This window comes from Stenotrophomonas bentonitica, from assembly GCF_013185915.1.
Classification (GTDB): Bacteria; Pseudomonadota; Gammaproteobacteria; order Xanthomonadales; family Xanthomonadaceae; genus Stenotrophomonas; species Stenotrophomonas bentonitica.
On record NZ_JAAZUH010000002.1, the window covers coordinates 54590 to 163240 of the forward strand.

At 67.0% G+C, this 108651-nt stretch carries 116 protein-coding genes, 13 tRNA genes and 1 other RNA gene (2 of these 130 only partly in view); 79 read left to right on the top strand and 51 right to left on the bottom strand.

Features of this window, described 5'->3' with window-relative positions; all coding sequences use genetic code 11:
• The 6 genes from HGB51_RS11205 to HGB51_RS11230 all read right to left on the bottom strand — a co-directional run.
• Positions 1–2247: the 5' portion of a TonB-dependent receptor domain-containing protein gene (locus HGB51_RS11205; RefSeq protein WP_070207555.1), read on the bottom strand. The gene continues 675 nt to the left of window position 1, outside the view; only the first 2247 of its 2922 coding nucleotides appear in the window; its start codon is at positions 2245–2247; the stop codon falls past the left edge of the window.
• Positions 2248–2541: 294 nt separating this feature from the next.
• The gene (gene ppx / locus HGB51_RS11210) at positions 2542–4068 is read right to left on the bottom strand and encodes an exopolyphosphatase (RefSeq protein WP_070207554.1); all 1527 of its coding nucleotides are present in this window, start codon (positions 4066–4068) and stop codon (positions 2542–2544) included.
• Positions 4069–4089: 21 nt separating this feature from the next.
• Positions 4090–6171, bottom strand: a complete 2082-nt coding sequence (gene ppk1, locus HGB51_RS11215) for a polyphosphate kinase 1 (RefSeq protein ID WP_171966834.1) — start codon at positions 6169–6171, stop codon at positions 4090–4092.
• Complete coding sequence (gene phoR, locus HGB51_RS11220; RefSeq protein ID WP_070209462.1) at positions 6168–7508, bottom strand: phosphate regulon sensor histidine kinase PhoR; 1341 nt, start codon at positions 7506–7508, stop codon at positions 6168–6170. The genes ppk1 and phoR overlap by 4 nt, the downstream gene beginning before the upstream one ends.
• A 14-nt stretch (positions 7509–7522) precedes the next feature.
• Positions 7523–8212 (bottom strand): phosphate regulon transcriptional regulator PhoB, encoded by a 690-nt coding sequence (gene phoB, locus HGB51_RS11225; protein ID WP_068849561.1) that lies wholly within the window; start codon positions 8210–8212, stop codon positions 7523–7525.
• Between the two features lie 135 nt (positions 8213–8347).
• Positions 8348–9988: a M48 family metalloprotease gene (locus HGB51_RS11230; RefSeq protein ID WP_070209463.1), complete on the bottom strand. Its 1641-nt coding sequence runs from the start codon at positions 9986–9988 to the stop codon at positions 8348–8350.
• Positions 9989–10096: 108 nt separating this feature from the next.
• Between HGB51_RS11230 and grxC the strand changes: the two genes are divergently transcribed.
• The 3 genes from grxC to HGB51_RS11245 all read left to right on the top strand — a co-directional run bounded on the left by grxC (position 10097) and on the right by HGB51_RS11245 (position 11951).
• Positions 10097–10393, top strand: coding sequence for a glutaredoxin 3 (gene grxC / locus HGB51_RS11235; protein WP_070209464.1), 297 nt, complete (start codon positions 10097–10099; stop codon positions 10391–10393).
• On the top strand, positions 10390–10782 hold the full coding sequence (locus HGB51_RS11240) for a carboxymuconolactone decarboxylase family protein (protein ID WP_070209465.1): 393 nt from the start codon (positions 10390–10392) through the stop codon (positions 10780–10782). The genes grxC and HGB51_RS11240 overlap by 4 nt, the downstream gene beginning before the upstream one ends.
• Positions 10783–10943: 161 nt before the next feature.
• A complete protein-coding gene (locus HGB51_RS11245) occupies positions 10944–11951 on the top strand; it encodes an isocitrate dehydrogenase (protein WP_070209466.1) in 1008 nt (335 codons plus the stop codon).
• Between the two features lie 88 nt (positions 11952–12039).
• Here HGB51_RS11245 and HGB51_RS11250 read toward each other — a convergent pair whose 3' ends face one another.
• A complete protein-coding gene (locus HGB51_RS11250; protein WP_070209467.1) occupies positions 12040–12798 on the bottom strand; it encodes a Bax inhibitor-1/YccA family protein in 759 nt (252 codons plus the stop codon).
• A gap of 153 nt (positions 12799–12951) precedes the next feature.
• On the opposite strand from HGB51_RS11250, the gene HGB51_RS11255 reads away from it, so the two are divergent.
• The 16 genes from HGB51_RS11255 (at position 12952) to HGB51_RS11330 (ending at position 23204) form a co-directional block, all read left to right on the top strand.
• Positions 12952–13028, top strand: a tRNA-Pro gene (locus tag HGB51_RS11255).
• A gap of 46 nt (positions 13029–13074) precedes the next feature.
• Positions 13075–13151: transfer RNA gene (locus tag HGB51_RS11260), tRNA-Arg, on the top strand.
• Between the two features lie 47 nt (positions 13152–13198).
• A tRNA-His gene (locus HGB51_RS11265) sits at positions 13199–13275 on the top strand.
• A gap of 85 nt (positions 13276–13360) precedes the next feature.
• Positions 13361–13436 (top strand) — tRNA-Lys (locus HGB51_RS11270).
• A 207-nt stretch (positions 13437–13643) separates the two neighbouring features.
• A tRNA-Lys gene (locus HGB51_RS11275) sits at positions 13644–13719 on the top strand.
• Between the two features lie 119 nt (positions 13720–13838).
• Positions 13839–13923, top strand: a tRNA-Leu gene (locus tag HGB51_RS11280).
• A gap of 199 nt (positions 13924–14122) precedes the next feature.
• The gene (gene tig / locus HGB51_RS11285; protein ID WP_070209519.1) at positions 14123–15418 is read left to right on the top strand and encodes a trigger factor; all 1296 of its coding nucleotides are present in this window, start codon (positions 14123–14125) and stop codon (positions 15416–15418) included.
• A 66-nt stretch (positions 15419–15484) separates the two neighbouring features.
• Entirely contained in the window at positions 15485–16111 is a 627-nt protein-coding gene (clpP, locus tag HGB51_RS11290) for an ATP-dependent Clp endopeptidase proteolytic subunit ClpP (protein WP_070209520.1), read from the top strand.
• Between the two features lie 104 nt (positions 16112–16215).
• Positions 16216–17505: an ATP-dependent Clp protease ATP-binding subunit ClpX gene (clpX, locus tag HGB51_RS11295; protein WP_070209521.1), complete on the top strand. Its 1290-nt coding sequence runs from the start codon at positions 16216–16218 to the stop codon at positions 17503–17505.
• Between the two features lie 142 nt (positions 17506–17647).
• Positions 17648–20113, top strand: coding sequence for an endopeptidase La (gene lon / locus HGB51_RS11300; protein ID WP_070209522.1), 2466 nt, complete (start codon positions 17648–17650; stop codon positions 20111–20113).
• Positions 20114–20318: 205 nt separating this feature from the next.
• Positions 20319–20591, top strand: coding sequence for an HU family DNA-binding protein (locus HGB51_RS11305; RefSeq protein WP_070209523.1), 273 nt, complete (start codon positions 20319–20321; stop codon positions 20589–20591).
• A gap of 11 nt (positions 20592–20602) precedes the next feature.
• Positions 20603–20677: transfer RNA gene (locus HGB51_RS11310), tRNA-Val, on the top strand.
• A gap of 27 nt (positions 20678–20704) precedes the next feature.
• Positions 20705–20781: transfer RNA gene (locus HGB51_RS11315), tRNA-Asp, on the top strand.
• An 86-nt stretch (positions 20782–20867) separates the two neighbouring features.
• Positions 20868–20944, top strand: a tRNA-Asp gene (locus HGB51_RS11320).
• An 88-nt stretch (positions 20945–21032) separates the two neighbouring features.
• Positions 21033–21109 (top strand) — tRNA-Asp (locus tag HGB51_RS11325).
• A 121-nt stretch (positions 21110–21230) separates the two neighbouring features.
• A complete protein-coding gene (locus tag HGB51_RS11330; RefSeq protein WP_070207968.1) occupies positions 21231–23204 on the top strand; it encodes a peptidyl-prolyl cis-trans isomerase in 1974 nt (657 codons plus the stop codon).
• Positions 23205–23360: 156 nt separating this feature from the next.
• On the opposite strand, the gene HGB51_RS11335 is transcribed toward HGB51_RS11330, so the two are convergent.
• Both HGB51_RS11335 and gloB read right to left on the bottom strand, forming a co-directional pair.
• Complete coding sequence (locus tag HGB51_RS11335; RefSeq protein ID WP_070207967.1) at positions 23361–24563, bottom strand: lytic transglycosylase domain-containing protein; 1203 nt, start codon at positions 24561–24563, stop codon at positions 23361–23363.
• Positions 24560–25327 (bottom strand): hydroxyacylglutathione hydrolase, encoded by a 768-nt coding sequence (gloB, locus tag HGB51_RS11340; protein ID WP_070207966.1) that lies wholly within the window; start codon positions 25325–25327, stop codon positions 24560–24562. Before gloB ends, HGB51_RS11335 begins: the two co-directional genes overlap by 4 nt.
• Positions 25328–25338: 11 nt before the next feature.
• Here gloB and HGB51_RS11345 point away from each other — a divergent pair, with 11 nt between their 5' ends.
• Genes HGB51_RS11345 through dnaQ form a run of 3 tightly spaced genes read left to right on the top strand, consistent with a single transcriptional unit; the run spans position 25339 to position 27178 of the window.
• Complete coding sequence (locus tag HGB51_RS11345; protein ID WP_070207965.1) at positions 25339–25983, top strand: methyltransferase domain-containing protein; 645 nt, start codon at positions 25339–25341, stop codon at positions 25981–25983.
• 12 nt (positions 25984–25995) lie between these two features.
• Positions 25996–26448, top strand: a complete 453-nt coding sequence (gene rnhA / locus HGB51_RS11350; protein ID WP_070207964.1) for a ribonuclease HI — start codon at positions 25996–25998, stop codon at positions 26446–26448.
• A 4-nt stretch (positions 26449–26452) separates the two neighbouring features.
• Entirely contained in the window at positions 26453–27178 is a 726-nt protein-coding gene (dnaQ, locus tag HGB51_RS11355) for a DNA polymerase III subunit epsilon (protein WP_070207963.1), read from the top strand.
• A gap of 37 nt (positions 27179–27215) precedes the next feature.
• On the opposite strand, the gene HGB51_RS11360 is transcribed toward dnaQ, so the two are convergent.
• Complete coding sequence (locus HGB51_RS11360; RefSeq protein ID WP_070207962.1) at positions 27216–27920, bottom strand: PP2C family protein-serine/threonine phosphatase; 705 nt, start codon at positions 27918–27920, stop codon at positions 27216–27218.
• A 171-nt stretch (positions 27921–28091) separates the two neighbouring features.
• Between HGB51_RS11360 and HGB51_RS11365 the strand changes: the two genes are divergently transcribed.
• Both HGB51_RS11365 and HGB51_RS11370 read left to right on the top strand, forming a co-directional pair.
• Positions 28092–28182, top strand: a tRNA-Ser gene (locus HGB51_RS11365).
• Between the two features lie 269 nt (positions 28183–28451).
• Positions 28452–28847, top strand: coding sequence for a DUF6165 family protein (locus HGB51_RS11370; protein ID WP_070207961.1), 396 nt, complete (start codon positions 28452–28454; stop codon positions 28845–28847).
• A 21-nt stretch (positions 28848–28868) separates the two neighbouring features.
• Here the strand turns inward: HGB51_RS11370 and HGB51_RS11375 are convergent, their stop codons facing one another.
• Positions 28869–29918: a glycosyltransferase family 9 protein gene (locus HGB51_RS11375; protein ID WP_070207960.1), complete on the bottom strand. Its 1050-nt coding sequence runs from the start codon at positions 29916–29918 to the stop codon at positions 28869–28871.
• Between the two features lie 21 nt (positions 29919–29939).
• Here HGB51_RS11375 and HGB51_RS11380 point away from each other — a divergent pair, with 21 nt between their 5' ends.
• Together HGB51_RS11380 and HGB51_RS11385 are read left to right on the top strand one after the other, a co-directional pair.
• Positions 29940–30689 (top strand): 3-deoxy-D-manno-octulosonic acid kinase, encoded by a 750-nt coding sequence (locus tag HGB51_RS11380; RefSeq protein ID WP_070207959.1) that lies wholly within the window; start codon positions 29940–29942, stop codon positions 30687–30689.
• Complete coding sequence (locus HGB51_RS11385; protein WP_070207958.1) at positions 30689–31462, top strand: MBL fold metallo-hydrolase; 774 nt, start codon at positions 30689–30691, stop codon at positions 31460–31462. The genes HGB51_RS11380 and HGB51_RS11385 overlap by 1 nt, the downstream gene beginning before the upstream one ends.
• Here HGB51_RS11385 and ffs read toward each other — a convergent pair.
• Positions 31449–31545, bottom strand: an RNA gene (gene ffs / locus HGB51_RS11390) — signal recognition particle sRNA small type. The genes HGB51_RS11385 and ffs overlap by 14 nt on opposite strands.
• Positions 31546–31792: 247 nt before the next feature.
• Here ffs and HGB51_RS11395 point away from each other — a divergent pair.
• The 3 genes from HGB51_RS11395 to HGB51_RS11405 all read left to right on the top strand — a co-directional run bounded on the left by HGB51_RS11395 (position 31793) and on the right by HGB51_RS11405 (position 33885).
• The gene (locus HGB51_RS11395) at positions 31793–32110 is read left to right on the top strand and encodes a DMT family transporter (protein WP_070207957.1); all 318 of its coding nucleotides are present in this window, start codon (positions 31793–31795) and stop codon (positions 32108–32110) included.
• Between the two features lie 140 nt (positions 32111–32250).
• A complete protein-coding gene (locus HGB51_RS11400) occupies positions 32251–33459 on the top strand; it encodes an OmpA family protein (RefSeq protein WP_070207956.1) in 1209 nt (402 codons plus the stop codon).
• A 33-nt stretch (positions 33460–33492) separates the two neighbouring features.
• Positions 33493–33885 (top strand): DUF6180 family protein, encoded by a 393-nt coding sequence (locus HGB51_RS11405; RefSeq protein ID WP_141739134.1) that lies wholly within the window; start codon positions 33493–33495, stop codon positions 33883–33885.
• 58 nt (positions 33886–33943) lie between these two features.
• Here the strand turns inward: HGB51_RS11405 and HGB51_RS11410 are convergent, their stop codons facing one another.
• The 3 genes from HGB51_RS11410 to HGB51_RS11420 form a co-directional block, all read right to left on the bottom strand.
• On the bottom strand, positions 33944–34171 hold the full coding sequence (locus HGB51_RS11410; protein ID WP_070207954.1) for a hypothetical protein: 228 nt from the start codon (positions 34169–34171) through the stop codon (positions 33944–33946).
• Complete coding sequence (locus tag HGB51_RS11415; RefSeq protein WP_084738955.1) at positions 34168–34419, bottom strand: SymE family type I addiction module toxin; 252 nt, start codon at positions 34417–34419, stop codon at positions 34168–34170. The genes HGB51_RS11410 and HGB51_RS11415 overlap by 4 nt, the downstream gene beginning before the upstream one ends.
• A gap of 231 nt (positions 34420–34650) precedes the next feature.
• Complete coding sequence (locus HGB51_RS11420; RefSeq protein WP_070207952.1) at positions 34651–35112, bottom strand: GNAT family N-acetyltransferase; 462 nt, start codon at positions 35110–35112, stop codon at positions 34651–34653.
• Between the two features lie 445 nt (positions 35113–35557).
• Here HGB51_RS11420 and HGB51_RS11425 point away from each other — a divergent pair, with 445 nt between their 5' ends.
• Positions 35558–36346, top strand: a complete 789-nt coding sequence (locus tag HGB51_RS11425) for an isocitrate lyase/PEP mutase family protein (RefSeq protein WP_070207951.1) — start codon at positions 35558–35560, stop codon at positions 36344–36346.
• 382 nt (positions 36347–36728) lie between these two features.
• On the opposite strand, the gene HGB51_RS11430 is transcribed toward HGB51_RS11425, so the two are convergent.
• Positions 36729–36821: transfer RNA gene (locus tag HGB51_RS11430), tRNA-Ser, on the bottom strand.
• Between the two features lie 133 nt (positions 36822–36954).
• On the opposite strand from HGB51_RS11430, the gene dnaX reads away from it, so the two are divergent.
• From dnaX to HGB51_RS11450, 4 genes are read left to right on the top strand one after another with little or no spacing between them, the layout of a single operon-like run.
• The gene (dnaX, locus tag HGB51_RS11435) at positions 36955–38886 is read left to right on the top strand and encodes a DNA polymerase III subunit gamma/tau (protein ID WP_070207950.1); all 1932 of its coding nucleotides are present in this window, start codon (positions 36955–36957) and stop codon (positions 38884–38886) included.
• A gap of 6 nt (positions 38887–38892) precedes the next feature.
• Positions 38893–39213, top strand: a complete 321-nt coding sequence (locus tag HGB51_RS11440) for a YbaB/EbfC family nucleoid-associated protein (RefSeq protein ID WP_068849611.1) — start codon at positions 38893–38895, stop codon at positions 39211–39213.
• Positions 39214–39215: 2 nt separating this feature from the next.
• Complete coding sequence (gene recR / locus HGB51_RS11445) at positions 39216–39812, top strand: recombination mediator RecR (protein WP_070207949.1); 597 nt, start codon at positions 39216–39218, stop codon at positions 39810–39812.
• An 11-nt stretch (positions 39813–39823) separates the two neighbouring features.
• On the top strand, positions 39824–40174 hold the full coding sequence (locus tag HGB51_RS11450) for a histidine triad nucleotide-binding protein (protein WP_070207948.1): 351 nt from the start codon (positions 39824–39826) through the stop codon (positions 40172–40174).
• Positions 40175–40214: 40 nt separating this feature from the next.
• On the opposite strand, the gene HGB51_RS11455 is transcribed toward HGB51_RS11450, so the two are convergent.
• From HGB51_RS11455 to HGB51_RS11470, 4 genes are read right to left on the bottom strand one after another with little or no spacing between them, the layout of a single operon-like run.
• Entirely contained in the window at positions 40215–40739 is a 525-nt protein-coding gene (locus HGB51_RS11455) for a Slp family lipoprotein (protein ID WP_070207947.1), read from the bottom strand.
• The gene (locus HGB51_RS11460) at positions 40736–42682 is read right to left on the bottom strand and encodes a transglutaminase TgpA family protein (RefSeq protein ID WP_070207946.1); all 1947 of its coding nucleotides are present in this window, start codon (positions 42680–42682) and stop codon (positions 40736–40738) included. The genes HGB51_RS11455 and HGB51_RS11460 overlap by 4 nt, the downstream gene beginning before the upstream one ends.
• The gene (locus tag HGB51_RS11465) at positions 42675–43622 is read right to left on the bottom strand and encodes a DUF58 domain-containing protein (protein WP_171966880.1); all 948 of its coding nucleotides are present in this window, start codon (positions 43620–43622) and stop codon (positions 42675–42677) included. The genes HGB51_RS11460 and HGB51_RS11465 overlap by 8 nt, the downstream gene beginning before the upstream one ends.
• A 24-nt stretch (positions 43623–43646) precedes the next feature.
• Complete coding sequence (locus HGB51_RS11470; RefSeq protein ID WP_070207945.1) at positions 43647–44600, bottom strand: AAA family ATPase; 954 nt, start codon at positions 44598–44600, stop codon at positions 43647–43649.
• A 40-nt stretch (positions 44601–44640) separates the two neighbouring features.
• On the opposite strand from HGB51_RS11470, the gene HGB51_RS11475 reads away from it, so the two are divergent.
• Positions 44641–46482, top strand: a complete 1842-nt coding sequence (locus HGB51_RS11475) for a glycosyltransferase family 39 protein (RefSeq protein WP_070207944.1) — start codon at positions 44641–44643, stop codon at positions 46480–46482.
• A 7-nt stretch (positions 46483–46489) separates the two neighbouring features.
• Here HGB51_RS11475 and HGB51_RS11480 read toward each other — a convergent pair whose 3' ends face one another.
• Positions 46490–47062, bottom strand: a complete 573-nt coding sequence (locus tag HGB51_RS11480; protein WP_070207943.1) for a Maf family protein — start codon at positions 47060–47062, stop codon at positions 46490–46492.
• Positions 47063–47144: 82 nt separating this feature from the next.
• On the opposite strand from HGB51_RS11480, the gene HGB51_RS11485 reads away from it, so the two are divergent.
• The 19 genes from HGB51_RS11485 (at position 47145) to HGB51_RS11575 (ending at position 62040) form a co-directional block, all read left to right on the top strand.
• On the top strand, positions 47145–47654 hold the full coding sequence (locus tag HGB51_RS11485) for a YceD family protein (RefSeq protein WP_070207942.1): 510 nt from the start codon (positions 47145–47147) through the stop codon (positions 47652–47654).
• 115 nt (positions 47655–47769) lie between these two features.
• Positions 47770–47967, top strand: coding sequence for a 50S ribosomal protein L32 (gene rpmF, locus HGB51_RS11490; RefSeq protein WP_070207941.1), 198 nt, complete (start codon positions 47770–47772; stop codon positions 47965–47967).
• 55 nt (positions 47968–48022) lie between these two features.
• Positions 48023–49000, top strand: a complete 978-nt coding sequence (locus HGB51_RS11495) for a beta-ketoacyl-ACP synthase III (RefSeq protein ID WP_070207940.1) — start codon at positions 48023–48025, stop codon at positions 48998–49000.
• Between the two features lie 68 nt (positions 49001–49068).
• The gene (locus HGB51_RS11500) at positions 49069–49851 is read left to right on the top strand and encodes a BUD32 family EKC/KEOPS complex subunit (RefSeq protein WP_070207939.1); all 783 of its coding nucleotides are present in this window, start codon (positions 49069–49071) and stop codon (positions 49849–49851) included.
• Positions 49852–49933: 82 nt separating this feature from the next.
• Positions 49934–50878 carry an ACP S-malonyltransferase gene (fabD, locus tag HGB51_RS11505; RefSeq protein ID WP_070207969.1) on the top strand — a complete coding sequence of 315 codons (945 nt, stop codon included), beginning with the start codon at positions 49934–49936 and terminating at the stop codon, positions 50876–50878.
• A 25-nt stretch (positions 50879–50903) separates the two neighbouring features.
• Positions 50904–51647, top strand: coding sequence for a 3-oxoacyl-ACP reductase FabG (gene fabG, locus HGB51_RS11510; RefSeq protein ID WP_070207938.1), 744 nt, complete (start codon positions 50904–50906; stop codon positions 51645–51647).
• Between the two features lie 153 nt (positions 51648–51800).
• Entirely contained in the window at positions 51801–52040 is a 240-nt protein-coding gene (gene acpP, locus HGB51_RS11515; RefSeq protein ID WP_005408313.1) for an acyl carrier protein, read from the top strand.
• 103 nt (positions 52041–52143) lie between these two features.
• Positions 52144–53406, top strand: coding sequence for a beta-ketoacyl-ACP synthase II (fabF, locus tag HGB51_RS11520; protein WP_070207937.1), 1263 nt, complete (start codon positions 52144–52146; stop codon positions 53404–53406).
• A 101-nt stretch (positions 53407–53507) separates the two neighbouring features.
• Complete coding sequence (locus HGB51_RS11525) at positions 53508–54863, top strand: aminodeoxychorismate synthase component I (protein WP_070207936.1); 1356 nt, start codon at positions 53508–53510, stop codon at positions 54861–54863.
• An 82-nt stretch (positions 54864–54945) separates the two neighbouring features.
• Positions 54946–56010 (top strand): endolytic transglycosylase MltG, encoded by a 1065-nt coding sequence (gene mltG / locus HGB51_RS11530; RefSeq protein ID WP_171966835.1) that lies wholly within the window; start codon positions 54946–54948, stop codon positions 56008–56010.
• A complete protein-coding gene (gene tmk / locus HGB51_RS11535) occupies positions 56007–56675 on the top strand; it encodes a dTMP kinase (RefSeq protein WP_070208347.1) in 669 nt (222 codons plus the stop codon). Before mltG ends, tmk begins: the two co-directional genes overlap by 4 nt.
• The gene (locus HGB51_RS11540) at positions 56668–57624 is read left to right on the top strand and encodes a DNA polymerase III subunit delta' (protein WP_070208346.1); all 957 of its coding nucleotides are present in this window, start codon (positions 56668–56670) and stop codon (positions 57622–57624) included. Before tmk ends, HGB51_RS11540 begins: the two co-directional genes overlap by 8 nt.
• On the top strand, positions 57621–57974 hold the full coding sequence (locus tag HGB51_RS11545; protein ID WP_070208345.1) for a PilZ domain-containing protein: 354 nt from the start codon (positions 57621–57623) through the stop codon (positions 57972–57974). Before HGB51_RS11540 ends, HGB51_RS11545 begins: the two co-directional genes overlap by 4 nt.
• Before the next feature lie 65 nt (positions 57975–58039).
• A tRNA-Val gene (locus tag HGB51_RS11550) sits at positions 58040–58114 on the top strand.
• A gap of 166 nt (positions 58115–58280) precedes the next feature.
• Entirely contained in the window at positions 58281–59369 is a 1089-nt protein-coding gene (locus tag HGB51_RS11555) for a DUF5694 domain-containing protein (protein WP_070208344.1), read from the top strand.
• Between the two features lie 138 nt (positions 59370–59507).
• Positions 59508–59999, top strand: a complete 492-nt coding sequence (locus HGB51_RS11560; RefSeq protein WP_070208343.1) for a hypothetical protein — start codon at positions 59508–59510, stop codon at positions 59997–59999.
• Positions 59986–60225 carry a hypothetical protein gene (locus HGB51_RS11565; RefSeq protein ID WP_141739159.1) on the top strand — a complete coding sequence of 80 codons (240 nt, stop codon included), beginning with the start codon at positions 59986–59988 and terminating at the stop codon, positions 60223–60225. The genes HGB51_RS11560 and HGB51_RS11565 overlap by 14 nt, the downstream gene beginning before the upstream one ends.
• Before the next feature lie 167 nt (positions 60226–60392).
• A complete protein-coding gene (locus HGB51_RS20320) occupies positions 60393–61340 on the top strand; it encodes an alpha/beta hydrolase family protein (protein WP_070208342.1) in 948 nt (315 codons plus the stop codon).
• Positions 61341–61371: 31 nt separating this feature from the next.
• The gene (locus HGB51_RS11575; protein ID WP_070208341.1) at positions 61372–62040 is read left to right on the top strand and encodes a hypothetical protein; all 669 of its coding nucleotides are present in this window, start codon (positions 61372–61374) and stop codon (positions 62038–62040) included.
• 15 nt (positions 62041–62055) lie between these two features.
• On the opposite strand, the gene HGB51_RS11580 is transcribed toward HGB51_RS11575, so the two are convergent.
• The 3 genes from HGB51_RS11580 to HGB51_RS11590 are packed head-to-tail and all read right to left on the bottom strand — an operon-like array spanning position 62056 to position 64589.
• Positions 62056–63282, bottom strand: a complete 1227-nt coding sequence (locus tag HGB51_RS11580) for an FG-GAP repeat domain-containing protein (protein WP_070208340.1) — start codon at positions 63280–63282, stop codon at positions 62056–62058.
• A gap of 17 nt (positions 63283–63299) precedes the next feature.
• On the bottom strand, positions 63300–64217 hold the full coding sequence (locus HGB51_RS11585) for a hypothetical protein (protein ID WP_070208339.1): 918 nt from the start codon (positions 64215–64217) through the stop codon (positions 63300–63302).
• A 9-nt stretch (positions 64218–64226) separates the two neighbouring features.
• Positions 64227–64589 (bottom strand): H-NS family nucleoid-associated regulatory protein, encoded by a 363-nt coding sequence (locus tag HGB51_RS11590; RefSeq protein WP_070208338.1) that lies wholly within the window; start codon positions 64587–64589, stop codon positions 64227–64229.
• A gap of 143 nt (positions 64590–64732) precedes the next feature.
• Between HGB51_RS11590 and HGB51_RS11595 the strand changes: the two genes are divergently transcribed.
• The 10 genes from HGB51_RS11595 (at position 64733) to HGB51_RS11640 (ending at position 73831) form a co-directional block, all read left to right on the top strand.
• The gene (locus HGB51_RS11595; RefSeq protein WP_070208337.1) at positions 64733–65125 is read left to right on the top strand and encodes a hypothetical protein; all 393 of its coding nucleotides are present in this window, start codon (positions 64733–64735) and stop codon (positions 65123–65125) included.
• A gap of 81 nt (positions 65126–65206) precedes the next feature.
• Positions 65207–65560, top strand: a complete 354-nt coding sequence (locus tag HGB51_RS11600; protein WP_070208336.1) for a helix-turn-helix transcriptional regulator — start codon at positions 65207–65209, stop codon at positions 65558–65560.
• Positions 65561–65623: 63 nt separating this feature from the next.
• The gene (locus tag HGB51_RS11605) at positions 65624–68647 is read left to right on the top strand and encodes a sensor histidine kinase (RefSeq protein ID WP_070208351.1); all 3024 of its coding nucleotides are present in this window, start codon (positions 65624–65626) and stop codon (positions 68645–68647) included.
• A 213-nt stretch (positions 68648–68860) separates the two neighbouring features.
• On the top strand, positions 68861–69703 hold the full coding sequence (locus HGB51_RS11610; protein ID WP_246233613.1) for an alpha/beta fold hydrolase: 843 nt from the start codon (positions 68861–68863) through the stop codon (positions 69701–69703).
• Positions 69704–69822: 119 nt separating this feature from the next.
• Positions 69823–70269: a nuclear transport factor 2 family protein gene (locus HGB51_RS11615; RefSeq protein WP_070208334.1), complete on the top strand. Its 447-nt coding sequence runs from the start codon at positions 69823–69825 to the stop codon at positions 70267–70269.
• A 75-nt stretch (positions 70270–70344) separates the two neighbouring features.
• A complete protein-coding gene (locus HGB51_RS11620) occupies positions 70345–70944 on the top strand; it encodes a DUF2306 domain-containing protein (protein WP_171966836.1) in 600 nt (199 codons plus the stop codon).
• 153 nt (positions 70945–71097) lie between these two features.
• The gene (locus tag HGB51_RS11625) at positions 71098–71538 is read left to right on the top strand and encodes a hypothetical protein (RefSeq protein WP_141739156.1); all 441 of its coding nucleotides are present in this window, start codon (positions 71098–71100) and stop codon (positions 71536–71538) included.
• Positions 71539–71584: 46 nt separating this feature from the next.
• Positions 71585–71965 (top strand): YbjQ family protein, encoded by a 381-nt coding sequence (locus HGB51_RS11630; protein ID WP_070208331.1) that lies wholly within the window; start codon positions 71585–71587, stop codon positions 71963–71965.
• Between the two features lie 87 nt (positions 71966–72052).
• The gene (locus HGB51_RS11635; protein ID WP_070208330.1) at positions 72053–72934 is read left to right on the top strand and encodes an SDR family NAD(P)-dependent oxidoreductase; all 882 of its coding nucleotides are present in this window, start codon (positions 72053–72055) and stop codon (positions 72932–72934) included.
• A 24-nt stretch (positions 72935–72958) separates the two neighbouring features.
• Positions 72959–73831, top strand: a complete 873-nt coding sequence (locus tag HGB51_RS11640; protein ID WP_070208329.1) for a LysR family transcriptional regulator — start codon at positions 72959–72961, stop codon at positions 73829–73831.
• A gap of 10 nt (positions 73832–73841) precedes the next feature.
• Here the strand turns inward: HGB51_RS11640 and HGB51_RS11645 are convergent, their stop codons facing one another.
• The 4 genes from HGB51_RS11645 to HGB51_RS20330 all read right to left on the bottom strand — a co-directional run bounded on the left by HGB51_RS11645 (position 73842) and on the right by HGB51_RS20330 (position 77351).
• Positions 73842–74024, bottom strand: a complete 183-nt coding sequence (locus tag HGB51_RS11645) for a hypothetical protein (protein WP_070208328.1) — start codon at positions 74022–74024, stop codon at positions 73842–73844.
• The gene (locus HGB51_RS11650; RefSeq protein WP_070208327.1) at positions 74021–75157 is read right to left on the bottom strand and encodes a PepSY-associated TM helix domain-containing protein; all 1137 of its coding nucleotides are present in this window, start codon (positions 75155–75157) and stop codon (positions 74021–74023) included. The genes HGB51_RS11645 and HGB51_RS11650 overlap by 4 nt, the downstream gene beginning before the upstream one ends.
• Positions 75158–75261: 104 nt before the next feature.
• Positions 75262–76341: a TonB-dependent siderophore receptor gene (locus HGB51_RS20325; RefSeq protein WP_256123612.1), complete on the bottom strand. Its 1080-nt coding sequence runs from the start codon at positions 76339–76341 to the stop codon at positions 75262–75264.
• On the bottom strand, positions 76293–77351 hold the full coding sequence (locus HGB51_RS20330) for a TonB-dependent siderophore receptor (protein WP_246233569.1): 1059 nt from the start codon (positions 77349–77351) through the stop codon (positions 76293–76295). Before HGB51_RS20330 ends, HGB51_RS20325 begins: the two co-directional genes overlap by 49 nt.
• A gap of 179 nt (positions 77352–77530) precedes the next feature.
• On the opposite strand from HGB51_RS20330, the gene HGB51_RS11660 reads away from it, so the two are divergent.
• From HGB51_RS11660 to HGB51_RS11670, 3 genes are all read left to right on the top strand, one after another.
• Positions 77531–77752, top strand: a complete 222-nt coding sequence (locus tag HGB51_RS11660; RefSeq protein WP_246233571.1) for a hypothetical protein — start codon at positions 77531–77533, stop codon at positions 77750–77752.
• Positions 77753–77856: 104 nt separating this feature from the next.
• A complete protein-coding gene (locus HGB51_RS11665; protein WP_070208349.1) occupies positions 77857–78834 on the top strand; it encodes an Lnb N-terminal periplasmic domain-containing protein in 978 nt (325 codons plus the stop codon).
• On the top strand, positions 78831–80771 hold the full coding sequence (locus HGB51_RS11670) for an esterase/lipase family protein (RefSeq protein ID WP_070208326.1): 1941 nt from the start codon (positions 78831–78833) through the stop codon (positions 80769–80771). The genes HGB51_RS11665 and HGB51_RS11670 overlap by 4 nt, the downstream gene beginning before the upstream one ends.
• A gap of 9 nt (positions 80772–80780) precedes the next feature.
• Here the strand turns inward: HGB51_RS11670 and HGB51_RS11675 are convergent, their stop codons facing one another.
• Complete coding sequence (locus HGB51_RS11675) at positions 80781–82142, bottom strand: MFS transporter (protein WP_070208325.1); 1362 nt, start codon at positions 82140–82142, stop codon at positions 80781–80783.
• Positions 82143–82231: 89 nt separating this feature from the next.
• On the opposite strand from HGB51_RS11675, the gene soxR reads away from it, so the two are divergent.
• Positions 82232–82666, top strand: coding sequence for a redox-sensitive transcriptional activator SoxR (gene soxR / locus HGB51_RS11680; RefSeq protein WP_171966837.1), 435 nt, complete (start codon positions 82232–82234; stop codon positions 82664–82666).
• Positions 82667–82773: 107 nt separating this feature from the next.
• Here soxR and proC read toward each other — a convergent pair whose 3' ends face one another.
• Together proC and HGB51_RS11690 are read right to left on the bottom strand one after the other, a co-directional pair.
• Positions 82774–83595 (bottom strand): pyrroline-5-carboxylate reductase, encoded by an 822-nt coding sequence (gene proC, locus HGB51_RS11685; RefSeq protein WP_070208324.1) that lies wholly within the window; start codon positions 83593–83595, stop codon positions 82774–82776.
• A complete protein-coding gene (locus HGB51_RS11690; protein ID WP_070208323.1) occupies positions 83592–84284 on the bottom strand; it encodes a YggS family pyridoxal phosphate-dependent enzyme in 693 nt (230 codons plus the stop codon). The genes proC and HGB51_RS11690 overlap by 4 nt, the downstream gene beginning before the upstream one ends.
• Positions 84285–84387: 103 nt before the next feature.
• On the opposite strand from HGB51_RS11690, the gene HGB51_RS11695 reads away from it, so the two are divergent.
• The 5 genes from HGB51_RS11695 (at position 84388) to HGB51_RS11715 (ending at position 88534) form a co-directional block, all read left to right on the top strand.
• Positions 84388–85425: a type IV pilus twitching motility protein PilT gene (locus HGB51_RS11695; protein WP_070208322.1), complete on the top strand. Its 1038-nt coding sequence runs from the start codon at positions 84388–84390 to the stop codon at positions 85423–85425.
• A gap of 99 nt (positions 85426–85524) precedes the next feature.
• Positions 85525–86667, top strand: a complete 1143-nt coding sequence (locus HGB51_RS11700; RefSeq protein WP_070206700.1) for a PilT/PilU family type 4a pilus ATPase — start codon at positions 85525–85527, stop codon at positions 86665–86667.
• Positions 86668–86786: 119 nt separating this feature from the next.
• Positions 86787–87383 (top strand): hypothetical protein, encoded by a 597-nt coding sequence (locus tag HGB51_RS11705; protein WP_141739005.1) that lies wholly within the window; start codon positions 86787–86789, stop codon positions 87381–87383.
• 112 nt (positions 87384–87495) lie between these two features.
• Complete coding sequence (locus tag HGB51_RS11710; protein WP_070206698.1) at positions 87496–87711, top strand: DUF4287 domain-containing protein; 216 nt, start codon at positions 87496–87498, stop codon at positions 87709–87711.
• Positions 87712–87826: 115 nt separating this feature from the next.
• On the top strand, positions 87827–88534 hold the full coding sequence (locus HGB51_RS11715; RefSeq protein ID WP_070206697.1) for a YitT family protein: 708 nt from the start codon (positions 87827–87829) through the stop codon (positions 88532–88534).
• Here HGB51_RS11715 and HGB51_RS11720 read toward each other — a convergent pair.
• Together HGB51_RS11720 and HGB51_RS11725 are read right to left on the bottom strand one after the other, a co-directional pair.
• Positions 88519–89052, bottom strand: coding sequence for a DNA-3-methyladenine glycosylase I (locus tag HGB51_RS11720; RefSeq protein WP_070206696.1), 534 nt, complete (start codon positions 89050–89052; stop codon positions 88519–88521). The two genes, HGB51_RS11715 and HGB51_RS11720, sit on opposite strands and share 16 nt — an antisense overlap.
• Positions 89049–90839 (bottom strand): DUF4153 domain-containing protein, encoded by a 1791-nt coding sequence (locus HGB51_RS11725; RefSeq protein ID WP_070206708.1) that lies wholly within the window; start codon positions 90837–90839, stop codon positions 89049–89051. The genes HGB51_RS11720 and HGB51_RS11725 overlap by 4 nt, the downstream gene beginning before the upstream one ends.
• A gap of 79 nt (positions 90840–90918) precedes the next feature.
• Here HGB51_RS11725 and HGB51_RS11730 point away from each other — a divergent pair, with 79 nt between their 5' ends.
• Genes HGB51_RS11730 through HGB51_RS11740 form a run of 3 tightly spaced genes read left to right on the top strand, consistent with a single transcriptional unit; the run spans position 90919 to position 92911 of the window.
• The gene (locus HGB51_RS11730) at positions 90919–91485 is read left to right on the top strand and encodes a YqgE/AlgH family protein (protein WP_070206695.1); all 567 of its coding nucleotides are present in this window, start codon (positions 90919–90921) and stop codon (positions 91483–91485) included.
• Positions 91478–91945: a Holliday junction resolvase RuvX gene (gene ruvX, locus HGB51_RS11735; protein ID WP_070206694.1), complete on the top strand. Its 468-nt coding sequence runs from the start codon at positions 91478–91480 to the stop codon at positions 91943–91945. The genes HGB51_RS11730 and ruvX overlap by 8 nt, the downstream gene beginning before the upstream one ends.
• A 15-nt stretch (positions 91946–91960) precedes the next feature.
• Complete coding sequence (locus HGB51_RS11740) at positions 91961–92911, top strand: aspartate carbamoyltransferase catalytic subunit (RefSeq protein ID WP_070206693.1); 951 nt, start codon at positions 91961–91963, stop codon at positions 92909–92911.
• A gap of 10 nt (positions 92912–92921) precedes the next feature.
• Here HGB51_RS11740 and HGB51_RS11745 read toward each other — a convergent pair whose 3' ends face one another.
• The 16 genes from HGB51_RS11745 to HGB51_RS11820 all read right to left on the bottom strand — a co-directional run bounded on the left by HGB51_RS11745 (position 92922) and on the right by HGB51_RS11820 (position 105716).
• Positions 92922–93722, bottom strand: a complete 801-nt coding sequence (locus tag HGB51_RS11745; protein ID WP_070206692.1) for a carboxylesterase family protein — start codon at positions 93720–93722, stop codon at positions 92922–92924.
• A gap of 67 nt (positions 93723–93789) precedes the next feature.
• Positions 93790–94056: a hypothetical protein gene (locus HGB51_RS11750; protein WP_070206691.1), complete on the bottom strand. Its 267-nt coding sequence runs from the start codon at positions 94054–94056 to the stop codon at positions 93790–93792.
• Between the two features lie 11 nt (positions 94057–94067).
• Entirely contained in the window at positions 94068–95429 is a 1362-nt protein-coding gene (mgtE, locus tag HGB51_RS11755) for a magnesium transporter (protein WP_070206690.1), read from the bottom strand.
• Between the two features lie 135 nt (positions 95430–95564).
• Positions 95565–97331: a phosphoenolpyruvate--protein phosphotransferase gene (ptsP, locus tag HGB51_RS11760; protein ID WP_070206689.1), complete on the bottom strand. Its 1767-nt coding sequence runs from the start codon at positions 97329–97331 to the stop codon at positions 95565–95567.
• Between the two features lie 2 nt (positions 97332–97333).
• A complete protein-coding gene (locus tag HGB51_RS11765; RefSeq protein ID WP_070206688.1) occupies positions 97334–97603 on the bottom strand; it encodes an HPr family phosphocarrier protein in 270 nt (89 codons plus the stop codon).
• The gene (locus tag HGB51_RS11770) at positions 97596–97988 is read right to left on the bottom strand and encodes a PTS sugar transporter subunit IIA (protein ID WP_070206687.1); all 393 of its coding nucleotides are present in this window, start codon (positions 97986–97988) and stop codon (positions 97596–97598) included. The genes HGB51_RS11765 and HGB51_RS11770 overlap by 8 nt, the downstream gene beginning before the upstream one ends.
• A gap of 70 nt (positions 97989–98058) precedes the next feature.
• Positions 98059–98943, bottom strand: a complete 885-nt coding sequence (rapZ, locus tag HGB51_RS11775; RefSeq protein ID WP_070206686.1) for an RNase adapter RapZ — start codon at positions 98941–98943, stop codon at positions 98059–98061.
• Complete coding sequence (hprK, locus tag HGB51_RS11780; protein ID WP_070206685.1) at positions 98940–99890, bottom strand: HPr(Ser) kinase/phosphatase; 951 nt, start codon at positions 99888–99890, stop codon at positions 98940–98942. The genes rapZ and hprK overlap by 4 nt, the downstream gene beginning before the upstream one ends.
• Positions 99887–100339 carry a PTS sugar transporter subunit IIA gene (locus HGB51_RS11785; protein ID WP_070206684.1) on the bottom strand — a complete coding sequence of 151 codons (453 nt, stop codon included), beginning with the start codon at positions 100337–100339 and terminating at the stop codon, positions 99887–99889. Before HGB51_RS11785 ends, hprK begins: the two co-directional genes overlap by 4 nt.
• A 21-nt stretch (positions 100340–100360) precedes the next feature.
• Positions 100361–100684 (bottom strand): ribosome hibernation-promoting factor, HPF/YfiA family, encoded by a 324-nt coding sequence (gene hpf, locus HGB51_RS11790; protein ID WP_070206683.1) that lies wholly within the window; start codon positions 100682–100684, stop codon positions 100361–100363.
• Positions 100685–100740: 56 nt separating this feature from the next.
• Positions 100741–102180: an RNA polymerase factor sigma-54 gene (locus HGB51_RS11795; protein WP_070206682.1), complete on the bottom strand. Its 1440-nt coding sequence runs from the start codon at positions 102178–102180 to the stop codon at positions 100741–100743.
• A gap of 42 nt (positions 102181–102222) precedes the next feature.
• Positions 102223–102942, bottom strand: coding sequence for an LPS export ABC transporter ATP-binding protein (lptB, locus tag HGB51_RS11800; protein ID WP_070206681.1), 720 nt, complete (start codon positions 102940–102942; stop codon positions 102223–102225).
• Complete coding sequence (gene lptA, locus HGB51_RS11805) at positions 102942–103502, bottom strand: lipopolysaccharide transport periplasmic protein LptA (protein WP_070206680.1); 561 nt, start codon at positions 103500–103502, stop codon at positions 102942–102944. The genes lptB and lptA overlap by 1 nt, the downstream gene beginning before the upstream one ends.
• Positions 103503–103567: 65 nt before the next feature.
• Positions 103568–104128 carry an LPS export ABC transporter periplasmic protein LptC gene (gene lptC / locus HGB51_RS11810; RefSeq protein WP_070206679.1) on the bottom strand — a complete coding sequence of 187 codons (561 nt, stop codon included), beginning with the start codon at positions 104126–104128 and terminating at the stop codon, positions 103568–103570.
• Positions 104125–104673, bottom strand: coding sequence for a KdsC family phosphatase (locus HGB51_RS11815; RefSeq protein WP_070206678.1), 549 nt, complete (start codon positions 104671–104673; stop codon positions 104125–104127). Before HGB51_RS11815 ends, lptC begins: the two co-directional genes overlap by 4 nt.
• Positions 104674–104714: 41 nt before the next feature.
• Positions 104715–105716, bottom strand: coding sequence for a KpsF/GutQ family sugar-phosphate isomerase (locus tag HGB51_RS11820; protein WP_070206677.1), 1002 nt, complete (start codon positions 105714–105716; stop codon positions 104715–104717).
• Between the two features lie 53 nt (positions 105717–105769).
• Between HGB51_RS11820 and HGB51_RS11825 the strand changes: the two genes are divergently transcribed.
• The 3 genes from HGB51_RS11825 to HGB51_RS11835 are packed head-to-tail and all read left to right on the top strand — an operon-like array spanning position 105770 to position 107640.
• Positions 105770–106003: a BolA family protein gene (locus tag HGB51_RS11825; protein ID WP_070206676.1), complete on the top strand. Its 234-nt coding sequence runs from the start codon at positions 105770–105772 to the stop codon at positions 106001–106003.
• A gap of 57 nt (positions 106004–106060) precedes the next feature.
• Positions 106061–107332, top strand: coding sequence for a UDP-N-acetylglucosamine 1-carboxyvinyltransferase (murA, locus tag HGB51_RS11830; RefSeq protein ID WP_070206675.1), 1272 nt, complete (start codon positions 106061–106063; stop codon positions 107330–107332).
• Positions 107329–107640, top strand: a complete 312-nt coding sequence (locus HGB51_RS11835; protein ID WP_070206674.1) for a hypothetical protein — start codon at positions 107329–107331, stop codon at positions 107638–107640. Before murA ends, HGB51_RS11835 begins: the two co-directional genes overlap by 4 nt.
• A gap of 39 nt (positions 107641–107679) precedes the next feature.
• On the opposite strand, the gene HGB51_RS11840 is transcribed toward HGB51_RS11835, so the two are convergent.
• A complete protein-coding gene (locus tag HGB51_RS11840; protein ID WP_070206673.1) occupies positions 107680–108363 on the bottom strand; it encodes a DUF3108 domain-containing protein in 684 nt (227 codons plus the stop codon).
• Positions 108364–108365: 2 nt separating this feature from the next.
• On the bottom strand, positions 108366–108651 hold the final stretch of the coding sequence (locus HGB51_RS11845; protein WP_070206672.1) for a DUF3108 domain-containing protein. Its footprint extends 512 nt past the window's final position; the window shows 286 of its 798 coding nt (coding positions 513–798); its start codon lies off the right edge, out of view; the stop codon is at positions 108366–108368.

Consider the following 108651-nt stretch of genomic DNA (forward strand, 5'->3'; position numbering starts at 1 on the left):
GGTGTTGTCGATGCGGATCTTCCACCAGTCCAGCGAGGCGTTGAAGTTCTGGATGAAGCCGGGGCTCCAGACCAGGCCCAGCGTCTTGCTCTTGGAGGTTTCCGGGGTCAGGTCCGGGTTCGAGCCGCTGGTGAACGGCACCGGGGTGGCGTCGGTGGCCACGGTCACCGGCGTGCCGCCCTGGCGCAGCTGGCGGAACGTGGCGGCGTTGGCGATGTCACGCGAGCAGCGGGCGCGCACTTCGGCGCTGGTGCGCGAGGAACCGAACACGGTGTCGCACGGATCGCTGAACTGGGCGAAGGTTTCCGAACCGCCACCGAACAGGTCGTTGATGGTCGGGGCGCGGAAGCCTTCGGCCCAGGTGCCGCGCACCATCAGCGAATCGATCGGCTTCCACTTGAAGCCGAACTTGCTGTTGAGCGTGTTGCCGAAGGTGTCGTAGTCGGAGAAGCGGGTCGCGCCGTTGAAGGTCAGTTCCTTCGCGCCCGGCAGGTCGGCCAGCACCGGCACGTTCAGTTCCAGGTACGCCTCGTTGACGGTGTAGTCGCCACCGGTCGGGCCTGCGGCCAGGTTGGTGGTGGCACCGGTCTGGGCCAGCGGATCGGGCGTGTAACGGCCGTCTTCCTTGCGGCTTTCAACGCCGAACGCGAAGCCCAGGTCGCCGCCCGGCAGGGTGACGATGGAACCGGCGATGTTGGCGAAGAAGTTCTTCGAGGTGGTGCGGCCCTTGGTGATTTCCTCCGGGAACAGCCACGCCTGCAGTTCCGCATTGCCGTACAGGCCGTCCGGAGCGGTGGTGCCGTACGGAACCAGCGGGTTCCACGGCTTGCACACGTCGTAGCCGATCGGCGCCGCAGCGGTACCGCACTGGACCTTGCCGGTGGCGGCGTTCAGGAACGACGGACCGACGCCGCCGGCGACGCGCGCCTTGTGCAGGTTGCCGGTGGCGGTCGATTCCAGTTCGTTGCGGTTGTACTGGTAGCCCGCTTCCCAGTCGAAGTAGCGCTCGCCGATGTCGAACGAACCGTCGAACGAGGCCACCGCACGGTAGGTCTTCAGATCGCTGGTGGTCACGCGCGGCACTTCCCAGGTACGGCGGTTCCAGGCCACCGCGGTCGGGGTGGCGTAGCCGTGCTGGTTGCCGAACGGGTTGAAGTAGCTGTTGATCGACATCGAACCGACGCCGGCGGTGCTGGACTGCAGCGGGTAGCCGGCGATCTGGCGGGTCGACTCGCGCTCGTTGTAACCCAGCTCGGTGCGGAAGTTGATGCTGTCGGTGATCGCGAAGCGACCATCGAAGTACACCGAGTCGCGCTTGAGCGGATACATCACGTGCATCTGGTCGTTGGCGTTGCTCACGTCACCGGTGAACGGGGTGGTGTCGGTGCGGTGGTAGTTGCCCGGACGGGTCGGGTCGGTGCCACGGTTGAGCGAGTAGCCGCAGCCGGCGGTGGCCGTGCAGCCCGGGCCGCGCAGGCCGGTGATCTGGCCGTACTGGCTGATCGTGGTCCAGTTGCTCGAGTCCAGCGGGTGGCGGTCGGTCATGCCGTACTGGCTGAAGCCGCGGTTGCGTGCCCACACGCCGTCTTCTTCGGAGTGCTCCAGCGCCAGGGTCAGCGACAGGCGGTCGTTGCTCCAGCCGGTGACCGCGTCGATGCGGTCGCGCGCGCCGTCGCCTTCGCTGTACTGGCCGTGGTAGACGTTCACGGTGGTGCCGGTGACGTTGCTGCGGGTGATGATGTTGACCACGCCGGCCATCGCGTCCGAACCGTAGATCGCCGAGGCGCCGTCCTTCAGCACTTCAATGCGCTCCACCGCCGAAACCGGCAGGGTGGACACGTCCTGGTAACCGGAGGTGCTGATGCCCAGGCGCTTGCCGTTGACCAGCACCAGCGTGCGCTGGGTGCCCAGGTTGCGCATGTCGATGTAGGTACCGCCGGCATTCTCACCGGCGGTCAGCGCGTTGGCGCGGCTGATCGTCGGGCTGCCCATGGCGGTGACGTTCTGCAGGATGTCGGCCACCGAGCTGAAGCCCTGGCGTTCGATGTCGGTGCGGCTGATCGCAAACACCGGCTGGGCGGTCTCCACGTCAACGGTACGGATGCGCGAACCGGTGATCTCGATGCGATCCAGGTTGGTGGGGCTCGGCGCGTCCTGTGCCATGGCCGGGGCGGCCACCAGGCCGACGGTACCGGCGACCAGGGCATAGCGGATTGCCTGCCCCAGTACGTTGATGCGTGAAGTCATTTGGCTCTCTCTCTGGTTCGGAACTGAATCAAAAGAGGTCGGCGGGGTCCCAAGTGCCCCGCGTTCCCCGAAAAACCGCCCCAAGTGGGCCGGTGATTCGATCTTAGTCCCAGTCGTTAAGCCGATGTAAAGCTTTTCGCCAAAAAAATTTCATCATCTCGTAACCAATGAGATGTATTGCCTTGTAAATCAACGGATTGTGACAAAATACGCCCGTCAGGCACTGTGTCCTGATGTATCGAAATGTATCGGGATGGTGCGGCGCGTCACGCAGATCTGCGCAACGCGGGGCGATTACGCCACGAACGGGCGGAACAGGATGCCGAGTCCGGCCATGCCGTCGGTCTCGCCGATCAGGTCGGCGCGCAGCAGCGGGCGGGCATCGATGTAGGCCTGCGGCAGGATCAGCGACAGCCGGTTGTCGTCCGCGCTCAGCTCCAGATCCGGCATCGGACTGTCTTCGTGGGCGCGGTTGAGCAGCACCGCCAGCCGGAGCAGGGCGGTCATGCGCCGGGCCGGCAGCAGCAGGCGCTCGGGCAGCGCGTCGAACGCGGACTTGGACACGTTGCGGCGGTGGCTGCGGACCAGCGCGGCCAGCAGCTGCTGTTCCTGCCGCGAGAAGCCGGCGATGTCCGAGTTCTCCAGCACGTAGCTGCCGTGCACGTGGTAGCCGCTGTGCGCGATCATCAGGCCCAGCTCGTGCAGGCGCGCGGCCCAGCCAAGCATGCGCGCGTCGTCCGGGTCCAGGTTCCATGCCTTTTCCACCTGGCCAAACAGCTCCATCGCGGTGCGCTGCACCTGGTCGGCCTGCACGGTGTCGATGCCATAGCGCTGGGTCAGGGCGTCGACCGACTCGTCGCGCAGGTCGTTCTCGCTGGCACGGCCGAGGATGTCGTACAGGATGCCTTCGCGCATCGCCGCCTTGCTGACCAGCAGCTTCTGCAGCCCCAGCGCGTGGAAGGCCGCTTCCAGCACCAGGATGCCGCCGGCGATGATCGGGCGGCGGTCCGGCGACAGGCCGGGCAGGTCGATGTCTTCGATCCGCTTGGCCTTGAGCAGCTCGTCGCGCAGCTGCGGCAGCGCTTCGGCGGTGATCGCGCCCTTGCTCAGCTTCATGCTGGCGCAGATCTCGCTGATCGCCTTGTGCGTGCCCGACGACCCCAGGGCCTCGTTCCAGCCCAGCGAGCGGTACTTGGTGGCGAACTGCTGGAACTCGGCGCCGATCTCGGTGAGTGCGTCCTTCCAGCGCTTCTTGCTCAGCTTGCCGCCGGGGAAGAAGCGCCGCGTGCTGGCGATGCAGCCGGCCTGCAGGCTTTCGCGCTCCAGGGTCTGCATGCCCTGGCCGATGATGAATTCGGTGGAACCGCCGCCGATGTCGATCACCAGCCGGCGCTGGTCCGGCTTGGGCGGCTGCGCGTGGGCAACGCCCAGGTAGATCAGGCGGGCCTCTTCACGCCCGCTGACCACTTCGATGGCATGTCCCAGCGCGGTTTCGGCCGGCATCAGGAAGGCCTGCGGCGAACGCAGCTGGCGGACCGTGTTGGTGGCCAGTGCACGCACCCGCACCGAGGGAATGCCGCGGATGCGCTGGCCGAACCGGGCCAGGCACTCGAGCGCGCGCTGGCGCGCTTCGGCCGACAGGCCGCCCTTGCCATCCAGGCCGTCGGCCATGCGCACGGTCTCGCGCAGGCGGTCGACCACCCGCAGCTGGCCGAGCGTGTAGCGCGCGATGACCATGTGGAAACTGTTGGAGCCCAGGTCGATGGCGGCGAGCAGGTCGCCATCCTGCAGGGCGGGCGGTGTCGTGGAGGTATGCGGCATGGACGAATGGTAGCCGATGGCCTACAGCCCGGCCATCAATGCCATCTGCGCCGAATGCGGGGGCTCGTCGTGGCCCGGCGCGCACTTGCGGTAGGTGCCGTCGGCCTGCAGTTCCCAGGCGTTGAGGTTGTCGTCCAGGTAGTTCTGCAGCACGTCGCGGTAGACCTTGCGGGCCAGCTCCGGGTCCAGGATCGGGAAGCAGGTCTCGACCCGGCGCAGCAGGTTGCGCTCGAGCCAGTCGGCGCTGGCGCAGTACAGCTCCGCGGCGCCGTCGTTGCCGAACCAGTAGACCCGGCTGTGCTCCAGGAAGCGGCCGACGATCGAACGCACCCGGATGTTGTCCGAGACCCCCGGGACGCCCGGGCGCAGCGTGCACGCGCCGCGCACGATCAGGTCGATCTGCACGCCGGCCTGCGAGGCCGCGTACAGCGCCCGCACCACCTGCGGCTCGTTGAGGGCGTTCATCTTGGCGATGATGCGCCCGGGGCGGCCCTTGCGGGCCAGGTGCATTTCGCGTTCGATCCGCTGCAGCAGGCCGTCGTGCAGGGTGAAGGGCGACTGCAGCAGGCGCTTCAGGCGGGTGCGCGGGGCCAGCCCGGAGAGCTGCTGGAACAGCAGGTGCACGTCATTGCCGATGTCCGCATCGGCGGTGATCAGGCTCAGATCGGTGTACGCGCGCGCGGTGCCGCTGTGGTAATTGCCGGTGCCCAGATGCACATAGCGGCGCAGCTTGCGGCCTTCGCGGCGCACGATCAGCAGCATCTTGGCGTGGGTCTTGTAGCCGACCACGCCGTACACCACCTGCACGCCTGCTTCCTGCAGGCGGTCGGCCAGGCCCAGGTTCGCTTCTTCGTCGAAGCGCGCGCGCAGCTCGACCACCACGGTGACGTCCTTGCCGTTGCGCGCAGCCAGGATCAGCGCGTCGACGATCTGCGAATCCTTGCCGGTGCGGTACAGCGTCTGCTTGATCGCCAGCACGTTCGGATCCACCGCCGCCTGCTTGATCAGGTCCAGCACCGCGGTGAACGCATCGAACGGGTGGTGCAGCAGCACGTCCTTGCGCGCCACCACCTCGAAGATGCCGTCGCTGTCGCGCAGCGTGCGCGGGCTCATCGGCGGGTACTTCAGTTCGGGGCGGGCGAGCAGGTCGTACAGCTGGATCACGCGGTTGAGGTTGACCGGACCGTCGATCTGGTACACCGCGTTTTCGGTCAGGCCGAAGTTCTGCAGCAGGGTGCGCACGATGTCGCGCGGGCAGTCCTGCGCGATCTCCAGCCGCACCGCCGGCCGGTAGCCGCGGTCGACCAGCTCGTCGCGCAGGGCCAGGGCGAGGTTTTCCACTTCTTCCTCGTCCACCACCAGTTCCGAGTTGCGGGTCACCCGGAACTGGTACGCGCCCTGGACTTCCATGCCCGGGAACAGCTCGCCCACGAAGGTCGACAGCACCGAGGACAGGAACACGAAGGTCTGCGGGCCGCCCAGGGTCTGCGGCAGCTGGATGATGCGCGGCAGCGAGCGCGGTGCGCGCACGATCGCCAGGTGGCCGGCACGGCCGAACGCGTCGGTGCCCTTGAGCACCACCACGATGTTCAGCGACTTGTTGAGGATCTTCGGGAACGGGTGCGACGGGTCAAGGCCCAGCGGCGACAGCACCGGCATGATCTCGTTGCGGAAGTACGCGCGCAGCCAGCGCTTCTGGCGGTGGTTCCACGAATGCCGCCCCAACACGTCGATGCCGGCTTCGTGCAGGGCCGGGCGCAGGGTGTCGTTCCAGCAGCGGTACTGCTGGTCCACCAGTTCGGCGGCGCGGTCGTGGATGGCGCTCAGGATCGCCTGCGGGGTCATGCCGTCCGGCGCCGGCGGCAGGCCGAATTCCTGTGCGTGGCGCACCGCGGCGGCGCGGATCTCGAAGAACTCGTCCAGGTTGGTGCAGGAGATGCACATGAAGCGCAGCCGCTCCAGCACCGGCACCTGCGGGTCCATGGCCTGGGCCAGCACCCGGAAGTTGAAGTCCAGCTGCGACAGCTCGCGGTTGATGTACAGCGCGGGGTCGCGCAGGTCATCGGTTTCCGCCGGCACGGCGATGGGAACGAGGCTGCTCATGCGGAAAAGTCTTCTGCGGAAGGAAGGAGGGCCGCGTCGGTGCGCTCGCGCACGTGGTCGGCATCGAAATGGCAGGAGAACGTGCTGCCCTTGCCGACTTCGCTCTGGATCTCCAGGCGGGCGTGGTGCAGGCCAAGGATGTGTTTGACGATCGACAGGCCCAGCCCGGTGCCGCCGCTTTCGCGCGAACGGCTGCTGGAGACCCGGTAGAAGCGTTCGGTCAGGCGCGGCAGGTGGGTGGCGGGAATGCCGTAGCCGGTGTCGCGCACCGCCAGCACCACGCCCTGGCCTTCGCGCGCCAGTTCCACCTCGACCCGGCCACCGGCCGGGGTGTAGCGCACCGCGTTGGTGACCAGGTTGGAAAACGCGCTGTGCAGTTCCTTGTTGGAACCCTGCAGGTCGACCCCGGCGTTGTCGATCACGCTGATCGTGTGGCGGCCCTGGCTGTGCGCTTCGGCCTCGCGGCGCAGCGTGGCCAGCATCGGCGCCATCGCCACGGTTTCTTCTTCGGTGTGTTCCTGCGACTCCAGCCGCGACAGGGTCAGCAGGTCTTCGACCAGCTGCGCCATGCGCTGCGACTGCTTGCGCATTTCTTCCAGCATCGGGCCGGTGCCGGGGAAATCTTCCGGCTCCATCATGTCCAGGTAGCCGTGCACCACGGTGAGCGGCGTGCGCAGTTCATGCGAGACGTTGGCCACGAAGTCACGGCGGACCTGCTCCAGACGCAGCAGTTTGCTCACGTCGCGCGCGATCAGCAGCCAGTAGTCGGGCGAATACGGAATCAGGCGCAGGTTGAGGCGGATCGCCGGATCGACCGGCGAGGGCACGTCCAGGATCGGCTCGGCATTGCGGCCGCCGGCCAGCCAATGGGCCAGCGGCATCGGCTGCAGCCGTTCGACCAGCGCCTCGCCGAGGTCGCCGGGATGGTGCAGGCCGAGCAGGGTGGTCGCCGATTCGTTGAACCACTGCACGCGCTGGCTGTTGCGGTCCACCACCACCACCGCGTCGGGCAGGGCCGCCGCGGCGGCGCGGTAGCTGCGCAGCATGTCCAGCAGGCGCCGCTTGCGCGTGCGCATTTCCAGCTGGTTGCGGTAGAGCAGGCGGTCCAGTTCGTTCCAGACCCCGTTGCCGCCGCTCATGTCCCAGCGCTGGCGCGCGGTGAGGCGGCGCAGCACCTTGCGCAGGCGCCAGTAATGCCAAGCCAGCGCGCCGATCGAAGCCAGCGCGATGCACATCCAGACCTGCCCGGTGGCCAGGCCCACGAGCACCGCAGCCAGCAGCAGCACGGCCAGGGTCGCGAGCGTTTTCAGCCAGGCAGAACGGATGTGGCGCGGCATTGCAGTCTCGTGGTTCACGTGGACGTCGAGAAACGATACCCCGCGCCGCGTACGGTCTGCACCATGTTCTCCGCACCGAACGGTTCCAGCGTCTTGCGCAGGCGCCGGATGTGCACGTCGATGGTGCGTTCCTCCACGTACACGCTGCCGCCCCACACGTGGTCGAGCAGCTGGGCGCGGGTATACACGCGCTCGGGATGGGTCATGAAGAAATGCAGCAGGCGGTACTCGGTCGGCCCGATCGGCACCGGCTGGTCGCCGGCGAACACGCGGTGCGCGGCGCCGTCGATGCGGATGCTGCCCACTGCCACGCTGCCGTCTTCATCGTCGTCGCGTGCGCGGCGCATCACCGCGCGGATCCGCGCCAGCAGCTCGCGCGCGGAGAACGGCTTGACCACGTAATCGTCCACGCCGGCCTCGAGCCCGCCGACGCGGTCGTTCTCTTCGCCACGCGCGGTGAGCATGATGATCGGCACCTCGCGGGTGAGGGCCTCCTTGCGCCAGCGCCGGGCCAGGTCCAGGCCGCTGGTGCCCGGAAGCATCCAGTCCAGCAGGATCAGGTCCGGCACGCGGTCGGCGATGGCGGTCTGCGCCTCGCGGGCGTCACCGGCGTGAATGGGGTCGTAGTCGCCCTTGCGCAGGGCGAAGGCGACCATTTCGCGGATCGCGGGTTCGTCATCGACGATCAGGATGCGTTTCTGCACGTGCCCACCGTATTGCTCATCAGACCGGGATTGGGCCCAGTAGACTACGGTTTCATGACATGTTTGTGACCATGATGACGGGGCTGCAATCTTCACGTCATCTTTACGGCACCCAGATCCGGCCAACGGCCGGGGCTACCGGCGCTCGAGTTCGGGGTCGTCGATGCCCTGGCGGCGCATCTCCAGCACGGTCGGGGTGATGCTCTCGATCCGGGCGTCGACCCGGGCGCGGCCGACGTAGTCCAGGTCCGGGCGCTTCTTCAGTGCCTGCAGCTGGATCAGCGCCTGTTCCGGGCGGCCGTTCAGGAACGCGGCCTCGGCGTAGGCCTCGCTGGCGCGCAGGGTGTCGCCGGCCAGTTCGCTGGCGCGGGCATAGCGCTGCTGGAACACCGGGTCGTTGCCGCTCTGGGCCAGCAGCGGGCGCAGCATCGCCTGGGCGCGCTGACCGGCCTCGCGGCCGCCCTGTTCGTTGAGGATTTCCGCGTAGGTGAGCGCCACGGGCCGGCTGCCCGGGTGCTGGCGCAGCAGGGTGTCGAAGCGGGCGTTGGCCTCGGCCTTCTGGCCGCTGCGCGATTCGGCCTCGCCCAGGGCCAGCGCCACCCACAGATTATCGGGGTGGTCCTGCAGCAACGCGGCCAGGTCGCGTCGCGCCTCGGTCGGGTTGCTGTTGCGCAGCCGCGCCAGGGCCAGGCCGTAGCGTTGCGGTTCGGTGAGGCCGTTCTTCTGCGCGCGCTGCAGGTTCTGGTACTCGGTGGCGAGGTCGCCTGGGGTGTCGGCACTGAGCACGCGCAGGCGCTCCCGGGCCCAGTCGAACTGGCCGCTGGCGCCCCGGCTGAGCGCGTTCACCGAAAACTGCATGGACGCCGGCAGCAGCGGGTTGTTGCGCTGGACGACTGGCTCGGACAGCGCCGGGTCGGTCGGGTTCACCCGCTCCTGGCGGACCCCGCCGGGGACCTCGGTGGTCAGCAGCACCGTGTCCTTCTTCATCTGCTCGGCGCGGGCCTTGGCTTCGCTGATGCGGGTGGTGTTGACCGGGTGGGTCTGCAGGAAGTCCGGCACCGAGTAGCCGCCGGCATTGCCGCGCATGGAGGCGGACATACGCTCGAAGAAACCGGCCATCGCGTCCACGTCGTAGCCGCTGCGGGCCAGGGTGCGGATGCCCAGGCGGTCGGCCTCGGACTCGTTGCTGCGGGTGTAGTTGATCTGGCGCTGCTGCATCAACCCCATGCCCGAGGTGATCGCGGCCATGGTCGCGTCACCGGAGGAATTGCCACCGGCCTGCTGCGCGGCCACCACCGCGGCCAGCATGCCGAGCAGGATCGGGATCTGGTCGCGCTGGGCCCGTTCCACCCCGCGCAGGACGTGCTGCTGGGTGACGTGGGCGATTTCGTGGGACAGCACGGCGGCCACCTCGTCTTCGCGCTCGGCGGTCAGCACCAGCCCGGCATTGACCCCGACATAGCCGCCGAGGGTGGCGAATGCGTTGATCTGGCGGTCGCGCAGCATGAAGAAGGTGTAGGACTGGCGCGGCTGGGCACTGTTGGAGCCGAGCCGGGCGCCCATGGTCTGCAGCCAGTCATCCACCAGCGGGTCGTCCAGCAGGTAGCCGTAGTTGCGCAGCTCGCGCAGCATCATGCCGCCGTACTCGGCCTGGCGCGCCGGGGTCAGCAGCTCGCCAGCCGAGGAGCCGATGTCCGGCAGCTTGCTGTCCTGGGCCGACGCCCACGGCGCGGCCAGGGCCAGGGTCAGGGCGGCGGAGAGCAGCAGAGGGCGCAAGCGGGTACTCCTGGAAGCGGTGGTTGAGTCACTGTGTTGCGGTGATGACATGGAATATCCGACGCAGGGCTACCATATACAGACAATCGTTCCGTTGTGGAGTTTCCCGTGAGCCAAGATGTCGCTTCCAACCCGGGTGGGACCCCCGCCATCACCATCTATTCGACCGCGGTCTGCCCCTACTGCGTGGCGGCCAAGAACTTCCTGAAGAGCAAGGGCCGCGAGTGGACCGAGGTCCGCATCGACCTGGACCCGGAAGAGCGCCAGAAGATGATGGCCAAGACCAAGCGCACCAGCGTGCCGCAGATCTTCGTCGGCGAGACCCATGTGGGCGGCTTCGACGACATGATGGCGCTGCACCAGGCCGGAAAGCTTGAGCCGTTGCTGAACGGGACCGCCGCATGAGCGCCGCCGACGACGCCAGCAAGGACCGGATCGCCGAGTTCACCGAGTTCCGCCAGCGCATGAACCAGCGCATCCTGGGCGAGCCCAACCAGGTGGTGCGGCGCTTCTTCGCGCTCGACACCCAGACCTACCAGGCCGGCGCGCTGGATGTGAAGACCAAGGAGCTGCTAGGCCTGGTCGCCTCGATGGTGCTGCGCTGCGACGACTGCATCAGCTACCACGTGGCCCAGTGCAAGGACGCCGGGGTGACCCGTGAAGAGTTCTTCGAGACCTTTTCGGTCGGCCTGGTGGTCGGCGGCTCCATCGTGATCCCGCACCTGCGCCGGGCGGTGGACTTCCTGGACCAGCTGGAAGGCGGCGCCGCCGCCCCGGACGCCCACGAACATTGATGAATCGGGCTGCACCGGCCGGCAGCCGGTGCAGCGCCTGCCACCTTGGTCTATTTGGGGTCCCCGGGCCGGGTAAGGCATAATTGCGGGTGAAACTTCCCTTGCGCCGGTGCTCCTGCACCTGCTTGACGGCGCTCCCCCTCGGTTCGGAAACAGATCAAATGACGCAGAAAATCACGGTCATCCGCGGTGACGGCATCGGCCCGGAGATCATGGACGCCACCCTGTTCGTGCTCGGCAAGCTCAACACCGGCTTCGAGTACGAAGACGCCGACGCGGGCCTGGTCGCCCTGGAAAAGCATGGCGACCTGATGCCGGCTTCGACCCTGGAGTCGATCGCACGCAACAAGATCGCCCTGAAGAGCCCGCTGACCACGCCGGTCGGTGGTGGCTTCACCTCGATCAACGTCAGCCTGCGTCGCCACTTCGACCTGTACGCCAACGTGCGTCCGGCGGTGTCGTTCCCGAACACCAAGTCGCGTTTCGGCGACGGCGTGGACCTGATCACCGTGCGTGAGAACACCGAAGGCGCCTACCTGGCCGAAGGCCAGGAAGTGTCGGCCGACGGCGAGACCGCGTTCTCCGGCACCCGCATCACCCGCAAGGGTTCCGAGCGCATCGTGCGCTACGCCTTCGAGCTGGCCCGCAGCACCGGCCGCAAGAAGGTCACCGCGGTGCACAAGGCCAACATCATCAAGTCGACCTCGGGCCTGTTCCTGGCCGTGGCCCGCGAAGTGGCGGCCAAGTACCCGGACATCGAGTTCCAGGAAATGATCGTCGACAACTGCTGCATGCAGCTGGTGATGCGTCCGGAACAGTTCGACGTGATCGTCACCACCAACCTGTTCGGCGACATCATCTCCGACCTGTGCGCCGGCCTCGTCGGCGGCCTGGGCCTGGCCCCGGGCGCCAACATCGGTGAGAACGCGGCGATCTTCGAAGCCGTGCACGGTACCGCGCCGGACATCGCCGGTCAGGGCAAGGCCAACCCGTGCGCGCTGCTGCTGGCGGCCGCGCAGATGCTGGACCATGTCGGCCAGACCGAGAACGCCGAGCGTCTGCGCAAGGCGATCGTCGCTACCCTGGAAGCCAAGGACTCGCTGACCGGCGACCTCGGCGGCACCGGCAACACCATGGGCTTCGCCCAGGCCATCGCCAGCCGCCTGTAAGGGGTTCGCGACGGAACGAAAAAGGGCCGCTTTCGCGGCCCTTTTTTTTGGGGTTCCGTGGAGCCGGCCAGCGGCCGGCACTACAGCATCACCGTTGGTTGAGCTTGGACAGCAACCGCAGGAACTCGACATACAGCCACACCAGCGTGACCATCAGGCCGAACGCGCCGTACCACTCCATGTACTTGGGCGCGCGCGCTGCCGCACCGTTTTCGATGAAGTCGAAGTCCAGCACCAGGTTCAGCGCGGCGACCACGACCACGAACAGGCTGAAGGCGATGCCCAGCCAGCTGGCTTCATGGATCACCGGCACGTTGATGTTGAAGAAGCCGAGCACGAACGAGGCCAGGTACAGCAGCGCGATGCCGCCGGTGGCCGCGACCACGCCCAGCTTGAAGTTCTCGGTGACCTTGATCAGCCCGCTGCGGTACGCAACCAGCAGCGCGAACAGGGTGCCGAAGGTGAGCAGCACGGCCTGGAACACGATGCCCGGGAAGCGTGCTTCGAACACGGCCGAGATCGCACCGAGGAAGAAGCCTTCCACCAGTGCATACATCGGCGCGGTCACCGGCGACCATTCCTTCTTGAACACCGTGACAAGGGCGAGGATCAGCCCGCCGATCGCGCCACCGATGGCGTAGATCATCGCGCCCGGTGCGATCTGGCCGTCGGCGCCGATGGTCTGGCTCCAGGCGAAGGCGGCGGTGATGACCGTCAGCAGCAGCAGGATGCCGGTCTTGTTGACCGTGCCGTTGATGGTCATCGCCTGGTCGGGCGAGGTCACGACCGAGCCACTGGCCAGGTCGAGGAAGGTCGACTCGGAAAGTGCGGGGTTGCCGCTGCGCATTGCCAATCTCCTTGAAGGGGTAGGGTTCCGGTCCATCCGGTACTGGGCCGAGCATAGCGGATGTGAAAAACTCTGTGAAAACCGTTGACAGATGGGCCGACGATTCCCACAATAGCCGACTCTTTCGGGGGGAACCTCGAGGGATGAAACCACCGGGGTATAGCGCAGTCTGGTAGCGCGCCTGCTTTGGGAGCAGGATGTCGGGGGTTCGAATCCCTCTACCCCGACCACGTCCCGCTGCTCAAACCGGGATGGGAATGCGACAATCCGGTCAGGGCGCCCGTAGCTCAACTGGATAGAGCACCGGCCTTCTAAGCCGGCGGTTACAGGTTCGATTCCTGTCGGGCGCGCCACTTGGCGCATGCGGCAGGTGATTCAAAAGAATTCAAAGGTTTCAGTGGTGGCTGTAGCTCAGTTGGTTAGAGTACCGGATTGTGATTCCGGTGGTCGGGGGTTCGAATCCCCTCAGCCACCCCACTGATTTGATGTATCCGATTCGCCGAAAGTGAATCGGGGTTGCAAAAAAAGGCGAAAACGTTACACTTGTCGCCTGAGAGTTTCAGGGCTGTTAGCTCAGTTGGTAGAGCAGTTGACTCTTAATCAATAGGTCCAAGGTTCGAATCCTTGACAGCCCACCAAGACAGAAGCCATCCGGTCAGCCGGGTGGCTTTTTTCTTGCGCGCGCTCCGGGATTGCGTGGGACACGCGTGGCATGTCTCTACGCCACGGCCGCGGACACGCGTAGCGACACGCCATGCGTGTCCTTCCCGATCCGTGATCGTTCATTCATACAAACCCCTTGCGCACTCCTGCGGCAGTGCGTCATAATTCGCCTCCCGATTTTCGGGCTGTTAGCTCAGTTGGTAGAGCAGTTGACTCTTAATCAATAGGTCCAAGGTTCGAATCCTTGACAGCCCACCAAGACGAAAGCCACCTGGTCAGCCAGGTGGCTTTTTTCTTGGGCGTGATCCGGCGGTGCAGCCACGCAGGGCGTGGCTCTACCCAATCGGGCATGCATCCCCGGGTATACTGCGCGTCCTGCGAAAGTGGCGGAATTGGTAGACGCCCTGGATTTAGGTTCCAGTGCCGCAAGGCGTGGGGGTTCGAGTCCCCCCTTTCGCACCAGGTACCGGGCATCGGCCCCGGACGGGATTGCCTGAACAGGCCTCTGATTGACGCTTCCGGCCGCATGCTGGCGGCGCTGGCCGTTATCGGCGAAACTACAGGGCTGCGGCGGGCAGGCGCGTCCACGACCCGCGTTCCCAACCCGTTTCATCCAATCACATCGTGCCGGGGGCGTGCCCACCGGTTGGCAGGAGTCAACATGCAAGCTTCGATCGAATCCACCGGCAATCTGGAACGCCGCCTGACCTTCTCGCTGCCGGAAGACCGCCTGCAGACCCACATCAGCGGCCGTCTGGGCGAAATCGCCCGCACCGCGCGCATCAAGGGCTTCCGCCCGGGCAAGGTGCCGGCCAAGGTGATCGAGCAGCGCTTCGGCCAGCAGGTCCGCAGCGAAGCCGTCGACGGCCTGCTGCGCGAAACCTTCGATGCCGCCATCCGCGAGCACGAGCTGCGCATCGCCGGTGCGCCGCGCATCGACAAGGGCGATGACGGCGAGTTCTCGTTCGTCGCCACCGTCGAACTGGTGCCGGACTTCGGCGACGTCGACGTCAGCAAGCTGACCGTGGTGCGCCACACTGCCGAGATCAACGACGGCGACATCGACCAGATGATCACCAACCTGCGCGAACAGCGCCGCAGCTGGAGCCCGGTGACCCGTGGCGCCCAGGACGGCGACCTGGTCGCACTGGAAACCTGGTCGCAGGCCGGCGATGAGCGCCTGCCGGCCGAAGGCACCGAGAAGGGCAGTGTGGTGGTGGGCCAGGGCATGATGTTCGAGCAGATCGAACAGGGCCTGGTCGGCCTGGCCAAGGGCGAAGAGAAGACCCTGGACGTCGAATTCCCGGCCGACTGGCGCGTGCCGGCCCTGGCCGGCAAGCAGGTCAAGGTCACCGTCAAGGCGGTGGACGTGTCCGAGCCGGTGCTGCCGGAAGTCGATGCCGACTTCATCAAGAGCTTCGGCGTGAAGGGCGGCGACGTGGAACAGTTCCGCAAGGACATCCGCGCCAACCTGGAGCGCGAGCTCAAGGGCGCGCTGATGAACCGCCTGCGCAAGGAAGTCGGTGAGCAGCTGATCGCCGCCTACGCCTCGGTGGAAATGCCCCCGCGCCTGGTCGACAACGAAGCCCGCGCCATGCTGGCCCAGCAGGTCGAACAGATCCGCCGCAGCGGCCGCAACCCGGGCGAGATCCCGGCCGACGCCCACGAAGGCTTCAAGGACGCCGCCGCCAAGCGCGTGCTGGTCGGCCTGCTGGTCGGTGAAGTGGCCCGCCGCAACGATCTGCGCCTGGACCCGAAGCGCCTGAACGAAACCATGCGCCTGATTGCTTCGACCTATGAAGAGCCGGAACAGGTCATTGAGATGTACCGCAACGACCCCCAGCTGATGAGTGGGCTGCAGAACCGCGTGATGGAAGAGCAGGTGATCGACTGGATCGCCGAGCGCGCCCAGCACACCGAGCAGTCGCTGTCGTTCCAGGACGCCATCCGCCAGTAAGCGGGCGGCGTTACATGCCCCGCGCCCCAGGCGCGGGGTGGTTTCCCCCAAATAGGTGCCTCAGAAATGGACAACCGAACCCAAGCCCTGAACATGGTTCCGATGGTGGTCGAACAGACCAGCCGCGGCGAGCGCGCCTATGACATCTATTCGCGCCTGTTGAAGGAGCGCCTGATCTTCCTCGTGGGCCCGATCGACGATCACATGGCCAACGTGGTGGTGGCGCAGCTGCTGTTCCTGGAAGCGGACAACCCGGAAAAGGACATCAGCATCTACATCAACTCGCCGGGTGGCGTGGTCACCGCCGGCATGGCGATCTACGACACCATGCAGTACATCAAGCCCGACGTGAGCACCATCTGCGTCGGCCAGGCCGCCTCCATGGGCGCGCTGCTGCTGGCCTCCGGCGCGGCCGGCAAGCGTTATGCGCTGCCGAACTCGCGCGTGATGATCCACCAGCCGCTGGGCGGCTTCCAGGGCCAGGCCACGGACATCGACATCCACGCGCGTGAGATCCTCACCCTGCGTGCGCGCCTGAACGAGGTGCTGGCCAAGCACACCGGGCAGTCGCTGGAGACCATCGCGCGCGACACCGAGCGCGACAACTTCAAGAGCGCGGCCGACGCGGTAGCTTACGGCCTGGTCGACCAGGTGCTGGAGCGCCGTCCGGAAGAGTCGATCACCCCGGCCTGATGGCCTGTTTCCGCAGGGTCCGGGTGGACTGGCGTCCTCCCGGCCCTGTGTTATTCTCGAATCGAACCCCCGTTCAGCGGGTGGGGTAACTGGGTAAGCGAAGCATGAGCGAAGACCGCCAAGGTCGTTCCACGGACACCGGCAAGATCCTCTACTGCTCTTTCTGCGGAAAGAGCCAGCACGAGGTGCGCAAGCTGATTGCTGGGCCCAGCGTGTTCATCTGCGATGAATGCGTGGAGCTGTGCAACGACATCATCCGTGAAGAGCTCGAGGAAAAGGCGCAGTCGGCGCGCAGTTCGCTGCCCAAGCCGAAGGAAATCCTCGAAGTCCTCGACCAGTACGTGATTGGCCAGAACCGGGCCAAGCGCACGTTGGCCGTGGCTGTGTACAACCACTACAAGCGCATCGAGAGCCGCCAGAAGAACGACGAAGTCGAACTGGCGAAGTCGAACATCCTGCTGGTCGGTCCGACCGGTTCGGGCAAGACCCTGCTGGCCGAAACCCTGGCCCGCCTGCTCAACGTGCCGTTCACCATGGCCGACGCCACCACGCTGACCGAAGCCGGTTACGTGGGCGAGGACGTGGAAAACATCATCCAGAAGCTGCTGCAGAAGTGCGACTACGACGTCGAGAAGGCGCAGCAGGGCATCGTCTACATCGATGAAATCGACAAGATCTCGCGCAAGAGCGAGAACCCGTCGATCACCCGTGACGTGTCCGGCGAAGGCGTGCAGCAGGCCCTGCTGAAGCTGATCGAAGGCACCGTGGCCAGCGTGCCGCCGCAGGGCGGTCGCAAGCACCCGCAGCAGGAATTCCTGCAGGTCGACACCAAGAACATCCTGTTCATCTGCGGCGGCGCGTTCGCCGGGCTGGACAAGGTGATCCAGGCCCGTTCCAACGACGCCGGCGGCATCGGCTTCGGGGCCAAGGTGAAGAGCTCCGAGCGCAAGCAGGAAGTGGGCAAGGTGCTGGCCGAAGTCGAGCCGGAAGACCTGATCAAGTTCGGCCTGATCCCGGAATTCGTTGGCCGCCTGCCGGTGGTGGCGACCCTGGAGGAGCTGGACGAGGCCGCCCTGGTCAGGATCCTGACCGAGCCCAAGAACGCCATCACCAAGCAGTTCAAGAAGCTGTTCGAGATGGAGCACGTGGAGCTGGAGTTCCGCCCGGACGCCCTGTCGGCCATCGCCCGCAAGGCGCTCAAGCGCAAGACCGGCGCCCGTGGCCTGCGCACAATCGTCGAATCGGTCCTGCTGGACACCATGTACGACCTGCCTTCGGCGGAAAACGTCAGCAAGGTGGTGGTGGACGAATCGGTGATCGAGCACAAGTCCGAACCGTACCTGATCTACCAGACCCCGCCGGCCCCTGAACAGAAGGCCGCAGGTGCTGAATAATCGATTCAAATAATTGAATTGATGGAGTTTTTTCAGAGCATCTTGCATCTGGACGCCGATGGCCCCATAACGGGGCCATCGGCTTTTTTGTATCCGGGTGAAGCTGCCCGGAGGCCATCCCCACCGTTCCTTTGGAGCCCTCATGGCCCGTTCCCCTACTGAGACTCTCGACCTGCCGGTACTGCCGCTGCGTGACGTGGTGGTGTTCCCGCACATGGTCATTCCGCTGTTCGTCGGCCGCGACAAGTCCATGCACGCGCTGGAGCAGGCGATGGAAGCGGACAAGCGCATCCTGCTGCTCGCGCAGAAGTCGGCCGAGACCGACGACCCGACCGCGGCCGACCTCTACCAGGTCGGTACCCTGGCCCAGGTCCTGCAGCTGCTGAAGCTGCCCGACGGCACCATCAAGGTGCTGGTCGAAGGCCTGTCGCGGGTCAACGTCACCCAGGTGACCGAGCGCAACGGCGCGCTGCAGGGCGTGGCCTCGGAAATCGAGTCGGACGAGTCGCGCGAACCGCGCGAGATCGAGGCGATCGCCCGCTCGCTGATGTCGCTGTTCGAGCAGTACGTCAAGACCAACCGCAAGCTGCCGCCGGAGCTGCTGCAGACCCTGGCCGGCATCGATGAACCGGCGCGCCTGGCAGACACCATCGCCGCGCACATCAGCGTGCGCCTGGCCGACAAGCAGCGCCTGCTGGAAACCCTGCAGATCGGCGAACGCCTGGAGATGCTGGTCGGCCTGGTCGACGGCGAGATCGACGTGCAGCAGATGGAAAAGCGCATCCGCGGCCGGGTCAAGTCGCAGATGGAGAAGAGCCAGCGCGAGTACTACCTCAACGAGCAGATGAAGGCGATCCAGAAGGAACTGGGCGACCTCGACGACGCGCCCGGCGAGCTGGAAGAGCTGGCGCGCAAGATCGCCGACGCCGGCATGCCCAAGCCGGTGGAAACCAAGGCCAAGGCCGAACTCAACAAGCTCAAGCAGATGTCGCCGATGTCGGCCGAAGCCGCGGTGGTGCGTAACTACCTGGACTGGCTGCTGGGCGTGCCGTGGAAGAAGCGCACCAAGGTCCGCAAGGATCTGAAGGTCGCGCAGGACACCCTGGACGCCGACCACTTCGGCCTGGACAAGGTCAAGGACCGCATCCTCGAATACCTGGCGGTGCAGTCGCGGGTGAAGCAGATGAAGGGCCCGATCCTGTGCCTGGTCGGGCCGCCGGGCGTGGGCAAGACCTCGCTGGGCCAGTCCATCGCCAAGGCGACGAATCGCAAGTTCGTGCGCATGAGCCTGGGCGGCGTGCGCGACGAAGCCGAGATCCGTGGCCACCGTCGTACCTACGTCGGCTCCATGCCGGGCCGCATCGTGCAGAACCTCAACAAGGTCGGCAGCAAGAATGCGCTGTTCGTGCTCGACGAGATCGACAAGATGTCGATGGACTTCCGTGGCGACCCGTCCTCGGCGCTGCTGGAAGTGCTCGACCCCGAGCAGAACAACGCGTTCAACGACCACTACCTGGAAGTGGACCTGGACCTGTCCGAAGTGATGTTCGTGGCGACCTCCAATTCGCTCAACATTCCCGGCCCGCTGCTGGACCGCATGGAAGTGATCCGCATCCCCGGTTACACCGAGGATGAAAAGCTCAACATCGCGATGCGTTACCTGGTGCCCAAGCAGCTCAAGGCCAACGGCCTGAAGCCGGAGGAACTGGAGATCGAAGCCGACGCCATCCAGGACGTGGTGCGTTACTACACGCGCGAATCCGGCGTGCGCAACCTCGAACGCGAAGTGGCCAAGATCTGCCGAAAGGTGGTCAAGGAAATCGCGCTGGGCGGACCGGTCGCACCAGTCAAGCAGGCCAAGGCCGGCAAGAAGGTCGCGGCGAAGAAGAAGGCGCTGGTGGTGGTCAATGCCAAGAACCTGGAGAAGTACCTGGGCGTGCGCCGCTTCGACTTCGGCCGTGCCGAGGAACAGAACGAGATCGGCCTGGTGACCGGCCTGGCCTGGACCGAGGTCGGTGGCGACCTGCTGCAGATTGAATCCACGTTGGTGCCGGGCAAGGGCGCCATGATCCTCACCGGCCAGCTCGGCAATGTGATGAAGGAATCGGCCTCGGCCGCATTGTCGGTGGTGCGTTCGCGTGCCGAACGGTTGGGTATCGACGCCGACTTCCTGCAGAAGCACGACGTGCACGTGCACGTGCCCGATGGTGCTACGCCGAAGGATGGCCCCAGTGCCGGCGCCGCAATGGTGACCTCGCTGGTGTCGATGCTGACCAAGGTGCCGATCCGTGCCGAAGTGGCGATGACCGGCGAAATCACCCTGCGTGGTCGCGTCACCGCGATCGGCGGGCTGAAGGAAAAGCTGCTGGCCGCGCTGCGCGGTGGCATCACCACCGTGATCATTCCCGAGGAGAACCGCAAGGACCTGGCCGACATTCCGGCCAACGTCACCCGCGACCTCAAGATCATTCCGGTGAAGTGGATCGAAGAGGTGCTCGACCTGGCACTGGAAACGCCGCTGACGCAGCCCAAGCCGAAGAAGGATGGGCAACGCGTCACAGTGCGGAGCAAGGGCAAGACAGCTTCCACAACGCGCGTCAAGCACTGACGCGCGCTGCGGAATTGCCCGAAACCCGCGTCGTTATTGGCTTTTCAGCTTGCGCGGGTAGGGGTGCGCTGGTATAAAAGCACCACTCGCAGGTCAGCAGAACGTTGATCGGTGCGAATCGAGAACTCACTGGTGTCCGGCCACGTTGCGGGTCGGATGCTCTACTGTCGAACATGCGGAGTCCCCGCCAAAGGAGCTGTACAGAATGAACAAGACCGAATTGATCGACGCCGTTGCCGAAACCGCCGACCTGACCAAGGCCGATTCGGCTCGCGCCGTCGATGCTGTCATCGCTGCCGTCACCAAGGCCCTGAAGGGCGGCGACGCAGTGACCCTGGTGGGCTTCGGTACGTTCCAGGTGCGTGACCGCGCCGCTCGTACCGGCCGCAACCCGAAGACCGGCGACACCATCAAGATCGCTGCGTCGAAGAATCCGTCGTTCAAGGCTGGCAAAGCCCTGAAGGATGCCGTAAACTAAGCGGCTTGCTGGGGTGCTTAGCTCAGCGGTAGAGCGTCTCCTTTACACGGAGAGGGTCGGGGGTTCGAAACCCTCAGCACCCACCAGGCACCGCCAGTAGAAGTTTGAAATGTGGAGCGGTAGTTCAGCTGGTTAGAATGCTGGCCTGTCACGCCGGAGGTCGCGGGTTCGAGTCCCGTCCGCTCCGCCAGTTTCAACGAGGCCCCTGAGCGATCGGGGGCCTTGTTTTCTGCGACGATCCAGATCGTGGTGGAAGGCAGCAGAAGGTTTTAGTGCGGAGCGGTAGTTCAGCTGGTTAGAATGCTGGCCTGTCACGCCGGAGGTCGCGGGTTCGAGTCCCGTCCGCTCCGCCAGTTACAAAAAATCCTCGAAAAGCTGCATATCGGGGTGGGTTTTCTGAATATCTTCGGATATAATGAGCGCCTGCAAAGTTTCAAGCGCGGAGCGGTAGTTCAGCTGGTTAGAATGCTGGCCTGTCACGCCGGAGGTCGCGGGTTCGAGTCCCGTCCGCTCCGCCAATTCTTGAAGGCCCCTGGTGAAAACCAGGGGCTTTTCTTTTGCCTGTCGCCCGTCCCTGTTGGGGAGCGGCGCGAAGCGGGGTACACTGCCGGATTCGCCAATCGGGCCTTGATTTCTCCCATGCTGCAGAAACTTCGCGACAAGACCTCGGGCTGGATCGTTACCGTGATCCTGGGCCTGCTGATGATCCCGTTCCTGTTCGTGATCGACTCCAGCTATCTGGGCGGTGTCGGTGCGCAGAACGTGGCCAAGGTGGCAGCACCGCCGACCTGGTGGCGTTCGGCGCCGTCGTGGTGGCCGGTCTCGTTCCTGTGGCAGCACCATGAGATCAGCGCACAGGACTTCCGTACCCGCTTCGAACAGGCGCGCCAGCAGGCCCGCCAGCAGCAGGGCGAGAACTTCGACCCGCGCGAGTTCGAAAGCACCGAAAGCAAGCTGGCCGTGCTCGACCAGATGATCGACGAACAGGTCGTGCGCCTGGCCGGCGAACAGTCCGGCATCGTCATCGGCGACGCCCTGGTGCGCGAGACCATCGCCTCCATCCCGGCCTTCGTCGGCGCCGACGGCAAGTTCAACCAGGACCAGTACCGCCTGGCGCTGAGCACCGGCAATCCGCCGCGTACGCCGGCCCAGTTCGAAGCGCTGGTGCGCGAGAACATCCAGCAGTCGGTCATTCCGACCGCGCTGCAGAACTCCGGCTTCGTCACCAGTGCCGAAGCGACGCGCATGATGAACCTGCTGGGCGAAACCCGCGACGTGGAAATCGCCGCGCTGCCGGAACTGCCTGCAGACACCGCAGAAGTCACCGACGCGCAGATCAAGCAGTGGTACGACAGCCACGGCAAGGATTTCCGCCAGCCGGAAACCGTGTCGCTGGAGTACGTGGACATCAACGCTGCGAGCCTGCCGGCTGCCGCGCCGGCCGATGAGGCGGCGCTGCGCAAGCGCTATGCCGACGAGAAGGCACGCTTTGCCACGCCCGAAGCGCGCCAGGCGTCGCACATCCTGATCGCCGCCGACGGCAGCGATCCGGCCAAGCTCAAGGCCGCCGAAGAGAAGGCCACCGCGCTGGCCGCACAGGCCAAGGCACCGGGTGCCGATTTCGCTGCGTTGGCCAAGGCCAATTCGGACGACACCGGTTCCAAGGGCACCGGTGGCGACCTCGGCTGGGTCGAGCGTGGCGCGATGGTCAAGCCGTTCGAAGACGCGCTGTTTGCGATGAAGGCGGGCGAGGTGAGTGCACCGGTCAAGACCGAGTTCGGTTACCACGTGCTGCAGCTGCGCGAGATCAAGGGTGGCCAGGAGCGTCCGTTCGAAGAAGTGCGCGACCAGCTGGCCGCCGAGCAGCTCAAGGCCGACACCGAAGGCGCGTTCTCCGAACTCAGCGGCCGCCTGGTCGACGAGGTCTACAAGAACCCGACCTCGCTCAAGAGCGCGGCCGACACGGTGAAGCTGCCGGTGCAGACCATTGGTCCGTTCAGCCGTGCCACCGCCAGCGGCATTGCCGCCAACCCGGCGGTGCTGCGTGCCGCGTTCTCCGACGTGCTGGTGCAGGACGGGACCGTCAGCGATCCGATCCCGCTCGCGCCGGACCACAGCGTGCTGATCCGCGTCACCGACCACAGCCCGGAACAGGCACTGCCGCTGGACAAGGCGCGCGACCAGGTGATCGCCGCGATCCGCGCCGACCGTACCCGCCAGGCCTCGGAGAAGGCCGCTGACGCGCTGCTGGCCAAGCTCAAGGCCGGTCAGACCCTGCAGGCGCTGGCTGCTGAAGAGAAGCTGCAGCTCAGCCCGCTGCCGGGCCTGCCGCGCACCCAGCCGGTGCCGACCCCGGAGATCAACAAGGCCGTGTTCGCCGCCCCGGTGCCGGCTGAAGGCAAGCCGAGCTACGGCAAGGTCGCCGTGCAGGACCGTTACGTCGTGTTCGCGGTCAACAAGGTGAGTCCGCCGAACCTGGCCGAAGTGCCGGCCGAGCAGCAGAAGCAGTTCCGCGACCAGCTCGACCAGGTCGACGGCATGGCCGCCGCCAAGGACTTCGTGCAGGCCCTGCGCAAGTCCTACAAAGTGCAGGTAGAAGAAGCGAACCTCTAACGGTGCGCTGATTCTGGAAACAAAGAAGGCCCGGCAATGCCGGGCCTTCTGCGTTCTGCGTTCCGCGATCTACCTTCCGAGGTAGGGTCGCATCCCAATCGACCGCACGTGCATCGCCAACATCCGATAGGGCATGACCCCAACCGAAGCTGAGCTCTAGTCTTCCACCCGCAGTACAGCGCCTGGCTTCAACACACTGCTGCCGCTGAGGTTGTTCAACGACAGCAGCGCCTTCAACGGCATTCCGTAACGCTTGGCAATCGTCCACGCAGACTCGCCATTGCGGACCGTGTGGCGGCGCGCACGCGGACGGTCGGCACTGGCCACGGTGCGGCTGGCAGCCACGGCGTCCGTACCCGGGCTGACCGTGTCGGCCACCGGCGCTTCCACCTGCGCCACCATCACCGAGGTATCGGCCGGCGCATGCGTCGCCGGGGCCAGAACCGTCACCTGGCCACTGGGACGCCCCTTGCCGCTGGCCAGGGCCGGGTTGAGCCGGGCAATGCGGGCCGGATCCAGGGCGCGCTGTGCCGCCCATTGCTGCACGCTGGTGCCGGCCGGCAAGGTATGGCCCTTCAGCACCGGCACGGTGCGGTCCAGCGAGGCCATCACGCCGGGCGAGGTTTCAGCGTCTTCCAGCACGCAGGCCAGCGCGTGCAGCTTCTCGACATAGGCGTAGGTGATCGGCGACAGCCCCGGCAGCGCCTGCGGGCGCGCGTTCTGCGCGTTCATGCCGGCCTTGCGCAGCGACTGCAGCACGCGGTACTCGCCGGCGTTGTAGGCCATGGTGGCCAGGCGCCAGTCGCCGCCGAACATGCCGTGCAGGGTCTTGAGGTAGCGCACCGCGGCCTGGGTGGAATCGGCGGCCGAGAGGCGACCGTCATAGCCGCTGGTCATCTGCACGCGGTGGTTCTTCGCGGTGCTGGCGATGAACTGCCACAGCCCCGCCGGGCCGCTGCCATTGCGGGCATTGGGCCGGTAGCCGCTTTCCACGAACGGGATCAGTGCGAATTCGGTGGGCAGGTCGGCCTTGCGCAGTTCTTCGACCACGTAGCCGAACAACACCAGTGCATCGTCATCCTGGTTGGCCAGGCGCGACGGCGCGTGTGCGAACTGCTTCTGCCAGCGCGGGCTGGTGGCCTCGGCGTCGCAGGTCGGTTCGGCCAGGCCCTCGCGGAAACTGGCGAAGATATCCTGGCCGTTGCGGACGGAGGCCGGGGGCAGGGCAGCCGGATCCAGCGGCAGCTGCGAAAGCCCGGCCACGTTCTGCGACATTCCTGCACTCAACGACTGGGCGCCCGCGGTGCCGGCCAGGGCGATTGCCAGGCCGGCCGCGAGCGGCAACCATCGCCGACTCATGTTCGGAATCCGTCTTTCCAGCCCCGCAGACCCGCCAGGACATCGACTTCATCGGTAACGGGGCGGCCGAGGTGCTGGCTTACCGCAGCACGGACAGCATCGGTGTTGGTACGCAGGAACGGATTGCATTCCAGCTCGCTGGCCAGTGCAACGGGCAGCGTAGGGCGTTCATCGCGGCGCATGGCCAGGGCCTCCTCTTGGCGTCGCGCGAGCGCGGCGTTGGCGGGGTCGACATGCCGCGCGAAGACGGCATTTGTCACGGTGTACTCGTGTCCGCAGCACATCAACAGGTGCGGCGGCAGGGACGCCAGCTTCTTCAGCGATGCCAGAAGCTGGGGCGGCGTACCTTCGAACATGCGTCCACACCCCAGGCTGAACAGCGAATCGCCACTGAAAAGATGTTCAGCAGTGTGAAACGCGACATGCGAACGGGTGTGTCCGGGCACGGATACTACGTCGATCTCCAGCCCCAGTGCCTGAACGCGTTCACCCCCGGCGACCCGCCGGGTGGCCATCGGAATGCGCGGATCGTCCGGGGCCAGCACCGCAAGCCCGGGATACCGGGCCTGCAGCTCGGCCACCCCGGCGATGTGGTCGTCGTGGTGGTGGGTCAACAGAACGGTGTGCGGACGCCAGTTCTGCTGCGCTGCCGCAGCCAGTATCGGAGAGGCTTGGCCGGGGTCGACCACGATCGCGCGGCCGTCGTCGGCGACCAGCGCCCAGATGTAGTTGTCCGCGAATGCGGGTAGGGCAGTCAGTCGCATAGAATTGGACCATGCCCGCCGTGCCGAGCCTCCGTCAAGCTTCCGTCGCATCCTGGTTTGATACTGAACCGGCGCAGGTGCTGCGCGATCTGGAGCGGCAGGCGCTGGAGCCGGTGCTGGCCTCGCACCCGGTGACCCCGTGGCTGTGGATCGCGCCGACCCCGTCGTGGCAGGAGTCCGTAACCCTGCCGGGCCAGGGAATACGCCTGTACCGCACCGCGCGGGGCTACACCGGCGATGTCACCTGTGCGCTGCCCTTGCCGTTTCCCAGCGAAAGCGTCAACGCGATCGTGCTGCAGCACGTGACCGCGCGCGACGCAGAGCAGCTGATCGCCGAATGCGAGCGGGTGCTGATGCCGGGTGGCCGCCTGTGGCTGTCCACGCTCAACCCGTTCAGTCCGTTCCGCCGCCAGTGGCGCCACCACGGACTGGTGGTGCGCACCCCGCAACGGCTGCGGCACACCTTGGAGCAGGCCGGGCTGGCCTGCGACGCGCTGGACTGGCTGGGCCCGATGTGGCGCGACCAGGCACCGGGGCGGCGCAGCGTTGCCGCGCTGCGCGCGGCCTGCCTGTTCTCCGCCGAAAAACGCACCCTGGCCCTGCCGGGACCCAAGCCACTGCCGGTACGCCGCTGGCACGGTACCGTGGCGACCTGATCTGGAGTTGTATTGAAAACCATTGAAATCCACACCGACGGTTCCTGCCTGGGCAACCCCGGCCCGGGCGGCTGGGCCGCGTTGATGCGCTACAAGGGCCACGAGCGCGAGCTCAGCGGCGGCGAAGCGCATACCACCAACAACCGGATGGAACTGATGGCGGCCATTTCCGGCCTGGAAGCGCTGACCGAGCCGTGCGAGATCGTGCTGTTCACCGATTCCCAGTATGTGCGCCAGGGCCTGACCCAGTGGCTGCCGGGCTGGATCCGCAAGAACTGGAAGACCGCCGGCGGCGACCCGGTCAAGAACCGCGACCTGTGGGAGCGGCTGCACGCGGCCACGCAGAAGCACAGCATCGACTGGCGCTGGGTGAAGGGGCATTCCGGCGACCCGGACAACGAGCGGGTGGACACGCTGGCGCGTGACGCCGCGATCCGTATCCGCGCCGGCGGCCCGGTACACTGAGCGCATGCGTCAGATCATCCTCGACACCGAAACCACCGGCCTGGAATGGCGCAAGGGCAACCGCATCGTCGAAATCGGCTGTGTGGAACTGCTTGAGCGCCGCCCGAGCGGCAACAACTACCACCAATACCTCAAGCCCGACTGCGAGTTCGAACAGGGCGCGCAGGAAGTCACCGGCCTGACCCTGGAATTCCTGGCCGACAAGCCGGCGTTCGCGCAGGTCGCCGAGGAGTTCCTCGCCTACATCGACGGCGCCGAGCTGATCATCCACAACGCGGCGTTCGACCTGGGCTTCCTGGATTACGAGCTGTCGCTGCTGGGCGACCAGTACGGGAAGATCACCGACCGCTGCACGGTCATCGATACCCTCAAGATGGCGCGCGAGCGCTATCCCGGCCAGCGCAATTCGCTGGACGCCCTGTGCAAGCGGCTGGGCGTGGACAACGCGCACCGCCAGCTGCATGGCGGCCTGCTCGATGCCCAGATCCTGGGCGATGTGTACATCGCGCTGACTTCGGGCCAGGAGGAAATCGGCTTCGGTGCGGCCGACGACATCCGTCCCGGCAGCGCACAGGCGCAGACCTTCGATACCAGCCGCCTGCTGCCACGCCCGCGCGTGGTCGCCACCGCCTCGGAGCTGGAAGCGCACGACGCGCGCCTGGCCAAGCTGCGCAAGAAGGCCGGCCACGCGATCTGGGACGGCCCGAAGGTCGAAGAAGCCGTAGCGTGATTCCGTAGTGCCGGCCGCCGGCCGGCAACCACGTAATTCAATGGCAACGAACCAGAATCGCCGTGATGTTGTCCGACCCACCGCCATCCAGCGCGGCCGCCACCAGCGTGTCCACGCATTCCTGCGCACTGGCGTCGTCGTAGGCCAGGGTGCGGGCGATGTCCTTGTCCTCGACCTCTTCGGTCAGCCCGTCGCTGCACAGCAGCAGCTGCATGCCCGGGCGTAGTTCGCCGGTGGTCGTGGCTACGTTCAGGTGCGCCGGATCGGTTACCCCCAGCGCCTGGGTCACCACGTTGCGGTGCGGGTGGGCGCGGGCCTGTTCAGCGGTCAGGTTGCCCTGGGCGACCATTTCCTGGACCACGCTGTGGTCCTGGCTGAGCTGGGCCAGGCTGCCGTCGCGCCACAGGTAGGCGCGGCTGTCGCCGACCCAGGCCACTTCATAGCGGTTGCCCTGCACGCGCGCGGCCACCACCGTGGTGCCCATCGGCAGGCTGTCGTTGCGGCGGCGCGAGGTGCGGATGATTTCCTCGTCGGCCACCCGGATCGCGTGCGCCAGCGTGGCGCCCTGGCGGATCTCGCGCACGATGGTCTCGCGCGCCAGCGCGCTGGCCACCTCGCCGCAGGCGTGCCCGCCCATGCCGTCGGCCACCAGCCACAGTGCCAGTTCGCCGTCCCCGTAATAGGTGTCCTCATTGAGGTCACGGCGCAGGCCAGGGTGGGTCAGGTGTCCGAATTCGATCATGGTCGCGCGCAGGCCAGGGAGTGTATTGCTGAGGGATAACGGCATGATCGCGGCCCTGCGGACATCCGGCAAGGCATCGATACAGAAGAAATTCATCGGCAACGGCGGAATGGCTTGCCGTCGGCGCGTCCTCACCGTATTATTCGCTCCCCGGTTCGCCGGGGACCATCTGGAGAGGTGGCAGAGCGGTTGAATGTACCTGACTCGAAATCAGGCAGGCGTTTATAGCGCCTCGGGGGTTCGAATCCCCCCCTCTCCGCCAGATTCGCAAAAAAGGCCACCCATTGGGTGGCCTTTTTTGCGTCTCTGACGGAGAGGGGGGGATTGCAACGGCGCGTTGCGCCGTTGCCCCCGCACGCTTCCTCTCCCCGCCCCTGTCGGGGCAGCCCCTCAACAGAGGGGCTTTTTCATTTGGGTGGGTGCGCGGGTGCACATCTTTGCTGATGCGCTTTGCTGCGATGGGGTAGAGCCACGCCCTGCGTGGCTGGTTTGCCCGGTAGACTCATTGCATTCCAATCAACGGCCCCCCCCATGACCGCAGAAATTTCGGTTCCCGTCTCTTTTGGTGAGCTGCTCGACAAGATCTCGATCCTGCAGATCAAGTCGGAGCGCATCAGCGATCCGGCCAAGCTGGCCAATATCCGTGCGGAGTTGAGTGCGCTGGAGAAGACCTGGATGGCGCATCCGGCCGGGGTCCGGGACATCGCCAAGCTGCGCGCGGAGCTCAAGGACATCAACGAGAAGCTCTGGGATATCGAGGACAACATCCGCCTGAAGGACCAGGCCGGGGAATTCGATGAGGCCTTCGTCGCGCTGGCACGCAGTGTCTATCTGAACAACGATGAGCGGGCGCGGATCAAGAAGGATCTCAACAGTGCGCTGGGTTCGCTGTTTGTTGAAGAGAAGTCGTACAGGCACGCCAAGTGATGGCGTGAGGGGCCCGGCACGTTACCGGGTCGCCTGGTCCGCCATGTAGCGCTCGAAGGCGGCGATGCCGTCTTCCACGGTGATCAGCTGCATCACGTCGTCGAACTCGATCTTGGTGCCCCACTTGAGGTCGCTGGCCGGCTTGCCCAGGAACTTGCGCGCCGCATCGTCGTAGCGGTCCACGCAGTAGCGGCGGTCCGAGTAGGGGCCGCTGCGGTGCGGATTGCTGGCCGCATGCAGGCCCAGCACCTTGGCACCCATCGCGTTGGCAATGTGCATCGGCCCCGAGTCCGGGGTCATCACCAGCGCGGCGCGGGCGAGCAGGGCGGGCAGCTGCTTCAGGGTGTCCTTGCCCACCAGGTCCAGCGCCGGGGTCGACAGCTGGGCCTGGATGGCGTCGGCCATGCCGCGTTCCAGCTCGCTGCGGCCCCCGCACAGCACCACCCGCCAGCCGCGCGCGATCGCATGGTTGGCCACCGCGGCATAGCGGTCGGCATACCAGTTGCGGCGCACGTGACTGGAGCAGGGCGAGATCATCAGCACCGGCCGGCCATCGTCCTGCCACTGCGCCTGTGCCCACTCCACGGCCGCCGGCGGCACCGCCAGGTCCCAGCTCACCGAGGTCTGGCGGATGCCGAGCGGCTCGCCGAAGCTGCCGATCGCGTCCAGTACGTGGATGCCCGGGCGGTCGGGAATGCGCTCGTTGATGAAAAGCCCATGCAGGTCCTTCGAGCGTGCCTTGTCATAGCCGATCCGGCGCACCGCCGGTACGAAGGCCGACAGCACGTTGGCGCGGAAGGCCACCTGCATCTGCAGCAGCGCCTCGAAGCGTCCCGGCGGCAGCTCGGCGCGCAGGGCGCGCATGCCGGCCACGCCCGTCTTCTTGTCGTAGGCATGGAAGACCACGCCCGGCAGGCCGTCGAGCAGCTTGTGCCCGACCTTGTCGATGATCCAGTGCAGTTCAACGCCCGGCCGTGCCTGCTGCAGGGTCCGCACCAGCGGCACCACGTGGGTGACGTCGCCCAGCGCGGACAAACGCAAAAGACACAAGGAAGAGGACGCTGATGCCATGGTGTTGTTAGACTCGAAGGAATGGTCGCATTCGACGCCACTGAAGCACTGACGCCCTGCCGCGACGGACGCGGCATGGGGGCCATTCTGTTCGACCGCGAACGCCTGCGGCAAGCCGACATGAGCCTGTTCTCGCCTGCCCACTGGGGCGAGCGGGCACGGCCGGTGGGCGAGGGCGGCCGTGGCGGGGCCTTTTTCGTGGACGCGCCGTTCGGGCACTGCGTGCTGCGCCAGTACCTGCGCGGAGGCATGGCGGCCAAACTGAGCCACGACCAGTACCTGTGGCGCGGGGCCAACCGTACCCGCAGCTTTGCCGAGTTCCGCCTGATGCGTGCCCTGCGCGCGCTCAAGCTGCCGGTGCCGCAGCCCATCGCCGCGTTCTACATGCGCGACGGCCTGCGTTACCGCGCCGCGATCCTGATGGAGCGGCTTGAAGGCGTGCGTTCGCTGGCCGACCGCGCGCTGGTGGCGGGGCGGGGTGCGCCCTGGGAAGAGACCGGCCGGCTGATCGCGCGCTTCCACCGCGCCGGCCTGGACCATGCCGACCTCAACGCCCACAACATCCTGTTCGACGCCAACGGCCATGGCTGGCTGATCGACTTCGACCGCGGCGTGCAGCGCATCCCGGCCACCGCCTGGCGCGAGCGCAACCTCAAGCGCCTGCACCGTTCGCTGGTCAAGCTGCGCGGTGAGCGCAGCCATGAAGACGTCGAGAAAGACTTCGCGCGGCTGCGCCGTGCCTACGACCTGGCCTGGAACCGGGGCTACTGATGGACTGGTCGCTGCGTTTCATGGGGGTCGGCAATGCGTCGGCCGTGCAGCTCGGATCGCCGATGGCGGTGATCGAGCGCGACGGCCAGCCGTGGCTGACCATCGACTGCGGCGGCGAAGGCCTCACCGCGTACCTGGCGCAGTACGGGCGCATGCCCGACGCGCTGTTCGTGACCCATGTGCACCTGGACCACGTGGCCGGCTTCGAGCGGCTGTTCGTGGATGCGTACTTTTCGCCGGAACGACGTGGCCGCATCCGCGTCTACGTGCCGGCGACGGTAGTGCCGCTGCTGCACCGGCGCGTGGCCGACTACCCGAACGTGCTGGCCGAAGGCGGCGCCAACTTCTGGGACGCGTTCCAGCTGATCGTGGTCGGTGACGCATTCTGGCATGACGGCGTGCGCCTGGAGGTATTCCCGGTGCGCCACCACTGGCCGGAGACCGCCTACGGCCTGCGCCTGCAGGGTGCCCTGGTGTGGAGCGGCGACACCCGCCCGATCCCCGAAATGCTGGCGCGCTTTGCTGCCGACAACGAACTGATCGCGCACGACTGCGGCCTGCATGGCAACCCGTCACATACCGGCGTGGACGATCTGGAGCGGGAGTATTCGCCTGAGCTGCAGGCGCGCATGATGCTCTATCACTACGCCAGCGAGGCAGACGGGGAGGCGTTGCGCCAGCGCGGGCACCGCGTCGCGCTGCCGGGCGAGCGCGTGGTGTTGGCCACGCCAACCGCACCAACCCCCGAAACGGGTGACGGCCCCGCCGGCTGACCTCGGCGCCCGCGTCGATCGATACCGTTGCTGCCTTCCGGCCCTGGCGGGATTTTCGACCTAGCGTCGCGAGGGGCCGACGGGGCCGCCATAGAGACGTTGCACCGAAGTGCAGTCCCCTAGTATATCAGCAAACCTACCGCGCCGTAGCGACACGCCACGCGTGTCCCACGCACGGCCTGAATCCCCCGTATCCCAAACAGCCCCCAAAACGCCCCCCAACCACCCCCCTTGCTAGAATCCGCCCCGCTGCACGCGTAAACCGGAGGACGGCCTCCCCCACATCGGGTAAACATCACCAGGACGACCTGGCCCCATAAGGAGGGCCCCATGGCCTGGATCTATCTACTCGTTGCCGGTGTACTGGAAATCGTCTGGGCGTTCTCGATGAAGCAATCCGAGGGCTTCACCCGGCTCACCCCGTCCCTGATCACCTTCGCCACCATGGCCGCCAGCTTCTGGCTGCTCTCGCTCGCCATGCGCACCTTGCCGCTCGGCACCGCGTACACCATCTGGACCGGCATCGGCGCCGTCGGCGCCTTCATCGTCGGCATCGTGTTCCTCGGCGAGCAGGTCAGTGCAATGCGCATCGGCGCCGCCGTACTGATCGTAAGCGGCCTGATCCTGATGAAGCTCTCCACCACGTAGTGCCACGCCATGCGTGGCAGATACTCCACCCGGCACGCACACCCCCGCGTGCCGGGTCACTCCCCAACAAGGGCTTCACACCACCCATCCAGCGCACCCGCAACACTCCAGCCCTCCATCACGGAAGGTCCAGAGTGTTCATGCAGCCACGTCCGCAAACGTCCCGCCTGCTTCTCATCCCCGCCGTGCTGCTGGCACTGAGCGCCTGTTCCAGGACACCCGACCCGGGCGCCCCCGCAGAAGCCCCTGCATCTCCCACGAGCGAGGCTGCTGCCGTACCGCCGGAACAGGGCGCGCCCAGCGACGTACCTGACCTCCCCATCATCCCCACCATCGTCATCCCCGAAATTCTCGGCGTGACCCCCGCGCAGCAGGCGCTGGAAGCCTCCATCCAGTCGATCCTCGACCCCGTGGCTGGCATCACCGTCTCGCCCGCGCGCTGCGACACGGGCGGCAGCCTGATCAACGCCGGTGGCATCACCCACCTCGACGAGCACGGCACCCTTACCCGAAACGGGGAGCAGGGACTGTTCAAGATCAACGCCGACGGCAGCGGTACCGCCAACTTCGAAGGCGGGCTGGTGCGGGTCAATGCCGACGGCAGTGGCACCATCAACGGCCCCGCAGCAGGCGACGGCGGCGACAGCGCCATCATCAGCGTGCAGGCCGACGGATCCGGCACCTACAACGGCCCCGCCGGGCTGATCCGGCTGGACGGCAAAGGCGCCGGCACCTGGAATGGCGACAGTGGCCTGATCACCAACAACGGCGACGGCAGCGGCACCTGGAACGGCCCGATGGGCCTGGTACGAATCAACGCCGATGGCTCGGGTACGTGGAATGGCGACGCCGGCCTGATCACCAATAATGGCGATGGAACCGGCACCATAGGGCCGCCCGCGCGCGCAGTAAAAATGCCGCCGATGCCGCGCCTGCCACCGGCCGGCCGCTTCCCGCCATTGACGAAATTCGCACCCCCCGGCGCGCCATGCGGCTACATGATCACCTTGAACGACCGGGTGCTGTTCGACTTCGACAAGTCCGAGATCCGACCCGATGCCGCGCAGCTGCTGGACACGCTTGCGGGTGCACTTGTGCAGGTCAAGGCCAGTGGGATGGAAGTGCGCGGGCACACCGATTCCAAGGGCGATGACGCCTACAACCAGCAGTTGTCAGAGCGTCGCGCCGCCGCGGTGCTGGCCGCACTGCGCACGCGCGGCGCTGTGCAGCAGGTGGAATCGAAGGGGTTCGGTGAGCGTGAGCCGGTGGCACCGAACGAGATCCAGGGCAAGGACAACCCCGGCGGCCGCCAGCTCAATCGACGCGTGGAAATTTTTGTGCGCGCTTGATTCTTTCAATCATCGATCACGGAGTAGAACGGCATGAAGAAAGCAGCATGGGCAACACTCGCGGGCGCATTGGCTGTGTCTGCGACCCTGCCGGCGTTCGCGGCAGCGGAGTTCAGTCTTGGCTATGACGTCGACCGTTTCCCGGCACGCCAGTTGAGCATGCAGAAATGCCACGAAGCCGTTGCGCGGGGTGCGTCGGCATTGGGCTACTCCACGCGAGTGGACCAGGACCAGAAGACGTTGGTCCTGCATGTTTCAGCCCCGCGCGCAGATGGCCGCTCGTTGATTTCGTACTGCATCAGCGCAGGCGACCAGACCGTGTTCGTGATCCAGGCCTTCGACTACAGCGGGCCGGGCAACCCGGACGTGGACAAGGTGAAGCAGCGGGTGGGCGCAGAGGTGCGGAAGGCGGCGGCAGCACGCTGATCGCTATTCTTCCTGGCGCCGGCGGTAGGGTCGTCTGACGAACGGCCCTACCTCTCCGTTAGCGCGTTGCCTTGGGCTTGGGCGAATTGCTCGTGACGCTCAGGTCGATCGACTTGGGGTTGTCTGCCATCGCCACATAGCTGCTGATCTTCTGCCGCAGCAGCAGCGACGGGTTCTGGTTCAACCGCCACGCCGCCAGCCGGAACTGGTAATGCAACACCGGGCCCAGCTCTACCTGGATCGCAAGCCTCCGTTTCGCGGCCTCCACCGCGCCCTGCAGGATCACAGCAGGCTCCCGTTGGGACAGATCGGCAAATGGTCTGCTTCCACCATGGTGTGGTGGATCTGGCGTTCGATGCGTCGCGGCACTCCCGGGCGCGGCAGCTTGGGTCGGCCAAGGATGGTAAGGGTGATGACGCCATCTTCGGCATCGATCTGCAGCTTGGACCCCGCGTTGAATCCCATGTCACGCAGCCAGCGGCCGCGAAGTTTCAGGAACGGTATTGCCCCTTCATCCTCGAACTCCGGTGACATAGGGACGACTCCTATTTTGGTTCTGCTAGAGTTTTCACGCTCCGTCCGAACACCATGCGCGCCGGATCCATCCACGCAAAGTTGTTTGTATCTATTGGTTTGCGCGTATTGGTAGGCGTTGCCTATGCACGACGCTTTAAGCTTGTTTCGCGCAAAAATTCTGGGAAGGAGTTCGCGAATTACATGGCGTGCTCGTCGTTGCGATAAAAAAAATCAATCGGTTCGCACGGCTCAGCGCAGCGCCAGTTGCATGTCCACCGCGTCGATTCCCGGCGCGTGTCCATCACGCACGACTCCCGTAACGATGAATCCCCGCGCCGCGTAAAACGCCTGCGTGTGCTGGCTGGTGCTGAGGATCACGCGTGTCGCGCCTCTGGCGCGCGCCTGTGCAATGCGCGCCGAAGCGAGAGCGGTTCCCATGCCGTGTCGATGCAGATCACGCCTCACCATGCCCCAACAGAACGCCGCAGTAACATCGTCGTCAAAGGCGATCCCGCCGCAGGCCGCAACTTCGCCGCGATGCTCCAACACGAGGTAGTCATCTTGACGCTGCGGCTGCAGCAGAAAGGCGGCGAAGTCCGCGCGCTCGTTCGCTCCGAAATAGTCCGGCACATTGCTGTCGAATATCGCGAGACACGAAGCGGTGTCGGAGGTGTGGAACGGGCGCGTGTTCTGATCGATAGGATCGGGCATGGGCGGAGCTACCCAGGATGATGAAGCGAGATCCTAATGCTGCAATCTGGGCTTCGCCATCTTTACTTCCACCGGACGCCACCGGTTGACGCCCTGACAGGAGCCTTGTTGAGCCGCCAATCCCCGGATAACGAAAACGGCCGGCGGCATTGGCGACGTCGAGACGCTACCCTCAGCACAGGAGGCCTGCAAGGCACCTGATGACGTAAACGCAATCAATCCAGCGGCAGCGCCCTGTCCACCGAGTCGATCCACGCACGGCCGCTTGGTTTGGAACTGTCGCTTTCGCCCCTAAGCCCGCGACCCTGTCCAAGTCCAGGTAGTGCCACGCCCTGCGTGGCAACCACGTGCTATCGGCTGGCGCAGTTCCTAATGCTGTCCGAAACCGGCCAGCAACCTCTCCCGGGAAAGCGCACACTCGCGCTTTCCTCCCGGAGCTGCCCCAATGAACGACCTTCACGCGCGTTTCGAAGCACTGCACGCCGCCAGCGAGCTGCTGGTCCTGCCCAACGCCTGGGATGCAGGCAGTGCCCGGCTGGCACAGGAGAAGGGCGCGCAGGCCGTGGGCACCACCAGTGCTGCCATGGCCTGGTCTTGCGGGTACCCGGACGGCAACGCCTTGCCGGAAGGGGCCCTGCTGCAGCGGGTGAGCGAGATCGTGCGGGCCACCTCGATCCCGGTCACAGTGGATATCGAGAACGGGTACAGCGATGACCCGGAGCACGTGGCGGCGCTGGTGTCGAAGCTGGTGGCGCTGGGCGTGGTTGGCATCAATCTGGAGGATGGGGCGGGAGCACCGGGGGTGTTGGTTGAAAAGATTGGCGCCATCCGCCGTGCACTGGCCGGACGCCCGCTCTTCATCAATGCGCGCACCGATGTGTACCTGCGTGGCATGGCTGAGGGTGAGGCCGCAGTGCGGATAAGCGTGGAGCGGATGCAGGCTTATGCCGCTGCTGGGGCTAGCGGGGCTTTCGTGCCGTGCGGGGTGCAGCCTGCGGAGATGCGCGCCATTGCCGATGCGGTGTCACTGCCGCTCAACGTGATGTGGCTGCCGGGGTTGGTTGGGCATGCGGAGCTTGTCGCTGCTGGCGTGCGCAGGTTGAGTGCCGGGCCTGCGTTGTATGTGCATGCGTGGGCAGCGTTGGCGGGTGCGACGGAGGCGATGTTGGGTGGGGCGCTGGCGTGGCCGGAGGGGGCGCCGGGGTATGGGGAGTTGAACAGGCTCTTTGCGTGATGCGTAGTGACACGCCATGCGTGTCATCGAGATGTGTGGCGAAGAGCTGACACGCGTGGCGTGTCACTACGAGAAGGTCGCGCTGCGCGCGGCGGTATTTGTCCGGCGGGTTGGTCGCACTTGGGACGATGGTGGCCGTTTCACTGCCGGGGATTGCGGGCCCCATCCATGGGGCCCGCCCCTCCGCGCTACTCCGCTTGGCATTTCAAGCATTGCTGAGGGCGAGTCCAGGTTCGGGCGCGTGGCGACGCGTTCATCGTGACAGGGTGCCTGGCCCTGCTGGGGCGCGGCGAATCCGTCGAACCCGGCGTGGCTTCGATCACCCCCTCTCTCCGCCAAACCAATAAAAAAGCCGCCCCATGGGGCGGCTTCTTCATTGATCTGGCGGAGAGAGGGGGATTCGAACCCCCGAAGCGCGGTTTAGACGCTTACACACTTTCCAGGCGTGCTCCTTCAACCACTCGGACACCTCTCCGGACCTGCTGCGAACCCGCTGCAGGGGCGCAGATTCTAGCCGGGGAACGTGCGATGCACAAGCACCTTCACGCAGGGGCAGGGGGGATGGACAGGCGTGGCACAATGGACGTCCCGATGAAGACGGTGGCCTGATGTCCTATCTCGTCCTTGCCCGCAAGTGGCGTCCGAAGCGTTTTGCCGAGCTGGTGGGCCAGGAACACGTGGTCCGTGCGCTCAGCAATGCGCTGGACAGCGGCCGGGTGCACCATGCGTTCCTGTTTACCGGCACCCGCGGGGTCGGCAAGACCACCATCGCGCGTATTTTCGCCAAGTCGCTGAACTGCGAGCAGGGCACCAGCGCCGACCCGTGCGGCCAGTGCCCGGCCTGCCTGGATATCGACTCCGGGCGTTATATCGACCTGCTGGAGATCGACGCCGCGTCCAATACCGGCGTGGACGATGTCCGTGAGGTGATCGAGAACGCCCAGTACATGCCCTCGCGCGGCAAGTACAAGGTCTACCTGATCGACGAAGTGCACATGCTGTCCAAGGCGGCGTTCAATGCGCTGCTGAAGACGCTGGAAGAACCGCCGGAACACGTGAAGTTCCTGCTGGCTACCACCGACCCGCAGAAGCTGCCGGTGACGGTGCTGTCGCGCTGCCTGCAGTTCAACCTGAAGCGCCTGGACGAGGACCAGATCCAGGGCCAGATGACCCGCATTCTCAGCGCGGAAGAGATCGAGTCCGACCCGACCGCGATCGTGCAGCTGGCCAAGGCTGCTGACGGCAGCCTGCGCGACGGCCTGTCGCTGCTGGACCAGGCCATCGCCTATGCCGGCGGCGCCCTGCGTGAAGACGTGGTGCGCGCCATGCTGGGCACGGTCGACCGTACCCAGGTGGCGGCGATGCTGGATGCGCTGGCCGACGGCGACGGCGTACGCCTGCTGCAGGTGGTGGCCGCTCTGGCCGAGTTCTCGCCCGACTGGAGCGGAGTGCTGGACGCGCTGGCCGAGGCCCTGCACCGGATCCAGGTGCAGCAGCTGGTGCCGGGCGCGCAGGCTGACGGCGAAGGCATCGACGCCGCCGCCTTCGCCCAGCGCCTGCGCCCGGAAGTGGTCCAGCTCTGGTACCAGATGGCCCTGGGCGGTCGCCGCGACCTGCACCTGGCGCCTAGCCCGCGCGCGGGCTTTGAAATGGCCGTGCTGCGCATGCTGGCGTTCCGCCCGGCTGCTGCGGTGCCGCCGGTACCGCGTGACCCGGGGGCCGGCACCGACGCAGGCGCCGGATCGCGCGGTTCCGAGCAGGGCGGCATCGCCGCTGCGCCGGCCGCCGTGGCCGCGCCGATCGCTGTTGCTGCACCCGTGGCCGCCGCTGTGCCCGTGGCGGCGCCGACGCCTGTCGCCACGGCCCCCGCACCAGTCGTGCCGAAACCGACACCTGCACCGATCGTCGAATCGGCGGCCGATGACGATCTGCCGCCGTGGCACCAGGCCGGCGCCGACGAGCGCGACGAGGCCCTGGCGGTGGAACTGGCCAGCCCCGACGCGGCCATGGCCGCGCCGTGGGAAGCGCCGCCGGTGCGATCGGCACCGCCGGCCCCTGCCGCAGCGCCGGTGCCGTCGCAGCGCCCGCAGGGCATTTCGCTGACCCCAGCGTCGACCAGCGCTGCTGCCCCGCAGGGCGGCACGGTCGCCCTGACCTCGGCCGAAACCTGGCTGGAGCTGGTCGCCCAGAGCCAGCTGAACGGCCCCTCCCGGCAGCTCGCCGCGCACGCGGCGTTCGTCGGATTCCAGCATGGTGTCTTGAAACTGGCGGTATCGCCCGGATTTGAGTACCTGTGTTCGGACCGATCGCTGGCGGCCCTGACCGAGGCGCTGTCCGGCCCGCTCGGAACGACCCCCAAGATCGTGATCGAACATGGCAACGCCGAGGCCGAAACGCTGCACCAGCGTTCCGACCGCCAGCGTGGCGAACGACAGCAGGCGGCCGAAGCCGCCTTCATGGCCGACCCGTCGGTGCAGCTGCTGATCCAGCAGCATGGCGCGCGGGTCGTGACCGATTCCATCCGTCCTTTTGAAGAGTAAGACGACATGCGCGGCAACATCGCCCAACTGATGCAGCAGGCCCAGAAGATGCAGGAAAACCTGCAGAAGGCCCAGGAAGAACTCGCCAAGCTGGAAGTCACCGGCACCGCCGGCGGCGGCATGGTCAGCGTGACCCTGACCGGCGCCAAGGAGTGCCGCAAGGTGCGTATCGACCCGTCGATCCTGTCCGATGCGGAAATGACCGAAGACCTGGTGGCGGCCGCGTTCAACGACGCCTCCAACAAGATCGATGCCGAATCGAAGAACCGCATGGGCTCGGCCACCGCCGGCATGCAGCTGCCGCCCGGCATGAAGCTGCCGTTCTAAGCGTGAGCCTGCCCCTGCTCGAACAGCTGATCGAGGCCTTCCGGGTCCTGCCGGGGGTCGGCCAGAAGACCGCCCAGCGCATGGCCTACCACGTGCTCGAACGCGAGCGCGCCGGTGGCCAGAAGCTGGCCGAGGTGCTGGCCAAGGCGATCGAACGCATCGGCCACTGCGCGCAGTGCCGCGACTTCAGCGAAACCGAGGTCTGCGCCGTGTGCGCCAACGGCACCCGCGAACGCCAGCAGCTGTGCGCGGTGGAATCGCCGGCCGACCGCCTGGCGATCGAAACCGCCACCGGCTTCCGCGGTGTCTACTTCGTCCTGCAGGGGCGGTTGTCCCCGCTCGACGGTGTAGGCCCGCGCGAACTCGGGCTGGACCAGCTGGAGGCGCGCCTGGGGCAGGGCGAGGTGCAGGAACTGATCATCGCCACCAGCGCCACCGTTGAAGGCGAAGCGACCGCGCACTACCTGGCGCAGCTGGCCCGCGCCCACAAGGTGCGGCCGAGTCGACTGGCGCAGGGCCTGCCGCTGGGCGGCGAGCTGGAGTATGTGGATCGCGGCACGTTGTCGCATGCATTCGGTAGCCGTACCGAAGTCGAATGACGAGGGAACTCATGAGCCAGGACACCCTGTTCGGAAAGATCATCCGCCGCGAGATTCCGGCCACCATCGTCTATGAAGACGACGAGGTGCTGGGCTTCAAGGACATCGCGCCGCAGGCGCCGGTGCACGTGCTGTTCATTCCGAAGAACGAAGCCATTCCCACCCTCGATGACGTGCAGCCCTCGCAGGCGCACCTGATCGGCAAGCTGGCGATGGCAGCGGCCGAATACGCCCGCCGCGAAGGCTTCGCGCAGGACGGCTACCGCATCGTGATGAACTGCCGCGAACATGCCGGGCAGACGGTGTTCCACATCCACCTGCATCTGTTGGCAGGGGCGCAGCTGGGCCACTTCGGAACCTGAAAAAAACGCCGCTGGAAAGCGGCGTTTTTTTCTGAATCGTTTACCACCAGCCCCAGCCGCGGTAGCCCCAGCCCGGACCCCAACCCGGGCCCCACGGGCCGTACGGGTAGACCGGCACCACATCGACCTGGCGCTGTTCCGGCCACAGGTAGATCACGTCGGCTTCCAGCTTCGGCAGGCGGTAGTCGTAATCGCCGATGCGGGTGTTTTCGTAGCCGGCGATCTTGCCGATGAAGGTCACGTCACGGCCTTCCTCGAACACGGCCGGGTCGTAGAAGCCGGCACGGCAGGCCACGAAGCGTCCGTCGCTGGCGTCGTTGGACGAGGTGTTCGGGCGGCCGCTGCCATTGAGCGGGCGCGACAGCAGCTGGAAGCAGGTCTGGCCCTGCCCCGGCGTGGTTTCGATGATGCGGCCGCCCCAGCGCACCGGCGTGCCGACCTGCTGGCTGGCGACCGAATCGCGCGGGCTGACCACGCTGAACTGTCCCTGCAGCGGTTTGGGGGCCGTGGCACAGGCGGCCAGCGCCAGCGACGCGGCAAGGGGAAGCAGGATCTTGGCGTTCATGATGTTGCTCCAGTGGACGGGCGGTGCCTGTGCAGGTCACGCACGAGAGAAGGGTCGAGCTTTGCGCCAGCGTAGCGCGCCTGAACGAAACGCTGGCTGAGCGAAATCAGCGCCGGGTCGGGGCGCTGCCGGTAGACGCGCTGCGCCCAGTCCGTGGCGGTTTCTGCAGGTTCCCTGGCCAGGCCATGCCGCGCGTAACGCCGCCCCAGCCGGTGCCAGGCCCGCAACAGCGGATCGCGCTCGCGTTCCCCGCGGGCCAGCAGCCATGCCATCCAGCCTAGCGCAGCGCCTGCGAAGGCAATGAAAATGCCGATCAGCTGCGCCGGTTGCAGGCGGTCGATGCCCAGCGGGCGCAGCAGCTGCTGCTGGCGGTTGGCGTCGAACGACAGTACCAGGTCGTTCCAGCCGCGGCGGAGGAAGTCGCCGACCTGTCCCACTTGCAGCCAGCGCCCTTCCAGGGTCGTACCGGCGTCGCTTCCGAGGCGGTCTTCCAGAGTGTCGTAGATGCGTTCGGGTGCCACTGCCGCGGTCGGATCCACCCGCACCCAGCCGCGTTGCGGCAGCCACACTTCGGCCCACGCGTGCGCGTCCATCCGGCGCACCACGAAGTAGTCGCCGTACGGGTTGCGCTGGCCGCCGGCGAACCCGGTCACCACCCGCGCCGGAATGCCGGCATTGCGCATCAGCACCACGAACGACGAACTGAAATGCTGGCAGTAGCCGGCCTGCTGGTCGAACAGGAACTCATCCACGCTGTCCCGTCCCGGCGCCTCGGTGGAGAGGGTGTAGGCGAACGTGGAACGCACCCACTCCAATGCGCGCGACACGATGGCGGCATCGTTGTCGCCGGCGTCCTGGCGCCACTGCCGGGCCAGCGCCGCCGTGCGTGGATTGAAACCAGGCGGCAGCTGCAACGCGACCTGTCGCTGGAACGCGGTGAGCGGTTCGATGTAGCGGGCCGCCGGCGCCGATTGCAGGCGCCAGCGGGTCAGCGAGGAGAGGCTCTGCGTGCTGCGCAGGCTGTAGTCGGCGCCCAGCGTGGCGCCGGCCGGCGCGTGCAACGGCAGGTCCAGCGCCACCAGTTGCCGTCGATCGGTGGGCTCGTAGTCGATCTGGTAGTCCCACTGCGGCGCCCCGCGCGTTACCGGCGCGGGCGGGCGGCGGTCGCTGTAGGGATCGCGTTCCCAGCGGCGCCCGTCGAAGTGGGTCATCACCGGGCCGCGCCAGTAGCGCTGTTCCGGGCTCGGCACGGCGCCGAAGAAAGTCACCCGCAGGGCAGGGGCATCGTCGGCCATGAGGTCCAGCCACTCGGACGGGTCCATGCGGTCGGACAGGCCGGGCTTGCCGACCGCGCGGTCGGGCAGGCCCCACAGCGGCTCGCTCAGGCGCGGGAACAGCCAGAACGCGGCGAGCGCCAGCGGCAGGCCCAGCGCGAGCAGCCTTCCGACGCCGCGCAACTGGCCGCGCAACGGTGCGTTCGATGCTTCGCCTTCGGCACGCGCCAGTCGCTGCAGGGTCAGCAGGGTCGCCAGCGCGGCCAGCATGGCCAGGCCCATGGTCAACGGGCCCTGGTCGAGCAGGAACGCGGCGAACGGCGCGAACAGGGCAAAGCCGAGCAGGCTGCGCGCGTCGCGCAGGCTGCGCAGCTCGCTGGATTTGAGGGCGAGCATGGCCGCCAGCAATGCGCAGCCGGTGTCGCGGCCAGGTCGCGCGCCCAGTTGCCAGTACACCGCCGCCAGCATGCCCAGGACCAGCAGCACCCGTACCGGAACCGGCAGTACGCGCTGGCCCGAGGCCAGGGCCGTGATCACCGCAACCACGGCGAGCACGCCGGCAAGAAGCGGCGGCAACTGCAGCAGCAGCGGAAGCAGTGCCAGAGCACCGCTGGCCAGGGTCCAGCGCCGGGCGGCAGGTTCGAGCAGGGATGCGGGACGGTCAGCCATGGGGCATCAGCGCCAGGGCGCGTTGGCAGAGGTGGTGGTGGCTGCTGCCCTGGCCAGGGCCCAGTTCCGGCTGGCCCGGCAACTTCAGGGTGTAGCGGCGGCCTTGGCGTTCGGCCAGGTCGACCCAGCGCGCCAGCCGCGCGATGCGCGCCTCGCCGGGCAGCGGTGCGAGCTGTCGCCAGTCGAGCAGGATGTCCACGCCCACCGGCTTTTCATATTCGCGTACCAGCAGGGTGTCGCGGCGTGCCGAATGCTTCCAGGCAATGCTGCGCGGCGCATCACCGGCGCGGTAGGGGCGCAGCTGGTGCAGTTCGTCGCCGCTGGCATGCACGCGCGTATGCAGGGGATCGCCATCGCCTTCGGGCAGGGGCGGCGCCTGCGTTTCGGGCGCGGCATAGACCAGCAGCGGCGCGTCCGGCCACACCCACGACCATGCGCGCACCAGGCCCAGCGGCTGCGTGGTCGACAGACGGATGCGCTCGAGGTCGAGCCAGCCGCGACGTTGCGTGGGCAGCGGCAGGTCGACTTCGATCTGGTCGGTGTCCACCAGGTGTCCGTAAGCCTCCGCATCGCCCAGCGACACCACCAGCCCACGGCGTGCCCGGGTGTCGGCCCGCGACAGGTTGATGCGCAGTCGCATCGTGGCGCCGGCCACCACCGGTTCGGCCGACACCGCGTCGATCTGCAGGCCGGACAACTGCAGGTGTGCGCTGAACGTACTGGCGATGGCCACCGCGGCCAGCAGCAGGGCCAGCAGCAGGGCGGGGTTGTTGTTGTAGTTCAACGCACCGAGCAGCATCGCGCCCAGCAGCACGGTGACGAACATGCCGAAGCGGGTCGGCAGCACATAGATGCGCCGCCGCCCCAGTCGCTGCGGCAGGCTTTCGGGCAGGCGCGGCCGCGTGAACGCGCGCGCGCTGTCCGACAGTATGTGTTTCAGGCGGTCTCCCCAGCCGCTGCGCACTCAGTCCACCGCAACCGTCTGCAGGATGGCGCGGGCCAGTGCCGGCCCATTGCTGGCTTCCGCTTCCGGTACCAGGCGGTGGCCGGCCACGGCAACAAACAGGGTCTGCACGTCTTCGGGGACCACGTGGCCGCGCCCCAGCAGCAACGCATGCGCCTTGGCCGCGCGCAGCAGCGCCAGGCCCGCGCGTGGCGAAAGACCGACCCGCACGCCCGCATGCTGGCGACTGCGCGCCAGCAGCGACTGCACGTACTGGATGAGCGCTTCGCTCGCATGCACCTGGTTCACTGCGTCGCGCAGTGCGCGCACCTGGTTGTCGTCCAGGCAGGCGGTGGCCTGTGCGATCAGGTGGCGGCGATCGGTGCCGCGCAGCAGTTCGCGTTCGGACTCCGGATTGGGATAGCCCAGCGCCAGCCGCAGCAGGAAGCGGTCCAGCTGCGAGTCGGGCAGCGGGAACGTACCCGACAGGTCCACCGGGTTCTGCGTGGCGATCACGAAGAACGGATCGGGCAGCGGGTGGGTCACGCCGTCCAGGGTGATCTGCTGCTCGGCCATGGCTTCGAGCAGCGCGCTCTGCGTACGGGGCGGCGCGCGGTTGATTTCGTCGGCCAGCAGCACATGGGTGAAGACCGGGCCGGGGTGGAACTGGAACTGGCGCGTGGTGGCCTCGTAAACCGAGACGCCCAGCACATCTGCGGGCAGCAGGTCCGAGGTGAACTGCACGCGCTGGAAGCCCAGTCCCAGGCTGGAAGCCAGCGCATGCGCGAGCGTGGTCTTGCCCAGGCCGGGCAGGTCTTCGATCAGCAGGTGGCCGCCGGAGAGCAGCGCAACGAACGCCAGCCGGACTTCCTGGGCCTTGCCGAGCACCAGTCCATTGACCTGGTCCTGGGCATTGCGCAAAGCCTGTCGCAGTTCTTCGGGTAGCATGGCGGGCACGCGGGGCGAATTTTCCATGTCCGTCTCGTGTCGATGATTCTTTCGATTCTATAGAGCAATGCAGGGCGAACAACGCGCACGCACAATTTTTCTGGTGTTGTGGACGCTCATCACGGCTGTGAAGCTGGTGGTGGCTGCGCGTCTGCCCTTGTTCGTGGACGAAGCATTCTATTGGCAGGAAGGCCAGCACCTGGCGATGGCCTATTCGGACCTGCCCGGCCTGACCGCCTGGTTGGCGCGGCTGGGCGTGGAGCTGGGTGGCAATCACGTGTTGGCGCTGCGCCTGCCGTTCCTGGCGATCGGCGCAATGCTGCCGTGGCTGGTATCGCGTATCGCCACGCGTTGGTTCGGTGCGGTCGCCGGCTGGCAGGCCGGCAGCCTGACCGTGTTGATGCCGCTGTCGGCGACGCTGGGCATGCTGGCGGTGCCCGATGTGCCGATGGCGCTGGCGGCGGTGTTGTGCCTGGACGCCGGTGCACGGCTGCTGCGCAACGTGGATGCCGCCGCTGCGGTGAAACTGTCGCTGGGGCTGGTGATCGGTGCGCTCAGCCACTACCGCTTCATCGGCGTGATCGTGGTTGGTTTCATCGCCCTGATGCTGCTTCCGCAGGGTCGCCGTACGCTGCGTGATCCGCGCGTGTGGGTGGCGCTTGCGGTGGGCGTGATGGCGTGGCTGCCGCTGGTGGCGTGGAATGCGGACAACCAGGATGCAGGGCTCAAGTTCCAGGTCGTGGATCGCCATCCCTGGGCCTTCCAGTGGAGTGGCCTGTGGTTCCTGGTGATCCAGCCAATGCTGGTCACTCCGATCCTGTGCATCGCGATGTGGAAAGTGGCGCTGGCCGGCACGCGCCCTGGCGGCGGTGCGCGTGACCAATGGCGGTACTTCGGCCTGGTGGGGGCGGTATCTACGCTGGCGATCTTCGCGCTGGGGTTCTTCACCGACGTCGAACGGATCAGCTTCCACTGGCCGCTGCCGGGTTACCTGGCCCTGCTGGTGGCCGTACCGGTCGTGCTCAATGGCTGGCCGCGCTGGCTGCGCCGCACCGGCTGGTGGCTGGCCGGCGCCGGGCTGGCGCTGGCCTTCGGTTCCTACCTGGTGGCCTCCAGCCCCGACCTTCGCGCGACGCTGGCCGGCAACAAGTTCTACCCGCGCAATTTCGCCGGCTGGGCACCGCTGGCGGACGAAGTGCGCGCCGAGCTGGCCAAGATGCCGGCCGGTACCCGCGTGCTGGCCGGCAATTTCAAGGTCGGCGCGGAACTTGGCTTCCAGTTGCGCGACCCGCGCATCGAAGTGCTGCACCATCCGCTCAACGACAAGCATGGGCGCACTGCGCAGCTGGGCTTGTGGGGCCTGCTGCACGATGGCCAGCGCGACGCACCGATGCTGTTGGTGCTCTCGCCCAGCGACCAGCGGTATCGCGACCTGCTGGAGCGCTACCACGACATCTGCCGGCAGGTTGGTCCACTGCCACCGCCGCGCGTGGTCAGCCAGGATCATGGCTACCAGCGCTTCCTGCTGTTCCAGTTGCCGGCCAAGCGGGTCGAGGGCCCGTGCGTTACCCCGGCGATGGCCTGGGTGGATGCGCCCCTGCAGGACGAAGTGGTGGGCGACAGCCTGCAGGTGCGTGGCTGGGCCTTCAAGGATGGGGTGGGGCTGTCGCGCGTGGAGCTCCTTGTCGACGGTAAGCCGGTCGGCGATGCGGTATATGGGCGGGCCTACGACATCCGGGCGGCCTGGAAGATATCCACCGACCCGCAGCATCCCAACGTGGCGTTCGATGCGACCCTGGATACGCGCCAGCTCCCGCCCGGCCGCCATTGGCTGGGCATGACGCTGCATGGCCGGGACGGCAGCGTGGAGCAGTGGCAGGAACAGTCGTTCACCGTTCCCGAGCGTTGAGCTGGGGTCAGGGAAGGGTGTAACCGGCCTGTCGCAGCAGCCCGGACAGCGCGATCAGCGGGAGGCCGATCAGCGCGGTGGGATCGCGGTTGTCGATCGCCTCGAACAGGGTGATGCCCAGGCCTTCGCACTTGAAGCTGCCGGCGCAGTCCAGTGGCTGCTCTGCGGCCACGTAGCGGGCGATCTCGTCCGCCGCGAGGGTCCGGAAGCGCACCTGGGTCAGGTCGCAGGCCTCCAGTACCTGCTGGTCGCGGACCAGGCAGATCGCGGTGTGGAACGCCACGGTCTGCCCGGACATGGCGGCCAGCTGCCCGTGCGCACCAGCGACGTCGCCCGGCTTGCCCAGCGGGTTTCCATTCAGGTCCGCGACCTGGTCCGAGCCGATCACCCAGTGGCCCGGGTGGCGGGCCGCCACCGCCTCGGCCTTGGCCCGCGCCAGCCGCACCGCCAGGGCCCGCGGCGCTTCGCCGGGGGCCGGGGACTCGTCCACCTCCGGGCGCGCGGTATCCAGCGGCAGGCCCAGCCGTTCCAGCAGTTCACGGCGGTAGCGGGAGGTGGAGGCCAGCAGCAGGGGAAGCATGCGACAATACCGGGGCAGCAGGGGTGGACGAACTCTACGGCATTTGACAACGGCCGATGGCGTCCTTAACATTCAGCGGCTTATGTCCGCGAACGTGCCCGAAACGCTGGATGCCTGGCGGATGGTCGCAGCACGAAGGTGCTTTGACGGTCAGGTAGAACTGGCGAAATTGCCCCGCCTGGAAGGCCTTGTCGCCGATTCCGAAGGAACGTGCAGTTATGCGCTGGAATTCGGCCACGACGAGATCCTCAAGGTATCCTATGTGGACCTGTCGATTGATACCGCGTTGCCGCTGACCTGTCAGCGCAGCCTGCAGCGCTTCCTGCTGCCGGTGTCGATCAGGCAGCGGCTGGGCCTGATCCGCAACGAAGACGAAGAGTCGGCGCTGCCGGAAGAGTACGAAGCGCTGCTGGTGCCGGAAGACGGCCAGCTGCGTCCGCTGGACCTGGTCGAGGACGAGTTGGTCCTGGCCGTTCCGGTAGTGCCACTGTCGCCGGAAGGCGAGGCGGTCAACCGGGACTGGGCACCGACCGAAGAAGAACAAAGCAAGGCCAATCCGTTCGCGGCGTTGGCGGCGCTGAAGAAACCCTAGAAACAATTGCAGCCGGAGTGTCGTCGGCGGCTGCGGCGAAAGCGAAGTGTGCTGGGCGCTGGCGTCCTGCGCGACGATACGACGAAGCAAATCGAACCGAGTTTGGAGCAATCCCATGGCTGTGCAGAAATCCCGTGTTACCCCGTCCCGCCGCGGCCAGCGCCGTTCGCATGACGCCCTGAGCGCCAAGCAGCTGTCCACCGACCCGACCACCGGCGAAGTGCATCTGCGTCACCACATCACCGCCGACGGTTTCTACCGTGGCAAGAAGGTGATCGCGACCAAGTCGAACTCGGCCGTCGAAGAAGATTGATTCGTGAGGGCCGCTGTCCGTCGGACAGCGGCCTTTACCTTTTACAGGACATGCAATGAGCAAGCGGATCTACTCGAGGATCGCGGGCACTGGTAGTTATTTGCCCGAAAAAGTGTTGACCAACCAGGATCTGGAGAAAATGGTCGACACCACCGATGAGTGGATCCAGACGCGCACCGGTATCCGTGAGCGGCACATCGCCGCCGACACGGAAACCACCAGCGACCTCGGCTACCACGCCGCGCTGCGTGCGCTGGAAGCGGCCGGCATCGACGCGTCCCAGCTCGACATGATCGTGGTGGGTACCACCACCCCCGATCTGATTTTCCCCTCCACCGCGTGCCTGATCCAGGCCAAGCTCGGTGCGAGCGGTTGCCCTGCCTTCGACGTCAACGCCGCCTGTTCGGGCTTCGTGTTCGCGTTGGGCGTGGCCGACAAATTCATCCGTTCCGGTGATGCACGCCACGTGCTGGTCATCGGTGCGGAAACCCTGACCCGTATCGTCGACTGGAACGACCGCACCACCTGCGTGCTGTTCGGCGACGGCGCGGGCGCGGTGGTGCTCAAGGCCGACGAAGACACCGGCATCCTGAGCACCCACCTGCATTCGGACGGCAGCAAGAAGGAACTGCTGTGGAACCCCGTCGGCGTCTCGGCCGGCTTCGGCGAAGGCGAAGAAGCCCGCGGCGCGATCCTGATGAAGGGCAACGACGTGTTCAAGTACGCCGTCAAGGCGCTGGACTCGGTCGTCGACGAAACCCTCGACGCCAACGGGCTGAGCAAGGCCGATCTGGACTGGCTGATCCCGCACCAGGCCAACCTGCGCATCATCGAAGCCACCGCCAAGCGGCTGGACATGTCGATGGAGCAGGTGGTGGTCACCGTCGACAAGCATGGCAACACCTCCTCGGCCTCGGTGCCGATGGCGCTTGACGTGGCGGTCCGCTCCGGGCGCGTGCAGCGTGGCCAGCTGCTACTGCTGGAAGCCTTCGGTGGCGGCTTCACCTGGGGTTCCGCCCTGCTGCGTTATTAATGCGTTAAGCGGTTGTCCTTCTCCGAACGGCCCCGATGGGGCCGTTCTGCATTTTGCGGAGTTGCATCATGGTCGAGCAGATCGTCATCCACGGCCAGCGTGCCTGGCTCAAGCAGTACGGCCAGGGCAGCCGCGCGGTCGCGCTGGCCCTGCTCAATTTCGTCGCCCATCGTTTCCAGCTCGACGCGCTGCGCCCGCCGCCGCACCGGGGTGGGGACGCCGCACGTGAGACCGAAGCGCGCCGCCTGGGCGAACTGCAGGCCCAAGGCGTGAACGTGCCCCCGGTGCTGGGTACCGGCCGCGCCTCGCTGGTGCTCGGCGACAACGGCAGCTCCTTCAACACCTGCCTGCGCCAGGCCGATGCGGCTGGCCGCGACGCCCTGGTCTCGGCGGCGATGCAGGCCATCGCCGCCGCCCATGCCAAGGGCGCGTATTTCGGCCAGCCGCTGCCGCGCAACCTGACCTGGGACGGCCAGCAGATCGGCTTCATCGATTTCGAGGAAGACCCGCTGGAAGTGATGGATCTGGCCCAGGCCCAGGCACGCGACTGGCTGATGTTCGGCTACGGCGTGGCGCGCTACTACGAAGACCGGCCGCAACGGCTCCAGGCATTGATGGCAGCGGCCATGGATGGTGAACAGGCGCCGGTGCTGGCGCATGCCCACGAGGTCTCCGGCCGCCTGCAGCGCCTGGCCCGCTACAGCATGAAAATGGGCCGCTCGGCGCGGGCATTGGCGCACGCGATCCTGATCGTGCATGGCGCCACCACGCTGGGCATGCTGATGCTGGTGGCGATCTGTTTCGACTTCTTCAGCGACGGCGACCTCGACTTCCTGCAGCTGTTCGTGTGAGTCCTCAATACGCGCCAGTACAGACGGAGGGCGCTAAACCGCCTTATCATTCGCCGTTCGTTTTTTGCAGGCGGATTTCCGCGTGACCGATTCCAATCTCGCTTTCGTGTTCCCCGGGCAGGGCTCGCAGTCGCTGGGCATGCTGGCTGAACTGGCTGAACTGCACCCGCAGGTGCGTGAAGCCTTCACCGAAGCCTCCGATGGCGCCGGCGTGGACCTGTGGGCGCTCTCGCAGGGCGGCCCGGAAGAGATGCTCAACCGCACCGAATACACCCAGCCGGCCCTGCTGGCCGCCAGCATTGGCGTGTGGCGCGCATGGCAGGCCGTGCACGGCGCCCAGCCCGCAGTCCTGGCCGGGCACAGCCTGGGCGAGTACACCGCGCTGGTTGCGGCCGGGGCCCTGTCCCTGCGCGACGGCGCCCACCTGGTGCGCCTGCGCGGCCAGCTGATGCAGGACGCCGCGCCGACCGGCGTGGGCGCCATGGCCGCCGTGCTCGGTGCCGAAGACGCGCTGGTCAAGGAGGTCTGCGAGCAGGCGTCCGGCAGCCAGGTGGTGGTCCCGGCCAACTACAACTCGCCGGGCCAGATCGTCATCGGTGGCGACGCCGAGGCGGTCGACCGCGCCCTCGCCCTGCTCGCCGAAAAGGGCGTGCGCAAGGCGGTCAAGCTGGCCGTGAGCGTGCCCTCGCACACCCCGCTGATGCGCGAAGCCGCCAACCGCCTGGTCGAAACCATGGCCGGCCTGGACTGGCGCGTGCCGGCCCTGCCGGTAGTGCAGAACGTCGACGCACGCGTGCACGACGGCATCGATGCGATCCGCAGCGCCCTGGTCCAGCAGCTGTACCTGCCGGTGCAGTGGACCGGCTGCGTGGAAGCGCTGGCCGCCCGTGGCGTCACCCGCGTGGCCGAATGCGGCCCCGGCAAGGTGCTGACCGGACTGATCAAGCGCATCGACAAGAGCCTGGACGCGCGCACGCTGTCCACGCCCGCCGACTTCGAGACCGCCCGCGAAACCTGGGCCGCCTGAAGCATTTCGTTCGAGGATACTGAGCATGAGCAAGCCCCTTCAGGGTGAAATCGCACTGGTCACCGGCGCCAGCCGTGGCATCGGTGCGGCGATCGCCGACGCACTGGCCGCGCAGGGCGCGACCGTCATCGGCACCGCCACCACCGACTCCGGTGCAGCTGCCATCGGCGAGCGCCTGGCGGCGGTGGGCGGCCACGGCCGCGCGCTGAATGTGACCGACCCGGCCGCGCTGGACGCCGTGCTGGACGGCATCGCCAAGGAATTCGGTGCGATCACCATCCTGGTCAACAATGCCGGCATCACCCGCGACAACCTGCTGCTGCGCATGAAGGACGAGGACTGGCAGGCCATCCTCGACACCAACCTGACCAGCGTCTACCGCACCTCCAAGGCGGTCATCCGCGGCATGATGAAGGCGCGCAAGGGTCGCATCATCAACATCGCCTCGGTGATCGGCGTGACCGGCAATGCCGGCCAGGCCAACTACGCCGCGGCCAAGGCCGGCATCATTGCCTTCTCCAAGTCGCTGGCCAAGGAAATCGGCTCGCGCGGGATCACCGTCAACGTGGTGGCCCCGGGCTTCATCGACACCGACATGACCAAGGCCCTGCCCGAAGAGCAGCGCACCGGCCTGGTCAAGTCGATCGCGCTGGAACGCCTCGGCGAACCGGCAGACATCGCCAACGCGGTGGCGTTCCTGGCCGGTCCCTCGGCCAGCTACATCACCGGCGAAACCCTCCATGTGAACGGCGGCATGTACATGCCGTAAGCATGTGGTGCAGGGATTGCACCGCAAGTGGTTGATCCAAATGGGGTTTTGCAAAAATGCAAGGCACCTGCGGTTTCCACTACACTATCCAACGGCCATCGCCACAATGATGGCGTCACTTTTGAACCACTACTCCATCTGGAGCGATATCCAATGAGCACCATCGAAGAACGCGTCAAGAAAATCGTCGTCGAACAGCTTGGCGTCAAGGAAGAGGAAGTCACCAACAGCGCATCGTTCGTCGATGACCTGGGCGCCGACTCCCTGGACACCGTTGAACTGGTGATGGCGCTGGAAGAAGAATTCGAGTGCGAGATCCCGGACGAAGAAGCCGAAAAGATCAGCACCGTCCAGGCTGCGATCGACTACGTCAAGGCGCACGTCAAGGCGTGATGTCGGGCGGCTTGCGCGCGGTAGTGGTGCTTACCGCCACCGCGTGCAGTTATCCCATGGGGCCGCGCTTGCGGCCCTGTGTTTTTGTTCAGGAGAATCTGCAATGAAGCGTCGCGTCGTCGTTACCGGCATGGGCATGGTCTCGCCGTTGGGCAATGATATGGCCACCAGTTGGAAGGGCATCACCGAAGGCCGTTCCGGCATCGGTCCGCTGACCAACGTTTCGCAGTCCTACCTGGACCGTTTCACCACCAAGATCGCAGGTGAGGTCAGGGACTTCGACATCACCGCCGACAACGAACAGTTCGGCAAATTCCGGGTCAGCGGCAAGGATGCCAAGAAGATGGACCCGTTCATCCATTACGGCCTCGGTGCCGCCTTCATGGCCTTGAACGATTCGGGCCTGGAGATCACCGACGGCAACGCCGAGCGCGTTGGCGCCATCGTCGGCGCCGGCATCGGCGGCCTGCTCGGCATCGAAGAGCAGACCATCGAGTTCCACGAGGGCAAGAAGATCTCGCCCTTCTACGTGCCCAAGACCATCATCAACATGCTGCCGGGCCAGCTCAGCATCATCACCGGCCTGAAGGGTCCGTCGTTCTCGGCGGTGTCGGCCTGCGCCACTTCGAACCATTCCATCGGCACCGCGATGCGCATGATCCAGTACGGCGACGCGGACGTGATGGTGGTGGGCGGCGCCGAGCGCGGCTCCTCGCCGACGGCGCTGGGCGGCTTCTGCGCGATGAAGGCCATGAGCACCCGCAACGATGCCCCGGCCGAAGCGTCGCGCCCGTGGGACAAGGACCGCGACGGCTTCGTGCTCGGCGACGGTGCCGGCATCCTGATCCTCGAAGAATACGAACACGCCAAGGCGCGTGGCGCGAAGATCTACTGCGAGCTCGCCGGTTTCGGCGCCAGCTCCGACGCGTACCACATGACCGCGCCGAGCGAGAACGGCGAAGGCGCCGCGCGCTGCATGACCATGGCCCTGAAGGACGCAGGCGTGAGCCCGGAGCAGGTCGGTTACCTCAATGCGCACGGCACCTCCACCCCGCTGGGCGACCTGGGCGAGACCATGGCGATGAAGACCGCCTTCGGCGACCACGCCTACAAGATGATGGTCAGCTCCACCAAGTCGATGACCGGCCACCTGCTCGGCGCAGCCGGCGGCGTGGAAGCGATCTTCTCGGTGCTGGCGCTGCGCGACAACATCATTCCGCCGACCATCAACCTGCATGAAGCGGGCGAAGGCTGCGACCTGGACTACGTGCCCAACACTGCACGCGAGGCCAAGGTCGACGTGGTGATGTCGAACGGCTTCGGCTTCGGCGGCACCAACGGCACGCTGGTGTTCAAGCGGGTCTGAGCATGTCCGCGTAACCTGTTTCACCACCCGGGCCGCCTTCATGGGCGGCCTCGGTGCATCTGGGGCCGGGCCCCGCACTTCAACCTGCCGAATCCATCGCCATGTTCCAGACCCGTCCACTGCCCGCCACCACCGACCTTCCCGCGTTGCAGCGCGTGGCCCCGCAGCGCTACCCGCTGCTGATGGAGTCCACCGCCAGCAACAGCGCGCAGGGCCGCTGGGACCTGCTGCTGATGGCCAGCGGCCCGTCGCTGGCGCTGCAGGCCGATGGCGTGGTGCGCGACCACCACGGCAATGCCCACGCCGGGACCTTCCTGGAGGTGCTGGACCGGCACTGGCAGGCCGCACGCCTGCCGCGCGAGGAGACGGGTCTGCCATTCCGCGGCGGCTGGGCACTGATGCTCGACTACGAACTGGCCGGCCAGATTGAAACCGTACTGGCGCTGCACGCGCGCGCCGACGGCCTGCCTTCCGCACTCGCGCTGCGCTGTCCTGCCGCCGTACTGCACGACCGCGTGCTCGGCGAGTATCACGCCGTATGCGAGACCGGCTGCGAGGCCCTGCTGGACGTGCTGCAGGCCGACCTCGACGCCGCCGCCACGCAGGCGCCGCTGCCCGCGTGGCAGCCACCGGCGCAGATGGATGAAGACGCACCCACGCGCTTCACCGATGGCGTGCAGCGGGTCATCGACTACCTGCGCGCCGGCGACGTGTTCCAGGTCAACCTTTCGCGTCGCTGGCTGGCCCGGTTCGATGCCGACCTCTCGCCGCACGCGCTGTACGCCCAGTTGCGCGTGGCCAACCCGGCACCGTTCGCCGGCCTGTTCATCGCGCAGGGCAGGGCCGTGGTCAGCTCCTCGCCGGAGCGGCTGGTGAGCGTGCACGGCGACGACGTGCAGACGCGACCGATCGCCGGCACCCGCCCGCGTTTCGAAGGCGACGATGATGCCGAACGCATCCGCGAACTGGTCGGCCATCCGAAGGAGCGTGCCGAGCACGTGATGCTGATCGACCTGGAGCGCAACGACCTGGGCCGCATCTGCACCGCCGGCAGCGTGGAAGTGGACGAACTGATGAGCGTGGAAAGCTACGCCCACGTGCACCACATCGTGAGCAACGTGCGCGGCCGCCTGCGCGCGGGCGTGACCCCGGGCCAGGTGATTGCGGCGACGTTCCCGGGCGGCACCATCACCGGCTGCCCAAAGGTGCGCTGCATGCAGATCATCGCCGAGCTGGAACAGACCGCACGCGGCGCCTACACCGGCGCGTTCGGCTGGCTGAACCGCGACGGCGACCTGGACCTGAACATCCTGATCCGCACCGCCGAAGTCGCCGGCAATACCGCCGCGTTCCGCACCGGCGCCGGCATCGTGGTCGATTCGGACCCGGCCAAGGAGCTGGACGAGACCCGTGCCAAGGCCCGTGGCCTGATGCGCGCGCTCGGCCGCCCGGACTGAGCCAAGGTATGCTGTTCCCCGCGAAATGATCCACCCGGTAGAGCCACGCCCTGCGTGGCTGCACCACCCACACGAGGTATGCATGGCAGGCGTAAAACGAGGTTGTCTAACCATCCTGGCGATACTGCTGCTGGGCGCAGCGCTCCTGGCCGCCGCCGGCGCATGGTTCTGGCACTCCCAGCGTGGCTTCGCCGACGCCCCGATCACCCCGGCGCAGACCAGCGTCGTCATCGCCCCGGGCGACGGCCTCAGCACCGTCGTGCGCAAGCTGCGCGACGCCGGCGTGGATGAAGGCAACGACACCCAATGGCAGCTGCTCGCGCGCCAGCTCGACGCGGCCGGCAAGCTCAAGGTGGGCGAGTACGCCCTCGATGCGAAGCTCACCCCGCGCGAACTGCTCACCCGCATGCGCCAGGGCCGCACCCTGCAGCACCGCGTCACCATCGTTGAAGGCTGGAACATCCGTCAGCTGCGCGCCGCGCTGAAACGCGCCGAACCGCTCATCCACACTACCGATGACCTCGACGATGCCGCACTGATGAAGGCGCTCGGCTTCCCCGATCAGCATCCTGAAGGCCGCTTCCTGCCGGAAACCTACGTCTACCAGCGTGGCGACAAGGACGTGGACGTGCTCAAGCGCGCCCACGCCGCGATGGAAAAGGAACTGGCGGCTGCGTGGGAAAGCCGCGCCGACGACCTGCCGCTGAATTCCCCTTATGAACTGCTGATCCTGGCCTCGATCATTGAAAAGGAAACCGCGCTGCCCAGTGAGCGCCCGCAGATCGCCGGGGTGTTCGCCCGTCGTTTGAAAATGGGCATGCGCCTGCAGACAGACCCCACCGTCATTTACGGCATCGGCAGCAGTTACGACGGCAACATCCGCAAGCGCGACCTCACCACCGACACGCCGTACAACACCTATACCCGTGCCGGCCTCACCCCGACGCCGATCGCCATGCCCGGCCGCGACGCGCTGCAGGCCGCCGCACGCCCGGCCGCGGGCGACGCGCTGTACTTCGTAGCAGTGGGTGACGGCAGCGGCGCGCATGTGTTCTCGGCCAACTACACCGATCACACCACAGCCGTGGCCAAGTACCTGCAGCAGCTGCGCCAGCAGCGCGCCCAGCAACAGGTCGCACCGCAATGACTACCGCACTGTGCCGCCACCCGCACTTCATCAGCCTCGAAGGCGGGGAAGGGGCGGGCAAGACCACCGCGCTGAACGCCATCGTGGACGCACTGGCCGCACACGGTCACAACGTCCTGGTGACCCGCGAACCCGGCGGTACGCCGGTTGCCGAGCGCCTGCGCTCGATGGTGCTCACCCCCGACGCCGAGATCGCCGGCGAGACACTCAGCGCCGAAGCCGAACTGCTGCTGGTCTTTGCCGGCCGCGCCCAGCACGTGCGCAGCGTGATCCAGCCGGCCCTGGAGGAGGGCCACTACGTGCTGACCGACCGCTTCACCGATTCCAGCTACGCCTACCAGGGCGGCGGACGCGGGCTCGACCCGGCGTGGATCGCCGAGCTGGAGCGCCGCGCCGTGGGCCTGCAGCCGGGCCTGACCCTGCTGCTGGACGTGGACGTCGCAGTGGGGCGCGCCCGTGCCAGCGGCCGCGAGGAAGGCCCGGACCGGATCGAGCGCGAGCAGGACGATTTCTTCCAGCGCGTGCGCGCGGTGTTCCGCAAGCGCGCGGCGGCCGAGCCCGAGCGCTTCCGGCTCATCGATGCCAGCCAGGACCAGGCCGGCGTGGCCACCCAGGTCGTGACGGCCATCAATGCGTACCTCGGCAAGGAGGGTGGCAATGGCTGAGTTCTCCCCGTGGCAGCAGCGCGCCTATGACCAGACCATCGCCGCGCTCGACGCCGGCCGGCTCGGCCACGGCCTGCTGATCTGCGGCCCTGCCGGGCTGGGCAAGCGCGAGGTGGCGCTGCGCATGGCCACCCACGTGCTGACCCGTGGCGAGCCGGCCGCGGCCAAGCGCAGTGCCCAGCTGATCGCCGCCGGGACCCACCCGGACCTGCAGCTGGTCTCGTTCATTCCCAACAAGTCCGGCGACAAGCTGCGCACCGAGATCGTGATCGAACAGGTCCGCGAGATCTCGCAGAAGCTTGCGCTCACCCCGCAGTACGGCATCGCCCAGGTGGTGGTGGTGGACCCGGCCGACGCAATCAACCGCGCCGCCTGCAACGCCCTGCTCAAGACCCTGGAAGAGCCGCAGCCCGGCCGCTACCTGTGGCTGATCAGCAGCGACCCGGCGCGCCTGCCCGCCACCGTGCGCAGCCGCTGCCAGCGGCTGGAGTTCAAGCTGCCGCCGCGCGAGGAAAGCCTGGCCTGGCTGCAGGCCCAGGGCCACAGCGAGGCCAGCGCCCGTGAAGCGCTGGATGCCGCACGTGGGCATCCAGGGCTGGCCGACGACTGGCTGCGCAACGACGGCCTGGCCCTGCGCCGGCAGGTGGCCAGCGACCTGGAGGCGCTGGTGGCCGGGCGCTCCGGCGCGGTGGAACTGGCCCAGCGCTGGACCGCCGACGACCATGCGGCGCTGCGGCTGCGCCATGCTGCCGATCTCGCATTGGCCCAGGCCACCGGCGGTGGCTTGACCGATCCGGAACGATTGCACAAGCTGGGCGCCTGGTTCGACGCCGCCAACCGTACCCGCGATCTGTTGCGCACCACCGTGCGCGCCGACCTGGCGGTGGTGGAATTGTTGTTGGCCTGGAACAAGGTCAACGAGCGGCACGCAAAGGGGAATAGAGCATGAGCGCCACCAACGCCCGCCAGGGCATCCTGTCGCTGGCCGTCAAGGACAAAGCCGCGCTGTACAGCGCCTACATGCCGTTCGTGAAGAACGGCGGCATCTTCGTGCCCACGCCCAAGCGTTACTTCCTGGGCGACGAGGTGTTCCTGTTGCTGACCCTGCCGGACTCCAGCGAGCGCCTGCCGGTGGCCGGCAAAGTGGTCTGGGTGACCCCCGCAGGCGCGCAGGGCAACCGCGCGGCGGGCATCGGCGTGCAGCTGGCCGACGGCCAGGAAGGTGAGAACGTGCGCAACAAGATCGAGACCGCGCTGGCCGGCACCCTGAACTCGGACAAGCCCACGCACACGATGTGAAGAAATTCTTCGAAACCCGTTGACGTGAAAAAATGCTGCCCTATAATGAGCAGCTCAGCAGCATTGGGCGGTTAGCTCAGCGGTAGAGCATCGCCTTCACACGGCGAGGGTCGCAGGTTCGAAACCTGCACCGCCCACCACGATTCAAACAAGAAAGCCTCCGGAAACGGGGGCTTTTTTGCGTCTGGGCGGTGCGTGATGCAGGAAGCGCGCAGAAGGTTGCAATGACCAACGGGAGTTCTGTGCAGGCGCCCCGCAGTGCAGTATCCAGTTCAGGCAACGCACTGACTTTCGAAGGGAGGCACCGTGTTCGGACGCATTGGCAGTCTGTTGGTTCTTGGGTTCAGCAGCACCATCGCGCTGGCCGCCACGCCGGCATACACACCCAGCTTCCATCCAGACCAGTTGAAGGGCCCGCCGGTGGGGCCTCCCAACCAGGTGCTTGTACTGGGCTCGCCCCATCTGTCGGTGCTGCCCAAGACGTTTGCGCCCGATCAGTTGGAGCCAGTCTTGTCGCGGTTGGAAGCCTGGAAGCCCGACGTGATTGCAGTCGAGGCCGTCTCTGGCCTGCAGTGCGATTTCATGCGCCGCAATCCCGCTCGCTATGCCGAAAGCGTCGCAAGCTACTGCGCGGATACCGCTCCGGCACACGCGGCGACGGGGCTTGATGTCCCGGCGGCGAATGCCGAGGCCGAGCGGCTGCTGGCATCGTGGCCCGCTTCGCCGAGCGCGGCTGACCGTCGGCGGCTGGCCGCGGTATGGCTGGCGGCGGGGGAACGCAACTCCGCAGTGGTGCAGTGGTTGCGCCTGCCCGCGGGCGAACGGACTGCGACCGATGGTCTGACGCCGGATCTCGTGGCCTATCTGGACAAGCGTCTCCAGGGGCGTGACGAATCCGTTCTGATTGCCGCAACCCTCGCTGCGCGGCTGGGGCTGGAGCGGGTCTGGGCGGTAGACGATCACACCGCAGACTCATCCACGCCCAAGGCGCTTGAGAAGGCCTGGGGCGAGGCGATCATGAAGGCGTGGGACAACCCCTACACCAAGGCGCGAGCCGAGGCAGATGCGGCGCTCGAGGCCAATCTTGGAAAGCCCGGCGCCATGCTGGCGCTGTACCGCAACTACAACGCCCCGGAAGCCGCGCTGCAGGCTTTCCATAGCGACTTCGGCGCTGCGCTGATGGAACCGTCTCCGCAACATTTCGGACGCGGCTACGTGGGCTACTGGGAAACCCGCAACCTGCGCATGGTCGCCAATATCCGCGATGTGCTGGGACAGGCGCCCGGCAAGCGCATGCTGGCCATCGTCGGTGCCTCGCACAAGGGCTACTACGAGGCCTATCTCAATCAGATGCATGATGTGCAGCTGGTGGATGCCACAGAAGCACTTCGCTGAAGGCGGGGGCCAGATGCGACACGGCGTTAGGTAGGGCCAATTAAACTTTCAGAAATCGAAGAAAGAAACGATTTCCCCTTACTCCTTGCATGCTGCAGTGTGTCTCTCGAAATCTGGCAACGTCGATGAGAGAGTTCCATGTGCAGCATTTCAGGGCCGGAAGACACCTACAGGAAGCTGGTCCAGCAGACAGAGGGAAACTGGCTGCGCGGTCTCATCGCGTTTGCAATACTGGAGGAGCAGGAAGTCGAATGGATGCGACACATGGAGTCCACATCTGGCGCACTTCCAACAGGCGACCAGGTAAGACGCTGGTACCAGCATCAACCTGAGTCCGCGCTGCGTCGCGTTCAGGGCGCGGCAGAAGTGGTGCTGAACGAATACAGCGGCGCTCTCACGGAGTCGATTGAGAAAGGCTATCGAAAGGAAGTTATCGATAGGGTTGTTCTTTCGACGATTCGGTCCAGCAAAAAGTTCTGGCCGACGTTCATCGCCAACGTCGCCGCAGGGTGTGTGGCCGCGTTGCTATTTTCTTCATTGCTGGTGCTTTTGACGATAATCGTATTTCGCGATCCGTCCCCCATAGCGATGATCAGGCAGGTCCAGGAGATCTACGATGGCAAGCAATAGAATTGCGGAACTTGTAGCTGCGGCTGCAGCCGAACTGCTCAACGACCCATCCAGAAGCAAAGCGGCGATGACGGCCGCAGGGCTGGACATTACGCAGCGACGCACGATCACGGAGGACACGCCTGTGGTCCGGGCGGCGATCTTCCGGATTCTGCGGGATCCTGCAAGAAGCAAGGCGGCCATGACAAAGGCCGGACTCACCTTGACGGGTCGTCCCAAGAGCTGAGCCGTTCCAGCGGACGCAACTTCCTGGATGGCTGGCGCGAACGGTCGCGCCCTGTATTGCGAACAGTCCTGCTTCACAGCATCATCGGCCGAACGATTGAGCAGGTGAGCCCTGACGTGCGACGCGGAAATGGACGTTCCTTCGTACCCGGCCGGATATGTGCCTGGATGATGTTGGCCCTGGTCCCTGCGATGGCAGGTGCTGGCAACGCCGTCCTGGAGGACCATCTCCAGGTACTGCGTGTAGATGGCAGCCCACTGCAGGTCTATCTGCAGCGCCCATCCACACCGGACAAAGTGCCGCTGCTGGTCTACATCGACGGCTCCCTGTGCATTCCTTCGACCTACAACCAGAGCGTGGCATGGTTGCAGGGCCGGTTGCAGGGTAAGTCTCTATTTGCCTTGGCGGTGATCGAGAAGCCGGGCCCGACGGATCCGTCTCTCAACAAGGACGGAGACATCGAAATCGGGTCGGATTTCAGGTGCAGCGAGGAGTTTCGTCGGTACTACACCATCGAGCAGCGGGTGCTGGACCACCTGCGCGTGCTGCAGCATCTGGATCGAAACGCCCCGTGGTGGAACGGCGAGCTGCTGGTCTGGGGTTTCTCGGATGGCGGCCGTATTGGCGCGCAACTGGCCGCCTACTACCCGAAGACCCGCTCGGTCGCGCTGGTGGGATTCGGCGGTGGAACCACCATGGCCGATTCCATGGAGGCGATGATGTGCGCTGCGTCCGAAAAGCGGGCCGAGTGCCAGGCGACCACGCGAGCCCAGATGGACGAGATACGCAAGACGCCGGTGCCTACCCGAGACTGGATGGGGGAGTCCAACACCTACGCTGCGTGGGCGAGCCGCCTCGATGCCGTTGAAGCAAACGTGTTGCGCGATCTGGACGCCCCGCTGCTGGTGGTGCACGGTGAACGCGACGGCTCGGTGCCCGTGGCGTCAGCGCGGAGACTCGCCGAGCTGATGCAGGGTTCAGGCGTGGCCTTCCGGTACCTGGAGGTTGCGGCAATGCGCCACAGCCTTTGGGGGACGGCCACGGAGCAGGAAAGCGAAGCGCTGCACGAGGAAGTACTGGCTTGGCTGATCGGAGGCGCGGACGCAGCGGGTTGACACGGCCCGTACGAGTTGGGAGATTCGCGCCATGGACCTGATCCGCCTGCTGCGCTCCCTCGAAGAATTCCTGTACGAGCTGGTCGGCTGGCTGGTGTTCTATCCGCGTACGTTCTGGCGGATCATCTGTCGCCCCGCGCAGATGGCGATCTACACCCGGGAAGAGTTGGGCAAGCCGCTGGAGGCGCGGTTCCAGGCCACCATCAGCCCGGTGTTGATGCTGATCCTCACCGTCGCCCTGGCCCATGCGATGGAACTGGCCTCGCGCGCATCGATGCCCGCCCTGCAGTCGCCGGTGGGCCGCATCCTGTTCGGCAGCGAGGAAGGCATCATGCTGACCCGCTCGGCGATCTTCTGCGTGTACGCGCTGGGCGCCGCGCTGGGAACCTTGCGGCAGCAGAATATTCCGGTGACTCGCGAAACGCTGCGCGAGCCGTTTTCCATCCAGGCGTTCCTGGCCTGCCCGTTCGTGCTGGCGCTGGCGTTGGGCGAGCTGCTGCTGCGCTGGCCGGGCCATGCGTGGGTGGCGCCGGGGCTGGCGGTCCACGCGGTTGGCGTCCTCTGGTATCTGTGGGCGCGCGCTGCAGCCTATCGCGCGTTGAACACCGCGAGCTGGGCGAAGGCGTTCGGGCTGGTGCTGGGCTCGTTCGTGGTCACCACGGCCGTCGTGCTGGCGGTGGCGATGCTGGTGCTGGTGTAACCGGCTGGCGCGGTCTCACTCACCGCTCAACAGCAGCCGCGCCTGCGACTGCCAGCCACCGATGAACAGGTCCGGTCTGCCGTCGCCGTCCAGGTCGCCGCCTGCCATGCTCCAACTGCGGCCTACGGTTTCCGCGGGAATCACGGCCGCGCTGACATCGGAGAAGTTCCCCTTTCCGTCGTTCTGCCAGGCGCGGACCTGCAGCGGCTTGAAGCCCGGCACCTCGATGGCGCTTACCACCAGATCGGGGTGACCGTCCTGGTTGAAATCGACGACGGTGCCGCCCCAGCTGGAGAAGCGGTGCTTGGGCAGGCGCGCGGCGGTTTCATCCTTGAAGCGGGCGTCGCCCTGGTTGATCAACAGGCGGGTCTGCGGATCCTTGTCCCAGTCGCGGTTGTTGCTGGTCAGGTTGAAGAACACCAGGTCCAGCCGTCCGTCGCCGTTGGCATCCAGCGCGTGGACTTCGCGGGTCTCCATCGGAATCTGCCGGCCGAGCCGGTCGGTGGCGTCGCTGAAGCGGCCGTTGCCATCGTTCAACAACAGGCGGTTGACCGGATCCTGGCTGGCGATGGCCATGTCCAGGTCGCCGTCGCCGTCCAGATCGGCCAGCACGATGCCCTGCGCCTGCACATCGATGCGCGGCAGGTGCGTGCGCGTGGCGTCGATGAAATGGCCAGGACGCGCCGGGTCGTTCAACCACAGGAAGGGCTGTGCAACGCCGGTTTTTCCCTCGGTGGTGTTGCCGATGACGATATCGGGAAGGCCATCGCCATTCACATCGCCGACCTCCACGCCGTTGGCCTGGCTGGTAGCGGGCAGGCGCTCGCCCACGCGTCTGAATCCGCCCTTGCCGTCGCCGAAGTACAGCTGGTGCTGTTCGGTATCCTCTGCGATGAACAGCACATCCGGGTGACCGTCCCGGTCGAAATCGGCAACACGCACGTGTTCGTAGTCGCCGACGATCGTGCCGAATGCGCCAGGCGCGTGGCTGAGCCTGCCGGTGCCGTCGTTGAGGTACAACCGGTTGGCGCCGTTCTCCACCGCGACTGCCACGTCCAGGTCGCCATCGCCATCTGCATCCAGCATCGCTCCGTCCAGCGCATGCAGATCCGCATCGGTGGGTACATGGGTGGCGGTGACGTCGGTGAACACTTTGGTCGTCGATCCGGCTGGCGCAGCGCCAGTGCTGAACGACGCGCCGCACAGTGCAGCCAGCAGCAGGGACGAGGTAGTGGTTGGCATGGCGGTGGTCCTCCGTATCAGTCGACCGTGACCAGCTGCTGCTTGAAGCTGGGCCACAGCGCGAGTTTGTAGGTGACGCTGGTGATGCTTCGGCGCGGGTCGGTGGGATGCGGTCGCGAGGCGGTACTGGTCCTGCCCTGTCGCCACAGCCCGAACATGACGATCTCCGAACCCACCGGGAAAGACTGCAACCAGCCGGCATCCTCGTGACCGACGCTGACCTCGTAGAAATCCCTGCGATCGGCGACGTCGGTGCGTTGGTACTTCGGTGCGCAGTTCAGATACGTCGTCCCGATGGCTGCACCCGGCTGTGGCGAGCGGTGCGACCGTACCGTGCCCTGCAGGGCCATGGGCAGCTCGGTGGAGGTCGAGCCAAGCCGCTGCCAGGCGGCGTCGTAGCGATCCTGGTCGTAGAAAAAGCTGCTCCAGTCGACCCGCTTCTTGCCGAGGCGCAGGGTGAGCTGCGCCGCCAGCAGCGCGTCCTCCGCGCACATCGCGCGCAATGCCAGCAGCTCGGCGAGCGTGGCCAGTTGCCGCTGCAATGGCTGTGCAGGCGCGGGGCTGCCACGTTTCAGGCCCTGTTGCAGGACAAGTAACTGAAGCTCGTGTTTCCCGTCTTCCAGTGCGGGGAGGAACGTCGTGTCAGCGCCTGCGGCAAGGATCGACTGCAGGCGTGCGGGTGCGTCGTATCGGCAGCCAGCCTGGTGCGCTGCACCCCTGCTCAACGTGATGTAGGCAGGCAACAGCACAGGCAGATTACCGGTGGAGGTCGTGCTGCGCTCTGGAACGAACCGTACCGACGCGCCGCATCCGTCGCTGTCACAGAGCAGGGTGGGCAGGGTCTGCTTCGTGTCGTGGCGCTTCTGCAGGTCTTCGATGCGGTGCAGGGTGCCATGGGTGCCCACGGCGCGGCGCATCTTCAAATCGCGACTCATCGACGTTGATCAGCCCGGGAATGCCGGAAAGCGCTCATCGGGGTGGTGCTTCTTCCATTCGGTGTGGGCCACGGTGCCTTCCCAGGCCAGGAACGACTGCGGAACGCGGCCGCGACCGGACCAGGTTTCCTGGCTGTGCGGCAGCCAGTAACGCGGCGCCAGTTCCTGCTTTGGCGCTTTCGGCGCCCTCGCTGCCTTGGCTGCCGGGAGCGCGCCCTCGCGGCCTACCAGTGCCTGGATCCGGCGCTGCTGCTCTGGGCTGAAATCCGCGTAGCTGGTGCTGAGCAGCACGGTGACGCGTTCATACGCCTCCTTGGTGGCGGCCCGCAGCAGGGCGTGCGGGGAAGGGGAGGCGGACGGCGTGCGGGGCATGGGATTCCTGGAAGGGGAACAGACCGGGGCACCATAGCAAATGCAGGTGTGATCAATCTGCACGGATACCTCTTTCGGGTCATGCGCGTCACTCGGAACAGGTCCCCAATGGCAGGGGCTTGATCGAACGCGGGAGGCGACCGGTGCAGCTGCTCTACGCAACATTCCCGGACCGCACGCCCGGGGTCGGGCTGCTCCTGCTGCGGCTGATGCTGGCTTCGATGCTGGTCTGGCCGTGGGGCCTGCGCGAGACCCTGCCGACGGGCGACCTGCTCGGCTGGGGCTGGATGGCCGCGCTGCTGATCGTGCTGGGCAGCTTGCTGCCGCTGGGCATCCTGGCAGCGCTGTTCGTGGCCTGCCTGGATCCCGGCCTGCAGGGCTGGCCAACGGCGGGCCTGCTGGTCGGCCTGCTGCTGCTGGGGCCCGGCGCCTATTCGGTGGATGCGGTCCTGTTCGGCCGACGCGTGGTGGAACTGCCGGCGTCGCAGCGCGGGCGTCGGATCCGGCCAGACCGGGGCGATCACCCGAAAGAGTAGGCGGGTACCCCGCCGATCGGGGCTGTGGCCGCGTGCGGTCCGGGGGCAGCATACAGGCCAACTCCGGCGAGGTTTCCCCCTGTGCACGCCACCCCAGCGGCACGCGCGGTCGAGCGCGGTGTGGACTACATTGAAGCCAATCTCTCCGAGCCATTGCAGCTCAGCGCGATTGCCGAAGCCGCCTGCATGAGCCGCTTCCACTTCGCGCGCATGTTCCGCGAGCAGACCGGGCTCAGCCCGATGGAGTACCTGCGCATGCGCCGGATCGAGCGTGCCCGGCAGCTGCTGCGTGCCGACGGCCAGCGCATCGGGCAGATCGCCAGCGAGCTGGGCTTCTACGACCAGAGCCATTTCGTCCGCTGGTTCCGGCGCAGCCTGGGATGCACGCCGTCGGCGTACCTGCAGGACGCCCGCGCCGACCGCCCCTGCCAGTAAAGCGTTTTTGTATGATGGCGCATGCGTTGGCGCAGCGCCGCGCGCGCGGGCAGGGGGGCGATGATGACGTACACACTTCGAAGCCTCACCTGTGCCTTTCTTCTGCTCATTGCCGGTAGTGCGGGCGCGCTGGACCCGGCGCGCGCGGTAGGCCAGTTCCACCACACGGCCTGGACCGTCAACCAGGGTGCGCCGGGCCAGGTCACTGCACTGGCGCAGACGGCCGACGGTTATCTCTGGCTGGGTACCGAGATCGGGTTGTACCGGTTCGACGGCGTGCGCTTCACGCGTTTCGCGCCCACCGGCAGCGAGGCGTTTCCCGCCACCAGTGTGTCCACCCTGTACGCGCCCCCCGGCGGCGGCCTGTGGGTGGGCTTCCGCTATGGCGGCGTCAGCCTGATCGAGGGTGGCCACGTGCGCCATTACGGACAGGCCGAAGGGTTGCCGACCAGTACCGTGTACCGCTTCGCCGAAGACGGCAGCGGTCGCTTGTGGGCGGCCACGTTCACCGGGCCGGTCATGCTGCACGCACACCGCTGGCAGCGCCCACCCGCAGCGATGGCGTACCCAGGGCGCCAGGGACGCACCCTGTTCACCGACCGCGACGGCACGCTGTGGATCGCCACCGAAGACGGCATGGTGGTGCTGCGCCGTGGCGCGGCCACGTTCGAGCGCGTGGCTGCCGTGGTCGGGCGGGTCAGCCAGATCGCGCAGGCGCCTGACGGCGCGATCTGGGTCGCCGAAGCAGACGGTGGCGTGCGCGCGGTGTCGTCATCGCGCACTGCCCCGTCAACCGCTCAACCGGATGCACCGGCCGCATCGGCCGGCCTGCTGTTCGACCGCGACGGCGTGCTCTGGGCCACCACGCTGGGCACCGGGCTGGTGCGTCGTTCGCCGGCGCGTGCAGGCGAGGCGTTTGAAACCTTCCGCCGCGTGGACGGGCTCAGCTCGGATTACCTGCAGCCGCTGCTCGAAGATCGCGAGGGCAACCTGTGGGTGGGCAGCAGCCGGGGCCTGGACCGCTTCCGCCACGCCAACCTGGTGCAGGTGGCGATGCCGGAGGGCGCGCAGGATTTCGCCATCGCAGCCGACGGCGACGCGCTGCTGGTGGGGACGCGCAACCACGCCCTCCAGCGGGTGGCGATGGCATCGCGGCAGGCATTACCGCTGCATGCGGCGATCACCGCGATGCACCGCGATGCCGACGGCGGGATCTGGCTGGGCGGCCCCGAAGGTCTGTGGCGGTTGCACGGCGGCACCTTCGAGGAAGTGTCCGACCTGCCGGTGTCGCTGCGCTCGGGCGTGCAGGCGATCGCGACCACGCCCGACGGTGCGGTCTGGCTGTCGTTGAATACGCCGGGGCTGTACCGGCTGTACCAGGGCCGCTGGACGCATCTGCAGGACATTGTCAACCTGCCGTCGAACGGTTCGCCGCTGGCGATGCAGGTCGATGCGCGCGGGCGACTGTGGCTGGGCTTTGCACGCAACATCGCGGTGGTGCTGGAGCACGGCAAGGCGACCACATCGTGGACAGGTGAACCGCTGGACGTGGGCAATGTCACCGCACTGTTCGAAGACGCGCACGGCATGTGGATTGGCGGCGAGCGCGGCCTGGCCCGGGTGAGCGATGGTCGCCTGCGCAACGTAATGGCCGATGTGCGCGAGGACCTGCGTGGCATCAGCGGGATCGTGGCCGATGCAGCCGGCGACGTGTGGTTCAACGGTGCGCGCGGCGTGGTGCGGGTACGCGCCGACGATGTCGCCGGGCTGTTCGGCGGGCACGGCCGCCCGCGTTACGAACGCTTCAACGCGCTGGACGCGCTGCCCGGCATCGCGGCGCAGTTCCGGCCCTTGCCAACCGCCGCCCGCACCGGCGACGGACGCCTTTGGTTTGCCACCACCAGCGGCCTGGTTTCCATCGACCCTCAGCAGATCGTGCACAATCCAGTGGCGCCGCCGGTTGAGATCCTCTCGGTGAGCGTGGAGGGCGCGGACGTTCCCATCCGCGACGGCCAGGTGCAGTTGCCGGCCGGCCCACGCAACCTGCGTATCCGCTATACCGCGTTGAGCCTGTCGATCCCCGAGCGCGTGCGCTTCCGCTACCAGCTGGAAGGGTTCGACTCGCAATGGATGGAGGGCGCGGCGCGGTCGGCGTCGTACAACGCGCCGGGATCCGGGCGCTACGTGTTCAAGGTACGTGCAAGCAACAACGACGGCGTGTGGAACGAGCAGGGCGCGCAGCTGGTGGTGACGGTGGCGCCGCATTACTGGGAAACCGGCTGGTTCCGGGTGCTCTGCGTGGTCGCTGCAGCGGCCCTGCTGTGGCTGCTGTACCTGGCCAGGCTGCGTCAGCTCGCAGCGCGCATCCGCACGCGCCTGGACGAGCGCCACCGCGAGCGCGAGCGCATCGCCCGCGAACTGCACGACACCCTGCTGCAGAGCACGCAGGGCCTGATCCTGCGGCTGCATGCGTCCAGCCGCAAACTGGCGCCGACCGACCCGGTCCGGCAGGAACTGGAAGCGGCGATGACCATGGCCGAGCGGGTCGGGGCCGACGGGCGCGAGCGCGTGCGCGGCCTGCGTGGCGACGTGGACCACGCACGCGACCTCGGTGCTGCGCTGATGGCGGTCCTGGACGAGTCGCACGGACTGGATACGCCGGTGGTGCGTCTGGTGGTGGAGGGCACGCCACGGCCGATGCAGCGCTGCGCCAGCGAAGAGGCGTACATGATCGGCCGCGAGGCGATGCTCAATGCGTTCCGGCATGCGAAGGCGGGCACCGTGCAGGTGTCGCTCGGTTACGGGCGGCATGCCTTCCGGCTGCGGGTAGACGACGACGGCATTGGTTTCAGCCAGGAGGCGGGCACCGCGAAAGGGCATTGGGGCCTGGCGGGCATGCATGAGCGTGCCGCACGTGCCGGGGGCACCGTGGCGATTCTCTCCGGTCGGCCGGGGCGCGGTACCAGCATCGACCTGCAGATTCCCGCTGCGTTCGCCTGGGAATCGCCGTACCGGCCTGGTGTGGCGGGGCTGCGCGACCGCGTGCGCGCACTGTTGAAGCGTCTCCGGCCCGCGCCGCGCGGGTAAAGCGCAACGGCGTACAAGCGTGGGCGCAGGCATGTCTGGTTCCATGTGTACCGCCATCCCAGAGAAGGACGCACTATGCCCCCACGCCAGCTGGACACGCTGACGCTTACCCGCCGCCAGGTGCTCCAGGTGGGCGCCTCGGCGTTCGCCGTGATGGCGCTCCCGGCGCTTGCAGCAGCACGCACCTCGTCCCCCACACCGGAAACCACGCACATGTCTGAAAACTTCGTCACCACCAAAGACGGCGTCCGCATCTTCTTCAAGGACTGGGGCCCGCGCGATGCGCAGCCCATCGTCTTCCACCACGGCTGGCCGCTGTCCTCGGACGACTGGGACGCGCAGATGCTGTTCTTCGTGCAGCACGGCTATCGCGTTATCGCGCATGACCGCCGCGGCCATGGTCGTTCGGCACAGGTCAGCGACGGCCACGACATGGACCACTACGCCGCGGATGCATCGGCCGTGGCCGAGCACCTGGACCTGCGCAACGCCGTGCATATCGGCCATTCCACCGGCGGCGGTGAAGTCGCGCGTTATGTCGCGAAGTTCGGCCAGCCGCAGGGTCGCGTCGCCAAGGCCGTGCTGGTCAGCGCGGTACCGCCGCTGATGCTGAAGACCGCCTCCAACCCGGGCGGCCTGCCGATGGAAGTCTTCGACGGCATCCGTGCCGGCGTGGCCGCCAACCGCGCGCAGCTGTTCGTGGACTTCCCGACCGGCCCGTTCTACGGCTTCAACCGCCCCGGTGCCACCATTTACCCGGGCGTGATCCAGAACTGGTGGCGCCAGGGCATGATGGGCAGCGCCAAGGCCCACTACGAAGGCATCAAGGCGTTCTCGGAAACCGACCAGACCGACGACCTGAAGGCGATCACCGTGCCGACGCTGGTGATGCACGGCGACGACGACCAGGTCGTGCCGATTGCCGATGCAGCGCTGCTGTCGGTGAAGCTGCTGAAGAACGGCACGCTGAAGGTCTACAAGGGCTACCCGCACGGCATGCTGACCACGCATGCGGACGTGATCAATCCGGATTTGCTGGCCTTCATCAAGGCCTGATGTATTCAGGGCACGCGGGGACCCATGCCCCGTGTGCCCCTCACTGCCTGCAACGGCAGCAGCAGCGCCGCACGCTTCCCGTGCTATAAGCCCTCCACAAGCATTCGCCTGGAGTGGTCATGCCCGCACTTGCCCTGCTGTTTGCCGCTGCTGCCGCAACGAATGTTCCTTCGCTGCCCGATGCCCGTACCGTCGCCGCTATTGAAGCAACCTGCTTCGACTACGTGGATGGCCAACTGGAAGGCGACCCGGCGCGGGTTGCCCGATCGCTGCACCCAGACCTGGCCAAGCGCATGGTCCTGGGGGAGACGCCGGACGAACGGCTTGGCCTGCGCCGCATGAGCAGGGAAGAGCTGGTCGGGTTGACCCGGCAGGGTGCCCTGAAAACGCCCAAGGACAAATGGGACCGCAGCTGCCGCGTGCTGGACGTCACCGACACCGCCGCTTCGGTCCGCCTGGAGACGCCCTGGTTCGTTGACTACTTCCATATGGGGCGCTTCGGCGAACGGTGGATCATCGTCAACGCCTTGTGGTATTCCAAGCCCAAACCTCCGGTCGCGCCGTAACTTCACCTACGGACAGGAGCGTCTGCCGTGGATGCAACCCGATCAATGACAGGCAGCGTGCTGCGGACCACGGCCATGGTCGTGCTCTGGCTTGTGCTGCTGTTGTTTGCCGCTGAGTTCCTGCTGGCCGTGCATGGCAAGTACCACGCACTCGATGGCCCGGCCTACGCGCGTTTCGTAAATCGGCACGGTTGGCTGTGGCTGCACTTCGGCGGCGGCGCGGTCACCCTTGTCGTCGGTGCGTTCCAGCTGATTGCCCGCTGGTGGCTCAGGCGGCCCTTGCTGCATCGTCGGCTGGGGCAGGTTTACTTCGGTGGGATGCTGGCCGCCAGTGCGGCTGCTGTGGGCCTGATCGCCACGACACCGGCCCCGCTGTCGATACGGATCGGCTTCGCCGCCACTGCATTGGCCTGGCTGGTTACCGGCTTTCTCGCACTGCGGGCCATCCGCGGCGGCCGCGTCCTGCAGCATCGTGCGTGGATGGCGCGGAACTACGCCGTCACGCTCGCACCGGTCCTGTTCCGGCTGATGCTGCCGCTGGCCACCGCCTCGGGCCTGCAGCCAGATGGCGCCCTCATTTCAGTACTGCTCTGGGCAAGCTGGATGGTCCCGTTGGTTCTTGTTGAAGGGGGACTGCGAATCGCTGGGGTACCTACCGTGCCCGCACTTGGCTGACGCCATCCGTGCCCGACCCACGCTGGAGTAGATGTCGCCCTGCCTGGCGTTCCAGGTCATGCGCATCCCGGGCATCAGCCAGGACAGTCTGTACGACGCGTATTCGCTTCGATAAAGTCTGGCGGGGAAACGCGGCGAAAGGGAGGTTGGGGCATGGATAACGTTGGTCGGGCGGATGCGGGACGATCGGCCCGCATGGGCGCCCGGTGGCGGGGCGGGGCGAAGGTGCTGTTGGCGCTGGTTGCGTGCGTACCGTTGCAGGCGTCGGCGTCGAGCTACGATCTGGTGTTGACCTGGATGATCGCTACGCCGGTGTTGGTGCTCGGCGTTGGCATGATGGCGCTCCTCCTGTTCCTGCGCGGCAAGGTGCCTGGCTGGCTGCGCGTGCTGGCGACAGTGCTGGCAACGGCGCTGCTGGTTACCGGGCTGTGGGTGTTCCAGCTCGATACCTGGCCGCATTGGCCGACTTACGGTGACTCGGACCTTACGGCAAGATGCATCTCGGTGCTGGTGTTCTGCGCGCTGTGGCTGGGCCTGCTGGTGCAGACAGGCCTGCTGTGGTCCCGCACGCGACGCCATTCGCTGACGCGGTAATTGCATACCTTCCGGGGCGTTGCTGGTCCCTACGTTCGAGAAACTCATGGCAGATCCGTACAACAGCGCTGCACATCCATCGACCGGCCCCCGTCTCGACGACTCCATGGTCACTACGGCATTTGAGCTGCCCGGCTACCGGATCGCACGCAACTTGGGCGTGGTGCGTGGCATCACCGTGCGTTCGCGCTCGATCGTTGGCAACTTCCTGGGCGGCATCCAGACCCTGTTCGGCGGCAACATCACCATCTACACCGAGCTGTGCGAACAGGCCCGCGAGGAAACCTATCGCGACATGGCCAGGCACGCGCGCATGCTGGGCGCCAACGCCATCATCGGGATGCGCTACGACGCCACCGACATCATGACCGGGCTCACTGAAGTGCTGTGCTATGGCACGGCGGTGGTGGTGGAGCCGGTGCGCTGACTGCAGGCCGGGCGATATGCCAGGCATATCGCAGCCCCCTGCAACTCGTATTGGCCTCGGATAACCCCGCGCCCTGATCCTGTCGGGATGCATAGGCAAGACGGTGTTTCATTCGAGGGGCAGGTCGGGTTGGTGACCGGCGCGGCCAGTGGCCTGGGACTGGCCTACAGCCGCCTGCTGGCGCAGCGCGGGGCACGGGTGGTCATGCATGACGTGGGCGCCGGGCTGGATGGGCAGGGCCAGGACCCGCATCGCATCGACGCCACCGTGGCGCTGCTGCGCGGCACCGGGCTGGACGTGCATGCCGCGCACGCGGCCATCGACGAGCGTGAAGGCTGCCGGGGACTGATCGCCGGAATCCTGTCGCGGCATGGCCGGATCGATTTCATCATCCACAACGCGGGATGGGTGGAATACCAGCAGATCGATGCGCTGAAGGAAGACCACTTCGACTACATGATGACCATCGCGGCCAAGGCGCCGCTGTGGCTGGCCGAAGCGGCCTGGGCGGAGATGAAGGCGTGCCATTACGGCCGCATCGTGCTCACCACCTCCGATCGCGCGCTGTATCCCCAGTATGTGCAGAAGGGACTGGCGGCCTATGCGGCGGCGAAGATGGCGGCGGTAGGCATCGTCAACGTACTGGCCGCCGAAGGCGCGTCGCACAACATCGTGGTCAACGCGATTTCACCGGTCGCCAAGACCCGCATGTGGGGCGTGGAAGGCGAGCCCGACGAGCTGCATCCGGACGCGGTGGCACCGGGCGTGGCGTTCCTGGCGTCGACAGCGTGTCGCGAAGGCGGATGGATACTGCGCGCCAGCAACGGGCAGTTCCATGCCACGCGCAGCGTGGAAGCAAAGGACGTCGCGTATCCGCGCGACCTGCGTGCCACCACGGCGGAAACCATCGAGGACATCGCCGCGCAATGGTCGCGCATCGCAACACCGGCGGTGGAACCGCGCAGTTAGCGCTTTCCACGTCATACTGACGCCATGGTCGATCTCCGCCTGCTCCGCCAGTTCGTCGCCGTTGCCGAGGAACTGCATTTCCACCGCGCCGCCGCACGGCTGCACATGTCGCAGCCACCGCTGACGGCGGCGATCCGCCGCCTCGAAGAGGAAGTGGGCAGCGAACTGATCCTGCGCGGCAACCGTACGCTGGGTCTCACCGCGTCGGGTGCTGTACTTCTAAGCGAAGCGCGTCTGCTGCTGCAGCAGGCCGACCGTGCGCTGCTGGCGACCCAGGACGCCGCTGCCGGTCGCACCGGAAGCATCCGCCTGGGCTACGTGGGAAGTGCGTTGTACGGTCGCCTGCCGGAAGTGATCCGCAACTTTCGCCTGGCCAATGCGGACGTACGCCTGGAACTGATCGAAGCGACCTCTGCCCGCCAGATCCAGATGCTGCGCGAAAAGCGCCTGGACGTGGGCGTGGTTATTCCACCGGTGTTCGACGCCGAGGACTTGCAGTTGCAGCCCTTCGACACGGATCGCCTGGCGATTGCGCTGCCACGCGCGCACCGATTGGCGCAGGGCGATGCGGTGACCATTGCCGAACTGGCGGATGAACCTTTCGTGCTGTGGCCCGCACGCGAGGGCAGGGGCTTCCACTCGCAGTTGGTGCGGCTGTGCGCGGCCGCCGGCTTCACCCCGCGCGTGGTGCAGGAAGCGCACGGCATGCATGCGGTGCTTTCGCTGGTGGCGGTGGAAGCCGGCATCTCGGTGGTGCCGGCCAGCATGGTCGGCTTCCGCAGCGAGGAGGTCGCCTACCGGCATCTGCAGGGAGACGAGGCCGGATTCGAGCTTCATCTCTGTGTGCGCTCGGACGAATCGCTGCCGGCGGTGAAGCTGTTCCTGGATCGCAGCTGACGACGCAGCGTCAGCGGGTCCGCTTCACCCACGCCCGCACCACCAGCCCGATCAGGGCGGCGAACACCACCCACGACACCACATCGAAGATGCCGTCGCCGATCAACGCGCTGACCAGCCCCAGCACGCTCGCTGCGGCGATCCACGCCGGGGCGGTGAAGGGGCTGCCGTTCGGGGCGGAAGGACGGCTCATGCGGCACCTCCGGTCTTCTCGGCGCGCTCGATCTCGGTCACCCGTGCGTCGGTGCTGCCGCGCTTGAACCACAGGTACAGGCCGCTGACCAGTACCGCGATGGTGAGCAGGTCCAGCAGCGCCCACAGGATCTTCAATGGCAGCTTCCCGTAGTCACCGAAGTGCAGCGGCTGGCTGAGCAGCAGCACGCTCATGTAGGTGGGCAGCTGCGGTTGCGCGGTGAGCTCGCCGCTGCCAGCGTCGATCAGCACCGGGCGGTACAGGCGCTCGGTGAGCGGGGTGTTGCCCTGCATGAACACGCCATAGTGGTGGTCGCCGCTGTAGCCGGTGCCCGGGAAGCTGACGAAGGCCGGACGCATCGCCGGTTCGGCGGCGCGCGCGGTATCCACCGCGACCTGCAGCGAGGCTAGCGTGGTCGGGCGCGGCTGGCCGGCGTAGCGGGCCGCGAACTCACCCAGCTGTTCGCTCTGCCAGGCGCTTTCCAACGGTTTGGCGATGGTGTTGATGGCGCCGGTGATGCCTACCACCAGTGCCCAGCCGAGGGTGACCACGCCGATCACGTTGTGCAGGTCCAGCCACGCCAGGCGACGGCTGCGGCCGGTGCGCAGGGTGCCGAAGCGCTGGCGACGCATGAAGGGTCCGTACAGTACCAGCCCGGAAATGATCGCCACCGCGAACAGCAGGCCCATGGCGCCCATGAACAGCATGCCGGGCAGGCCGAGGAACAGGTCGGTGTGCAGGCGCAGGATGAAATACATCACCCCTTCGTTGAACTGCGCGGCCGGCACCACGGCGCCGCTGCTGCTGTCGAGCAGGGCGGTCTTCATCTGCGGCGGCGGGGTGTCGGCGCGCTCACCGGTGTTGACGTACATCGTGTTCGCTTCCGGGTCCCAGCCCACGAACAACGGTACGTTGCCGGGGTACTGGGCGAGCGCGGTCTTCACCTGTTCGTCGTAATCGCGCGCCGGACCAGGGTTGGCCGTCTGTTCCGCATGGGGCTCGAGCAGGTGGTCGATTTCTTCGCCGAAGATCAGCGGCAGGCCGGTGATGCACAACAGCAGCAGGAAGAGCGTGCAGATCAGGCTGGTCCACTTGTGGACCAGGAACCAGGCTTTGATGGTGGAGCGTTGCATTGAGTTCTCTGGCGGCGGCTGGAGAAGAGTGTAGTTGCGGTTGCCGGCCAGCGGCCGGCACTACAGCGGCGATCCGGTAGTGCCGGCCGCTGGCCGGCATGTTGTCAGAACCGGTAACTGATGGTGCCGGTCACCGTGCGCGGGTTGCCGGTGAAGCAGTCGCCGAAGTTGCGGCACGGCGCGAAGTACTTCTTGTCCGACAGGTTGGTGATGTTCAACGCCATGGTCCAGTCGGTCACCTGGATTTCAGCCAGCGCATCGACCAGCGTGTAGCTCGGGGTGCGGATGAAACCACCGAAGCCCAGCGACTGGGTATTGCCCACGTAACGGCCGCCAATGCCCAGGCGCAGGCGCGAAACATCGTCGATCTGGAAGCCCTTGGCCACCCACAGCGAGGCCAGCTCCTGCGGGGTGTCGTTGAGGCGCTGGTTCACTTCCATCTCGAAGTTGCTCTTGGTCACCTTGGCGCGGTTGCGCGAATAGGCACCGGTGAGCGTGATGTCGTGCGCGAACGTGAACTGGCCCTCCAGCTCGACACCCTTGGACTCGATCTCGCCGGTCTGCACCACGTTGAGCGGGTTCTCCGGGTCATTGGTCTGGCGGTTGGTTTCGGTGATGCGGTACGCCGCGACGGTGACCAGCATGTTCGCCGCCGGCTGCCACTTCACGCCACCTTCCCACTGGTCGCCCTGCATCGGCTTGAACGCGTTGCCGTAGATGTCCTGGCCGGTGACCGGCAGGAACGATTCGCTGTAGCTGATGTACGGCGACACCCCGGCGCCGATCTCGCCAATCAGGCCCGCGCGCCAGGTGGTCGCGTTGTCGGTCTGGCTCGGCAGGCCTTCGGTCTTGCTGCGCGCATGGTCGCGGCGCGCGCCCAGTACCAGCGAAACACGGTCGGCCCAGCGGATCTGGTCCTGCAGGTACACGCCCAGCTGGGTGGTCTGCTGGTCGGGCAGGCGGTTCCAGCCGTTGATGGTCACGCCGGTGGAGACCGGGGTGTAGATGTCGATCGGGGTCGGGGTCGCGTCCAGCTGCAGCGCGTCTTCACGGTAGTCGCTGTAGTCCACGCCGGCCAGCAGCATGTGCTGGAAGGCACCGGTGGCGAAGTCGAACTGCACCGCGGTGTCGCTGGTCAGCGAGCGCACGTCCGGGCGCACGCCGTAGGCGTTGCGGTTGACCACGGCTTGTCGGCGTCGATGAACGGGTCCAGCGGATTGCTGTAGGCGTCCGGGTACAGTTCGCGGAACTCGGTCTTGCCATCCAGGTAGCGCACCGAGGAGCGCAGGCTCACGCTGTCGTTGAAGCGATGGTCGAACAGCGCGGTCACGCTGTACACGCGCGAATCGAGCTTGTCGAAGTCCTTGTCGCCCAGGAAGGTGGACGGGTCCAGGCGCGGCGTGCCGGCCGGCGCGTGCAGCGTGGCCACCACCGGCAGGAACTGCTGGCTCGAGGCGGTCTTGTCGTGCTGGTAGCTGGTCAACACGGTGAGGTTGGTGCGCTCGCCGCGCCAGCTGATCGACGGCGCGATATAGATGCGGTCGTCGTCGATCTCGTCGGTCTGCATGCCGCTGTCGCGGACCAGGCCGACCACGCGGCCGGCCACGGTGCCGGCCTCATTGAGCGTGCCGCCGATGTCGCCCTGGAACTGCTTGCGGTCGAAATTGCCCAGCTGCACGCCCACTTCGCCACCCATGTCGGTGTAGGTGGGGCGCTTGGTCATGGCATTGATGATGCCGCCGGTGGCGCCGGCGCCATACAGCACCGAGGACGGGCCGCGCAGCACTTCCACGCGCTCCAGGCCGTACACCTCGGTGCGCGCCAGCGGGCTGAAGCCGTAGCTGCGGCGCAGGCCGTCCAGGTACTGCACCGGGTCAAGCCCGCGCACCGTGCTGCCGTCGCTCCGGGTGTCCAGGCCATAGGCGTCTGCGGTCACGCCGGCACTGTAGCGCAGGGTTTCCTGCAGGTTCCGCGCACCCCGGTCGGTGAACAGCTCGCTGGTGATCACGCTGATCGCCTGCGGGGTCTGGGTCAGCGGGGTGTCGGTCTTGGTCGCGGTGCTGGCGCGGTCGGCGACCACGCTGACCGCGTCCAGGGTACGCGCGGTGCCGGCGTCCTGCGCCTGGGCCATGGCCGACGCCAGCAGGGTGGGAACCAGCAGCAACAGGGGCGAGCGGCGCGACAGGGCAGGCATGGGCGGGATTTCCGGGAGTGAGGGCCCGGATTATCGGGAGGTGAGGATGCGAACGCAAATGACTCTCAGCTTCAAACGGGCCGCAGGCGGCTTCATCTGCCTGAAACATCCCCTGCACGGTCCGTAGGCGGCCACCCGCCTAACGTGGACCGTCCCCACGCCGTTGATGGAGACGCCCCATGAATACCCTGCAGACCGCCGCCCGGGCGATGCGAAATGGCCTGGAAGAAATGGCGGCCCTGTTGGTCGGGGAGCGCGCTGAAGACCTGCGCCGCGACGATACCGCCGCCCCCGGGGTCGGCATCCCCATGCCACGCCGCCTGCCGCTGCGCCGGGCGCTCCCGCGGGCGCGCAAGGGCATGGCGCCGTGGCAGAAGGTCGGGGCGTCGCGTCGAAGCTGAACAGGCAAACAGGTTGCACACATCGGGTTGTGGCTAACTAGCGCCCCGACCAACCGACGGACCGATGTGTGAAGAGTGCAGGACGATGGGCGCTGGCCATGCTGATGCTGGCTGCGGCGCTGTGGGTGGCGGGACTGTTGGCCTACCAGGTGCCCGGACCGGGCTGGATCAAGGGCGTGGCGCTGCTGGCATGGGGCGGGTTCGCGCTGGCCACGGCGGTTGCAGTGGGCCGGGCCCGGGTCGGCCGTTGGCCGGGGCCGGTGTTCGTGGCGGTGCTGGTGCTGTGCGGGGTCTGGTGGCTGCTGCTCAGTCCGCGCCAGGATCGGGTCTGGGCCGATGATGTCGCGCAACGGCTGAAAGTGGTCGAGTTCGACGGCACCCACGTGGTGCTGGACAACGTGCGCAACTTCAGCTGGCGCAGCGAAGACGACCATGACGTGCGCTGGGAGCGCCGCAGCTACGACCTGGATCAACTGCAGTCGGCCGACCTGGTGCTGTCGTACTGGATGGGACCGCTGATCGCGCACACGCTGGTGTCGTTCGGGTTCGCCGACGGCCGCCAGCTGGTGTTCTCGCTGGAGATCCGCAAGGAGCGCGGCGAATCGTTCTCCGCGCTGGGCGGGTTCTTCCGCAAGTTCGAGATGACCCTGGTCGCGGCCGAGGAAACCGATATCGTGCGCGTACGCAGCAACGTACGCGGCGAGGACGTGTACCTGTATCGCCTCAAGGGCATGACCCGCGACCAGCTCAAGGGCCTGTTCGTGTCCTACCTGGGCGAGGCGCGCCGGCTGGATGCCGCACCGGCGTTCTACAACACGCTCACCAGCAACTGCACCACCATCGTGTACGAGCTGGCGAAACAGATCGCCCCGGGACTGCCGCTGGACTACCGGCTGCTTGTGTCGGGCTACTTCGCCGAATACGCGCGCGACCTGGGGGTGCTGACGCCCGGCGTGGACTTCGCCACCTTGAAGGCGCGCGGACGCATCACCGATCGCGCGCGCGCTGCCGGCGACGACCCACGCTTCTCCGCGCTGATCCGCCAGGGCGTACCCGGCATCGACGCGGAGCCGCAGCAATGAGCCGCTTGTTGTACCGCGGTGCTCCATTGCTGGCCCTGGTGCTGTCGCTGCTGCTGTCCAGCGGCTGCGCGATGGTGACCATGAAGCAGGTCTCGCCGACCGACTACCTGGCCAACAAGCGCGGTGACGTGCTGACCTCCGGCCGCTTCAGCATGGCCTCGCAGGAAACGCTGAGCGTGATCGGGCTGGACGTGTCGTTGTGCGAGAAGGACGTGGTGGCCTGCGAGAAGACCCTGAAGGACACCCGCGACCTGCCCGAGGAGCAGCGCCTGTCTACGTTGTCCGAGCTGTGGGTGAAGAACGCGCTGGAGCTGACCCCCAAGCCCAAGGACCGGGAGAAGACCCCGATGTCCGACGCGGCGCTGGACGCCTGGCTGGAGGCGGCGCGCTACGCGTATGCCTACCTGTTCTTCAGCGGGCGCACCCCGTCCGACCGTGCGTTCGAAGACCGCCAGACCCAGGTGCGCGACTACTACAACTACGCCGCCGAGCAGACCGCCACGGTGGTGTTCAAGCGCAGCCGCGAAAGCGCGCTGGAAGGCGAGGACTACAACGCCGCCGTGGCCGGCGAGCGCTGGACGCTCACCTCGGATTTCGACCAGCTGCGCCTGACCAGCATTCCCACCACGATGGTCTCGGCCTCGTCGGTCAGCTTTGCCGGCCTGCGCAGCACCTACCGGCGGGACGGCTTCGGTGCCGAGCTGGTGGTGGTGATGGACCCGCCCAAGCTGATCGCGCCGGCGGAGGGCGAAAAGGCCGACATTCCGCAATACAGCGAGATGTCCTCGATCAATGCCACCGCGCTGTTGCGCTTCAAGGGCGACACCCTGCAGCAGGTGCTGGACACCACCCAGGTGTTGTTCGACGTGTACTCGCCCGAGTCCACCGAAAGCGTGCAGCTGCATGGCGAGAAGGTACCGCTGGCCGGCAACTTCACAGCCGCCTACGGCATGTGGCTGGCCCAGTCCGGATTCGCCACGCAGTCGTTGCGTACGTTGTTCGGGCTCAGCGAAGGCATCGCCGAACCGCACATGTACCTGATGCAGCCCTGGGACCCGAACCGCCGCATCATCTTCATGCTGCATGGCCTGGGCAGCAGCCCGGAGGCGTGGGTCAACGTGGCCAACGAGATCCTGGGCGACCCGGAGCTGCGCCGCCATTTCCAGGTCTGGCAGGTGTACTACCCGACCAATGCGCCGATCGCTCTCAACCGCTACGAGATCGACCAGGCGTTCAACAACACGCTGCGCCACTTCGATCCCAGCGGCAGCGCGCCGGCGTCGAAGGACATGGTGTTCATCGGCCACAGCATGGGCGGGGTGCTGGCGCGCCTGCTGGTCACCAGCTCCGGCGAAACGCTGTGGGACCAGCTGCTGGCCAACTACGACCTCAAGGGCGAGCGGCTCAAGCGGGTGCAGGCCAAGCTGGGCCCGCTGCTGCATTTCGACGCCGAACCGAACGTGGAGCGGGCCATCTTCATCGCCGCCCCGCACAAGGGCACCGACATTGCCGGCAACCGGGTGGGGCGCTTCATCGGCCGCCTGGTGCGCCTGCCGATCACCCTGCTGGGCAAGTTCGAGGACGTGTTCCAGACCCTGCAGCAGGCCGAAGTGCAGTCGGCGCAGGCGACAAAGCTGCAGATCCCCAACAGCATCGACAACCTCAAGGCCAGCGATCCGTTCGTGAAGGCGTCCTCGGCGCTGCCGATCATGCCGGGACTGAAGTACCACTCCATCATCGCCCAGCGTAAAGCCAGCGTGCCGCTGGAACGGTCCGACGATGGGCTGGTGCCGTACTGGAGCGCGCACCTGCCGGGTGCGGTGTCGGAGAAGGTGATCATCTCCGGCCACAGCGTGCAGGAGACCCCACAGGCGGTGTTGGAGATCCGGCGGATCCTGCGCGAGGATCTGGAGCAGGTGGACCGGAAAACGCCGTAGGGCGGGATGTCATACCCGCCTTGCGACCACCACGCTCGCTGCCGCCAGCAACAGCATGATCGCGAACGTCTGCAGGTAGCCCAGGGTCACGTCCACCGACAGCATCCACGCGAACAGCGACCCGGACACGGCCAGCGTGGTGGCCACGCCCAGTGCTTCGCTCAGCTGCAGCGCCGAGGTGTTGGCGCCCTGCTGCGCCGGCGGTGACAACGACAGCGTCAGCACCGACAGGCTCGGGTAGATCAGGCCCATGCCCAGCCCGGTCAGCGTCCACCCGGCCAGCGCCAGCCACAACGGCACGTCGGGCTGGATCGCCAGCGCGGTGCCGATGATGCCCGCGCACATCAACAGCGCACCGGCGCCCAGCAGGGTCCGCCGCGACACGCCCTGGCCCTGGTGGCCCTGGAACCAGGAACCGCTGAACCAGCCCAGTGCGCCCAGGCTCAAGGCCACCCCGGCCAGCAACGGGCTCAGTCCACGTTCGCGCTGCAGCAGCAGCGGCAGGAACGCTTCGCAACCGAAGAACGCCGACGCCGCGATCCCGCGCAGGGCGATCACGCTGGGCAGGCCGCGCCGCAGCCGCAGCGTGCCCTGCGGCAGCAGTTTCCAGCTGCACAACGCCAGCAGCGCGATGGCCGGTACCAGCACTGTCAGCGCCGGCCAGCCGACCTGCTGCCCGCCCACGTACAGCAGCAGCGCGCCCAATGAGGCACCGATCGCCCAGCGCACCACGCTGCGGTTGGAGGCGGCGGCACCGGCCAGGGGCGGCACCGCGCGCAGGGCCGGCCGCAGCAGCAGTGCGGCCGGAATGGCCAGCAGCGGCACGCCCAGGAACACCCAGCGCCAGCCCAGGTGCTGCACGATCAACCCGCTGATCGCCGGGCCGATCAGGGACGGCACCACCCAGCCGGCCGAGAACGCGGCGAACACGCGCGGGCGCAGCGACTCGGGGAAGGTGCGGCCCACCAGCACGTACAGCGCGACCGAAATCGCACCCGCGCCCAGCCCCTGCAGCAGCCGGCCCAGCACCAGCACCGGCATGTGCTGGGCGAAACCCGCCACCAGCAGGCCGGCGATGAAACAGGCCAGGCCCAGCCACAGCGGACGCGCCGGGCCCAGCCGGTCGCTCCAGCGCCCGGCCAGGGTCATGCCGATCACGCTGGTGGCCAGGGTGCCGCCGAAGGCGAGCGCATACAGGCGCAGCCCGTCCAGCTCGTGCGCGACGGTGGGCATGGCGGCGGCGACTGCGAGCGCTTCGAATGCATGCAGCGAGACCAGCGCGACCATCCCGACGGTGGTGGCGCGGTAGCGCGGCGAGAGGATCGACGCTGGTGCGTCGGAGGCAGGCAGTGAAGCGACATCGGAAGACATGTGCAATCCAGGAAACGAAGGTGCGTGGCGCTTGCGGCGCGCCACGAGGTGCCGCACGATGACACCTGAACCAAGGTTGAGGTCAAGCAGTGATCGCGCAGGAGCTGAGTGTAGGCGAGGTGGCACGGCGCAGTGGCGTGGCGGTATCGGCGCTGCACTTCTATGAACGCAAGGGTTTGATCCGCAGCCTGCGTACCGCCGGCAACCAGCGCCGTTTCAGCCGTGACGTGCTGCGTCGGTTGGCGGTGATCCGCGTGGCGCAGCGGGTGGGCATGCCGCTGGAGGCGGTGGCCAATGCCTTTGCCGCCCTGCCGGAAAACAAGACCCCGACCCGTGCCGAATGGGGAAAGATGTCGGCGCTGTGGCGCGCCGAGCTGGACCAGCGGATCGAGGAGTTGTTGTTGCTGCGCGACCAGCTGACCGATTGCATCGGGTGCGGGTGTTTGTCGTTGAAGCGCTGCCGGTTGGCCAATCCGGGCGATGCGCTGGGCGAGCAGGGGGATGGGCCGCAACGGTGGGGGTGAGGGGCCGCGCGCGCGTCAGCCACGCAGGGCGTGGCTCTACCGGACGATATCCCAGCGCGGTAGAGCCACGCCCTGCGTGGCTGAAGCGCACGCCACGCGTCTTCCGCTCAATCGTTCGCCGCAGACAACGTCTTCCCCCGCTCGGTAGCGGCATCGATCGCCCGCCCGACCATCGCCTCGAACCCATCGCCCTGGAAACGCTCGATCGCCGCCTGCGTGGTGCCGTTCGGCGAGGTCACCCGGCGCCGCAGCTCGGCAGGCGCTTCACCGGACTCGTCCAGCATGCGGCTGGCGCCCAGCAGGGTCTGCACCACCAGCGTGCGTGCAGCCTCCGGCGCCAGGCCCTGTGCGATCCCGGCTGCTTCCATCGCCTCGGCCAGCAGGAACACATAGGCCGGGCCGCTCCCGGACACCGCCGTCACCGCGTCCATGCGCGCCTCATCGTCGATCCACACCGTGCGCCCGGCACTGGCCAGTACCGTGTCGGCCAGCGCACGCTGTTCCTCGCTGACGCCGTCGGTGGCAAACAGCCCGGTGACCCCCGCGCCGAGCAGCGCCGGGGTGTTGGGCATCGCGCGCACCACCGCGCCATGGCCGCCCAGCCAGCGTGCCAGCTGCGCACTGGTGATGCCGGCGGCGATGGAGACCACCAGCGGCTGCAGGCGCGCGGCAGGCTCTGCCAGCGTGGCGCAGACCTCGCGCAGGACCTGGGGTTTTACCGCCAGCACCCACACCGTGCCCTGTGCGGCGGCGTCGGCAGCATCGTCGTAGGTGGCGACCCCGAACTCGGCGCTGAGCTGCTCGCGCAGCGCGGCGACCGGTTCAGCCACATGGATCTGGCCGGGCGCCACGCCCTGGCGGACCAGCCCGGCAATCAGGCTGCGGGCCATGTTGCCGCCGCCGATGAAGGTGATGGGAGCAGTCGTCATGAAGGGTCCTTGTTGGGGGAGGGGCGGGCGCCGAACAGGGCGGTGCCGACCCGGACCATGGTCGCGCCATGGGCAATGGCTTCGGGGTAGTCGCTGCTCATGCCCATGGAAAGGGTATCCACCTGCGGGTAGCGCGCAGCCAGCCCGGTAAACAGTTCGTGCATCCGCTCGAACGCCTGCTGGCGGCGCACGGCGTCCGGCCAGGGCGCGGGAATGGCCATCAGCCCGCGCAGGCACAGCCGCGGTTCGGCCGCGATGGCGGCGGCGAGTGCCTGCACCGCGTCCGGCGTGCAGCCGTGCTTGCTGTCTTCGTCGTCGATATTGACCTGCACCAGCACGTTCAATGGCGCCAGCGTGTCCGGGCGATGCGCGGCCAGGGCCGTCACCAGCTTGGGCCGGTCCACGCTCTGCACCCAGTCGAAGCGTTGCGCGGCCAGCTCGGCCTTGTTCGACTGCAGGTGCCCGATCAGGTGCCACTCCAGTCCCAACGGCGCCAGCGCCTCGATTTTGGCCGCCGCTTCCTGCACGTAATTCTCGCCAAAGGCGCGCTGGCCCTGCGCCGCCAGCGCAGCCACCGCTTCGGCTGGCTGGGTCTTGGACACCGCCAGCAGGCGCGGGGTTGGCCGCCCGGCGGCCGTGGCCGCGTTGTGCAGGTTCAGCAACAGGGTGGGCAGGGGCAGGGCGGTCACGGGCAGGTACTCAAGGGACAGTTTCCCGGCGGATCAGGGAGGCTATACTGCCGACCGGGGAAAGATCCTTCCAGTCGCAGCAGTCTATGGGGAGTAGCAGCGTATGGATATCGCCGAACTGTTGGCGTTTTCCGTTAAGAACAAAGCGTCGGACCTTCATCTGTCGGCAGGCCTGCCGCCGATGATCCGCGTCGACGGCGATGTCCGTCGCATCAATATTCCGGCCCTGGACCACAAGCAGGTCCATGCGCTCGTTTACGACATCATGTCGGACAAGCAGCGCCGCGATTACGAGGAATTCCTCGAAGTCGACTTCTCGTTCGAGATTCCCAGCCTGGCACGCTTCCGCGTCAACGCGTTCAACCAGAACCGTGGCGCCGGTGCGGTGTTCCGTACCATTCCGTCCGAGGTGCTGACCCTGGAAGACCTGGCGGTGCCGCCGATCTTCCGTGAGCTGATCGACCAGCCGCAGGGCCTGATCCTGGTCACCGGCCCGACCGGTTCGGGCAAGTCGACCACGCTGGCGGCGATGATCGACCACATCAACAAGAACGAATACGGCCACATCCTCACCGTCGAGGATCCGATCGAATTCGTGCACACCTCGCAGAAGTGCCTGATCAACCAGCGCGAAGTGCACCGCGACACGCACGGCTTCAACGAAGCGCTGCGCTCGGCACTGCGTGAAGACCCGGACATCATCCTGGTGGGCGAACTCCGCGACTTGGAAACCATCCGCCTGGCGCTGACCGCGGCCGAAACCGGCCACCTGGTGTTCGGCACCCTGCATACCAGTTCGGCGGCCAAGACCATCGACCGCATCATCGACGTGTTCCCCGCCGGCGAAAAGCCGATGGTGCGCTCGATGCTGTCCGAGTCGCTGCGTGCGGTCATTTCGCAGGCGCTGCTGAAGAAGGTCGGCGGTGGCCGTACGGCCGCGTGGGAAATCATGGTCGGCACCCCGGCCATCCGCAACCTGATCCGCGAGGACAAGGTGGCGCAGATGTACTCGGCGATCCAGACCGGCCAGCAGATGGGCATGATGACCCTGGACCAGCACCTGCAGGACCTGGTCAAGCGCAGCCTGATCACGCGCAACCAGGCCAAGGAATACGCCAAGGACAAGCGCATCTTCGAATGATGGTAAAGCTGGGCTCTGCCCAGCTGGTAGAGCCGGGCTCTGCCCGGCTGGCAGTGCCGGCCGCCGGCCGGCTCCAAGCAATCTTCGGAGCACACCGCAATGAACACCACCAGCACCACCATCGACTTCACCTCGTTCCTCAAGCTGATGGCGCACCAGAAGGCGTCGGACCTGTTCATCACCGCGGGCATGCCGCCGGCGATCAAGGTCAACGGCAAGATCTCGCCGATCACCCAGACCCCGCTGACGCCGCAGCAGAGCCGCGACCTGGTGCTGAACGTGATGACGCCGGCGCAGCGCGAAGAGTTCGAAAAGACCCACGAGTGCAACTTCGCCATCGGCCTGTCCGGTGTCGGCCGTTTCCGCGTGAGCTGCTTCTACCAGCGCAACCAGGTCGGCATGGTGCTGCGCCGGATCGAAACGCGCATTCCCACCGTGGAAGAACTGAGCCTGCCGCCGATCATCAAGACGCTGGCGATGACCAAGCGCGGCATCATCCTGTTCGTGGGTGCCACCGGTACCGGTAAGTCGACCTCGCTGGCGGCGATGATCGGCTACCGCAACCTGAACTCCACCGGGCACATCATCACCATCGAAGACCCGATCGAGTTCGTGCACAAGCACGAAGGCTGCATCATCACCCAGCGCGAAGTCGGCATCGACACCGACAGCTGGGAAGCGGCGCTGAAGAACACCCTGCGCCAGGCGCCGGACGTGATCATGATCGGCGAAGTGCGTACCCGCGAAGGCATGGACCACGCCATCGCGTTCGCCGAAACCGGCCACCTGGTGCTGTGCACCCTGCATGCCAACAACGCCAACCAGGCGATGGACCGCATCATCAACTTCTTCCCGGAAGACCGCCGCAACCAGCTGCTGATGGACCTTTCGCTGAACCTCAAGGGCGTGGTCGCGCAGCAGCTGATCCCGTCGCCCGACGGGAAGTCGCGCAAGGTGGCGATGGAAATCATGCTGGGCACGCCGCTGGTGCAGGATTACATCCGCGACGGTGAGATCCACAAGCTCAAGGAAGTGATGAAGGAGTCGGTGCAGCTGGGCATGCGCACCTTCGACCAGAGCCTGTTCGAGCTCTACCAGGCCGGCGAGATCAGCTACGAAGACGCGCTGCGTTACGCCGACTCGCAGAACGAAGTGCGCCTGCGCATCAAGCTGTCCCAGGGCGGCGACGCGCGTACGCTGTCGCAGGGCCTGGACGGGGTGGAGATTTCCGAAGTCCGCTGATACTGCGGATCCGGAAAACGGGGCGCGCGCGGTGCAATGCCGGCGCGCCCTTGCTGTACGTGGTGCTTCAAGGGGCCGGCACCGTGCCGGTAGCACTGTTACCGTAGAGAAAAATGCACATGGAATTGCATGATCCGTACCGCGCGCCGGCCACGTTTCCGACGCCTCCTGCCTTGCCGCGCGCCTTGCCCGAAACCCGGCCGCACGCCCAGCCGATCTCCGACGCGGCAGCCTATTACTCGCCCTCGTCCATGAAGATGGTGACGCTGTCGCTGACCACGCTGGGGCTTTACCCGGTGTATTGGTTCTGGCGCAACTGGCAGGCGATCAAGCGTGAGACCGGGGGAACCCAATGGCCGTGGGCGCGCGCGCTGTTCTCGCCGCTCTGGGCCTACCTGTGTTTCAGCCAACTGCGCGACGCCGCCAGCAATCGTCGCCGTGACCTCGCGTTTGCGCCGGGCCTGCTGGCACTGGCCTACTTCCTGCTCAACCTTGCCAGCCGCCTGCCCAATGCCGGGTGGCTGCTGGCCTTGTTTGCCTTCGTGCCGCTGCTGCCGGTCAACAGCCTGCTGCGTCGCTACCACCAGGACGAACGGGTGGACATGGCGCAGATGGACCGGTTCAGCGCGCTGCACATCCTGGTAACGGTCGTCGGCGGTCTGTTCCTGCTGCTGGTGTTCATCGCCATGGCGATGAACCCGCAGGTCAGCCGCTAAGCCGGTGGTGGAGCGCACGACCCCCGGTCGTGCGCTCTCCCCGGCGGTGGCCTGTCGATTTCCGGCCCGCAGGTTCGTCGTACCAGATGAACCCACCTGCGAGGAAACGGTCATGAACGACACCGCCCCGGTCAAAGGCCCCGCGTCTTACTTCCCATCCATTGAGAAAACCTATGGCCAGCCGGTCGGGCATTGGCTGGCCCTATTGGCCACTCAGGGCGGGCTGAAGCACATGGCGCTGGTCGGCTTCCTGAAGGAGGCGCACGGGCTGGGCCACGGTCATGCCAACGCGCTGGTGGCCCACCACCTGAAGGGGCGGCGGGACTAGGGCCCGGCCGAAACCGGCCAGATGCGGCCGATTGTTGCGGAACTGAATCATTTCACCTGCAACTGTCACGTCAATCGTGTCTAATACCGCTCCCCACGAGTCTGGCCCCACCCCCATGTCCCTTGAATCCCATGGCCCCGCGCCGTGCGACGACGCTGACGGCCATCTGGTCACCGCCGGCCCGCTGACCCCGCCACCGGACAGCGCGGGCACCCTGGCCGACGAGAAAGCGCTGCGCCATTCGGTCGCCGAGGACGTGCAGGGCATGATCCTGGCCACCCTGGTGGCCTCGCTGGGCCTGGCCATCTTCGCCAAGGGCGGCCTGATGATCGGCGGTATGGCCGGGCTGGCGTTCCTGGCCCACTACGCCTTCGGCTGGAACTTCGGCGTGGTGTTCGTGCTGGTCAACCTGCCGTTCTACTGGGTGGCAGTACGCCGCATGGGCTGGGAGTTCACACTGAAGACCTTCGCCGCGGTCACCGCCTGTGGCGTGCTCGTCGACCTGCTGCCGCGCTGGGCCGACTTCGCCCACATGAGTTCGCTGTACTCGGCCCTGGTAGGAGGCGCGCTTGCCGGGCTGGGCATCCTGTTCTACATCCGCCACCGCGCCAGCCTGGGCGGCATCGGCATCCTGGCGGTGTACCTGCAGCGGACCCGCGGCTGGAGCGCCGGCAAGGTGCAGATGTCGTTCGACACCCTGCTGATGTGCGTGGCGTTCTTCGTGCTCTCGCCGGACAAGGTGCTGTACTCGGCGATCGGCGCGGTGGTGCTGAGCCTGGTGTTGATGTTCAACCACCGCCCCGGCCGTTACATGGGCGTCTGAGCCCGCAGTTTCGCCAGCCGCTTGTACACGGGGCAGTCCGGTGCATGCGCGCCCGGCAGGTACCCCAGGCTCATCAGGAATTCGCCGGTGATTTCACCGCCGGTGAAGCGGAAGGTCTTCTTGAACAGCTTCACCCAGTCGGCCTTGTCGCGCGGGTGTTGCGCGTCCAGCCAGGCCGCGAAACTGCCGTGGCTGGCCCGCAGCTGCTGGATCACCTGCGCGTTGTGGATCGCCGCATACACCTTGAGCCGGTTGCGGATGATGCCCGGGTCGTTGAGCAGGCGTTCCACCTCGCGCTCGCCGTAGGCCGCCACCGTGTCCACGTCGAACTGGTCGTAGGCCGCGCGGAACCCTTCGCGCTTCTTCAGGATGGTTTCCCAGCTCAGCCCGGCCTGGTTGATCTCCAGCAGCAGGCGCTCGAACAGCTCGCGTTCGTCGCGCTGCGGGAAACCATATTCATGGTCATGGTAGTGACCGTGCACCGGGTGGCCCGGGGCGATGAGGCAGTAACCGCTCATGGAGACTCGTCTTCGGCAAGGGGCTCGTCGATGCCCAGTTTACGGCCGCCGCCCAGCGACAACTGCGGCCAGCGCGAGGCATGCACCTTCAGTTCACCCCGCAGCAGCGGGTCGCGGTCGGGATTCCCGCTGGCCTCGGCGGGCAGCGGGAAGTCGACTTTGCCAGCGTTCGCCCATCCGGCCCCCTCGCGCGCATGCAACCGGCACTGCGCGCCGCCCCACTGTGGTTCGTGGCAGAGCAGCACCTCGTCCACGCCGTCGCCGTCCAGGTCGCGGCGCAGGGCAATACAGCGCTCGTCGAGCTCCAGGCAGCTGCCGCCCTCGATCGTCCCGGCCACCACGGCCTTCCACCAGTCCAGCTCCGGGGCTGGGCTGCCCTTGGCCAGCTTGACCTGCTGGCGCAGCACGTCCATGTCGCCGATGCGGTCCGTGTAGCGTCCGTAGCGGACCTTCCGCCCGTCCACGTCCAGTACGCCGGCGATCAGGGTGCGGGCGCGTTTGTCGCTGCTGAAGCGTGGGTCCTGCTGCAGGGTTTTCAGGACCTGCACCCCGCGTCGGCCATAGTTGAAGCGCAGTTCGGTGGCAGTATCGGCAGTGATGGCCGGAGCCTTGGCCTCGATGCGCGCGAGCTGGCTGGCAAGGCTGATCCGGACCGGATCCAGCACGGGGGTGTTGGCCAGCACGGCCACTGCCATGACCACCCAGCACATCCAGCGGTTGACCGGTTCGATCCGCTGCAGCCAACAACCGCGTCCGCGCAGCGCGGCAAGCGCGTAGCCCACCGCATAGCCGCACACCAGCAGCGCCGCAAGCAGGCCCCAGAAGCGTTCCTGGGTCCAGCCGTACTGGCTGATGCGCAGTCCCAGCGCGTACAACGCCAGCGCTGCATAGACCGGCAGCATGAGCAGGCTGGCCTCGACCAGTCGGCGCAGCCAGAGCGGGTACGCCGGACGATCGCTTTCATGCTGGTACACCGCATTGCTGAACACCACCAGCAGCAGTACCAGGGTGAGCAGCACGGTGGTCGCGGAGCGGGTGCGCCACAGCGGTTCCAGACCCGTGAACGGCAGGCACACCACGAAGATCACCGCGATGAAGGCCAGCAGCGGCAGCAACCCGCGAGCGACCGCGAACAGCACCTGGCGGATGATCTGGATCGCACGGTGCTGGGTACGCCCGATCAGCACGCCGAACCCCGCCAGCATTCCGGTGGCCAGCGCGATGAACGCGTGTTCGCGGAACAGGTCGCTGAAGAATTCGATCTCCACCAGGTTGAACAGCGCAGCCCACAGCCACAGCAGCATCCAGGTCAGCCCGGTGAACGCCGCCGCCAGCGCCAGCGTCAGGCCGTTCTGCCAGGCATGCTCGAACAGCGCTTCGTACGGTGCGCGCCAGTGCCCGTGGCGCAGCCGGAACTGCCACCAGGGCAACGCCACGAATACCGCGATCGCCAGGCAGAACGAGAATGGCACCAGCAACGGTCCCTGACGCAGGTCGCTGGCAGGGCCGCCCAGGTTCCAGCCGATCCACCCGGCCAGCCCCAGCACCAGCGCGGTGGCCAGCCCCGCATGCAGCCACAGGCGGCGATCGCGCAGCTCGACAAGGGTCAGCGCGATCGCGGTGGGCACGGTGAGCACCCAGGCGTACCAGCACAGGCGGTTGCCGAACTCGTGGAACGGCCAGTGACCGGCGGCTTCCTGCACGGCGTACAACATCAGGCCCTGCAACAACGCGATCAGTACGATGGCGCTGCGCGAAGCCAGCGGCAATGGTGGGTGGTAGTTCATCATGCGCGTCCCTGCTTGAGTGCAGGCATCCTAGCCCAGGCTCACGCCCGTGTCCGGGCCCAGCGGGTAGAATGGGTCCATGTCCACGCTGCCCACCACACTTGCCCATCACCTGCTGGTCGCGCTGCCGTCGCTGACCGATCCCACCTTTGCACGCACGGTGGCGTTGATCTGCCAGCACGACGAAAACGGCGCCATGGGGGTGCTGGTCAACCAGCCGTCCGAGTACACGCTGGGTGATGTGCTGGCACAGATGGAGATCCAGACCGACGATCTGGCCCTTCGCGACCAGGTGGTGCTCAATGGTGGCCCGGTCCATCCCGAGCGCGGCTTTGTCGTCCACGACGACGCCAGCGGCTGGGACTCCAGCCTGCAGGTGGGCCAGGGCGTGTACCTGACCACCTCGCGCGACATCCTCGAAGCGATGGCCCGCGGCGAAGGCCCGCGCCATGCGCTGGTCACGCTGGGCTGTGCCGGCTGGACCGAAGGCCAGCTGGAAGCGGAGATCGCCGACAACAGCTGGCTGACCGTGCCGGCCGACGCCGAGCTGCTGTTCAACACCCCGCTGGAGCAGCGCTGGCAGGGCGCGGCGTCGCGCATCGGCGTGGACCTGTTCCGCCACACCGATTACAGCGGCCATGTCTGAGCCGGCCACCATCCGCCGCGACGGCACCGTACTCGGCTTCGACGTCGGTTCGCGCCGGATCGGCGTGGCCATCGGCAGTTCGTTCGGTACCCATGCGCGTGCCATCGCCGTGGTGGACGTGCACGGTAATGGGCCGGACTGGGCCGCGGTCGAGCGCCTGATCAAGGAGTGGCGGCCTGATGGCCTGGTGGTGGGCGACCCGCTCACCCTGGACGGCCAGGACCAGCCCAACCGCAAGCGTGCGCAGGGCTTCGCCCGCCAGCTGCGGGAACGTTTCAAACTGCCGGTGGTGCTGGTCGACGAGCGTTCCAGCTCGGTCGAAGCCGCGCGCCGGTTTGCCGTCGAGCGCGCCGAAGGCCGCAAGCGTCGCCGCGATGCGGCCACGCTGGATGCGGTGGCCGCTGCGGTCATCATCGAACGCTGGCTGTCTTCACCCGACGACGCCACCCCCGTTTCCTGACCCCAGACCCCTGCCATGACCGCCTCGCAACTCGATTCCGAAGGACGCCTGCGCCACCTGCTGACCCTGGAAGGTCTGCCCCGCGAAACCCTGCTGCAGCTGCTCGACCGCGCCGGCCAGATCCGCGACGCGGCGGTCGGCCGGGTCGGCAACAAGCGCCATGTGCTGGCCGGTTCGGCGGTGTGCACGCTGTTCTTCGAGCCGTCCACCCGCACCCGCAGCTCGTTCCAGCTGGCCGCGCAGCGGCTGGGTGCGGACGTGCTGAACTTCGACGCGTCCACCTCGTCCACGCGCAAGGGCGAAACCGCCTGCGACACGCTGAAGAACCTGGAAGCGATGGGCGTGCGCGGCTTCGTGGTGCGGCACCCGGACGACGGCGCGGTGGCCGAGCTTGCCGCTGCGGCGGGCGAGGGCACGGCGCTCATCAACGCCGGCGATGGTCGCAGCGCGCATCCCACCCAGGGCCTGCTCGACATGCTGACCCTGCGCCAGGCCAAGGGCGGCGATTTTTCGAAGATGAAGGTGGTGATCGTCGGCGACGTGAAGCACTCGCGCGTGGCCCGCACCGACCTGCATGCGCTGCGCACGCTGGGCGTGGGCGAAATCCGCGTGTGCGGCCCGCAGTCGCTGCTGCCGGACGATGAGACCCTGAAGGGCTGCATCGTCGGCCAGGACTTCGACCAGATGCTGGAAGGCGTCGACGCACTGATGATGCTGCGCCTGCAGCGCGAGCGCATGGAAGAGGGCCTGGTGCCGTCGATCGAGCAGTACCACGCCGAGTACGGCCTGAACGTCGCGCGCCTCAAGCGCGCTGGCCAGGACGCCGCCGTGCTGCACCCGGGCCCGATCAACCGCGGCGTGGAAGTCACCGACGAAGTGGCCGACGGCCCGCAGTCGTGGGTGCTGCGCCAGGTGGCGAACGGGGTGGCGGTGCGGATGGCGGTGCTGGAGACGTTGCTGGGTTGAGGCTCCGGCGTCAGCGCCGCTGCGCGAACAGCCATTCCCACATCGCCGCATCCGCATAGGTCGCGTCCCATGCGTTGTGGTTGCCCTGCGGGTACTCGGTATAGCGCACGTCGGATGCATCGGCCTGGTCGAACGCCGCCTTCAAGCGGCGGTCGTCTTCGGGCAGCACCACGTCGTCCTTGGCGCCATGGAACATCCAGATGGGCGTTGCCTTGAGGCGTGCGGCCATGGCGGCATACGGGTCGGCTTCATCGGCCACCGATTCCACCAGCAGCGTTGTGCGTACCGCACGCGGGGCGAGTACCGCGCCGCAGACCGGTACGATCGCGGCGAAGCGGGTGGGGTGGTCCAGGGCGATGTTCCAGCTGCCGTAGCCGCCCATCGACATGCCGGTCAGGTACTGGCGGTTTGGGTCGGCGCCGAACTCTGCGATGGTCGCGTCCAGTGCGGCGAGCGCAATGCGGTTGTTGATGCCGGCCCATTCCCCGTCATCCGGCACCTGCGGCAATACCACCAGAGCGGGGAAGTCGCGGGCATGGCTGTGCAGGTGCGGGCCCAGGCCGGCCTCGGTCTGCTTGACGCCGTCGCTGCCGCGTTCGCCCGAACCGTGCAGGAACAGCACCACCGGCAGGGAGCCGCGCTGCGCGGCCGCGTTGGCGGGAACGAACACCTGGTAGCGCGAGGTATGCCCCTCGACCGTGACCGAGCGCTCCACGAAGTGGCCCTTGTCCACGGCCCGGGTCGACGCACAAGCGCTCAACACGAACATTGCCAGCATCGCCCACCACCACCCGCTCGCCTTTCGTGCCATTGCCTGTCCTCGACTGGAATCGTTTTCAGTCTAGGCGCGGGCGGGCACGCAGGCATCTTGCAGTGCATCAGTCGGGACGTGGGGCCGATCCCAGGATCTCAAGCTGCTCGATCGCCTCCGGATGGCCATCGGCGGCTGCGGCCTGCACCTGGGCCAGGCTGGGATGCACCACCAGCAGGATCGGGTTCTCGCACACCGGGCAATCGAACTCCGCCTCGTCTTCGTGCAGTTCCATCGACATCTGGCGGGCAGTGCCTTTCCACTCGCAGGCAGGGCAGGTGTGCGGCTGGTCGCGCCAGCCGGCGGCAAAGTAGTTGTCGAGGGTCAGTGCCACGGAAACTCCGCTCAGTGCAGCAGGATCAGGGTGGCCAGGCCCAGGAAGCTGAAGAAGCCCATCACGTCGGTTACCGCGGTGACCACCACGGTGCCGGCGACGGCCGGATCCACGTTCATGCGCTTGAGCAGCAGCGGCAGCAGTACGCCGGCCAGCGCGGCAGCGCAGAAGTTGATGATCAGCGCCAGGGTGATGACCAGCGACAGCAGGAAGCTGTTGAACCACAGGAAGGCGATGATGCCGACCACGGTGCCGATCAGGGTGCCGTTGATCAACGCCACCCGCGATTCCTTCCACAGCAGGATGCGCGCGTTGCTCTGGCCGACCTGGCCGAGCGCGATGCCGCGCACCATCAGGGTCAGTACCTGCACCGCCGCGTTGCCGCCCACGCCGGCCACGATCGGCATCAGCACCGCCAGCGCTACGACTTTCTGCAGGGTCAGCTCGAACTGGCCGATCACCGTGGCCGCCAGGAACGCGGTGCAGAGGTTGATGCCCAGCCACACCACGCGGCCGCGCACGGCGCGCTTGATCGGGGAGAACAGGTCTTCCTCTTCGTCCAGGCCGGCCGCGCCGAGCGCCTGGTGCTCGGCCTGCGAACGGATGATGTCGACCACGTCATCGATGGTGATGCGGCCAAGCAGGATGTTGTTGTCGTCCACCACCGGCGCCGAGACCCAGTCATGGTCGGAGAACTGCCGCGCCACTTCGTCGGCGCTTTCGCCCACGTCGATGGCCGGTTGTTCGTCGTCGATCAGGCGGTTGATCGGGGTGCTGTCTTCGTGGGTCACCAGCGAAGCCAGCGACAACCGTCCCAGGTACTGGTGACGGCGGCTGACCACGAACAGGTGGTCGGTGTGGTCGGGCAGCTCGCCGCGCAGGCGCAGGTAGCGCAGCACCACGTCGACGTTGACGTCGGCGCGCACGGTCACCACGTCCGGGTTCATCAGGCGGCCGGCGCTGTCCTCGGGATAGGACAGCACCTGCTCGAGCCGCTCGCGGTTCTCGCGGTCCATCGACTTGAGCACTTCGTCGATGACCGTGTCCGGCAGGTCTTCAACCAGGTCGGCCAGGTCATCGATGTCCAGGTCTTCGACCGCGGCGATGATCTCGTCCGGGTCCATGTCGGCCAGCAGGCTTTCGCGCACTTCCTCGCCGACGTGGACCAGCACCTCGCCGTCGTCTTCCGGGTCGACCAGGCCCCAGACCACCTCGCGCTTGCCGGGCGGCAGCGACTCCAGCAGGTTGCCGATCTCGGCCGGCGCCAGCGTGTTGACCAGGCGGCGCACCGGCCCAAGCCGCCCGCTGTCCAGTGCATCGGACAACAGGCGCAACTGGCGCGCCGTCTTGTCGTGGCGTACGGCTTCGGCCATGCACAACTCCCGCGGAAATCAAAAAGGCCGCTATCCCGTACAGGATGCGGCAAGAGGGGTGGTCACCGCGTCATTATCGCGCGGTAATGTTTCAGTGCACAGCCTTGTCGGCGCAATCGACCACGCCGTAAACCATTATTGGTTCGACTCGATCCACCGCTCGATCCCGCGCCGATCGCGGGCGGCGAGCAGTTTCGGCGCGGCGGCCTGCAGTTCGCCCAGATCGCTTTCGCGCACTGCGCGGCGCACTTCCAGCAGGGTGCCCGGGTGCAGGCTGAACTCGGTCAATCCCAGCGCCAGCAGCAGCCGGGTCATGCGCGGGTCGCCGGCGATCTCGCCGCAGACCGCCACCGGCACGTCGTGCTCGCGGCCCACCCGCAGGATGTGCGCGAGCAGGCGCAGCACCGCCGGGTGCAGCGGCGAATACAGCTCGCCGACCGCTTCGTTGTTGCGGTCGGCGGCCAGCAGGTACTGCACCAGGTCGTTGGTCCCCACCGACAGGAAGTCGACCAGGTCGATGAAGCTCTCCAGCGCGATCGCCGCCGCCGGCACTTCGATCATCGCGCCGAACGGGATGTGCTCGGCCACCTCGTGGCCCTCGGCACGCAGCAGCTCGGCCTGCTTGGCCAGGCGCCGGCGTACCGCCCGTATTTCCTCGCGGGTGCTGACCATCGGCAGCAGGATGCGCAGCTTGCCGTAAGCCGAGGCGCGCAGGATCGCGCGCAGCTGGGTATCGGCCACTTTGGGCCGGGCCAGCGAAAGGCGGATCCCGCGCAGGCCCAGCGCCGGGTTTTCCTCATTGCTCAGGGTCAGGCCGGTGCGGTCGGCCTTGTCCGCGCCGAGGTCGAGGGTGCGGATGGTCACCGGCCGCCCGCTCATGCCCAGCGCGGCGTCGCGGTAGGTTTCGAACTGTTCCTGTTCGTCGGGCAGCTCGTCACGCTGCAGGAACAGGAACTCGGTGCGGTACAGGCCCAGGCCGTGCGCGCCCAGCGCGTGCGCTTCAGTGACGTCCTCGCGCGACTCGGCATTGGCCAGCAGCGCGATGGTGACGTTGTCGCGGGTACGGCTGGGCTTGCTGCGCAGGCGGCCGAGTTCGCGTTGCTCGCGGGCCTGCTCGCGCAGTCGCGCGCGGTAGTCGCGCAGGTCCAGCGGCAGCGGGTTGACCGTGATCTGCCCGGTGTTGCCGTCGATGCCGAGCACGTCGCCGTCGGCGATCTTCTGCAGCGCGTTGGGCACGTTGACGATCAGCGGCAGGTGCAGGCTGCGCGCGAGGATCGCGCTGTGCGACAGCGCACTGCCGGCGGCGGTGACGATGCCGACCACGCCGTGCGCCTGCAGCTGGGCCAGTTCGGACGGGGCGATGTTGTCGCAGACCAGGATCTCCCCGGCCAGCCCCTTCACGTCCGGCGGGCGCTTCTGCAGGAACGCATGGATGCGCCCGATCACATGGTCCAGGTCGTCCATGCGGCTCTTCAGGTAGGCATCGTCCATGCCATCGAAGACCTTGGCCAGGCGGTCGCGCTGCACCCGCAGCGCATAGCCGGCGCTGTAGGGGCCACTGCGGATCAACTCATCCAGGCCGTACAGCAGTTCCGGGTCGTCCAGCAGCAGGGCGTGCAGGTCGAGGAACTCGCCGGCTTCCTGGTTCAGCGCGCCATGCAGGCGCTGGCGAAGGTCGTGCATTTCGGCGCGGGCCGCGTCCACCGCCTGGTGCAGCCGCTGCAGTTCGGCCGGCACCTGGGCCGGGGTGATGCGTTGCTCGGCTACTTCCAGCGCGTGCGGCAGGCGCACCCGCGCGCGGCCGAGCGCATTGCCGCGCGAGGCACCGTGGCCGGCCAGCAGCAGGGCGCCGGACGCGGTCCGTGCCGTGCTGGAACCCGATCGCGACGGTGGCCCCGGCATGCTCAGCTGTCCTCGTCGAAGCGTCGCTCGAACAGGTCCACCACGGCTTCCATGGCGGCGCCTTCGTCTTCGCCGTCGATGCGCACGGTGACCGGGGTGCCCTGGCCGGCGGCCAGCAGCATCACGCCCATGATGCTCTTGGCGTTGATCTCGCGGCCCTTGGCGGCCATGGTCACATTGCAGCGGAACGGTGCCAGTACCTGCACCAGCTTTGCAGTGGCGCGGGCGTGCAGCCCGAGGCGGTTGGATACGGTGAGTTCACGTTCAAGCATCGTCGACAATCGCTCCATTGCGAGTGCCCGCCGCCGCAGTGGCGGGCAGTTGATCCAGTCCCTGTTCCGGATAATTCATCACTCGCAACAACATCGGCAGGCTCAGCGCCGAGACCCGGCGTGCCGGGGTGCCCAGGCGGGCCAGCTGCGCTGCCAGATTGCTCGGGCTGGCGCCATACAGGTCGGTCAGGATCAGCACGCCGTCTCCACTGTCGACCCGGCGCAACGCGGCCGAGGCAAGCGGGAGCAGGACATCCAGGTCTGCGTCGAACGGTACTTCGAAAGCTTCGGTCTTCAGCGGCAGGTGCCGCAGCAGCCGGGTCGCCACGTCCAGCAGGGACGTGCCTACACCGGGATGAGTTACAAGGAGAATGCCACAGGTCATTGTCGAACGTTAACATCCCAAGATGAATTGGGGATACACCACGGGAGCAACGGACCGTTGGGCCGTCGACTCAATCCAGCTCGCGATGGAACGTGGCCACGTCTTCCCAGCCCTGGTCCCGCGCATGCCGGGCCAGGCGCTCGGCCAGGTACACCGAACGGTGCTTGCCACCGGTGCAGCCGAACGCCACGGTGACGTAGCTGCGGGTGTCATTGCCAAGGCGGGGCAGCCAGGTGTCGAGGAAGTCGACCAGCTGGGCCACGTACTTCTGCACGTCCGGCTGCTCGTCCAGGTACTCGCGCACCCCGGCTTCGCGCCCGGACATAGGCCGCAGCTCGGGGTTCCAGTGCGGATTGGGCAGCACGCGGGCATCGAACACGAAGTCGGCTTCTGCCGGCACGCCGCGCTTGTAGGCGAACGATTCGAACAGCAGTGAAAGCTTGTTGCCGTGGCTCAGCGCGAATTCGGTCACCACCTTGCGGCGCAGCTGGTGCACGTTGAGCGCGGTGGTGTCGATCACCGCGTCGGCAGCGCGGCGCAGCGGCGCGGTGAGTTCGCGTTCGCGTGCGATCGCCTCGGGCAGCGACAGGCCGAGCTGGCTCAGCGGATGCCGGCGTCGGGTGTCGGCATAGCGCTTGAGCAGGGCTTCATCGGTAGCGTCGAAGAACAGCAGCTGCGCGTCCAGCCCGGCTGCCAGGGCGTCTTCGCGCCAGTGCGAGAGCTGGCTGAGGTCGCTCTGGCCACGCACGTCGATGCCCACCGCCAGGCGGCGCGGGACGTCGGCATCGTGGCCGGCCAGCAGGCTGCGCACGAAGTCGGGCAGCAGGTTGATCGGCAGGTTGTCCGAGCAGTAGTAGTCCAGGTCTTCGAAGGTCTTCAGCGCGACCGTCTTGCCGGAGCCGGACAGCCCGCTGACGATGATCAGGGTGGCGGCAGTGGGGGCCGGGGTGCTCATGGGCTGCGGCGCTCCAGCAGGTTGCTGTGGCGGGCGATGAACATCGCGGCCGGGTCGATGCCCTTGGTGCGCAGGATGTGCAGGCGGGTGGCCGCCTCGGTCAGCACCGACAGGTTGCGCCCGGGCATCACCGGCAGGGTGATCAGCGGTACGTCCAGGTCGAGCACGTGGCGGGTGCCGGAATCGCCGGTCAGGCGTTCGTAACCATGGGGGGTGGGTTCGGTCATGGGCTTGGTCAGGTGCACGATGAGCCGAAGGTACTTGTTCTTCTTTACCGCCGTGTCACCGAACATCTCGCGCACGTTGAGCACGCCCAGGCCGCGCACTTCGAGCAGGTCCTGCAGCAGCTCCGGGCAGGTGCCGTCGAGCACGTCGGGGGCGATCTGGGTGAATTCGGGGGCGTCGTCGGCGACCAGCCGGTGGCCGCGGCTGAGCAGTTCCAGCGCCAGCTCGCTCTTGCCCGAGCCCGCCTCACCGGTGATCAGCACGCCGATCGAGTAGATCTCCATGAACACGCCATGCAGGATCACCCGCGGCGCCAGGGTCCGGGCCAGGTGGTAAGAGAGGTGGTTGAGCAGCTCGTGGCCGCGCTTGGGCGAGATCCACAGCGGGGTCTGCGACTCGTCGGCGGCCGCGCGCAGGTCTTCCGGGCAGGGCTGGTTGCGGGTGATCACCAGTGCCAGCGGGTGCGACTGCATGATCCGCTCGATGGTTTCCCAGCGTTGCCGCGAATCCAGCGAATCCAGCCAGGACAGCTCTTCGGTGCCCAGGATCTGCACCTTGTTGGGGTAGATCGCGTTGAGGTAGCCGGCCAGCGAAGGGCGCCGCGAGACCGTATTGCCGGCCTCCAGCTCGCGCCGCTCGCCCTTCTGTCCGGCCACCCAGCGCAGGCCGAGGCGGTCGCGTTGCTGTTCGAACAGTTCACGGGCGGTGATGCTGGTATTCATGCGGCGCTCGCCGGCGGGGGGAATTCGATGACCTGGCGCAGGGTCGCCGCGTCGCGCGCTTCGCGCAGCGCCTGGCGGATGGCCGGCTCGGAAAACAGCTCGGCCAGCTCGGACAGCAGCATCAGGTGTTGATGGGTGTAGTGGCTGGGCACGGCGATGGCGAACACCAGGTCCACCGGCTCGTCGCCGCCGAAGTCGACCGGACGTTCCAGCCGCAGCAGCGCCCCGCGGGGGCGTTCCAGCAGCGGTGCGCGGCCATGCGGGATGGCGATGCCGTGGCCGATGGCGGTACTGCCCAGCGTTTCACGCTCGCACAGGTTCCGGTAGATCAGGTCGGCATTGGCTTCGCGACAGGCCAGCAGCCTGGCGGCGGCCTTCAGCACACTGTCGCGATCGGCGGCCGGCAGCACCTGGGTGCGCACGGCCGCCAGTAGATCAGTCAAAGGCATGTTGGGGGGAGAGCGGTGGCGTCAGCCGCCATTGTCGCCCAAGGGAGCCGGAACCGGGGCGTGCTGGTGCTTTTTCTCCTTGTGCTTGATGACCAGCCGGTCCAGCTTGTCGGCAAGCACGTCGATGGCCGCATACATGGTCTGGCCGTTGGCTTCGGCGTGGAGGGTCTGGCCGGGGATGTTCACGCTGGCGTCGACGTGGTGGTCGGGCTTCTGCAGCTTCAGTGTGACCCGCGCGTCGCAATGCTGATCGAAGTGCTTGCCGATCCGCGCCAGCTTCTCCTCTACGTAGGAATGCAGGGCCGGGGTGACTTCGACATCTTTGCCAAACGTTTCGATGCGCATCGGGTTTCTCCTTTGTTCGGATGAGCCAATGAACCTTGCCGCCAGGCGCGTGAGCGTCAGGCGATGCGAACTCGTTCGTGCGAGGCGGAAATGTTCATGGCCTCACGATACTTCGCCACGGTGCGCCGCGCCACCGGTATTCCGGAGGTCTTGAGCAGGTCAGCCAGCTTGGCGTCAGAAAGCGGCTTGCGCGGGTTTTCGTCGTCGATCAGGCGCCGGATCATGGCCTGGATGGCGGTGCTGGAGGCCTCGCCGCCGCTGTCGGTGTCGATCCCGGAGGCGAAGAACGCGCGCAGGGCCAGGGTCCCACGCGGGGTCCGCACGTACTTGCGGGCGATCGCCCGGGAAATGGTCGATTCGTGCAGGCCCAGCTCGCCGGCCACCTCGCGCAGGGTCAGCGGGCGCAGGGCCTGTTCACCGAACTCCAGGAAGGCGGCCTGCTGCTGCAGCAGGCAGCGCATCACCCGCAGCAGGGTCTCGCCACGGGCCTCCAGGCCCTTGAGCAGCCAGCGCGCCTCCTGCAGGTGGGCGCGCAGGTAGCCGGCGTCGCTTTCGCCGCAGCGGCGGATCATCTGCTCATAGCCCCGGTGGATGACCACCTTGGGTCCGGCGTGGCCGGCCAGGGCCGCCCGCCAGCTGCCGTTCTGGCGCCAGACCACGCAGTCCGGGACCACGTAGCTGTCGTGGGCCAGGTCGCCGATCTGGGTGCCGGGGCGCGGGTCCAGCGAGCGCAGCAGCTGTACGGCGGTCTCCACCGCGTCCAGCGGCTCGCGCAGCTCGTGGGCAATGCCGTTCACGCCGCTGCGCGGCAGCCGCTCCAGCGGGCCGTCGGCGATCCGCCGGGCCAGCGCCAGGCCGGGGGTCTGCGGGTCCAGCACGTCCAGCTGCAGCTGCAGGCATTCGCCCAGGCTGCGCGCGCCGACCCCGATCGGGTCGAAGCGCTGGATCTGGTGCAGCACGGTGAGGATCTCGGCCTCGTCGGCATGGATGGCCGGGAGCAGGGTCTCGGCGATGGTGGCCAGCGGCTCGCGCAGGTAGCCGTCTTCGCCCAGCGCATCGATCAGGGCGGCGCCGATGCTGCGGTCGCGCCGGGACAGGTGCGAGAGGTGCAGCTGCCACAGCAGGTGGTCGGCCAGGCTTTCGGTCTCGGCCACGCGCTCGGCGGCGCTGCCGTTGTCGTCATCGTCGAACGAGCCGCCGCTGCCGCCACTGCCCCAGTCGCCTTCACCGGGCGCCCAGTCCTCGGCGCCTTCGGTTCGGGCGTCGCGCTCATCGGCGCGCTCGGCCGCGTCGGCCGGGCGCTCGTCGCTGCCCGGTGCGGCCTCCAGGTCCGGCTCGGCGTTCTCGGCCCAGTCCAGCAGGGGGTTGGTCTCCACCGCCTCGGCCAGTTCCAGCTCCAGCTCGGGGGTGGACATCTGCAGCAACTTGATCGCCTGACGCAGCTGCGGCGTCATGACCAGTTGTTGCCCCAGCGATGTCTGCAGCCGTGCTTTCATGCCTGTGCCGAACGGAGGGAAGGCGATGCAGCGGCCGGCGGGTCAGAGCTTGAAGGTCTCTCCAAGGTAGACACGGCGGACGTCTGCGTTTTCCAGGATCGCGGCTGGTGCCCCCTGCGCCAGTACGCTGCCTTCGTTGAGGATATACGCGCGGTCGCAGATTCCCAAGGTCTCGCGCACATTGTGGTCGGTGATCAGGACCCCGATGCCGCGCTGCTTGAGGTGGGTGACGATGCGCTGGATCTCGCCGACCGAGATCGGGTCGACGCCGGCGAACGGCTCGTCGAGCAGGATCAGGCGCGGCTTGGCGGCCAGAGCCCGGGCGATTTCGCAGCGGCGGCGCTCGCCACCGGACAGGCTGGCGCCCAGCTGGTCGGCCACGTGGCCGATCTGCAGTTCGTCCAGCAGCGAATTCAGTTCCTTCTCGCGGCCGGCCCTGTCCAGGTCCTCGCGCAGCTCCAGCACCAGACGCAGGTTGTCGGCCACGGTCAGCTTGCGGAACACCGACGGCTCCTGCGGCAGGTAGCCCACGCCCTGCTTGGCGCGGGTGTACATCGGGTCGGCGGTGATGTCCTTGCCGTCCAGCACGATGCTGCCGGCATCGGCCTCGACCAGCCCGACGATCATGTAGAAGCAGGTGGTCTTGCCGGCACCGTTGGGGCCGAGCAGGCCGACCACTTCACCGGCGTCCAGGGTCAGGCCGAATTCCTTGACCACTTCGCGCTGCTTGTAGCGCTTGCGCAGACCTTTGGCGACCAGCATTACTTCTTGCTCCCGGCGGTGGGGACAGTGGTCTTGGCGGGGGCGGCCGGCTTGGCGGCCGGGGCGGCGCCCTTGTTCTTGGGCGGAATGACCGTGCGCACGCGGCCGGCTTCACCGCCGCCACCGCTGTTCATTTCGCCGGTACGGGTGTTGTAGACCATGCGCTGGCCGCTGTTGGTGCCCTGCGCGCTGACCACTTCGTAGTTGCCGGTCAGGGTGATGATTTCGCCCTTGATGTCGTAATCGATCTTGTCGGCGCGTGCATTCATCATGCTTCCGTCGTCCAGCTGCTGCTTCATGGTGGCCTGCTTGCCGGTGAACACCGCACGCACCGCCTCGCCATCCTTCATGTGGACATCGGCCTGTGCGGCACGGATGTCGAGCGTGCCCTGGGTGATCACGACATTGCGCGACAGGGTGATGACGCCATCGCCCAGGAACGAGCCGGACTGCGCGTCGGACTCGATGGTCATTTCCTGGTTGCGGTCGGTGCTCTTGGCCTGCACGGCAAGCGGGACGGCCAGGCACAGGGCAAGTACGGCGGCGGAGAAGATCTTCATGGCGTGGGGCTTTCCTGCCTGATTCGGGGGAACGGCCAGTGCCGTCGCTGGAACATCGGAGCGGGTCATTGGCGGGGCGTGTATCGGGTCTTGACCTGGCTCAGGAACTGATAGGTCTTGTCGCTGGAGTTCAGGGCGAAGCCTACCCCGGACTGGATCATGCCCGGCCGGGTCAGGGTGACCAGGCCGTCGGAGGTGGCCCGGTTTTCATTCGGGAACACGTCCAGCTGCTCGGTCCGGAAGGTGGTCGGCGGCACCGTCGGCACGCGCGGGCTGTCGCCACTGACGTTGCCGGTCAGGCGCAGCTTGTCGCCGTTGGCGCTGACCCAGCCGGTGTCGCTGCGCAGTTCCCAGTGGTTGCCGTCGCGGTCGGGCAGCAGGAACAGGGGGGTCTGGATGGTCATCGTCTCATCGCTGCGGGTGCGCTCCAGCAGCGGCGCGCGCAGCGTGGTCGACTCGCGGCCCTGTTCGTCCAGCGCGACGATCTCGAAGTCGTGCAGCACGTAGTCGCGGCTGGCGTCGTCGCCGGTCGCCTCCGGCGCCTTGTCGCGGTCGCGCAGCAGCGCCCAGCCGCTGAGCACGGCGGCAACCAGCAGCAGGCCACCCAGTGCGGTACGCAGGCTCATGCGCCGAACCTCGCCAGCACCGCGTCCACGTGGCCCTGTGTGGCCAGCAGCACGTCGCACAGCTCGCGCGCGGCACCGCGGCCGCCGTCTGCACGGGTCTGCCAGTGCACGCGCTCGGCGATCCAGGGGTGGGCGTTGGCCGGGGCCACCGCCAGCCCGACCGCGCACAGCGGCGCCAGGTCGGGCAGGTCGTCGCCCATGAAGGCGACCTGGTCCAGGCCGATGCCGTGCTGTTCGCACAGCACCCGCACGCTGGCCAGCTTGTCGCCGACCGCGATCTGGGTGTCGATGCCCAGGTCGGCGCCGCGCTTGAGCGCCGACAGGCTGTTGCGCGCGGTGATCAGCACGGGGTGGATGCCGTGCTGCTGCAGCAGTTTCAGGCCCAGTCCGTCCTGCACGTAATACGCCTTGCTCTCGTTGCCGTCACGGTCGTAGTAGAGCCGACCATCGGTGAGCGTGCCGTCCACGTCGAAACAGGCCAGCCGGATACGGCCGGCGGCGGCATGCAGGTGGGACGGGAAACCGGGCAACGGGGAATAGGGCATCAGGTACGCAGGTCAGATGAATGGAGGAGTGCCACTGTGGTTTAAACCACCCGGGCCCGCAACAGGTCATGAATGTTGAGTGCGCCGACCGCGCGGCCGTCGCCATCGACCACGATCAGGCCGTTGATCTGCTGGGTTTCCATGACCCGGGCCGCTTCCACGGCGAGCTGGTCGGCGCCGATGGTGCGCGGGGTCCGCGTCATCACATCGACGATCCGCGCGCTGCGCACGTCCAGGTCGCTGTCCAGGGCCCGGCGCAGGTCGCCGTCGGTGAACAGGCCGACCAGGCGCTGGTCGGCATCGACCACGGCGGTCATGCCCAGCCGCTTGCGGCTCATTTCGACAAGGGCCTCGCTCAGGCTGGCGGTTTCGCCCACCTTGGGCAGTTCATCGCCGCTGTGCATCACGTCGGTGATGTGCAGCAGCAGGCGCCGGCCCAGGCTGCCGGCCGGGTGCGAGCGGGCGAAGTCGTCGGCGGTGAAGCCGCGCGCGTCGAGCAGGGCCACGGCCAGGGCGTCGCCCATCGCCAGCGAGGCGGTGGTGCTGGAGGTCGGGGCCAGCGCCAGCGGGCAGGCCTCGGCCGGCACGCTCACGTCCAGGTGCACGTCGGCGGCCAGCGCCAGCGACGAGCCGGGGCGGCCGGTCATGGCGATCAGGCGGTTGCCCTGGCGCTTGAGCACCGGCAGCAGCATCAGCACTTCGTCCGATTCGCCCGAATAGGACAGCGCCAGCACCACGTCGGCCTCGGTGATCATGCCCAGGTCGCCGTGGCCGGCTTCGCCGGGGTGCACGTAGAAGGCCGGGGTACCGGTCGAAGCCAGGGTGGCGGCGATCTTGCGCGCCACGTGGCCGGACTTGCCCATGCCGGTGGCCACCACGCGGCCGCGGCTCTCCAGCACCAGCTGGCAGGCCCGGCTGAAGCCATCGCCCAGCCGCTCGGCCACCGCGGCAAGGGCGTCGCGCTCGATCTCGAACACGCGGCGGCCGCTGGCGACCAGCGCGGCCGGGTCGGTCGATGAGGGGGGCAGGGGCGATACAGCCATGCGGGCGCCACGCGGAAGAGTAGAATGAGCCCTCATTTTATTAGGAAAGCCCGTTGGACGCCGAGACCATCCGCAATTTGATCGAAACCGGCCTGCCGGGCGCCCGCGCGGACGTGCAGGGCGACGACGGCGTGCATTTCGAGGCCACCGTGGTCTGCGACGCCTTTGCCGGCAAGCTCCCCCTGGCCCGCCACCGCATGGTCTACGCCACCCTGGGTGATCTGATGGGCGGGGCGATCCACGCGCTGGCGCTGAAGACCGTGACCGCGGCCGAAGCGGCGAAGTAAGTGGCCGACGGCCGGCACCACCCCCATTTCCATTCCCCCTTCCTATCTGCAGGTTCCATGGCCAAGATCGTAGTGACCGGCGGCAAGCCGCTGCACGGTGAAGTGAACATTTCCGGCGCCAAGAACGCCGTCCTCCCCATCCTGTGCGCGACCCTGCTGGCCGACGCACCGGTGGAGATCACCAACGTGCCGCACCTGCACGACGTGGTCACCACGGTGAAGCTGCTCGGCGAGCTCGGCGCCAAGGTCACCATCGACCAGGGCACGCTGTCGCGCGGCAGCGCGATCGTGGTCGACCCGCGTCCGGTCAACCAGCACGTGGCCCCGTATGAGCTGGTCAAGACCATGCGCGCCTCGATCCTGGTGCTGGGCCCGCTGCTGGCCCGCTTCGGCGAAGCCGAAGTGTCGCTGCCCGGCGGCTGCGCGATCGGCTCGCGTCCGGTCGACCAGCACATCAAGGGCCTGCAGGCGCTGGGTGCGGAGATCGTGGTCGAGAACGGCTTCATCAAGGCCCACGCCAAGCGCCTGAAGGGTGCGCACTTCACCTTCGACATGGTCAGCGTAACCGGCACCGAGAACGTGCTGATGGCCGCCGTGCTCGCCGAAGGCACCACCGTGCTGGACAACGCGGCGATGGAGCCGGAAGTCACCGACCTGGCGCATTGCCTGATCGCGCTGGGCGCGAAGATCGAAGGCCTGGGCACCGCACGGCTGGTGATCGAAGGCGTCGAGCGCCTGTCCGGCGGCCGCCACGAAGTGCTACCCGACCGCATCGAAACCGGCACCTTCCTGGTCGCCGCGGCGATGACCGGCGGCAAGGTCACGGTCAACCGCGCGCGCCCGAACACCATGGACGCGGTGCTGTCCAAGCTGGTCGAAGCCGGTGCGACGATCGAAACCACGGAAGACAGCATCACCCTGGACATGCACGGCAAGCGGCCGCGTGCGGTCAACCTGACCACCGCACCGTACCCGGCGTTCCCGACCGACATGCAGGCGCAGTTCATGGCGCTCAACTGCGTGGCCGAAGGCGTGGGCGTGATCAATGAAACGATCTTCGAAAACCGTTTCATGCACGTCAACGAACTGCTGCGCCTCGGCGCGGACATCCAGGTCGAAGGCCATACCGCGATCGTGCGGGGGTCCGAACAGCTGAGCGGTGCGCCGGTGATGGCCACCGACCTGCGTGCGTCGGCGTCGCTGATCCTGGCCGGGCTGATGGCCGAGGGTGACACCACCATCGACCGCATCTACCACCTGGACCGCGGCTACGAGAACATCGAAGAAAAGCTGTCCTCGCTCGGCGCCACCATCCGGCGCGTCGCATGATCCTGCGCGGCCAGTTCACCCGCCGCCGCAAGGCGCTGCTGATCCTGGTGCTGGTCGTGCTGGGCTGGCTGGGCTACGCCTGGTACGCCGATATCGCGATCACCCAGGGCCTGGAACAGCAGGACATGGACTGGAACGGCGACGGCACGGTCAGCCGTACCGAGGTGCTGCAGTCGTTCTACGCGGTGGGCGTGAACAAGACCGAAGACGGCAACCGCCACTGCCGCGCGTTTTACTGGCGCAAGACCAACGAGCAGATCCGCGTGGACTGCAGGACGGTCTTCCAGGCGGACACGCCGGCGAAATGAAACAAGGCCCGCAGATGCGGGCCTTGTTTCATTTCGCGGTTACTTGAACGACCGGATGGTCAGGTCGAGCGCGTCCTTGCCCTTTTCGCGCTGCAGCAGGCGCACCGGCACCGGCAGGTCCTTGGAGACCCAGGCAATCAGTTCCTTGTCGCCGTCCACGCGCGAGACCTTGGTGGTGGCGTAGGTCTTGCCGGCCACGGTCACGTTCTCGGTGCCGCCGACCTTGTAGGTCATCGGCTTGATCCGGCCTTCGTCGACCATGCGGTAGGTCAGCGGCTTGCCGGCGGCGAAATCGCGGGCGATCGCCAGGTTGATCAGCAGTGCGTCCATGTCGCCGGCCTTGAGTGCGACGGGACCGGCACGGTCCGGCTTGATGTCGCCGGTCCAGGTGGCCTGCTTCTTCGACCAGTCGTAGTTGGCCTGCACGTTGCGCTTCTTCACCAGCAGCAGCGAACGGTCCTGGCTGCTGAGCGGGCGCAGCACGCCATTGGCTTCGTCGAAGGTGGTGTTCTGGCTCAGCGTGGCCAGCTGGTTGCTGACGTCCAGGCTGTACTGCCACTTGTTGCCGTCGACCTGCTTCAGGGTCATCTTGCCCGGGGCCTGCACGCCCATGTAGTTGGCCTGGTACTCGGCGGTGAACGGCTGCAGTGCCAGGGCGGGCAGGCTGACGACCGCCAACGTACCGGCAGCGATCCAGGACAGGGGACGGGAGAGGATGGTCATGCTCAGACTCCTTGGTATTCGATCAGGCGCAGGTCGATACGATCCTGACCGTCTTCGCGTTGCAGGATGCGCACCGGAGTCGGAACCCCGTTGGCGATCCAGAGGATGGTTTCGTCATTGCCGCCGTTGGTGCGGAACACCCGCAGCGCGTTGTAGGACAGCTCGCCGACCTCGACGTTCTCGGTTTCCGGCGCGGCCTGGTAGTCGTGCTGGCGGACCCGGCCCACATCGACATAACGGTAATGCATCTGCTGGCCCGGGCGCGCGTCGCGCATGATCGCCAGGTTG

Excerpts from the sequence above, each read along its gene's own strand:
- ppx (WP_070207554.1), bottom strand. The coding sequence starts at position 4,068 with ATGCCGCATACCTCCACGACACCGCCCGCCCTGCAGGATGGCGACCTG.
- ppk1 (WP_171966834.1), bottom strand. The coding sequence starts at position 6,171 with ATGAGCAGCCTCGTTCCCATCGCCGTGCCGGCGGAAACCGATGACCTG.
- phoR (WP_070209462.1), bottom strand. The coding sequence starts at position 7,508 with ATGCCGCGCCACATCCGTTCTGCCTGGCTGAAAACGCTCGCGACCCTG.
- HGB51_RS11240 (WP_070209465.1), top strand. The coding sequence starts at position 10,390 with ATGAGCGCCGCCGACGACGCCAGCAAGGACCGGATCGCCGAGTTCACC.
- HGB51_RS11245 (WP_070209466.1), top strand. The coding sequence starts at position 10,944 with ATGACGCAGAAAATCACGGTCATCCGCGGTGACGGCATCGGCCCGGAG.
- HGB51_RS11250 (WP_070209467.1), bottom strand. The coding sequence starts at position 12,798 with ATGCGCAGCGGCAACCCCGCACTTTCCGAGTCGACCTTCCTCGACCTG.
- tig (WP_070209519.1), top strand. The coding sequence starts at position 14,123 with ATGCAAGCTTCGATCGAATCCACCGGCAATCTGGAACGCCGCCTGACC.
- clpP (WP_070209520.1), top strand. The coding sequence starts at position 15,485 with ATGGACAACCGAACCCAAGCCCTGAACATGGTTCCGATGGTGGTCGAA.
- clpX (WP_070209521.1), top strand. The coding sequence starts at position 16,216 with ATGAGCGAAGACCGCCAAGGTCGTTCCACGGACACCGGCAAGATCCTC.
- lon (WP_070209522.1), top strand. The coding sequence starts at position 17,648 with ATGGCCCGTTCCCCTACTGAGACTCTCGACCTGCCGGTACTGCCGCTG.
- HGB51_RS11305 (WP_070209523.1), top strand. The coding sequence starts at position 20,319 with ATGAACAAGACCGAATTGATCGACGCCGTTGCCGAAACCGCCGACCTG.
- HGB51_RS11330 (WP_070207968.1), top strand. The coding sequence starts at position 21,231 with ATGCTGCAGAAACTTCGCGACAAGACCTCGGGCTGGATCGTTACCGTG.
- HGB51_RS11335 (WP_070207967.1), bottom strand. The coding sequence starts at position 24,563 with ATGAGTCGGCGATGGTTGCCGCTCGCGGCCGGCCTGGCAATCGCCCTG.
- gloB (WP_070207966.1), bottom strand. The coding sequence starts at position 25,327 with ATGCGACTGACTGCCCTACCCGCATTCGCGGACAACTACATCTGGGCG.
- HGB51_RS11345 (WP_070207965.1), top strand. The coding sequence starts at position 25,339 with ATGCCCGCCGTGCCGAGCCTCCGTCAAGCTTCCGTCGCATCCTGGTTT.
- dnaQ (WP_070207963.1), top strand. The coding sequence starts at position 26,453 with ATGCGTCAGATCATCCTCGACACCGAAACCACCGGCCTGGAATGGCGC.
- HGB51_RS11360 (WP_070207962.1), bottom strand. The coding sequence starts at position 27,920 with ATGATCGAATTCGGACACCTGACCCACCCTGGCCTGCGCCGTGACCTC.
- HGB51_RS11370 (WP_070207961.1), top strand. The coding sequence starts at position 28,452 with ATGACCGCAGAAATTTCGGTTCCCGTCTCTTTTGGTGAGCTGCTCGAC.
- HGB51_RS11375 (WP_070207960.1), bottom strand. The coding sequence starts at position 29,918 with ATGGCATCAGCGTCCTCTTCCTTGTGTCTTTTGCGTTTGTCCGCGCTG.
- HGB51_RS11380 (WP_070207959.1), top strand. The coding sequence starts at position 29,940 with ATGGTCGCATTCGACGCCACTGAAGCACTGACGCCCTGCCGCGACGGA.
- HGB51_RS11385 (WP_070207958.1), top strand. The coding sequence starts at position 30,689 with ATGGACTGGTCGCTGCGTTTCATGGGGGTCGGCAATGCGTCGGCCGTG.
- HGB51_RS11395 (WP_070207957.1), top strand. The coding sequence starts at position 31,793 with ATGGCCTGGATCTATCTACTCGTTGCCGGTGTACTGGAAATCGTCTGG.
- HGB51_RS11400 (WP_070207956.1), top strand. The coding sequence starts at position 32,251 with ATGCAGCCACGTCCGCAAACGTCCCGCCTGCTTCTCATCCCCGCCGTG.
- HGB51_RS11405 (WP_141739134.1), top strand. The coding sequence starts at position 33,493 with ATGAAGAAAGCAGCATGGGCAACACTCGCGGGCGCATTGGCTGTGTCT.
- HGB51_RS11415 (WP_084738955.1), bottom strand. The coding sequence starts at position 34,419 with ATGTCACCGGAGTTCGAGGATGAAGGGGCAATACCGTTCCTGAAACTT.
- HGB51_RS11420 (WP_070207952.1), bottom strand. The coding sequence starts at position 35,112 with ATGCCCGATCCTATCGATCAGAACACGCGCCCGTTCCACACCTCCGAC.
- HGB51_RS11425 (WP_070207951.1), top strand. The coding sequence starts at position 35,558 with ATGAACGACCTTCACGCGCGTTTCGAAGCACTGCACGCCGCCAGCGAG.
- dnaX (WP_070207950.1), top strand. The coding sequence starts at position 36,955 with ATGTCCTATCTCGTCCTTGCCCGCAAGTGGCGTCCGAAGCGTTTTGCC.
- HGB51_RS11440 (WP_068849611.1), top strand. The coding sequence starts at position 38,893 with ATGCGCGGCAACATCGCCCAACTGATGCAGCAGGCCCAGAAGATGCAG.
- HGB51_RS11450 (WP_070207948.1), top strand. The coding sequence starts at position 39,824 with ATGAGCCAGGACACCCTGTTCGGAAAGATCATCCGCCGCGAGATTCCG.
- HGB51_RS11455 (WP_070207947.1), bottom strand. The coding sequence starts at position 40,739 with ATGAACGCCAAGATCCTGCTTCCCCTTGCCGCGTCGCTGGCGCTGGCC.
- HGB51_RS11460 (WP_070207946.1), bottom strand. The coding sequence starts at position 42,682 with ATGGCTGACCGTCCCGCATCCCTGCTCGAACCTGCCGCCCGGCGCTGG.
- HGB51_RS11470 (WP_070207945.1), bottom strand. The coding sequence starts at position 44,600 with ATGGAAAATTCGCCCCGCGTGCCCGCCATGCTACCCGAAGAACTGCGA.
- HGB51_RS11475 (WP_070207944.1), top strand. The coding sequence starts at position 44,641 with ATGCAGGGCGAACAACGCGCACGCACAATTTTTCTGGTGTTGTGGACG.
- HGB51_RS11480 (WP_070207943.1), bottom strand. The coding sequence starts at position 47,062 with ATGCTTCCCCTGCTGCTGGCCTCCACCTCCCGCTACCGCCGTGAACTG.
- HGB51_RS11485 (WP_070207942.1), top strand. The coding sequence starts at position 47,145 with ATGTCCGCGAACGTGCCCGAAACGCTGGATGCCTGGCGGATGGTCGCA.
- rpmF (WP_070207941.1), top strand. The coding sequence starts at position 47,770 with ATGGCTGTGCAGAAATCCCGTGTTACCCCGTCCCGCCGCGGCCAGCGC.
- HGB51_RS11495 (WP_070207940.1), top strand. The coding sequence starts at position 48,023 with ATGAGCAAGCGGATCTACTCGAGGATCGCGGGCACTGGTAGTTATTTG.
- HGB51_RS11500 (WP_070207939.1), top strand. The coding sequence starts at position 49,069 with ATGGTCGAGCAGATCGTCATCCACGGCCAGCGTGCCTGGCTCAAGCAG.
- fabG (WP_070207938.1), top strand. The coding sequence starts at position 50,904 with ATGAGCAAGCCCCTTCAGGGTGAAATCGCACTGGTCACCGGCGCCAGC.
- acpP (WP_005408313.1), top strand. The coding sequence starts at position 51,801 with ATGAGCACCATCGAAGAACGCGTCAAGAAAATCGTCGTCGAACAGCTT.
- fabF (WP_070207937.1), top strand. The coding sequence starts at position 52,144 with ATGAAGCGTCGCGTCGTCGTTACCGGCATGGGCATGGTCTCGCCGTTG.
- HGB51_RS11525 (WP_070207936.1), top strand. The coding sequence starts at position 53,508 with ATGTTCCAGACCCGTCCACTGCCCGCCACCACCGACCTTCCCGCGTTG.
- mltG (WP_171966835.1), top strand. The coding sequence starts at position 54,946 with ATGGCAGGCGTAAAACGAGGTTGTCTAACCATCCTGGCGATACTGCTG.
- tmk (WP_070208347.1), top strand. The coding sequence starts at position 56,007 with ATGACTACCGCACTGTGCCGCCACCCGCACTTCATCAGCCTCGAAGGC.
- HGB51_RS11540 (WP_070208346.1), top strand. The coding sequence starts at position 56,668 with ATGGCTGAGTTCTCCCCGTGGCAGCAGCGCGCCTATGACCAGACCATC.
- HGB51_RS11545 (WP_070208345.1), top strand. The coding sequence starts at position 57,621 with ATGAGCGCCACCAACGCCCGCCAGGGCATCCTGTCGCTGGCCGTCAAG.
- HGB51_RS11560 (WP_070208343.1), top strand. The coding sequence starts at position 59,508 with ATGTGCAGCATTTCAGGGCCGGAAGACACCTACAGGAAGCTGGTCCAG.
- HGB51_RS11565 (WP_141739159.1), top strand. The coding sequence starts at position 59,986 with ATGGCAAGCAATAGAATTGCGGAACTTGTAGCTGCGGCTGCAGCCGAA.
- HGB51_RS20320 (WP_070208342.1), top strand. The coding sequence starts at position 60,393 with ATGATGTTGGCCCTGGTCCCTGCGATGGCAGGTGCTGGCAACGCCGTC.
- HGB51_RS11575 (WP_070208341.1), top strand. The coding sequence starts at position 61,372 with ATGGACCTGATCCGCCTGCTGCGCTCCCTCGAAGAATTCCTGTACGAG.
- HGB51_RS11580 (WP_070208340.1), bottom strand. The coding sequence starts at position 63,282 with ATGCCAACCACTACCTCGTCCCTGCTGCTGGCTGCACTGTGCGGCGCG.
- HGB51_RS11585 (WP_070208339.1), bottom strand. The coding sequence starts at position 64,217 with ATGAGTCGCGATTTGAAGATGCGCCGCGCCGTGGGCACCCATGGCACC.
- HGB51_RS11590 (WP_070208338.1), bottom strand. The coding sequence starts at position 64,589 with ATGCCCCGCACGCCGTCCGCCTCCCCTTCCCCGCACGCCCTGCTGCGG.
- HGB51_RS11605 (WP_070208351.1), top strand. The coding sequence starts at position 65,624 with ATGACGTACACACTTCGAAGCCTCACCTGTGCCTTTCTTCTGCTCATT.
- HGB51_RS11610 (WP_246233613.1), top strand. The coding sequence starts at position 68,861 with ATGTCTGAAAACTTCGTCACCACCAAAGACGGCGTCCGCATCTTCTTC.
- HGB51_RS11615 (WP_070208334.1), top strand. The coding sequence starts at position 69,823 with ATGCCCGCACTTGCCCTGCTGTTTGCCGCTGCTGCCGCAACGAATGTT.
- HGB51_RS11620 (WP_171966836.1), top strand. The coding sequence starts at position 70,345 with ATGGTCGTGCTCTGGCTTGTGCTGCTGTTGTTTGCCGCTGAGTTCCTG.
- HGB51_RS11625 (WP_141739156.1), top strand. The coding sequence starts at position 71,098 with ATGGATAACGTTGGTCGGGCGGATGCGGGACGATCGGCCCGCATGGGC.
- HGB51_RS11630 (WP_070208331.1), top strand. The coding sequence starts at position 71,585 with ATGGCAGATCCGTACAACAGCGCTGCACATCCATCGACCGGCCCCCGT.
- HGB51_RS11635 (WP_070208330.1), top strand. The coding sequence starts at position 72,053 with ATGCATAGGCAAGACGGTGTTTCATTCGAGGGGCAGGTCGGGTTGGTG.
- HGB51_RS11640 (WP_070208329.1), top strand. The coding sequence starts at position 72,959 with ATGGTCGATCTCCGCCTGCTCCGCCAGTTCGTCGCCGTTGCCGAGGAA.
- HGB51_RS11645 (WP_070208328.1), bottom strand. The coding sequence starts at position 74,024 with ATGAGCCGTCCTTCCGCCCCGAACGGCAGCCCCTTCACCGCCCCGGCG.
- HGB51_RS11650 (WP_070208327.1), bottom strand. The coding sequence starts at position 75,157 with ATGCAACGCTCCACCATCAAAGCCTGGTTCCTGGTCCACAAGTGGACC.
- HGB51_RS20330 (WP_246233569.1), bottom strand. The coding sequence starts at position 77,351 with ATGCCTGCCCTGTCGCGCCGCTCGCCCCTGTTGCTGCTGGTTCCCACC.
- HGB51_RS11660 (WP_246233571.1), top strand. The coding sequence starts at position 77,531 with ATGAATACCCTGCAGACCGCCGCCCGGGCGATGCGAAATGGCCTGGAA.
- HGB51_RS11665 (WP_070208349.1), top strand. The coding sequence starts at position 77,857 with ATGCTGGCTGCGGCGCTGTGGGTGGCGGGACTGTTGGCCTACCAGGTG.
- HGB51_RS11670 (WP_070208326.1), top strand. The coding sequence starts at position 78,831 with ATGAGCCGCTTGTTGTACCGCGGTGCTCCATTGCTGGCCCTGGTGCTG.
- HGB51_RS11675 (WP_070208325.1), bottom strand. The coding sequence starts at position 82,142 with ATGTCTTCCGATGTCGCTTCACTGCCTGCCTCCGACGCACCAGCGTCG.
- proC (WP_070208324.1), bottom strand. The coding sequence starts at position 83,595 with ATGACGACTGCTCCCATCACCTTCATCGGCGGCGGCAACATGGCCCGC.
- HGB51_RS11695 (WP_070208322.1), top strand. The coding sequence starts at position 84,388 with ATGGATATCGCCGAACTGTTGGCGTTTTCCGTTAAGAACAAAGCGTCG.
- HGB51_RS11700 (WP_070206700.1), top strand. The coding sequence starts at position 85,525 with ATGAACACCACCAGCACCACCATCGACTTCACCTCGTTCCTCAAGCTG.
- HGB51_RS11705 (WP_141739005.1), top strand. The coding sequence starts at position 86,787 with ATGGAATTGCATGATCCGTACCGCGCGCCGGCCACGTTTCCGACGCCT.
- HGB51_RS11710 (WP_070206698.1), top strand. The coding sequence starts at position 87,496 with ATGAACGACACCGCCCCGGTCAAAGGCCCCGCGTCTTACTTCCCATCC.
- HGB51_RS11715 (WP_070206697.1), top strand. The coding sequence starts at position 87,827 with ATGTCCCTTGAATCCCATGGCCCCGCGCCGTGCGACGACGCTGACGGC.
- HGB51_RS11720 (WP_070206696.1), bottom strand. The coding sequence starts at position 89,052 with ATGAGCGGTTACTGCCTCATCGCCCCGGGCCACCCGGTGCACGGTCAC.
- HGB51_RS11725 (WP_070206708.1), bottom strand. The coding sequence starts at position 90,839 with ATGAACTACCACCCACCATTGCCGCTGGCTTCGCGCAGCGCCATCGTA.
- HGB51_RS11730 (WP_070206695.1), top strand. The coding sequence starts at position 90,919 with ATGTCCACGCTGCCCACCACACTTGCCCATCACCTGCTGGTCGCGCTG.
- ruvX (WP_070206694.1), top strand. The coding sequence starts at position 91,478 with ATGTCTGAGCCGGCCACCATCCGCCGCGACGGCACCGTACTCGGCTTC.
- HGB51_RS11740 (WP_070206693.1), top strand. The coding sequence starts at position 91,961 with ATGACCGCCTCGCAACTCGATTCCGAAGGACGCCTGCGCCACCTGCTG.
- HGB51_RS11745 (WP_070206692.1), bottom strand. The coding sequence starts at position 93,722 with ATGGCACGAAAGGCGAGCGGGTGGTGGTGGGCGATGCTGGCAATGTTC.
- mgtE (WP_070206690.1), bottom strand. The coding sequence starts at position 95,429 with ATGGCCGAAGCCGTACGCCACGACAAGACGGCGCGCCAGTTGCGCCTG.
- ptsP (WP_070206689.1), bottom strand. The coding sequence starts at position 97,331 with ATGCCGGGGCCACCGTCGCGATCGGGTTCCAGCACGGCACGGACCGCG.
- HGB51_RS11765 (WP_070206688.1), bottom strand. The coding sequence starts at position 97,603 with ATGCTTGAACGTGAACTCACCGTATCCAACCGCCTCGGGCTGCACGCC.
- HGB51_RS11770 (WP_070206687.1), bottom strand. The coding sequence starts at position 97,988 with ATGACCTGTGGCATTCTCCTTGTAACTCATCCCGGTGTAGGCACGTCC.
- rapZ (WP_070206686.1), bottom strand. The coding sequence starts at position 98,943 with ATGAGCACCCCGGCCCCCACTGCCGCCACCCTGATCATCGTCAGCGGG.
- hprK (WP_070206685.1), bottom strand. The coding sequence starts at position 99,890 with ATGAATACCAGCATCACCGCCCGTGAACTGTTCGAACAGCAACGCGAC.
- HGB51_RS11785 (WP_070206684.1), bottom strand. The coding sequence starts at position 100,339 with ATGCCTTTGACTGATCTACTGGCGGCCGTGCGCACCCAGGTGCTGCCG.
- hpf (WP_070206683.1), bottom strand. The coding sequence starts at position 100,684 with ATGCGCATCGAAACGTTTGGCAAAGATGTCGAAGTCACCCCGGCCCTG.
- HGB51_RS11795 (WP_070206682.1), bottom strand. The coding sequence starts at position 102,180 with ATGAAAGCACGGCTGCAGACATCGCTGGGGCAACAACTGGTCATGACG.
- lptB (WP_070206681.1), bottom strand. The coding sequence starts at position 102,942 with ATGCTGGTCGCCAAAGGTCTGCGCAAGCGCTACAAGCAGCGCGAAGTG.
- lptA (WP_070206680.1), bottom strand. The coding sequence starts at position 103,502 with ATGAAGATCTTCTCCGCCGCCGTACTTGCCCTGTGCCTGGCCGTCCCG.
- lptC (WP_070206679.1), bottom strand. The coding sequence starts at position 104,128 with ATGAGCCTGCGTACCGCACTGGGTGGCCTGCTGCTGGTTGCCGCCGTG.
- HGB51_RS11815 (WP_070206678.1), bottom strand. The coding sequence starts at position 104,673 with ATGCCCTATTCCCCGTTGCCCGGTTTCCCGTCCCACCTGCATGCCGCC.
- HGB51_RS11820 (WP_070206677.1), bottom strand. The coding sequence starts at position 105,716 with ATGGCTGTATCGCCCCTGCCCCCCTCATCGACCGACCCGGCCGCGCTG.
- murA (WP_070206675.1), top strand. The coding sequence starts at position 106,061 with ATGGCCAAGATCGTAGTGACCGGCGGCAAGCCGCTGCACGGTGAAGTG.
- HGB51_RS11835 (WP_070206674.1), top strand. The coding sequence starts at position 107,329 with ATGATCCTGCGCGGCCAGTTCACCCGCCGCCGCAAGGCGCTGCTGATC.
- HGB51_RS11840 (WP_070206673.1), bottom strand. The coding sequence starts at position 108,363 with ATGACCATCCTCTCCCGTCCCCTGTCCTGGATCGCTGCCGGTACGTTG.